The 113,976-nt window shown below is 65.1% G+C and carries 102 protein-coding genes (1 of these 102 only partly in view); 70 read left to right on the top strand and 32 right to left on the bottom strand.

What is annotated here, in order from left to right; genetic code table 11:
• The 3 genes from ACS8Y6_RS11730 to ACS8Y6_RS11720 all read left to right on the top strand — a co-directional run.
• On the top strand, positions 1–655 hold the final stretch of the coding sequence (locus ACS8Y6_RS11730) for an alpha/beta hydrolase family protein (protein ID WP_440848846.1). The gene continues 1,280 nt to the left of window position 1, outside the view; only the last 655 of its 1,935 coding nucleotides appear in the window; its start codon lies off the left edge, out of view; its stop codon occupies positions 653–655.
• 245 nt (positions 656–900) lie between these two features.
• Positions 901–2,694, top strand: a complete 1,794-nt coding sequence (locus ACS8Y6_RS11725; RefSeq protein ID WP_440848847.1) for an autotransporter assembly complex protein TamA — start codon at positions 901–903, stop codon at positions 2,692–2,694.
• On the top strand, positions 2,691–6,557 hold the full coding sequence (locus tag ACS8Y6_RS11720) for a translocation/assembly module TamB domain-containing protein (RefSeq protein WP_440848848.1): 3,867 nt from the start codon (positions 2,691–2,693) through the stop codon (positions 6,555–6,557). The genes ACS8Y6_RS11725 and ACS8Y6_RS11720 overlap by 4 nt, the downstream gene beginning before the upstream one ends.
• Positions 6,558–6,760: 203 nt before the next feature.
• Here the strand turns inward: ACS8Y6_RS11720 and ACS8Y6_RS11715 are convergent, their stop codons facing one another.
• On the bottom strand, positions 6,761–7,336 hold the full coding sequence (locus ACS8Y6_RS11715; protein ID WP_440848849.1) for a DedA family protein: 576 nt from the start codon (positions 7,334–7,336) through the stop codon (positions 6,761–6,763).
• Positions 7,337–7,357: 21 nt separating this feature from the next.
• Positions 7,358–8,017: an alpha/beta hydrolase gene (locus ACS8Y6_RS11710; RefSeq protein ID WP_440848850.1), complete on the bottom strand. Its 660-nt coding sequence runs from the start codon at positions 8,015–8,017 to the stop codon at positions 7,358–7,360.
• A gap of 170 nt (positions 8,018–8,187) precedes the next feature.
• On the opposite strand from ACS8Y6_RS11710, the gene ACS8Y6_RS11705 reads away from it, so the two are divergent.
• From ACS8Y6_RS11705 to polA, 5 genes are all read left to right on the top strand, one after another.
• Entirely contained in the window at positions 8,188–9,297 is a 1,110-nt protein-coding gene (locus ACS8Y6_RS11705; RefSeq protein WP_440848851.1) for an S-(hydroxymethyl)glutathione dehydrogenase/class III alcohol dehydrogenase, read from the top strand.
• A gap of 26 nt (positions 9,298–9,323) precedes the next feature.
• The gene (gene fghA / locus ACS8Y6_RS11700) at positions 9,324–10,178 is read left to right on the top strand and encodes an S-formylglutathione hydrolase (RefSeq protein WP_440848852.1); all 855 of its coding nucleotides are present in this window, start codon (positions 9,324–9,326) and stop codon (positions 10,176–10,178) included.
• A gap of 45 nt (positions 10,179–10,223) precedes the next feature.
• Positions 10,224–10,457, top strand: a complete 234-nt coding sequence (gene lptM / locus ACS8Y6_RS11695) for an LPS translocon maturation chaperone LptM (protein ID WP_440848853.1) — start codon at positions 10,224–10,226, stop codon at positions 10,455–10,457.
• Entirely contained in the window at positions 10,458–11,723 is a 1,266-nt protein-coding gene (gene lysA, locus ACS8Y6_RS11690; protein ID WP_440848854.1) for a diaminopimelate decarboxylase, read from the top strand. It abuts the gene before it with no gap.
• A 625-nt stretch (positions 11,724–12,348) separates the two neighbouring features.
• On the top strand, positions 12,349–15,054 hold the full coding sequence (polA, locus tag ACS8Y6_RS11685; RefSeq protein WP_440855620.1) for a DNA polymerase I: 2,706 nt from the start codon (positions 12,349–12,351) through the stop codon (positions 15,052–15,054).
• Positions 15,055–15,132: 78 nt separating this feature from the next.
• Here the strand turns inward: polA and ACS8Y6_RS11680 are convergent, their stop codons facing one another.
• Together ACS8Y6_RS11680 and yihA are read right to left on the bottom strand one after the other, a co-directional pair.
• A complete protein-coding gene (locus ACS8Y6_RS11680) occupies positions 15,133–15,447 on the bottom strand; it encodes a hypothetical protein (protein ID WP_440848856.1) in 315 nt (104 codons plus the stop codon).
• A gap of 830 nt (positions 15,448–16,277) precedes the next feature.
• Entirely contained in the window at positions 16,278–16,895 is a 618-nt protein-coding gene (gene yihA / locus ACS8Y6_RS11675; RefSeq protein WP_440848857.1) for a ribosome biogenesis GTP-binding protein YihA/YsxC, read from the bottom strand.
• Between the two features lie 118 nt (positions 16,896–17,013).
• On the opposite strand from yihA, the gene ACS8Y6_RS11670 reads away from it, so the two are divergent.
• From ACS8Y6_RS11670 to mtnA, 4 genes are all read left to right on the top strand, one after another.
• On the top strand, positions 17,014–17,667 hold the full coding sequence (locus tag ACS8Y6_RS11670; RefSeq protein ID WP_440848858.1) for a thiol:disulfide interchange protein DsbA/DsbL: 654 nt from the start codon (positions 17,014–17,016) through the stop codon (positions 17,665–17,667).
• A gap of 127 nt (positions 17,668–17,794) precedes the next feature.
• On the top strand, positions 17,795–19,252 hold the full coding sequence (locus ACS8Y6_RS11665) for a mannose-1-phosphate guanylyltransferase/mannose-6-phosphate isomerase (protein ID WP_440855619.1): 1,458 nt from the start codon (positions 17,795–17,797) through the stop codon (positions 19,250–19,252).
• A gap of 29 nt (positions 19,253–19,281) precedes the next feature.
• The gene (locus ACS8Y6_RS11660) at positions 19,282–20,640 is read left to right on the top strand and encodes a phosphomannomutase (RefSeq protein ID WP_440855618.1); all 1,359 of its coding nucleotides are present in this window, start codon (positions 19,282–19,284) and stop codon (positions 20,638–20,640) included.
• Between the two features lie 12 nt (positions 20,641–20,652).
• Positions 20,653–21,705, top strand: coding sequence for an S-methyl-5-thioribose-1-phosphate isomerase (gene mtnA / locus ACS8Y6_RS11655; protein ID WP_440848861.1), 1,053 nt, complete (start codon positions 20,653–20,655; stop codon positions 21,703–21,705).
• Positions 21,706–22,027: 322 nt separating this feature from the next.
• Here mtnA and mtnC read toward each other — a convergent pair whose 3' ends face one another.
• Complete coding sequence (gene mtnC / locus ACS8Y6_RS11650; RefSeq protein WP_440855617.1) at positions 22,028–22,741, bottom strand: acireductone synthase; 714 nt, start codon at positions 22,739–22,741, stop codon at positions 22,028–22,030.
• A gap of 78 nt (positions 22,742–22,819) precedes the next feature.
• The gene (locus ACS8Y6_RS11645) at positions 22,820–23,434 is read right to left on the bottom strand and encodes a glutathione S-transferase family protein (protein WP_440848863.1); all 615 of its coding nucleotides are present in this window, start codon (positions 23,432–23,434) and stop codon (positions 22,820–22,822) included.
• A gap of 112 nt (positions 23,435–23,546) precedes the next feature.
• Here ACS8Y6_RS11645 and ACS8Y6_RS11640 point away from each other — a divergent pair, with 112 nt between their 5' ends.
• Positions 23,547–24,380, top strand: a complete 834-nt coding sequence (locus ACS8Y6_RS11640; RefSeq protein WP_440855616.1) for an SDR family oxidoreductase — start codon at positions 23,547–23,549, stop codon at positions 24,378–24,380.
• Complete coding sequence (locus ACS8Y6_RS11635; protein WP_440855615.1) at positions 24,377–25,435, top strand: saccharopine dehydrogenase family protein; 1,059 nt, start codon at positions 24,377–24,379, stop codon at positions 25,433–25,435. Before ACS8Y6_RS11640 ends, ACS8Y6_RS11635 begins: the two co-directional genes overlap by 4 nt.
• Here ACS8Y6_RS11635 and ACS8Y6_RS11630 read toward each other — a convergent pair.
• From ACS8Y6_RS11630 to ACS8Y6_RS11620, 3 genes are all read right to left on the bottom strand, one after another.
• Positions 25,422–26,225: a zinc-dependent peptidase gene (locus ACS8Y6_RS11630; RefSeq protein ID WP_440848866.1), complete on the bottom strand. Its 804-nt coding sequence runs from the start codon at positions 26,223–26,225 to the stop codon at positions 25,422–25,424. The two genes, ACS8Y6_RS11635 and ACS8Y6_RS11630, sit on opposite strands and share 14 nt — an antisense overlap.
• Positions 26,226–26,433: 208 nt before the next feature.
• Positions 26,434–27,339: a 5'-nucleotidase gene (locus ACS8Y6_RS11625; RefSeq protein WP_109993174.1), complete on the bottom strand. Its 906-nt coding sequence runs from the start codon at positions 27,337–27,339 to the stop codon at positions 26,434–26,436.
• A gap of 210 nt (positions 27,340–27,549) precedes the next feature.
• Entirely contained in the window at positions 27,550–27,834 is a 285-nt protein-coding gene (locus ACS8Y6_RS11620) for a ComEA family DNA-binding protein (RefSeq protein WP_440848867.1), read from the bottom strand.
• A gap of 296 nt (positions 27,835–28,130) precedes the next feature.
• On the opposite strand from ACS8Y6_RS11620, the gene ACS8Y6_RS11615 reads away from it, so the two are divergent.
• The 4 genes from ACS8Y6_RS11615 (at position 28,131) to ACS8Y6_RS11600 (ending at position 32,961) form a co-directional block, all read left to right on the top strand.
• Entirely contained in the window at positions 28,131–28,919 is a 789-nt protein-coding gene (locus tag ACS8Y6_RS11615; protein ID WP_440848951.1) for an HAD-IIA family hydrolase, read from the top strand.
• 138 nt (positions 28,920–29,057) lie between these two features.
• Entirely contained in the window at positions 29,058–31,145 is a 2,088-nt protein-coding gene (locus ACS8Y6_RS11610; RefSeq protein ID WP_440855614.1) for a M13 family metallopeptidase, read from the top strand.
• Between the two features lie 286 nt (positions 31,146–31,431).
• On the top strand, positions 31,432–32,046 hold the full coding sequence (locus tag ACS8Y6_RS11605) for a DedA family protein (RefSeq protein WP_440848869.1): 615 nt from the start codon (positions 31,432–31,434) through the stop codon (positions 32,044–32,046).
• Positions 32,047–32,190: 144 nt separating this feature from the next.
• Positions 32,191–32,961: an SDR family oxidoreductase gene (locus ACS8Y6_RS11600; protein ID WP_440855613.1), complete on the top strand. Its 771-nt coding sequence runs from the start codon at positions 32,191–32,193 to the stop codon at positions 32,959–32,961.
• A 124-nt stretch (positions 32,962–33,085) separates the two neighbouring features.
• Here ACS8Y6_RS11600 and ACS8Y6_RS11595 read toward each other — a convergent pair whose 3' ends face one another.
• Positions 33,086–33,253: a hypothetical protein gene (locus tag ACS8Y6_RS11595; RefSeq protein ID WP_440848871.1), complete on the bottom strand. Its 168-nt coding sequence runs from the start codon at positions 33,251–33,253 to the stop codon at positions 33,086–33,088.
• A 620-nt stretch (positions 33,254–33,873) separates the two neighbouring features.
• Here ACS8Y6_RS11595 and ACS8Y6_RS11590 point away from each other — a divergent pair.
• The gene (locus ACS8Y6_RS11590) at positions 33,874–34,386 is read left to right on the top strand and encodes an N-acetyltransferase family protein (RefSeq protein ID WP_440848872.1); all 513 of its coding nucleotides are present in this window, start codon (positions 33,874–33,876) and stop codon (positions 34,384–34,386) included.
• Here ACS8Y6_RS11590 and ACS8Y6_RS11585 read toward each other — a convergent pair.
• Positions 34,370–34,975, bottom strand: coding sequence for a LysE family translocator (locus ACS8Y6_RS11585; RefSeq protein ID WP_440848873.1), 606 nt, complete (start codon positions 34,973–34,975; stop codon positions 34,370–34,372). The genes ACS8Y6_RS11590 and ACS8Y6_RS11585 overlap by 17 nt on opposite strands.
• A gap of 198 nt (positions 34,976–35,173) precedes the next feature.
• Between ACS8Y6_RS11585 and ACS8Y6_RS11580 the strand changes: the two genes are divergently transcribed.
• Positions 35,174–36,568: a PLP-dependent aminotransferase family protein gene (locus ACS8Y6_RS11580; protein ID WP_440848874.1), complete on the top strand. Its 1,395-nt coding sequence runs from the start codon at positions 35,174–35,176 to the stop codon at positions 36,566–36,568.
• Between the two features lie 3 nt (positions 36,569–36,571).
• On the opposite strand, the gene ACS8Y6_RS11575 is transcribed toward ACS8Y6_RS11580, so the two are convergent.
• Positions 36,572–37,093 carry a cupin domain-containing protein gene (locus ACS8Y6_RS11575; RefSeq protein WP_440855612.1) on the bottom strand — a complete coding sequence of 174 codons (522 nt, stop codon included), beginning with the start codon at positions 37,091–37,093 and terminating at the stop codon, positions 36,572–36,574.
• Positions 37,094–37,162: 69 nt separating this feature from the next.
• Positions 37,163–38,416 carry an NAD-dependent epimerase/dehydratase family protein gene (locus ACS8Y6_RS11570; protein WP_440855611.1) on the bottom strand — a complete coding sequence of 418 codons (1,254 nt, stop codon included), beginning with the start codon at positions 38,414–38,416 and terminating at the stop codon, positions 37,163–37,165.
• A 125-nt stretch (positions 38,417–38,541) separates the two neighbouring features.
• Here ACS8Y6_RS11570 and ACS8Y6_RS11565 point away from each other — a divergent pair, with 125 nt between their 5' ends.
• The 3 genes from ACS8Y6_RS11565 to ACS8Y6_RS11555 all read left to right on the top strand — a co-directional run bounded on the left by ACS8Y6_RS11565 (position 38,542) and on the right by ACS8Y6_RS11555 (position 41,042).
• On the top strand, positions 38,542–39,003 hold the full coding sequence (locus ACS8Y6_RS11565) for a GtrA family protein (RefSeq protein ID WP_440848877.1): 462 nt from the start codon (positions 38,542–38,544) through the stop codon (positions 39,001–39,003).
• 69 nt (positions 39,004–39,072) lie between these two features.
• Complete coding sequence (locus tag ACS8Y6_RS11560) at positions 39,073–39,969, top strand: UDP-2,3-diacylglucosamine diphosphatase (RefSeq protein WP_440848878.1); 897 nt, start codon at positions 39,073–39,075, stop codon at positions 39,967–39,969.
• Entirely contained in the window at positions 39,966–41,042 is a 1,077-nt protein-coding gene (locus ACS8Y6_RS11555) for a glycosyltransferase family 4 protein (RefSeq protein ID WP_440848879.1), read from the top strand. The genes ACS8Y6_RS11560 and ACS8Y6_RS11555 overlap by 4 nt, the downstream gene beginning before the upstream one ends.
• A 12-nt stretch (positions 41,043–41,054) precedes the next feature.
• On the opposite strand, the gene ACS8Y6_RS11550 is transcribed toward ACS8Y6_RS11555, so the two are convergent.
• The 6 genes from ACS8Y6_RS11550 to ACS8Y6_RS11525 form a co-directional block, all read right to left on the bottom strand.
• Complete coding sequence (locus ACS8Y6_RS11550; RefSeq protein ID WP_440848880.1) at positions 41,055–42,107, bottom strand: Gfo/Idh/MocA family oxidoreductase; 1,053 nt, start codon at positions 42,105–42,107, stop codon at positions 41,055–41,057.
• 196 nt (positions 42,108–42,303) lie between these two features.
• The gene (locus ACS8Y6_RS11545; RefSeq protein ID WP_440848881.1) at positions 42,304–43,686 is read right to left on the bottom strand and encodes a hypothetical protein; all 1,383 of its coding nucleotides are present in this window, start codon (positions 43,684–43,686) and stop codon (positions 42,304–42,306) included.
• Positions 43,687–43,861: 175 nt separating this feature from the next.
• Positions 43,862–45,787, bottom strand: coding sequence for an oligoendopeptidase F (pepF, locus tag ACS8Y6_RS11540; protein WP_440855610.1), 1,926 nt, complete (start codon positions 45,785–45,787; stop codon positions 43,862–43,864).
• A 332-nt stretch (positions 45,788–46,119) separates the two neighbouring features.
• Positions 46,120–47,151 carry an Lnb N-terminal periplasmic domain-containing protein gene (locus ACS8Y6_RS11535; protein ID WP_440855609.1) on the bottom strand — a complete coding sequence of 344 codons (1,032 nt, stop codon included), beginning with the start codon at positions 47,149–47,151 and terminating at the stop codon, positions 46,120–46,122.
• A 185-nt stretch (positions 47,152–47,336) separates the two neighbouring features.
• Positions 47,337–48,953, bottom strand: coding sequence for a glucan biosynthesis protein (locus ACS8Y6_RS11530; protein ID WP_440855608.1), 1,617 nt, complete (start codon positions 48,951–48,953; stop codon positions 47,337–47,339).
• A gap of 70 nt (positions 48,954–49,023) precedes the next feature.
• The gene (locus ACS8Y6_RS11525) at positions 49,024–49,521 is read right to left on the bottom strand and encodes an acyl-CoA thioesterase (protein ID WP_440848885.1); all 498 of its coding nucleotides are present in this window, start codon (positions 49,519–49,521) and stop codon (positions 49,024–49,026) included.
• Between the two features lie 130 nt (positions 49,522–49,651).
• On the opposite strand from ACS8Y6_RS11525, the gene ACS8Y6_RS11520 reads away from it, so the two are divergent.
• Positions 49,652–50,227, top strand: a complete 576-nt coding sequence (locus tag ACS8Y6_RS11520) for a glutathione S-transferase family protein (protein ID WP_440855607.1) — start codon at positions 49,652–49,654, stop codon at positions 50,225–50,227.
• An 8-nt stretch (positions 50,228–50,235) separates the two neighbouring features.
• Here ACS8Y6_RS11520 and ACS8Y6_RS11515 read toward each other — a convergent pair whose 3' ends face one another.
• Together ACS8Y6_RS11515 and ACS8Y6_RS11510 are read right to left on the bottom strand one after the other, a co-directional pair.
• A complete protein-coding gene (locus tag ACS8Y6_RS11515; RefSeq protein ID WP_440848887.1) occupies positions 50,236–50,541 on the bottom strand; it encodes a DUF3301 domain-containing protein in 306 nt (101 codons plus the stop codon).
• Positions 50,538–51,845, bottom strand: coding sequence for an alpha-hydroxy-acid oxidizing protein (locus ACS8Y6_RS11510; RefSeq protein ID WP_440848888.1), 1,308 nt, complete (start codon positions 51,843–51,845; stop codon positions 50,538–50,540). Before ACS8Y6_RS11510 ends, ACS8Y6_RS11515 begins: the two co-directional genes overlap by 4 nt.
• Before the next feature lie 323 nt (positions 51,846–52,168).
• On the opposite strand from ACS8Y6_RS11510, the gene ACS8Y6_RS11505 reads away from it, so the two are divergent.
• The 11 genes from ACS8Y6_RS11505 (at position 52,169) to ACS8Y6_RS11455 (ending at position 65,038) form a co-directional block, all read left to right on the top strand.
• The gene (locus ACS8Y6_RS11505) at positions 52,169–53,464 is read left to right on the top strand and encodes an NAD(P)/FAD-dependent oxidoreductase (RefSeq protein ID WP_440855606.1); all 1,296 of its coding nucleotides are present in this window, start codon (positions 52,169–52,171) and stop codon (positions 53,462–53,464) included.
• Between the two features lie 12 nt (positions 53,465–53,476).
• Positions 53,477–54,601 carry an ABC transporter ATP-binding protein gene (locus ACS8Y6_RS11500; protein WP_440848890.1) on the top strand — a complete coding sequence of 375 codons (1,125 nt, stop codon included), beginning with the start codon at positions 53,477–53,479 and terminating at the stop codon, positions 54,599–54,601.
• Complete coding sequence (locus ACS8Y6_RS11495) at positions 54,594–55,547, top strand: ABC transporter permease (RefSeq protein WP_440848891.1); 954 nt, start codon at positions 54,594–54,596, stop codon at positions 55,545–55,547. Before ACS8Y6_RS11500 ends, ACS8Y6_RS11495 begins: the two co-directional genes overlap by 8 nt.
• On the top strand, positions 55,544–56,359 hold the full coding sequence (locus ACS8Y6_RS11490; RefSeq protein WP_440855605.1) for an ABC transporter permease: 816 nt from the start codon (positions 55,544–55,546) through the stop codon (positions 56,357–56,359). Before ACS8Y6_RS11495 ends, ACS8Y6_RS11490 begins: the two co-directional genes overlap by 4 nt.
• Before the next feature lie 27 nt (positions 56,360–56,386).
• Positions 56,387–57,463, top strand: a complete 1,077-nt coding sequence (locus ACS8Y6_RS11485) for an ABC transporter substrate-binding protein (RefSeq protein WP_440848893.1) — start codon at positions 56,387–56,389, stop codon at positions 57,461–57,463.
• Positions 57,464–57,473: 10 nt separating this feature from the next.
• Positions 57,474–58,655, top strand: coding sequence for a polyamine ABC transporter substrate-binding protein (locus tag ACS8Y6_RS11480; RefSeq protein WP_440848894.1), 1,182 nt, complete (start codon positions 57,474–57,476; stop codon positions 58,653–58,655).
• 52 nt (positions 58,656–58,707) lie between these two features.
• On the top strand, positions 58,708–59,781 hold the full coding sequence (locus ACS8Y6_RS11475) for an ABC transporter substrate-binding protein (protein ID WP_440848895.1): 1,074 nt from the start codon (positions 58,708–58,710) through the stop codon (positions 59,779–59,781).
• Between the two features lie 55 nt (positions 59,782–59,836).
• Positions 59,837–61,201 carry a glutamine synthetase family protein gene (locus tag ACS8Y6_RS11470; protein ID WP_440855604.1) on the top strand — a complete coding sequence of 455 codons (1,365 nt, stop codon included), beginning with the start codon at positions 59,837–59,839 and terminating at the stop codon, positions 61,199–61,201.
• Between the two features lie 88 nt (positions 61,202–61,289).
• Positions 61,290–62,321 (top strand): histone deacetylase family protein, encoded by a 1,032-nt coding sequence (locus tag ACS8Y6_RS11465; RefSeq protein ID WP_440855603.1) that lies wholly within the window; start codon positions 61,290–61,292, stop codon positions 62,319–62,321.
• The gene (locus ACS8Y6_RS11460; RefSeq protein ID WP_440848898.1) at positions 62,314–63,615 is read left to right on the top strand and encodes an NAD(P)/FAD-dependent oxidoreductase; all 1,302 of its coding nucleotides are present in this window, start codon (positions 62,314–62,316) and stop codon (positions 63,613–63,615) included. The genes ACS8Y6_RS11465 and ACS8Y6_RS11460 overlap by 8 nt, the downstream gene beginning before the upstream one ends.
• 10 nt (positions 63,616–63,625) lie before the next feature.
• The gene (locus ACS8Y6_RS11455) at positions 63,626–65,038 is read left to right on the top strand and encodes an NAD(P)/FAD-dependent oxidoreductase (protein WP_440848899.1); all 1,413 of its coding nucleotides are present in this window, start codon (positions 63,626–63,628) and stop codon (positions 65,036–65,038) included.
• Positions 65,039–65,288: 250 nt separating this feature from the next.
• Here the strand turns inward: ACS8Y6_RS11455 and ACS8Y6_RS11450 are convergent, their stop codons facing one another.
• Together ACS8Y6_RS11450 and ACS8Y6_RS11445 are read right to left on the bottom strand one after the other, a co-directional pair.
• On the bottom strand, positions 65,289–66,410 hold the full coding sequence (locus ACS8Y6_RS11450) for a diguanylate cyclase (protein ID WP_440855602.1): 1,122 nt from the start codon (positions 66,408–66,410) through the stop codon (positions 65,289–65,291).
• 183 nt (positions 66,411–66,593) lie between these two features.
• Positions 66,594–67,532 (bottom strand): sugar-binding transcriptional regulator, encoded by a 939-nt coding sequence (locus ACS8Y6_RS11445; RefSeq protein ID WP_440848901.1) that lies wholly within the window; start codon positions 67,530–67,532, stop codon positions 66,594–66,596.
• A gap of 205 nt (positions 67,533–67,737) precedes the next feature.
• Between ACS8Y6_RS11445 and ACS8Y6_RS11440 the strand changes: the two genes are divergently transcribed.
• The 5 genes from ACS8Y6_RS11440 (at position 67,738) to ACS8Y6_RS11420 (ending at position 74,650) form a co-directional block, all read left to right on the top strand.
• Positions 67,738–69,255: a sugar ABC transporter ATP-binding protein gene (locus tag ACS8Y6_RS11440; RefSeq protein WP_440848902.1), complete on the top strand. Its 1,518-nt coding sequence runs from the start codon at positions 67,738–67,740 to the stop codon at positions 69,253–69,255.
• A gap of 44 nt (positions 69,256–69,299) precedes the next feature.
• On the top strand, positions 69,300–70,310 hold the full coding sequence (locus ACS8Y6_RS11435) for an ABC transporter permease (protein WP_440848903.1): 1,011 nt from the start codon (positions 69,300–69,302) through the stop codon (positions 70,308–70,310).
• 78 nt (positions 70,311–70,388) lie between these two features.
• On the top strand, positions 70,389–71,417 hold the full coding sequence (locus ACS8Y6_RS11430; RefSeq protein WP_440848904.1) for a substrate-binding domain-containing protein: 1,029 nt from the start codon (positions 70,389–70,391) through the stop codon (positions 71,415–71,417).
• A 147-nt stretch (positions 71,418–71,564) separates the two neighbouring features.
• Positions 71,565–72,338 (top strand): SDR family oxidoreductase, encoded by a 774-nt coding sequence (locus ACS8Y6_RS11425; RefSeq protein ID WP_440848952.1) that lies wholly within the window; start codon positions 71,565–71,567, stop codon positions 72,336–72,338.
• Between the two features lie 515 nt (positions 72,339–72,853).
• Positions 72,854–74,650 (top strand): monovalent cation:proton antiporter-2 (CPA2) family protein, encoded by a 1,797-nt coding sequence (locus ACS8Y6_RS11420; RefSeq protein ID WP_440855631.1) that lies wholly within the window; start codon positions 72,854–72,856, stop codon positions 74,648–74,650.
• Between the two features lie 5 nt (positions 74,651–74,655).
• Here the strand turns inward: ACS8Y6_RS11420 and ACS8Y6_RS11415 are convergent, their stop codons facing one another.
• Entirely contained in the window at positions 74,656–75,537 is an 882-nt protein-coding gene (locus tag ACS8Y6_RS11415; RefSeq protein ID WP_440848905.1) for a phosphatase PAP2 family protein, read from the bottom strand.
• Between the two features lie 54 nt (positions 75,538–75,591).
• Entirely contained in the window at positions 75,592–76,617 is a 1,026-nt protein-coding gene (gene queA / locus ACS8Y6_RS11410; RefSeq protein ID WP_440848906.1) for a tRNA preQ1(34) S-adenosylmethionine ribosyltransferase-isomerase QueA, read from the bottom strand.
• Between the two features lie 92 nt (positions 76,618–76,709).
• Here queA and ACS8Y6_RS11405 point away from each other — a divergent pair, with 92 nt between their 5' ends.
• The 3 genes from ACS8Y6_RS11405 to mscL all read left to right on the top strand — a co-directional run bounded on the left by ACS8Y6_RS11405 (position 76,710) and on the right by mscL (position 78,268).
• Entirely contained in the window at positions 76,710–77,336 is a 627-nt protein-coding gene (locus ACS8Y6_RS11405) for a glutathione S-transferase N-terminal domain-containing protein (RefSeq protein WP_440855601.1), read from the top strand.
• A gap of 64 nt (positions 77,337–77,400) precedes the next feature.
• Positions 77,401–77,787: a hypothetical protein gene (locus tag ACS8Y6_RS11400; RefSeq protein WP_440848908.1), complete on the top strand. Its 387-nt coding sequence runs from the start codon at positions 77,401–77,403 to the stop codon at positions 77,785–77,787.
• A gap of 58 nt (positions 77,788–77,845) precedes the next feature.
• Entirely contained in the window at positions 77,846–78,268 is a 423-nt protein-coding gene (gene mscL / locus ACS8Y6_RS11395) for a large-conductance mechanosensitive channel protein MscL (protein ID WP_440848909.1), read from the top strand.
• 32 nt (positions 78,269–78,300) lie between these two features.
• On the opposite strand, the gene ACS8Y6_RS11390 is transcribed toward mscL, so the two are convergent.
• Positions 78,301–78,750: an SRPBCC family protein gene (locus ACS8Y6_RS11390; protein ID WP_440848910.1), complete on the bottom strand. Its 450-nt coding sequence runs from the start codon at positions 78,748–78,750 to the stop codon at positions 78,301–78,303.
• A 426-nt stretch (positions 78,751–79,176) separates the two neighbouring features.
• On the opposite strand from ACS8Y6_RS11390, the gene ACS8Y6_RS11385 reads away from it, so the two are divergent.
• Complete coding sequence (locus ACS8Y6_RS11385; RefSeq protein WP_440855600.1) at positions 79,177–79,572, top strand: hypothetical protein; 396 nt, start codon at positions 79,177–79,179, stop codon at positions 79,570–79,572.
• 64 nt (positions 79,573–79,636) lie between these two features.
• Positions 79,637–81,148, top strand: a complete 1,512-nt coding sequence (locus ACS8Y6_RS11380; protein WP_440848912.1) for a protein adenylyltransferase SelO — start codon at positions 79,637–79,639, stop codon at positions 81,146–81,148.
• A 19-nt stretch (positions 81,149–81,167) separates the two neighbouring features.
• On the opposite strand, the gene ACS8Y6_RS11375 is transcribed toward ACS8Y6_RS11380, so the two are convergent.
• Entirely contained in the window at positions 81,168–82,292 is a 1,125-nt protein-coding gene (locus ACS8Y6_RS11375; RefSeq protein WP_440855599.1) for an enoyl-CoA hydratase/isomerase family protein, read from the bottom strand.
• 135 nt (positions 82,293–82,427) lie between these two features.
• Here ACS8Y6_RS11375 and ACS8Y6_RS11370 point away from each other — a divergent pair, with 135 nt between their 5' ends.
• Positions 82,428–82,682, top strand: coding sequence for an Lpp/OprI family alanine-zipper lipoprotein (locus ACS8Y6_RS11370; protein ID WP_109993218.1), 255 nt, complete (start codon positions 82,428–82,430; stop codon positions 82,680–82,682).
• A 102-nt stretch (positions 82,683–82,784) separates the two neighbouring features.
• Here ACS8Y6_RS11370 and ACS8Y6_RS11365 read toward each other — a convergent pair whose 3' ends face one another.
• The 3 genes from ACS8Y6_RS11365 to ACS8Y6_RS11355 form a co-directional block, all read right to left on the bottom strand.
• A complete protein-coding gene (locus ACS8Y6_RS11365) occupies positions 82,785–83,762 on the bottom strand; it encodes a L,D-transpeptidase family protein (RefSeq protein ID WP_440848914.1) in 978 nt (325 codons plus the stop codon).
• Positions 83,763–83,828: 66 nt separating this feature from the next.
• Positions 83,829–84,473: a pyridoxamine 5'-phosphate oxidase gene (gene pdxH, locus ACS8Y6_RS11360; protein ID WP_440855598.1), complete on the bottom strand. Its 645-nt coding sequence runs from the start codon at positions 84,471–84,473 to the stop codon at positions 83,829–83,831.
• 28 nt (positions 84,474–84,501) lie between these two features.
• Positions 84,502–84,711: a dodecin gene (locus ACS8Y6_RS11355; RefSeq protein WP_440848916.1), complete on the bottom strand. Its 210-nt coding sequence runs from the start codon at positions 84,709–84,711 to the stop codon at positions 84,502–84,504.
• A 263-nt stretch (positions 84,712–84,974) separates the two neighbouring features.
• On the opposite strand from ACS8Y6_RS11355, the gene ACS8Y6_RS11350 reads away from it, so the two are divergent.
• The 6 genes from ACS8Y6_RS11350 (at position 84,975) to ACS8Y6_RS11325 (ending at position 91,488) form a co-directional block, all read left to right on the top strand.
• A complete protein-coding gene (locus ACS8Y6_RS11350) occupies positions 84,975–85,961 on the top strand; it encodes an acrylyl-CoA reductase family protein (RefSeq protein WP_440855597.1) in 987 nt (328 codons plus the stop codon).
• A 34-nt stretch (positions 85,962–85,995) separates the two neighbouring features.
• Entirely contained in the window at positions 85,996–87,126 is a 1,131-nt protein-coding gene (gene prpC / locus ACS8Y6_RS11345; RefSeq protein WP_440855596.1) for a bifunctional 2-methylcitrate synthase/citrate synthase, read from the top strand.
• A 38-nt stretch (positions 87,127–87,164) separates the two neighbouring features.
• Complete coding sequence (locus tag ACS8Y6_RS11340) at positions 87,165–87,557, top strand: MAPEG family protein (RefSeq protein ID WP_440848919.1); 393 nt, start codon at positions 87,165–87,167, stop codon at positions 87,555–87,557.
• 137 nt (positions 87,558–87,694) lie between these two features.
• A complete protein-coding gene (locus ACS8Y6_RS11335; RefSeq protein ID WP_440855595.1) occupies positions 87,695–89,353 on the top strand; it encodes a WS/DGAT/MGAT family O-acyltransferase in 1,659 nt (552 codons plus the stop codon).
• A gap of 33 nt (positions 89,354–89,386) precedes the next feature.
• Complete coding sequence (locus ACS8Y6_RS11330) at positions 89,387–90,832, top strand: bifunctional 2-methylcitrate dehydratase/aconitate hydratase (RefSeq protein ID WP_440848921.1); 1,446 nt, start codon at positions 89,387–89,389, stop codon at positions 90,830–90,832.
• Positions 90,833–91,212: 380 nt separating this feature from the next.
• On the top strand, positions 91,213–91,488 hold the full coding sequence (locus ACS8Y6_RS11325; protein ID WP_440848922.1) for a hypothetical protein: 276 nt from the start codon (positions 91,213–91,215) through the stop codon (positions 91,486–91,488).
• Between the two features lie 34 nt (positions 91,489–91,522).
• Here ACS8Y6_RS11325 and ACS8Y6_RS11320 read toward each other — a convergent pair whose 3' ends face one another.
• A complete protein-coding gene (locus ACS8Y6_RS11320) occupies positions 91,523–91,891 on the bottom strand; it encodes a hypothetical protein (protein WP_440848923.1) in 369 nt (122 codons plus the stop codon).
• A gap of 244 nt (positions 91,892–92,135) precedes the next feature.
• Here ACS8Y6_RS11320 and ACS8Y6_RS11315 point away from each other — a divergent pair, with 244 nt between their 5' ends.
• From ACS8Y6_RS11315 to glmS, 18 genes are all read left to right on the top strand, one after another.
• On the top strand, positions 92,136–93,845 hold the full coding sequence (locus tag ACS8Y6_RS11315; protein ID WP_440855594.1) for a glutamine--tRNA ligase/YqeY domain fusion protein: 1,710 nt from the start codon (positions 92,136–92,138) through the stop codon (positions 93,843–93,845).
• Positions 93,846–94,017: 172 nt separating this feature from the next.
• A complete protein-coding gene (rsmG, locus tag ACS8Y6_RS11310) occupies positions 94,018–94,665 on the top strand; it encodes a 16S rRNA (guanine(527)-N(7))-methyltransferase RsmG (protein WP_440848925.1) in 648 nt (215 codons plus the stop codon).
• A gap of 105 nt (positions 94,666–94,770) precedes the next feature.
• Positions 94,771–95,610 (top strand): ParA family protein, encoded by an 840-nt coding sequence (locus tag ACS8Y6_RS11305; RefSeq protein ID WP_440848926.1) that lies wholly within the window; start codon positions 94,771–94,773, stop codon positions 95,608–95,610.
• 150 nt (positions 95,611–95,760) lie between these two features.
• Positions 95,761–96,618, top strand: coding sequence for a ParB/RepB/Spo0J family partition protein (locus tag ACS8Y6_RS11300; protein ID WP_440848927.1), 858 nt, complete (start codon positions 95,761–95,763; stop codon positions 96,616–96,618).
• A 215-nt stretch (positions 96,619–96,833) separates the two neighbouring features.
• Entirely contained in the window at positions 96,834–97,220 is a 387-nt protein-coding gene (locus tag ACS8Y6_RS11295) for an ATP synthase subunit I (protein ID WP_440855593.1), read from the top strand.
• A complete protein-coding gene (gene atpB, locus ACS8Y6_RS11290) occupies positions 97,210–98,070 on the top strand; it encodes a F0F1 ATP synthase subunit A (RefSeq protein WP_440855592.1) in 861 nt (286 codons plus the stop codon). Before ACS8Y6_RS11295 ends, atpB begins: the two co-directional genes overlap by 11 nt.
• Before the next feature lie 240 nt (positions 98,071–98,310).
• Entirely contained in the window at positions 98,311–98,601 is a 291-nt protein-coding gene (gene atpE, locus ACS8Y6_RS11285; RefSeq protein ID WP_370453234.1) for a F0F1 ATP synthase subunit C, read from the top strand.
• A gap of 14 nt (positions 98,602–98,615) precedes the next feature.
• Entirely contained in the window at positions 98,616–99,092 is a 477-nt protein-coding gene (locus tag ACS8Y6_RS11280; RefSeq protein WP_440848930.1) for a F0F1 ATP synthase subunit B, read from the top strand.
• Positions 99,093–99,094: 2 nt separating this feature from the next.
• A complete protein-coding gene (locus tag ACS8Y6_RS11275) occupies positions 99,095–99,637 on the top strand; it encodes a F0F1 ATP synthase subunit delta (RefSeq protein WP_440848931.1) in 543 nt (180 codons plus the stop codon).
• A 54-nt stretch (positions 99,638–99,691) separates the two neighbouring features.
• Positions 99,692–101,233 carry a F0F1 ATP synthase subunit alpha gene (gene atpA / locus ACS8Y6_RS11270; protein WP_440848932.1) on the top strand — a complete coding sequence of 514 codons (1,542 nt, stop codon included), beginning with the start codon at positions 99,692–99,694 and terminating at the stop codon, positions 101,231–101,233.
• A 38-nt stretch (positions 101,234–101,271) separates the two neighbouring features.
• Complete coding sequence (gene atpG, locus ACS8Y6_RS11265; protein ID WP_440848933.1) at positions 101,272–102,132, top strand: F0F1 ATP synthase subunit gamma; 861 nt, start codon at positions 101,272–101,274, stop codon at positions 102,130–102,132.
• Between the two features lie 79 nt (positions 102,133–102,211).
• The gene (gene atpD / locus ACS8Y6_RS11260; RefSeq protein ID WP_440848934.1) at positions 102,212–103,609 is read left to right on the top strand and encodes a F0F1 ATP synthase subunit beta; all 1,398 of its coding nucleotides are present in this window, start codon (positions 102,212–102,214) and stop codon (positions 103,607–103,609) included.
• A gap of 70 nt (positions 103,610–103,679) precedes the next feature.
• Entirely contained in the window at positions 103,680–104,093 is a 414-nt protein-coding gene (locus tag ACS8Y6_RS11255; protein WP_440848935.1) for a F0F1 ATP synthase subunit epsilon, read from the top strand.
• 122 nt (positions 104,094–104,215) lie between these two features.
• A complete protein-coding gene (locus tag ACS8Y6_RS11250) occupies positions 104,216–105,448 on the top strand; it encodes a hypothetical protein (RefSeq protein WP_440855591.1) in 1,233 nt (410 codons plus the stop codon).
• A 276-nt stretch (positions 105,449–105,724) separates the two neighbouring features.
• Positions 105,725–107,515, top strand: coding sequence for a glucan biosynthesis protein (locus ACS8Y6_RS11245; protein WP_440855590.1), 1,791 nt, complete (start codon positions 105,725–105,727; stop codon positions 107,513–107,515).
• Positions 107,512–109,980: a glucans biosynthesis glucosyltransferase MdoH gene (mdoH, locus tag ACS8Y6_RS11240; protein ID WP_440855589.1), complete on the top strand. Its 2,469-nt coding sequence runs from the start codon at positions 107,512–107,514 to the stop codon at positions 109,978–109,980. The genes ACS8Y6_RS11245 and mdoH overlap by 4 nt, the downstream gene beginning before the upstream one ends.
• 32 nt (positions 109,981–110,012) lie before the next feature.
• Entirely contained in the window at positions 110,013–111,392 is a 1,380-nt protein-coding gene (gene glmU, locus ACS8Y6_RS11235; RefSeq protein ID WP_440855630.1) for a bifunctional UDP-N-acetylglucosamine diphosphorylase/glucosamine-1-phosphate N-acetyltransferase GlmU, read from the top strand.
• A 25-nt stretch (positions 111,393–111,417) separates the two neighbouring features.
• On the top strand, positions 111,418–113,244 hold the full coding sequence (gene glmS, locus ACS8Y6_RS11230; protein ID WP_440855588.1) for a glutamine--fructose-6-phosphate transaminase (isomerizing): 1,827 nt from the start codon (positions 111,418–111,420) through the stop codon (positions 113,242–113,244).
• Positions 113,245–113,528: 284 nt separating this feature from the next.
• On the opposite strand, the gene ACS8Y6_RS11225 is transcribed toward glmS, so the two are convergent.
• Positions 113,529–113,976, bottom strand: a 448-nt coding sequence (locus ACS8Y6_RS11225) for an RES family NAD+ phosphorylase (protein WP_440855587.1), incomplete at its 5' end; no start/stop codon positions are given.

The raw sequence follows: 113,976 nt of genomic DNA, 5'->3' as shown, positions 1-113,976 counted from the left end.
CCAGTACTGGACATCGCGCGGCTATGCCGTGCTCGATGTCAATTACCGCGGCAGTACGGGATACGGGCGCGATTATCGAATGGCGCTCGATGGCGTCTGGGGCGTGGCCGACGTCGAGGATTGCCAGACCGGCGCCGCCCATCTGGCCGAGGCCGATCGCATCGATCCCGAGCGCGTCGTCATTTCCGGCTCGAGTGCCGGCGGTTATACCGTGCTGTCGGTGCTGGCCTTCACCGACCTGGCGGCCGCGGGCGCCAGCTACTATGGCATCGGCGATCTCAAGCGGCTGCTGGCCTCCACGCACAAGTTCGAATCGCGTTATCTGGAACGCCTGATCGGCCGCGACGAACAGACATTGATTGCGCGTTCGCCGCTGTATCATGCCGATCAGCTGGACTGCCCGGTGCTGTTCCTGCAGGGCGGCCAGGACAAGGTCGTTCCGCCGGATCAGGCGGAATCCATGGTCGCGGCGCTTTCCGAGCGCGGCGTGCCGGTGGCCTATGTGCGTTTTGAATCCGAACGCCACGGTTTTCGTAATGCCGATAACGTGATGACCGCGATCGAAGCCGAGCGCAGTTTCTACAGCCGGGTGCTGCGGATCTCGGACGTCGAGGATCTCGAGCCGCTGGCGATCGAGAATTTCGACGACCTGTGACGCCCCCGGATACGGGGGCGGGTGATCGGCGGTGGCCACAATCGGGGTCGACGGTATCGCTATGGGGCCCGCTTCTGGGGTAGGCTTGATTGCGCACAAGCGTTTTTTTCGTTCCTGGGCTCTGGTTTGTTAGTCGTTGATTACAGCGGGTTTGTTGCGCACGCAGCGGCCGGTCATGAAGCTATGCAGTCATTGTGAAGTACGGTTCCCCGCGTTGGTATACTGGAACAGTAATTTTTATTACCGTGATCGGGGTCACCGGGATGGCGCTCGTGCCCCGGGCGCTGGCCGACGATGTGGACGTCAAGATCAAGGGGATCGGCGACCCGCTCGAGAGCAATGTGCGCAAGTCGCTGTCGGTGGCCGGCAAGCACAAGCAGCCCTGGTCGCCCGATCAGATTAAACGCCTGTATCGACTGGCACCGAAAGAGATCAAGCAGGCACTCCAGCCGTACGGGTATTTCAATCCCCGGATCAGCGAGCGGCTGAAGCAGCCCGGCGGTGATTCCAAGACCTGGAAGGCGAAATTCGAGATCAAGCACGGGCCGGCGACCCGGATCACCAAGCTGAATATCGACGTGCGGGGGCCCGGTCGTGGATTGGATGCGGTCAAAAAGGCCCTGCATTCGACCCAGCTGGCCCAAGGCAAGCGTCTGGTCGAATCCCAGTACTCGGACACCAAGAGCGCGCTCTACAATGCGGCCTACAACGCCGGCTATCTGGACGCGAAGTTCAGCCAGTCGGCGATCCGGGTCAACCCGAAGAACAACACCGCCGAGATCGATCTCGTGCTCGATACCGGCGAACGGTATTACTTCGGCCCGGTCACCTTCGACCAGCACTTGCTCAACGACAAGTTTCTGCATCGCTATGTGCCTTTCAAACCGGGCCAGCCGTACGACGCCGAGCAGTTGATCAACCTGCAACTGGCGCTTTCGAATACCGACTACTTCAGCCAGATCGAGATCCAGGCCCCGCGGGACCAGGCCACGCGTACGCCGGCGCTGCATCGTTGGTTCTATGATCTGATCTACCCGCCACGGCATCCGCCGGAACCGATCGGCGAGTTGCGTGTCCCGGTGACGGTCAAGGCCAAACCGAGCAAGGGGCAAAGCTACAAGATCTCCGCTGGCTACGGCACCGATACCGGCCCGCGGCTTGGCCTCGGTGTGAAGTTCCCGCACATAAACCGGTATGGCCACCAGTTCCGGACCAACCTGCGTCTGTCGCAGGTTCAGCGCACCCTGCAGTCGGCCTACGACATCCCGATTGGTGATGTAACGACCGACAAGCTCAGCTTCACCGGCACGATCAGCAACCAGGATTTCGGCGACGTCACGTCAACGATCTACGGTGTGGGTGTCACGCGCGATACCAGTTGGTCCCTTGGCCGCAAGCGCGCTTATGTCAAGATCGAGCGCGAGAACTACAGTCTGGGGCAAGGCAACCGTCAGAGTACGCTGCTCTACCCGGGCTACAACATCACATTGAAGAAAGCTGACAATATGATGTTCACGCGCAAGGGGGTCAGCCTGTCGCTGGATGTGCATGGCGCCAGCAGTGCCCTGTTGTCGACCGCGAGTTTTGTATCAGCCGATTTCACCGGCCATGCGGTGCTGCCGATGACGGCCACCACGCGGCTTGTGCTGCGCACCGAGTTGGGTGCCATCGAGACCAACAATTTCAATAATGTGCCGCCTTCCCAGCGCTTCTTCGCCGGCGGCTCCGGTAGCGTGCGCGGCTATGCCTATCAGTCGATCAGTCCGACCAACAGTAAAAACCACGATATCGGCGGGCGCTATCTGGCCTCCGGCAGCATCGAGGGGGACTGGTTCTTCTACAAGAAATTCGGTGTGGCGGCTTTCTTTGATGCGGGCGATGTCGAGAACAGCATCAGCAACTTCTCGTTCAGGAAAGGTGTCGGTATCGGTTTCCGCTGGGGGTCGCCGGTGGGCATGGTGCGGCTTGATGTGGCCCATCCATTGAATCACTCGAGCAGCAGCGTTCGCGTCGATTTCAGCCTCGGGCCCGATCTGTGAGTGAGTCGCAAGACAGCGCCGAACAGACGCGCCAACCGGAACCGAACAGGCCGCGCCGCCGGCGTTCGCGTGTCTGGCGCGTGCTCAAGTGGGCGCTGCTGGTGCTGCTCGTCCTGGTTCTGGTTCTGGCGGGCCTGGTCTGCTGGGTCGGCGGTACGCGCAGCGGCACCGAATTCGCCTGGCATCAGGCCGAACGGTTCATGCCTGCCGATATCCATATCGCCTCGGTCAAGGGCCGGCTGATCGGGCCGCTGCACATCAAGGGCGTCGATTACGATACCGATGCCATGAAAGTGCATATCGGCTCGATCGATTTCGATATGGACTTCTCGGCCATCTGGCACCGGACCGTCCATATCAAGCATCTGGACGTGCATAACGTCGATTACACCGTCACCAAGGCGACGCCGAAACAATCCAGGCAAACGAGCCAGCCGTTCTCCATGCCGAAGCGGATCCATCTGCCCGTCACGGTGATCGTGGATCGGGTGGCGGTGACCCACGTCACGGCCATCACCGCGCCCAAGGCCAAACCGGTGAAGGTCGATCGCCTGCAATTAACCGGTGCTCGCCTTGCCAGGGCCCAGTGGCGCATCAAGTCCTTGACCGGGCATGGCCCGATGTTCGACCTCGACGCGCATGCTGCGGTTACGCCCAACAGCGGCTACAACACCAAGCTGCACGCCAGGGTGGATGTGCGCCTGCCCCACTATGCGCCGCTGTCGGCCACCGCCGAAATCACCGGCAAACTCGATGACCTGAAGCTGGCCGCCAACGTCGCCGCGCCTTACAACCTCAAGCTCAACGGCCACGTCACTGACGCCCTGTCCAGACCGACCATCGACGCCGAGCTCCAGGCTCATGGCGTGAAGACCCAAGCGATCAGCAAGACACTGCCACAGATCGCCGCCGACGCCGACATCAAGGCCAAGGGCCCGGTCGACGATCTCGGGGTGCAGCTGTCGGGCCACGTCGACAGCGCCGACTATGGCAAGGCAACGCTGGACGGCGGCCTGCACTACACGCCCAAGGCTGTCGACATCCACGGTCTCAAGATCGGCGTGCCGGCCACCCACGGCCAGCTCACGGCCAACGGGACGATCGCCATGGCCAGCGGCAACAAGATGGATCTGACCGTGAACTGGTCGAATCTGGCCTGGCCGTTGTCAGCCAAGCCAGCGTACAAGTCCGGCCACGGGAAGGTCCGGCTGACCGGCAGTCTCGACCACTACGACCTGAATACCAACCTGGTCTGGCAGGTGATCGGGCAGACCCGGGGCAAGCTTGCCGCCCAGGGTTCCGGCAGCATGAAAGCGTTCGATTTGAAGTCGCTGGATATTTCTGGTGGGCCCGGGCATATCACCGGCCACGCCCGGACGCAGTGGTCGCCCAAGCTCGACGTGAGTGCCCACTTGCAAGGCCGCCATATCAATCCGGGCGCGATCGTGGCCAACGTCCCGGGCGACTTCAATCTCAATCTCGACGTCACCGCCACCCGGGTCGGCCAGCAGATCCATGCGGATCTGAAATCGCTGACCGCTCATGGCAGCCTGCGTCACCAGCCGCTGGACCTGAAGGCCAAAGCCCGGTATCTGGGGAATCACGTCCACGTCGATATGCTGCATCTGGTCTCCGGCGCGGCCAAGGCCGACGTCAACGGCACCTTCGGCTGGACGCCCAACGCCAAGCTGGACGGGCAGTGGTCGGTTCACTCGACCGATCTGTCGACGATCATGCCGGGGCTGGCCGGCAGTCTGCAGACCGACGGGCACGTGTCCGGTCGCTTCAAGGCACCGGACATCACCGCCAAGCTCACCGCGCGCCATCTCAATGCCTACGGCGACAAGGTGGCATCCGCCGACATGAATGCCAGAGTCGATTGGTCGGGGGCGACGCAGTCCAGGCTCGATCTGGCCGTGCACGGGATCGACGCCTCCGGCCAGAAGATCCGCAAGGTCGCGCTGAATCTCGATGGCACGCCGGCCAAGCATCGTTTGTCGTTGAAGCTGGACAGCGACACGGCCAAGGCCGACCTGGCGCTGACGGGTTCACTGAACAAGAAAAGCTACCGCGAGCAGTTCACGCTGCGCCACCTGACCGCCGGTTACGGCAAGCTTGCGCCCTGGTCGCTGGCCTCGCCGGCTTCGGGGGCCGTTTCGGCCAAGGCCCAGTCGATCGACAACGCCTGCCTGACCTCGGGTAGTGCCCGCCTGTGCCTGACCGGCAGTCACGACGCCAAGCGCAGCAAGGGCCACGTCAAACTCTCCGATTTCAACTACGACTATGCCAAGCACTTCTTCCCCGCGGGTCTGAAGGTCACCGGGTCGGTCTCGGGCCAGGTCGACGCCAAGCTGCCTACGGGCGGTACGCCCCAGGTCAACGCCAATCTGCAGACCTCGGCAGGGACGGTCAGCATGGCCAACGCCCAGGCCGAGCGGGTCAAGGTGCTCGACATGCAGCCCGGCCATATCAAGGCGAAGATGGCCAACAACGGGCTGGACGCCGACATCGACCTGCCGCTGGCCGGCAGCGACGGCATTCGTGCGCAGGCCCATGTCGCCCCCGGATCCGGCAGCCTGATACAGCATCCGTTGCATGGCCAACTGCATATCGGCCTTGCATCGATGGATTTCCTCACCAAGCTTTCGTCCCAGGTGGATACCTTCGACGGCCATTTCGCCGGCGACATGCGGCTTGGCGGGACGCTCGCCAAACCGACCGTGCGCGGCCGTATGGGGCTGGATGCATCCAGGGTCGTTCTCGTTACGCCCGGGCTGACGCTGACCGACGTGAGTCTGGCGGCCCAGGGCCGGGGGAACGCCATCGACATCACCGCGGCGGCCAAGTCCGGTGGCGGCACGCTCAACGTCAATGGCAAAATGCCGCTGGCCGATCGCGGGCAGACCGTCAATCTGGCGATCAAGGGCGATCATTTCCAGATTGTCCACATCCCCGATGTGACGGCGTATGTCAGCCCGGATCTCAAGGTCGCCGTCACCCCCGCGCGCGTGAACGTCAGCGGCAGTGTGACCATTCCCCAGGCCGCGATTACGCCGAAGAACCTGCCGGCCTCGGGGGTGACCACGCCGTCGTCCGATCAGGTCATCGTCACCCACAAGGCGCCGGCCACCCAGGCCGCGGCACGCGCCATTCATGCCGACGTGAACGTTATCCTCGGCAAGAAAGTACATATCGATGGTTTTGGCCTGAAGGCCGATCTGGGGGGCAACCTACGCGTGGTCCAACAGCCCGGCAACGAGCCGACCGGTACCGGGGCGATCCAGATCACCAAGGGCTCCTACCAGGCCTACGGCCAGAATCTGGATATCCAGAAGGGCAAGATCGTGTTCGCCGGCGGCCCGGTCAGCGAGCCCGGCGTCGATATCAAGGCCGCCCGCTACCCGACCAAGGACGTGACGGTGGGCGTGCACGTGCATGGCAGCATCAAGAACCCGAAGCTCGAACTCTTCTCTGATCCATCGATGACCCAGTCGGAACAGCTGTCCTGGCTGTTGCTCGGCCGGCCACTGAACGCCACCAATGGGCAGCAGTCGAGTCTGGTCGCCCGGGCCGCGCTGGCGCTGGGCTCCTCTCGCGGCAACAAGGTATTGCAGAGCATCGGCAACAAGCTGGGGCTGGACAATGTCGGTATCGGCGCCGGCGCCGGCAAGAGCAGCAGCGAAGCCGCGTTTACGGTCGGCAAGTACCTGTCGCCGAAATTGTATATCGGCTACGGCCTCGGCCTGTTCGACCAGGTCTCCACGGTCACCATGCGTTATACCCTGTCGTCGCACTGGACACTCGAGACCTCATCGAGCAGCCAGGCCACCGGCGGCGATATCATCTGGACATTCGACCACTAAGAGCCGATCGAAACAGGCTCTTATTAATCCGGCATCAAAACAGCTGAATTCATCAGCTGTTTTCAACCCCTTCAAAAATAAAAGCCGGCGCCTGTCGGTTTTATTTTCAAAGGCTTCGCGGCCAATGGCCGCGCCGAGCATGCGGTCGCATACTCGCGCTATTAACCCGAAGAACCATCTATTTTGTGCCGGGTTAATAGTGTTCAGTCCCGGTTTTCGCGCGACCGACGCCGCAGGTAGTAGATCAGCCAGGCAATGCCGGCCAGCACGAGTACCAGCGCGAGCAGCGCCTGCTCGACATTCTGGATATGGCTGACCGCCTGGCCGATGGCGTCGGCCAGGTAGTGCGCGATCACGGTGACCGTGGTCGACCAGATCAGCGTGCCGATGAAATCGTAGAACAGGAAACGCCATGGTGAGACGCCGAGAGAGCCAAGCACGAACGGCGTGAGCGAGCGCATCGCCCAGAGAAAGCGAAAGCCGATCATGACGACCGCGCCGTAGCGCTCCAGCAGGGCTTCGATCTGGGTCGCGCGCGCATGCCATTTCGGACGCTTGGCCAGCGCCGGTCGACCCATCTTGTGGCCGATGTGAAACCAGATATTGTCGCCCAGGAGGGTGCCGATCGTCGCGGCAAGCCAGACGCCGTGACCGGTCAGTACGCCGTTGTTCGCTGCCAGCATGCCCAATAGAATCGAGGCCTCGCCCTCGAAAAAGCAGCCGGCCGCGACCGCGAAATAGCCGTATTGCGCGATCAGGTGCCACAGCGTATGGATCATGAGTTCGTTTGCCCTGTTGCCTTATGCCAGGCGTTCGCGCAGCCAGCGGCCAATGGTCGCGACTTCGGGCAGGCAGACCTGGTGTGCCATGGGGTATTCGTGCCAATCCACCGCATAGCCGGCTTCGGCGAGCCGATCCCGGCTGTCGCGCCCCAGCGTGATGGGCACGACGGGATCTTCGCTGCCATGGGCCATGAAGATGGTCACGCCTCGATTGGCATCGTTGGCTTCGGCGGCCAGCGCGTCATGCAGCGGCAGATAAGTTGAAAGCGCCATGATACCGGCCAGTAGCGCGCCGTGGCGCAGCCCGGTATGCAGCGCCACCGCCCCGCCCTGGGAAAAGCCCGCGAGCACGATGCGGTGAGCGGGGATGCCGGCCTCGATCTCATGCGAGATCAGCGCTTCAATTGCGACCGCGCTGGCCTCGATCCCTTCGCGATCCTGCTTGTCGGCGATATCCACGCCCTTGATGTCGTACCACGCCGGCATGCGCATGCCGCCGTTCACGGTGACCGGTTTTTGCGGTGCGTTGGGAAACACGAAACGAATCGCGTGGTGCTCGCCAAGCCCCAGTTCGGGGATGATGGGCACGAAGTCATTGCCGTCGGCGCCCAGGCCGTGCAGCCAGATGACACTGGCCGTTGCCGCGGCCGGCGGCTGGATTTCAACGCAGTCGAGCATGATCATGTCCGTCGGGGGGTACCGATGGCGAAGTCTGGACAGCCCCTGAGCGACATGCAAGATCGGGAACGTGACGAAAGCAATGCGCGGCCTTCGACGCATGGGCCAGTTGCGATAGTATCGGGCGCAGTCATGTACACAACAACGACCCCGAGTCGTTTGGAGTTCCGATGAAATCACGCGCAGCGATCGCCTGGGAAGCCGGCAAGCCGCTATCGGTCGAGGAGATCGACGTCGCCGACCCGAAGGCCGGCGAAGTGCGGGTGCGCATCGTGGCCACCGGCGTTTGTCATACCGATGCCTATACGCTGTCGGGCAAGGATCCGGAAGGGTTTTTCCCGCGCATTCTGGGCCATGAGGGCGGCGGCATCGTCGAGGACGTCGGCGCTGGCGTGACCTCGGTGGCGCCGGGCGATCACGTGATCCCGCTGTACACGGCCGAATGCGGCGAGTGCAAGTTCTGCAAGTCGGGCAAGACCAACCTCTGCGGCGCGGTGCGCGAGACCCAGGGCCAGGGCGTGATGCCGGATGGCACCACCCGTTTTTCCCGGAACGGCCGGGATCTGTACCACTACATGGGTACGTCCACGTTCTCGGAATACACCGTCGTGCCCGAGGTATCGCTCGCCAGGATCAGCCCGGACGCCCCGCTGGACAAGGTCTGCCTGCTCGGCTGCGGCATCACCACCGGAATCGGCGCGGTCTACAACACGGCCAAGGTCGAGCCGGGTTCGACGGTGGCCGTGTTCGGTCTCGGCGCGATCGGGCTGTCGGTGATCCAGGGCGCCAAGATGATCGGCGCCGAGCGCATCATCGCCATCGACCTGAACCCGAGCAAGTTCGAGTTCGCCGGCCAGCTCGGCGCCACCGACTTCGTCAATCCGAAGGATTACGACGATCCGATCCAGCAGGTCATCATCGACATGACCGACGGCGGCGTGGACTACTCCTTCGAGTGCATCGGCAACACCGACGTCATGCGCGCCGCGCTCGAGTGTTGCCACAAGGGCTGGGGCGAATCGACCATCATCGGCGTGGCGGGTGCCGGCGAGACCATCGAGACGCGGCCGTTCCAGCTGGTGACCGGGCGCGTCTGGCGCGGTTCCGCCTTCGGCGGCGTGAAGGGCCGCACCGAGCTGCCGGATTATGTCGGCCGCTATATGTCGGGCGATATCAACATCGACGATTTCGTTACCCACGATCTCAAGTTCGAGCAGATCAACGAAGCCTTCGACCTGCTGCACGAAGGCAAGGCCATTCGTTCCGTGCTGCATTTCTGAACAACGCGAGCCTCCGGGAGGTCCGCATGGACGTAAAACAGATCGACGAACACAAATCCTTTGGCGGCTGGCAGCGGCGCTATACCCATGTGTCCAGGGTCTGCGGCTGTGACATGACGTTTGCGCTGTATCTGCCGCCGGCCGCCGAGCATGGGCGCGTGCCGCTGGTCTACTGGCTGTCGGGGCTGACCTGCACCGACGAGAACTTCGTCAACAAGGCCGGCGCACAGGCCGTGGCCGCCGAACTCGGCATCGCCATCGTCGCGCCCGATACCAGCCCGCGCGGCGACGACGTGGCCGACGATGATGCCTACGATCTCGGCCAGGGCGCCGGTTTTTACGTCAACGCCCGCCAATCGCCCTGGTCGCGCCATTATCGGATGTACGACTATGTCGTCACCGAGCTGCCCGACCTGCTCGCCGAGCGCTTCGGGGAGCAGCTCGATCTGTCGCGCGAGGCGATCGCCGGTCATTCCATGGGCGGCCACGGCGCGCTGGTGATCGGGCTGCGCAATCCGGATCGCTTTGCAGCCATATCCGCCTTCTCGGCGATCTGCAATCCGGTCGACGTGCCCTGGGGCGAGAAAGCCTTCTCGACCTATCTCGGCGATGACCGCAAGGCCTGGACCGCGTATGACGCCAGCCTGTTGCTGGCGCATGCCGATCACGCCGCGGCCCTGCCGCCGGTGTTGCTGGAGCAGGGGCTGGCCGATGGGTTTCTCGATGAACAACTCAAGCCCGAAGCATTGGAGGCGGCGGCCGATAAAGCCGGCGCCTCGGTGGAAGTGCGGCGCCGCGACGGCTACGACCACAGTTATTTCTTCATCGCCACCTTCATCGGCGAGCACCTGCGTTTTCTTGCACGCCACATGGGCGTCTAGGAAAGCCCTAAACTGTCAGGCTGAAACCGGAATACGAGTGTGCGCATGAAGCCCGTCATCCTGGCCCTGTTCATCGCCCCGGCGGCCGGCCTCTTGCTGGCCGGCTGCGGCCAGAAGGGCTCGCTGTATCTGCCGGGCCACAATCCGAACCCGCCCAAGCCGCTGATCAAGCCGGCGGCACCGGCTCAATCCGGGCAATCTTCCGACGGCGGGGCAAACAAGACGTCCACCGCACCGGCCGTGTCGAGCAAGCCCAACACAAACCGCAGCGAGCCGTAGATGGATCATTTCGAGTATCGAGACGGCGCGCTTTACGCCGAAAACGTGCCGGTAGCCGATATCGTGCAACGTTTCGGCACGCCCACTTATGTCTATAGCGCCGCGACCCTGTCGCGTCATTATCGCGTGTTCGACGACGCGCTCGCGGGCATCGATCACGACATCTGTTTCGCGGTGAAGGCCAACGGCAACATCGGCGTGCTGGGTGTGCTGGCGGATCTGGGCAGCGGTTTCGATATCGTGTCGGTCGGTGAATTGGAGCGCGTGATCACCGCCGGCGGCGATCCGGCGCGCGTCGTTTTCTCGGGCGTGGGCAAGCGCGTCGACGAGATCGAGCGTGCGCTGGAAGTCGGCATCGCCTGTTTCAATGTCGAATCCGAAGCCGAGTTGGCGTGTATCGATGCCGTGGCTCAGCGCATGGGGCTTGTGGCGCCGATTTCCCTGCGCGTGAACCCGGATGTGGATGCCCAGACGCATCCCTACATCTCCACCGGGCTGAAGGAAAACAAGTTCGGCATCGCCATCGACCGGGCGGAAGCGCTGTATGCCGACGCCGCCGGCCGGGCCGGCCTGGCGCCGATCGGCGTGGATTGTCATATCGGCTCGCAGCTGACCACGCTCTCGCCGTTTCGCGACGCGGTCGGTCGCGTCCTCGATCTGATCGATCGCCTGGCCGGGCGTGGTATCGAACTCTCGCATATCGATGTCGGCGGCGGGCTGGGCGTATGCTATCGCGACGAGACGCCGCCGACCCCGGCGGAATACGCCAGCGCCATCGCGGACATGCTTGGCGATCGCCCCTTGAAGCTGATTCTGGAACCGGGTCGCGTGCTGGTCGCCAACGCGGGCATCCTGGTCACGCGGGTGGAACTGCTCAAGCCCGGGCCGGCCGAGGGCGACAAGCATTTTGCCGTGGTCGACGCCGCCATGAACGATCTGATCCGGCCGGCGCTCTACGACGGTTGGCATCGCGTCGTGCCGTTGCAAATGAATAAGCACGGCGGCCAGACGCGCAGCTGGGATATCGTGGGCCCGATCTGCGAAACCGGAGATTTCCTGGCCCAGGGGCGTGAACTTCCCCTGGCGGCGGGCGATTTGCTGGCGGTGCGCACGGCCGGTGCCTACGGCTTCACCATGGCCTCGAACTACAACGCCCGCCCGCGTGCCGCCGAAGTCATGGTCGTGGACGATGCGATGCACGAAGTCCGCGCCCGCGAAACGCTGGCCGATCTCATGCGCGGCGAGCGACGGCTGCCGTTTTCCTGAGTCGTTTCTGCTTCTCTGGGCGCATCATCAGGATATTTTGTCAGCGGATTCAAGTAGATGGCGGTCGGCTGATGCGTCGTTGCAGTCTTCGTGGCGCCGCGATTTCTAGCGTTGCCGATTCCGGGTGAAACAACGCGAAACGGTTCGACTGTCGGCATTAAGCGTCCTTGGAACAACACGCCCATCGCCGATGGCGCCCCAGGCGGTTATGGCATCCAAACCATAACCGCCATCTGCGTGAATCTGCGCTGATCTGCGGATAAATTTGACGAACAAAGCCGCCGCAATAGGCCGACCACCGTCGTAGGTCTTCAGGCCGCTGCTTTCGCAATACGAACGGCGGTACTGAAAGCCGTGGCGCTCCGAAGGCCGCCACAACTCTTCCAGTCGCCCGCCATCGGTGCAATCGGTGAAATCTGTGGATAACCCTTCAGGAACGAAGCCACCCAACCGGCCCGGGCCCGGATAGCGCCACGCACTACGACGACACGCCAACCGCCCGCCATCCGCGTGAATTTGCGGACAGGTTTTTGTAAGGAACGATGCCGTGCAAATGGACCCGAAGGCGCCGCGCTCTTAAAGTGTCGGTCGCACTCTTCGTATCGTGTTCCGCACGCGCCTTGTCATGTCCGAATCCAACGCCCGTGGCCCGCTGATCCTCATCGACGGCTCGTCCTGGCTGTATCGCGCCTTTCACGTGCTCCCGCCGCTGACCAACGCCGAAGGCCAGCCGACCGGCGCGATCTATGGCATGACCAATATGCTGCGCAAGTTCCTGCGCGAATACGATTCGGATCGCATCGTCGTGGTCTTCGACCCGCGCGGGCCAACCTTCCGCAACGAGCTGTTTGCCGACTACAAGGCCAACCGGCCGCCGGTACCGCCGGATCTGGCCGACCAGTTCGAGGGCATTCGCGACGTCATTCACGCCATGGGCCTGCCGATCGTGCAGATGGACGGCGTGGAGGCCGACGACGTGATTGGCACGCTGGCGGTGCGCGAGCCGGGCCCGGTGGTGATCGTGACCGGCGACAAGGACATGGCCCAGCTCGTCAACGAGCGGGTCGTGTTGCTCGACACCATGCAGGACAAGCGCACGGACGTAGCGCGCGTACACGACAAGTTCGGCGTGGGGCCGGAGCTGATCACCGATTACCTGGCGCTGGTCGGCGATACCTCCGACAACATTCCGGGGATCGACAAGGTTGGCCCCAAGACCGCCGCCAAGTGGCTGATCAAGTACGGTAATCTCGCCGGCGTGATCGAGCATGCCGACGATATCGGCGGCAAGGTGGCCGAGAATCTGCGCGCCCGGCTCGATCAACTGCCGCTCTATCAGGATCTGGCGACGATCCGTACCGAACTGGATCTGGCCGGCATCGCCGATGAGCTGACCCGGCGTGAGCCGGATACCGAAGCCCTTGCCGCGTTGTTCCGCCGCTACGAGTTCAACAAGTTCCTGGAGGAACTGGATGCACCGGCCGAAGCAGCCAACGGTGGCGATGCGCCGGGCGCGCCGGTCGATACGCACTACCACACCGTGCTGGATAGCGAGGCGCTCGAGGCCATGATGGCCAAGCTCGAAGCCGCCGAGCTGATCTGTGTGGATACCGAGACCGACGCCCTGTCGGCGATGCAGTCGAATCTGGTCGGGCTGTCGTTCGCGGTGACGCCCGGCGAGGCCTGGTATGTGCCGGTCGGCCATAATTATCTGGGCGCGCCGGACCAGCTGCCGATGGATAGCGTGCTCGATCGCGTGCGCGGCGTGCTGGAGAATCCGGCTATCAGCAAGCTCGGCCAGCACATCAAGTACGACCTGAACGTACTCGCGCGCTACAACGTGCACCTCGCCGGCGCCAATCAGGACACCATGCTCGAATCCTACGTACTGGATTCCACCGCCACGCGCCACGACATGGATTCGCTGGCCCAGAAGTATCTGGCGCGCACGACGACCAAGTTCGAGGAGGTGGCGGGCAAGGGCGCCAAGCAGGTCGGCTTCAACCAGGTCGCCCTGGATGTGGCCACGCCGTATGCCGCCGAGGACGCCGATGTCACGTTGCAGCTGCACCAGCTGCTGCATGCGCGTCTGGGCCAGACCGGCCGCCTGCTCGAACTGTATGAAACGGTCGAGATGCCGCTCATGCCGGTGCTCGCCGGCGTCGAGTCCAACGGGGTGCTGGTCGACGACCAGTTGTTGAAGCGCGTATCCGGCGAAATGGCCGAACGCATGATCGAGATCGAGCAGCAGGCGTTTGCGGCGGCGGGCGGCGAGTTCAACCTGGGCTCGCCCGCCCAGCTCAAGGACATTCTGTTCGACCGGCTGGAACTGCCGGTGATCCGCAAGACACCCAAGGGCGCGCCGTCGACCGCCGAAGACGTACTGCGCGAACTGGCTGACAAGCACGCGCTGCCGGCGCATATCGTGGCCTGGCGTGAATTGTCCAAGCTGCGCTCGACCTACGCCGACAAGCTGCCGACGCTGATCAACCCGGCCACCGGGCGAATCCATACCAGCTACCATCAGGCGGTGACCGCCACCGGGCGGCTGTCGTCATCCGATCCCAACCTGCAGAACATCCCCATCCGGACCGAAGCCGGACGCCGTATCCGCGAAGCCTTTATCGCTCCGCCCGGCTACAAGATCCTGGCGGTCGACTATTCCCAGATCGAACTGCGCATCATGGCGCATCTGTCGGGTGATCCCGGGCTGCTTGCAGCCTTCAACGAACAGCGCGATGTGCACGCGGCAACGGCCAGCGAAGTGTTCGATACGCCGCTTGAGCAAGTGAGCGTCAACCAACGGCGTGCGGCCAAGGCGATCAATTTCGGCCTCATGTACGGCATGTCCGCCTATGGTCTGGCCAAACAACTCGAACTGTCGCGTGAGGATGCGGGCGCCTATATCGATCGTTTTTTCGAACGTTTTGCCGGCGTGCATCGCTACATGGAACAAACGCGTGCCGCGGCCAGGGCCGATGGCTACGTCGAAACGCTGTTCGGGCGTCGTCTTTATCTGCCCGAGATCAATGCGCGCAACGGCACCCGCCGCCAGGGGGCGGAGCGGGCCGCGATCAACGCCCCGCTACAGGGCACAGCCGCCGATCTGATCAAAAAAGCGATGATCGAGGTCGATGCCTGGCTGCGAGAAACCGGCGAGGATGCGCGCATGATCATGCAGGTACACGACGAACTGGTCTTCGAGGTGCCGGCTGCCGAGGGCGAGCGGCTGGGTAAGGCCATCGCCAACCGTATGAGCGCGGTCGCCGAGCTCGATGTGCCATTAATCGCCGAAGTCGGCATTGCGGACAACTGGCAGCAGGCGCACTGAAAAGTGCCGGTGAACCGGCGGAACAATGCGGCGCGTTTTATACCGCGCTTCGCCAGCCTGCAAAAAATCGAATCGAGATTATCGAGCGATTACAGGCGCTTGGAATTTTTTTAAAAATTTTTTGGCCACGGGCTGGAACTTGCCGGGCGGGGGCAGGGTCTTATTTCCTGCAAGCACATTGTTGCTTGCCCGCTTTTCTCCCTGAGCGGTAACCCCCAATCCGGTTTCCCCCAAGAACCGGAATGCTTGCCCCGACGGTGATTCCCCCTGCCGTCGGGGCTTCTTTTTGTTCCGTATTCTCGCGTCGGTCGCTGCGATGCCCGCATCGAACGGTTTACGCGGCGAGGCTTTGAAAAAATCCGGATTTATTTTGAAACTTTCTGGCCCGTCCACAGTCTCAGTTCATGTAAGCGAAACGCTTACCCGCTTTTCTCCCTGAGCGGTAACATCCGGTTCCCCCCAAGACCGGATCCGCCCCGACGGTTTCCCCCGACCGTCGGGGCTTTTTTTTGGCGCGTCCCGGCGCGTCGAATTTTTTGCGAAGCGGACGGAACTTCTACGCAGCCTAGGCGTCTACAGTCCTGCAGGCCAAGCCGAGGCTGGACCTGCCCGCTTTTCTCCCTGAGCGGTAACATCCGGTTCCCCCCCAGGACCGGATCCGCCCCGACGGTTTCCCCCGACCGTCGGGGCATTTTTTTGAGCGTGTTCCGGCGCGCCGAAAATTTTTTGCGAAGCGGCCGGAACTTCTGCGCAGCTCCGGCGTCTATAGTCTTGCAGGCCAAGCCGAGGCTGGACCTGCCCGCTTTTCTCCCTGAGCGGTAACATCCGGTTCCCCCCCAGGACCGGATCCGCCCCGACGGTTTCCCCCGACCGTCGGGGCATTTTTTTGAGCGTGTTGCGGCGCGTCGAAATTTTTGCGAAGCGGCCGGAACTTCTGTGCGGCCCCGGCGTCTACAGTGCGGTAGGCCAAGCATAGGCTAGACCTGCCCCGCTTTTCTCCCTGAGCGGTAACATCCGTTCCCTTCCCCGGAGGCCGGATTGATCGCCCTGGCGACGCTCCCCGCGTCGCCAGGGTTTTTTTTTATACCCTGGGCGTAACCCGTACTGCTTTTATCGCACAAGATGATCGTCGAGGTCGACGCCTGACGCGGTTTAGCCGACAAGTGGTCGTTATGGCTCGATGAACGTACTGATCGACAACGGATTTCGGTCTGCGTGGCGGCTCAGTCGGCATGCTCGCCGGGCACGTCATCGGGCACGAGCAGGGCAATCGCCTTGCGGGCTTCGTCGATGCCGATGCGTTTGCTCGAGGAGAACAACTGGGCGGTGGCACCATCGACCGCCGCACGGGTCCGACGGAGGATGTTGTGTTGATCGTTGCGTGAGAGCTTGTCGGCCTTGGTCAGCACCAGGTGGAACGCCAGACCGTAGGCCGCGCCCCATTCGATGAGTTGGCGATCGAAGTCCAGCAGCGGACGGCGCGCGTCCATGATCAGCACCACGCCGCTCAAGGTTTCGCGTTCGGCCAGATAGCCCTCGATCAGAGCCCCCCATTCAGCCTTGATCGCCGGCGGCACCCGAGCGAAGCCGTAGCCCGGCAGATCGGCGAAGCGCAGGCGCTCGTTCTCGAAGAAATTGATCGCCTGGGTCCGTCCCGGCGTCTTGCTGGTTCGCGCCAGATTGCCCTGTTCGCAGAGCGCGTTGAGCGCACTGGACTTGCCGGCGTTGGAGCGCCCGGCGAAAGCGATTTCGCAGCGATCCGCCGGTGGCAACGCCGACAATTTGGGCGCCGACAGCAAAAAACGCATGGTTCGAAAGTCGCGGGCGGTGAGTTCGGGCATCGATTCAATCAGGCTGGTAGTGTGACGGCGCACGGCCATTGTAAGTGCTGGCGTACACCGGCGTCGGCCACGCCGCGAATTCGGCCCATTGTTGGCCGTTCATCACGGGAAAAGAACCATGTTGAATCGATCGATCGCCCTGTGGGTCCTTGTCGGCCTCACCATCTGCGTGCCGGCGTCGGCACAAAGCCTGATTTCGCGCTATGTGGCCGGCGAAGATTACAAGGTCGCACATTCCGCCGGCCCGGCGAACGGTCACGGCCCGGTCCGGGTGACCGAGTTCTTTCTCTACAGTTGCCCGCACTGTTTTCACTTCGAGCCCGAGCTCAACGCCTGGCGCAAGCAGCATCCGACGATCGATTTCAGCCGCGTGCCGGTATTGTTCGGCCCCGGATCGCAGCCGTATGCGCGGCTTTACTACACCGAGGTGAAGCTCGGCGTGGTCGGTCGGTTGCACGACCCGATCTTTAACGCGATTCACGAAGACGGCGAGCCGCTGTCGAGCGAGGGCCAGATGCGCCGGTTCATGGTGGCGCATGGTGTCGACGGGCAACGCTTCGACAAGATCTACCACAGCGCGGCGGTCGACCGGAAGGTGCAGGCCATTACGGCCCGCATGCAGCGTTATCCGGTGATGGCGGTGCCGAGCATCAGCGTCGCCGGGCGCTACTGGACGAGCGGGCGCCTGGCCGGGAGCAATCAGCGCATGCTCAAGGTGGTGGATTATCTGATCGCCCGCTCGCGCCATGCGGGTGCCAACGCCAGCGGTTGACTCGTTTGCCGCGCCTCGCATGGCGCATTGCCCGGCCGCGTTTGTATCATAGCGGCGCATCGCCGGACGGTCGCGCCCGCGACTGCTCGACTCGTTCAGACGCTCGAACCGTATCCAAGGGGGCCTCATGCTCATTCCCGTACTACTGGCCGGCGGCACCGGCACGCGATTGTGGCCGGCTTCGCGCCAGAGCCGGCCCAAGCAGTTCCTGCCGCTGGCCGGCGGCGAGACCAGTCTTCTGTCGGCCACGATCGAGCGCCTGCGCACGCTGGACGATCTCGGCGATGCCCTGGCCATCGGCAGCGAAGCGCATCGTTTCGTGATCGCCGAACAGATGCACGCCGCCGGACATCACGGCCGCATCATCCTGGAGCCGGCACCGCGCAACACCGCGGCGGCGGTGGCGGCCGCCGCCTTCGAAGCCCGCGCACGGCATGGCGAGGATGTCGAACTGCTGGTGCTGCCCACCGATCATGCGGTAGCCGATCAGGCCGCGTTTGTCGCCACCATCGAGCGCGCCCGCGCGGCCACCGGGGCCGGGCGTCTGGCGTTGTTCGGGGTCGCGCCGGATCGCCCGGAAACCGGCTATGGCTATATTCGCGCGGGGGCACGGGTTTCCGATGGCGTGCGCGTGGTCGATGCGTTTGTGGAAAAGCCGGATGTGGCAACCGCCGGGCGGTTTCTCGCCGCGGGCGATCATTACTGGAACAGCGGCATGTTCATGTTCCGGGCGAGCGATTATCTGGAACTGCTCGCCGAACATGCGCGCGATATTTTCGACGGGGTCGCGGCGGCCTATGAGAAGGCGACCACGGATATCGATTTCCTGCGCCTGGACAAGGCCAGCTTCGAAGCCGTGCGCGCCGATTCGATCGACTACGCGGTGATGGAAAAGACCGATCGCGCGGTGATGGCCGAACTGGATGCCGCCTGGTCGGATCTGGGCAGCTGGACCGCGGTCGCCCGCGCCGTCGGGCTGGATGCGCGTGGCAACAGCGCGACCGGCGACGTCTGGCTCGAGGACAGCGACGACTGCGTGGTGCGCAGCGAAGGCCGGCTGGTAGCCGCGCTCGGCACGCGCGACCAGATCATCATCGAAACCGCCGACGCTGTACTGGTGGCCGATCGCTCACGCGAGCAGGACATCAAGGCCCTGGTGGCCAAGCTGGCTGCCGCCGGCCGCAGCGAGGCCACCGCGCATCGCAAGTCATATCGGCCGTGGGGGTCCTACCAGCAGATCGCGGCCGGGCCCCGTTTCCAGGTCAAGCATATCCGCGTGACGCCGGGCGGACGCCTGTCGCTGCAGTCGCATCATCACCGCGCCGAGCACTGGATCGTGGTGCGTGGCACCGCCAGGGTCACCTGCGACGAGCGCGAGATGCTGCTCACGGAAAACCAGTCGACCTATATCCCGCTGGGCGCCGTTCATCGACTGGAAAACCCGGGCAAGGTAGAACTGGACCTGATCGAAGTACAATCGGGGAGCTATCTGGGCGAGGACGACATCGTGCGTTACGACGATGTGTACGGGCGGCCCGAGCTGGAAGAACACGATACCGGCGCGGCTCCGGGCACAGGGGCCTGAACCGTCCCGACACTGAAGGAGCATCACCGATGGGCCAGTATTATCCGTTTTTCAAGGCGTACGACGTCCGGGCGCGGGTGCCCGATGAACTCGACGCTGCCATGGCGCGCCGCATCGGCCTGGCGTTCGTCGCCGAACTGGGCGCGAAGACGGTGGTGGTGGGCCGCGACATGCGTCTGTCCAGCCCCGAACTGGCCGATGCCCTGATCGACGGCCTGACCGCGGCCGGCGCCAATGTGCTCGATATCGGGCTGTGCGGCACCGAGGAAGTCTATTACGGCGTGTTCTCGCAGGGCGCGGACGGCGGTGTCATGGTCACTGCCAGCCACAACCCGAAGGATTACAACGGCCTGAAGTTCGTGCGCGAACAGGCCAAGCCGATCTCGGCGGACACGGGCCTGGCCGACATCGAGCGCCGCGTGCACGACGACGATGTCACGCCGGCCGCCACACCCGGCGAGCGGCGCACGCTGGATCAGCGCGACGATTATGTTGCCTTCCTGCTGGCCCAGATCAAGCCCGAGAATTTCAAGCCGCTCAAGATCGTGGTCAACCCGGGCAACGGCTGTGCCGGTCTCGTGGTGGAAAAACTTGCCGACAAACTACCGTTCGAGTTCGTGCGCATGCAGTTCGAGCCCGACGGCGAACTGCCCAACGGCGTGCCCAACCCGCTGTTGGTCGAAAACCGCGAGGCGACCTCCCGGGTGGTCCGCGAAGCGGGTGCGGATTTCGGCGTGGCCTGGGACGGCGACTTCGATCGCTGTTTTTTCTTCGATGAGAACGGCGAGTTCATCGAGGGCTACTACGTGGTGGGCCTGATCGCCAAGATGCTGCTCAAGATGAATCCGGGCGAGGCCATTGTTCACGACCCGCGCCTGATCTGGAACACGCTCGCCCAGGTCGAGGAAGCGGGCGGACGCGCGGTCGAATCCAAATCCGGGCATTCGTTCATGAAGCAGGTCATGCGCGAGAACGATGCGCTGTACGGCGGTGAGATGAGCGCGCACCATTATTTCCGCGAGTTCTCCTATGCCGACAACGGTCACCTGCCGTGGCTGGTGATCGCGCAACTGGTCTCGGAGACCGGCAAGGGCCTATCGACCCTGGTCGAAGAACGCATTGCCGCGTTCCCGGCCTCCGGCGAGATCAATCGCAAGGTCGAGGACGCCGACGCGGTGATGGCCGCGATGGAAGCCCATTACGCCGATTCGGCCCAGAGCGTGGAACACGTCGACGGCCTGTCGATGGATTTCGGCGACTGGCGCTTCAACCTGCGCAAGTCGAACACCGAGCCGGTGATCCGGCTCAATGTCGAAACCCGCGGCGACAAGCCGCTGTTGCGGGACAAGACCGACGAACTGCTCGCGCGCGTCGGCGGCACGGCGTGACCGGGGTCGACCATGCGTAATCGACGCGGACTGGGGCTGGCCGTTACTGGCGGGCAGCTGGCATTGCTGGATCAATCGCAACTGCCGCACGAAGAGCGTTGGCTCGCCATCGACACGGTCGCGGCCATGGTCGAGGCGATCCAGGCGTTACGGGTGCGCGGCGCGCCGCTGATCGCGATCGCCGCGGCCCTGATGGTGGCGGTACGCGCCGAGGCCGGCGATGATCGCGACACGTTGCTCGAAGCGATCGAAATCCTGGGCTCGGCCCGGCCCACCGCGGTCAATCTGTCCAATGCCATGACCGAGCTGCGCCGGGCCATGACCGGCTCGGACTGGCGCGCGGCGCTGGTGGCGACCGCCGACGATCTGGCCGACGGCGATGTGGCCTTGTGCAACGCCATGGGCGAAAACGGCGCGGCGTTGATCGCGCCCGGCGAACGCATTCTGACCCACTGCAATACCGGGGGGCTGGCCACCATCGGCATCGGCACGGCGCTGGGTGTGCTCCGCCGTGCCCACGAACAGGGCAAGGCGATCGCGGTATGGGTGGATGAGACGCGCCCCCTGCTCCAGGGCGGCCGCCTGACGGCGTGGGAGCTGGGCGCGCTGGGCGTGCCCTATACGTTGATCACCGACAACATGGCCGCGGCCCTCATGGCGCGCGGCCAGGTCGATCGCGTCATCGTCGGCGCCGATCGCATCGCGGCCAATGGCGATGTCGCCAACAAGATCGGTACCTATGGCCTGGCCGTGGCCGCGCACCATCATGGCATTCCGTTTGCCGTGGCCGCGCCCTACACCACCCTCGATCCGGCCTGCGCCTCGGGCGGGGATATCGAGATCGAGCAGCGGGCGGCCGCCGAGGTGCGCGGCGTGGCCGGGCCAGCCGGCGATCTGTGCTGGGCGCCGGTCGAGGCGCCCGTGGCCAATCCGGCCTTCGACGTTACCCCGGCGGCGCTGATCACACACTGGATTCTGGATGCGGGTGTGTTCGCTCGCGAGCAGGTCTCAGACGGCGCGCTGGCGGCTGGCGGGGCGGCTTTCGGCGGATCGCGGGCTTATTAACCCGGCACAAAAATAGATGATTCTTCGGCTTACTAGCGCGCGTATGCGACCGCATGCTCGCCGCGGCCATTGGCCGCGAAGCCTTTGAAAATAAAAGACGGACAGGCGCCGGCTTTTATTTTTGAAGGCGTTGAAAACAGCTGATGAAGTCGGCTGTTTTGATGCCGGATTAATAGCCGGCTGCATCTGTGCCCATCGCCGGCGATGTGGCCGATCCCGCGGCCATCCAACGGCAGGCACAGGCAGTGCGAATATCGGCGCCCGCGCCCGTGTATCGCAGGATGAAGCGCCGCCCATTCACGTGCCGATGGGTCGCAACGCCCTACAACAGTTCGATCTCCGAGAACGAGGCCACGCTCGGGTGCGCCTGGCTGGCCTCGGCCTTCTCGCGGGTGTCGTCGTCGCGGGCGATCCAGCAGGTCTGCAGGCCGGCCTGTTTGGCGGCATCGAGTTCGCTGCCGGTATCCGAGATGAACAACAGCGCCGCTGGGTTTTCGCCGAGCGCCTGCGCGATCGCGGTGTAGCTGTCGGCATTCTTCTTGGCGCCCACGCGCCGGTCGAAGAAGCCGGAAAACAGCCCGGAGATATCGCCGGCGTCGCTATAGGCGAATAGCAGGCGCTGCGCCTCGGCGGGGGCGGCCGAGTAGGTGAGCAGGGTGCGATGGTCGTCGGCCCAGGATTGCAACGTGGCCACGGCATCGTCGTAGACGTGGCCGGTCAGTTCGAAGGTCTGGTAGGCATCCCGCCAGAGCAGATGACAGAGTGCCGCTACCGGGCCGGAATCGCGTTCGACCAGGCCGAATTCGGCCAGTTCGATCAGCCGCGGGACATCCACCTCGGGTTCGCCGGCCGCCTGGGCCAGCGCTTCGAGCGTTTCGGCCACGTCCGGGCGCTCGGCATGGCGCTCGATCCAGGGCCCGAGATGCGCCTCGGCGTAGGGAATGAGCACGTCGCGGGTGAACGCCGCATCGCTGACGGTGCCTTCGATATCCACGATGATGGCGACGACTTCCGGGCTGAGTTCTTCCAGGCGCACGACCGGTTCCGGCGAAGGGGCGAGGCCGGCATGCTATCCCGCGTGGCCGGCCCCGCCAAGCGATCGCCTGGCGCGGCGTTATGCTTTCGCGCTGGGACGGGCCGAAACACGGTCGTGCCAGGCCGCCAGATGCGGCCGATCGCCCACGCGCACGTCGATGACACGGGCGAAATCGATCGCCGCCAGCGCGGTGATATCGGCCACTGTGTAGTCGTCGCCGGCAACATGTGGCTGCGTAGCCAGGTGCTGGTCGAGAAAATCGAACATCCGCAGCGCGGCCTGGGCGCGATCGGCGCCGTAATCGGGAAAAACCGCCTCGCGATCGGAGAAATGGCCGGTCGTATGCCGGAAAGCCATCGCCACCGGCAACAGCAGATGCAATTCCATGCGCCGGTTCCACATCTCGATCATGGCCTGCGATTCGGCCGAGTCGCCCATCAACGGCGGCTCCGGATGGGTGATCTCGAAGTAACGACAGATCGCCATCGATTCCGACAGGCACTGGCCATCGTCGAATTCGAGCACCGGCACGCCGCCCATCGGATTCTTGGCCTTGAAATGCGCCGACAGGTTGTCGCCGGCCGCCAGGTCGAGTTGCTCGATCTCGAATTCCGCCAGGTCGATGTTCTTCTCCGCCAGAAAGATACGCAGCCGGCGCGGATTGGGGGCCTGACGTGTTTCATAGAGCTTCATGGGCTTGTCCTCGTATGTTGCGAATGCGCTGTCCGCCGACCATGCCCCGCCGACAAGACATTGGCAATACGTTGGCGTATGCTCGCAATTGTGACAATAACGCGTGTCAGATATGAGTGACGATCCGATCCAGCACAAGCGCATGGCGATAACGGGGGCGGGCAGCGGCCTCGGTCGTGCGCTGGCACTGCGTTATGCGCGGGCCGGCTGGCGCGTGGCGGTGACCGACATCCAGACCGGGCGTGCGCGCCGTGTCGCCGGCGAGGTCAACGATGCCGGCGGCCAGGCCATGGCCCAGACCCTGGATACACGGCGCGACGCCGATTTCGCGCAACTCATGGCACGGCTCGACACCGAATGGGGCGGGGTGGATGTGTTCGTCAACAACGCGGGCGTGGCCGCGTCCGGCACGGTCGCCGATACGCCGCAGGCGGACTGGGACTGGATCGTCGATATCAACCTGATGGGGGTGGTGCGCGGCTGTCGGGCGGCGCTCCCGGCGCTTCGCGCCTCACGTGGGCATATCGTGAATACGGCGTCGTTTGCCGCCATCGCCAACGCACCGGGCATGGCATCCTACAATGTGACCAAGGCGGGCGTGTTGTCGTTGTCGGAAACCCTGCGTGCCGAGGAACGCGGTCACGGCGTGGGCGTGACCGTGGCCTGTCCGGCGTTCTTTGCCACCAACCTGATGGAGTCGTTTCGCAGCACCGCGCCCGGGCGCGACGCGCTGGTGGCGAAACTCATGGCCCGCTCCGGCGTGACCGCCGACGACGTGGCCGATCAGATCTTCGACGCTGTGGCCAGGCGGCGTTTCCTGGTGCTGACGCATCGCGACACGCGATGGCAATATCGATTGAAGCGGCTGCAGCCGGAATGGTTCTTCCGCGCTGTGGAGAAAATGGCGCGCTCGATGCTGAAACCACATAGCGGAGAAGCAACATGAGTCACGATCGTATCCTCATCTACGGTGCCTATGGCTACACCGGCGAATTGATCGCCCGGCAGGCTGTATCCGAAGGGCTGTCGCCGGTACTGTCGGGCCGCAATGCGGCCGGGGTCGCGGCGCTGGCGCAATCGCTCGGGCTCGACGCCCGCCCGTTCGATCTCGAGGGCGATACCGTGGCCGGTCAGCTCGCCGACATCGATGTCGTGCTGCATTGCGCCGGGCCGTTCGTCGATACGGCGCCGGCGATGGTCGCGGCCTGTATCGCGACCGGCACCCACTACCTCGACATCACCGGCGAGATCGAGGTGTTCGAGCATGTCTTCGGCCGCGATGCCGATGCGCGCGAAACCGGCGCGGTATTGTGTCCGGGCGCCGGCTTCGATGTGGTGCCGACCGATTGTCTCGCCGCCGCCCTGGCCGAGTCGTTGCCCGACGCCACCGAACTCGCGCTCGGTTTCGAGTCACGCTCGGGCCTGTCGCCGGGCACTGCGAAGACAAGCGTCGAAGGGTTGGCCGGCGGTGGCCGCGTGCGTCGCAACGGCCGGATCGTGAAGGTGGCGCTCGCGGCCGATGTACGCGAGATCGACTTCGGGGACGGGCCCAAGCACGCCATGACCATCCCCTGGGGCGATGTATCCACCGCTTATTATTCGACGCGTATCCCGAGCATCGCGGTGTATATGCCGATGTCGCCCGGCCGTATTCGGCAGGTCAGGTGGCTGAACTGGGCGCGCCCGTTACTCGGGCTGTCGCCGGTGAAGAATTTTCTCAAGGCGCGGGCCGGCCGCGTGCGCGGTCCGGATGCCGCGACCCGGGCGCGGCATGGCACCCGGGTCTGGGGCGAAGTGCGTAATGCAAGCGGCGAGGTTCGCGTGGGCCGGCTACAGGTGGCCAATGGTTACGATGTCACCGTCCACGCGAGTCTGGCGCTGGCGCGCCGATTGCTGACCGACGCGCCGGAGGGCGGTGCCTATACGCCTTCCAAGCTCGCGGGCTCGGCTTTCGTGGAAACCCTGCCGGGCAGCGGGCGGATCGCCATCACGAACGAATAACCGGCGTGCGGTGCCCCGCCGGACGGCGGGGCGCTGTCTCGATATCGAAATAGGCCGCCAGTACGGCATACAGATCGGGATGGGCGCCGGCCAGGGCCTCGCCGCGCTGGAAGAAGGCCTCCACGGCCTGGGCGAAGAACGCATCCAGCGCGATGTCCTCGTCCAGCGGCAGCAGATTGGAGCCGGTCTCGCGCAGGCGCCGCCATTGCTGTGCCAGTGCATCGCCCCAGGTCAGTCCGCCGGCGACCACGGTGGTGGGGACGGCGAAATCATGCAGCCGTGCGATTTGACGCACGATGGGATTTTGCGGCCCGCCATTCAGGGCAGCGACCACCGCCGGCCACGACACATGCAGCCTCAGCGTTCGCCAGCTGTCGCCCGTCGCCATTTCGCCGAGATCTTCCAGCAGGCCGTTTGTCGGTGGCCCCGACCATTCGCTGTCGATATCGTCATGCACGACGATCTCGGTGGGCAAACGCGTCTGGCTGGGCTGGGCGCCGAGACAGAGCATGCCCACCTGGCCGGCCAGCGCCAGCCGCTGGTCGGCGCTCAGTGTGCGCCCCGAGTCGGCGATCAGGTCGATATCGCGCAGCACACGCGCGGTGCGACGCTGCAGGCGGACCAGGCGCCGGGCGTCGAGGCGGCGGGTCCAGGGCATCAATCGGCCCAGGCGGCGCCGCTCGGCCGCCGATAGCGCCGGATGCCGGCGCGCCCAGCCCGGGCCGAGAATCAACAGCGCCGCGCCGGCCAGTGCGCCGGCCGCCACCAGCAGGCTCGTGAACAGGTTCATGCCATCGCCCCGGCCACAGCGGCGATCATCACGTCTGTACGAAGAGGCTGTGGCCGATACACGAGCGAGAAATACGGGGCTTGCGAGATGATTCTACAAAACATCTTGGCCACCGTGATATGCAAGGGTTGTCTCGTCCATCGATGCATGGGCGTGACCGGACAACGGCGCCTGTTGCCGTTCCACGCGCCGGCGCGTGGACGGGTGTCTAACCCGTGGCCGACGGCTCGTTGGCCACGCCGTGCGGTACGTGGCCGGCTGCCATCAGGCCGGAGGCCGGGCCGATGTGGGTGGCCTGATCGTCGAAGAAGATGTCGGCGCCGAAGGCCTGCAGGAACTGGGCCTTGGCCATCCCGCCCAGAAACAGCGCCTCATCGATGCGGATATGCCACGCGCGCAGGGTGCGAATCACGCGCTCGTGCGCCGGGGCGCTGCGCGAAGTCACCAGGGCGGTGCGGATCGGGCAATCATCGGGATCGAATTCGCTCTGAATATGCGTCAGCGCTTCGAGAAAAGCCTTGAACGGCCCGCCCGGCAGCGGGCGGGCGGCGGCCGCGGATTCGGCCTCGGTGAAGGCGGCCAGTCCGTGTTGCTTGAAGATGCGCTCGGCTTCGTCGGAGAACAGCACGGCATCGCCGTCGAAGGCGATCTTGAGCACGCCTTCGCCAGCGGCACGGGAATGGCCCGGCACGATCGTGGCCGCCGCGCACCCGGCCGCCAGGGCAGCCCGTACGTCGTCCGGGTCGGCGGATAGAAAAAGATCGGCACCGAAGGCCGAGACGTAACGCCAGGGCGAGTCGCCGCTGGTAAAGGCCGCCCGGCTGATCGGCAGATCGTGATGGGCGATGGAATTGAACACCCGCAGGCCGGTATCCGCACTGTTGCGCGACAGCAGGATCACCTCCACGCGCTCACGGTCGGCATCGTTGAGCGCCAACAGCTTGCGCACCAGCCCGAAGGCGACGCCGGGCTCGAGCACATCTTCCTCGTGCTCGATCTGGTAGCTGCAATACGCCTCTCGGCCCTCGGTCTCGAAGACGGCATGGCTGGCTTCCAGGTCGAACAGGGCCCGCGAGGAAATGCCGATGACGAGTTTGCCGGATCGGGTAGGCATGTCGTCCAGTCTAGTGCCTGTGGCCGTTTTGCACGAGACCGCGCCGAACGGCGCCTCAGAGCTCAGTCGCCGGCCGAGGCGCGGCCGCCCCCGGGGCGCTTGCCTGCCGCGATCTGTCGGGTGGCAACAAACTTGCGCTGGCGACCTTGGAGCCCAAGTTCGCGGCCGAAGAGGATCGGCGCGGCCTGGCCGGCCGATCCTCTTGCCGGCTCAGCTGCCGGTATCGGCGCTGGCCGATTCATCGTTGACGGTTGCCTCCGAGCGCAGGCTTTCGATGGTTTTGGCGCCGATGCCATTGACACGACTCAGCTGGCCGAGGCTGTCGTAATCGCCATTGGCCTGGCGATCCTTGACAATGGCCTGGGCCTTGACGCTGCCGATGCCGTCGAGTGTCTGCAGTTGATCGACCGTGGCGGTATTGACGTTGACCACCGCCAGCGCCGTGGTGGCGTAGAGCAGCGAACCGGCGATCGCGGCAAAAATGAATTTCCTCATCATTCCTCCTGAACGGTGTTGGTTACGCGGGATACTGGAAACTAGGCGCATTGGCACGAGGCGCGCAAGCCCATGCCACCCAATGGCTGTGGCATCGTGAGAATAAATGTTTGATTCGCCGTATAATTCGATTTTTGGTAAAACTTTTTACCGCCTGCTGTTGCGTGGACTTGAGCGCAGCTGGCCAGGAGCGACAGGTTGCGGCACCGAGTCGGTATGATCAGATCGGCATGATTGAACCAATGACGAGGACGGGCTTCGTGACAAAGCGCAAGATCGATTGCTGGCTGACCGATATGGACGGCGTGCTCGTGCACGAGAACAAGGCGCTGCCGGGCGCCGCCGACCTGATCAACCAGTGGCGGGCCAGTGACATCCGGTTTCTGGTGTTGACCAACAACTCCATCTATACCCCGCGCGACCTGGCGGCTCGATTGGCGCGCAACGGCATCGAGGTGCCGGAGGACCAGATCTGGACCTCGGCAATGGCCACGGCCGCGTTTCTGGCCGGGCAGGCGCCCCAGGGCTCGGCCTTCATCATCGGTGAGGCCGGTTTGACCACCGCGATGCACGAAGCCGGTTTCGTCATGACGGATACCAGCCCGGATTTCGTGGTCCTCGGTGAAACCCGCACCTATTCATTCGAGGCGATTACGAAAGCGATCCGCTTGATCAACAACGGCGCGCGCTTCATCGCCACCAATCCGGACGTGACCGGGCCGAGCGCGGAGGGTGTGCTGCCCGCGACCGGCGCGGTCGCGGCGTTGATCACCGCTGCCACCACGCGCGAGCCCTACTACGTCGGCAAGCCCAATCCGATGATGTTCCGTTCGGCAATGAACAAGCTCGGCGCGCATTCCGAGCGCACCGGCATGATCGGCGATCGCATGGATACCGATGTCGTCGCCGGCATCGAGGCCGGGCTGCATACGATCCTGGTGCTGTCGGGCATTGCCAGCCGCGACGATGTCGATCGCTATCCGTTCCGGCCCGCGGCCATTCTCGACTCCGTTCAGGATCTGCTCGAGGAGCACAGCGCCCGCCACGACGACAGCGCCGAAACGGGCGGCAGGAACGCACCGTGACGGCCGCGATCGTGTCAATATGAGACCGGTCGAACCCGGTTCTCTGGCGGCACCCCGAAACCGCAACGGGCCGTGGACCGGCGCGTGCCGATGGCGTTTGCGGTTCGCGGTGGCCCGCAGCCAACGACAAGGATGATCATGATCCGACGACTGGCTTTCACGCCCGCGGCGATCACGCTCGGGCTGATGATGACCCAGGCCAGCACGGCCGAGGCTTCCGATCCCGACGCCGCGGGTATGCGGCTGTCCGCCGCTCAGCGAATCTTCGATACCGGCAATCTCGACACCCGCGTGAGCGCTTGTCAGGACCTCGACACGTTCGTGAACGCGACGTGGGTAGCCGCGAATCCGATCCCGGACGATCACACCCGCTGGGGGTCGTTCAACATGCTGGCCGAGAAGAGCCTCGACGATCAGCACCGCATCGTCGAACAGGCCGCGGCCCGGGCCGACAAGGCCCCGCCCGGCTCGATCGAGGCCAGGATCGGACATCTCTATCAGTCCGGCATGAATACCCGCGCCATCGACAACGCCGGCTACCAGCCGATCGAGGCGCGCCTGAAGCGGATCGCGGCCATCGACAGTCGCCCGGCGCTCAGCCGCTATCTCAGCCGGGCGTTCGCCGCGGGCCAGGGCCAGGTGTTCGAACTCGGTGCCAGCCCCGATTACCGGAACGCGACCCGGATCATCGCCTATGTCTATCAGGCGGGGCTCGGTCTGCCGACGCCGAGGTACTACACCGACAAGGCCTACGCCGATCAGCGCGCCGCCTATGTCGATTACATGACCACGCTGTTCAGGCGGGTCGGGGAATCCGACGATCGCGCCGCCGCAGATGCCCGCGAGGCCATGGCCCTGGAAACCGATCTGGCCCGGCACTCGTTGTCGCGCGTGGCGATGCGCGATCCGCAGAACCAGTATCATTTCGTAACGCTGGCCGAGGCCAACCGGACCACGCCGAATTTCGACTGGAAGGCCTTCTTCGCCGCGCAGGGGGCTGACATCAAGCGGGGCTTTTCCCTGTCGCAGCCCCGCTTCTTCAAGCAATTCGACAAGCTGCTCGGCAATGCGTCGCTCGATCGATGGCGCGCCTATCTGCGCTTCCATGTGATCGACGATGCCGCGCCCCTGCTGTCGCGGCCCTTCAACGACGCCCACTTCGCGTTCTACGGCAGCACGCTCAATGGCCAGCCCGAGCAGCAGGCGCGCTGGAAGCAGACGCTGGCCGCGGTCAATCAGGCCATGGGCCCGGCGCTGGGTCAGCTGTATGTCGCCCGATACTTCCCGCCGCAAGCCAAGGCGCGCGCCCGGCAGATGGTGCACAACATCCGCGCGGCGCTGAAAACACGCATCCGGAACAACGACTGGATGAGCGACGCAACCCGGCAGAAAGCCCTCGACAAGTGGTCGAAATTCCTGCCCAAGATCGGCTATCCCGAGCACTGGCGTTCCTGGCAGGGGCTGTCGATCTCGGCCGACGATTTTTACGGCAACATGGCACGCGCGGCCAAGTTCAACCACGACTACGAAATGGCCTATGTCGGCGGCCCGCGGGATCGCCAGCGCTGGGGCATGACGCCGCAGACGGTCAATGCCTACTACAACCCCACCGACAACACCATCAACTTCCCGGCCGCCATTCTGCAGCCGCCGTTCTTCTATGCCCACGGCGACGACGCGGTCAACTATGGCGGCATCGGTGCCGTGATCGGACACGAGTCGAGCCACGGCTATGACGATCAGGGCCGTCAGTTCGACGGCGACGGCAACCAGGTCAACTGGTGGACCGAGGCCGATCGCAAGGCCTTCGAAGCCCGCGCGCAAAAGCTGGTGGATCAATTCAACCAGTACACGCCCATTCCGGACAAGCCTGAACTGCACGTCAACGGCCAGCTCACCCTGGGCGAGAACATCGCCGACCTGGTTGGGCTGACGCTGGCCTACGATGCCCTGCAGAGCGCGCTGGCCCATCACCCGAACCAGGCGCGCATGAAGATCCACGGGTATACCCAGGCACAACGCTTTTTCATGTCCTGGGCCCGGGTCTGGCGCGGTCACAGCCGGCCGAAGGCGCTTGAGGTGCAGCTCAACTCGGACCCGCATTCGCCGATGCGCTATCGTGCGATCGGGGCGCCGTCGAACATGCCGGCCTTCGCCCGCGCCTTCGATTGCAAGCCGGGCGACCGCATGGTCCGGCCGAAGGATCAACGCGTCGAGATCTGGTAAACGGCGCTGGGCGCGGAGCCGGGCCGGGGGCGTCGATCGTGGCGTTGATTCGAAGGCGCTCGCCGCCAGCGCGTTCAGCGGGTGGCACGCAGGACAGCATGGCGGGATAATCGGTGCGTGACGCCGTCCGGCGGCACGGGCGGCGACCCGATGCAACCGTGGTCGGCCCGTATCACGGCACGAACCCGCGGCGGGATACACTCGGCGCCCGTTCACGACGGACATCCTGGCGGGTGCCCGGCATTGATCGCGATGGCCGCGCCCGCCGCTTACGTTAGTCTCAGGCATGCTCGATATTACTCAGATCATCTCGGACTACGGCCCGTGGGCCATTTTCCTGCTCGTGCTGATCGAGGACTTCGGCATTCCCGTGCCCGGCGAAACCGCGCTCATCTCCGCCGCCCTGCTGGCGTCCCAGGGCAAGTTGCCGATCGAGCTGCTGCTGCCCGCCGCCTGGCTGGGCGCGGTGATCGGCGATAACATCGGCTATGCGATCGGTCGCTTCGGCGGGCGGCGGGTCGTGTTGCGCCATGGCGCCCGCGTCGGCATCACGGAGGCCAGGCTGGCCCGCATCGAGCGGTTCTTCCAGCGCCGGGGCGGCGCCATCGTGATCGTGGCCCGTTTCTTTGTCGGCCTGCGCCAGCTCAACGGCATCGTGGCCGGCATCGGCTGCATGGCCGCGCCGCGTTTCGCCCTCTACAACGCCATCGGGGCCGCGCTTTGGGTCGGCGCCTGGGGCTTCGGCACCTACTGGTTCGGCAAGCATTTCGAGCAGGCACTGGCGCATTTCGGGCCGATCGGCCTGTATTCCGCGGCCGGTGTCACCACCGTCGTCGTGTTGATCTACCTGTTCTGGCGGTTCGTCTATCGCAGCCGTCCCCAGGGCTCGAACAATTCATGAGGCGGGCGCGATGCCGCCCGCCCGCGCTGTCTACGACCAAAAATCAACAGGCATGGGACCGGTTCCGGGATAGGATGCGGCGCGTTGCACCGCCGTCGCGCGCCGGCTCGATGGCCCGCTTTTCTTCATCTTCGAGGGGCTTCAATGCGCGATACATTGTTCGATGTGGTCGGCAAGCTGGCGTTGATCACCGGCTCCTCACGCGGACTCGGCGCCGAACTGGCACGCGGCCTGGCCGACCGCGGCGCGCGCGTGATCCTGCACGGGCGCGATCCACACAAGCTGGCCGCCGCCGCCGAGCGGCTCGCCGGTGAGACCGGTGCGGACGTGGCCCACGTGGCCTTCGATGTCACCGATGCGAGCGCCGTGAAACAGGCGATCGTCGAGGTGATCACCGCCCATGGCCTGCCCGATATTCTGGTCAACAACGCCGGCCTGCAGAAACGCGCGCCCTTCGCCGAGTTCGAGCCGGCCGACTGGGATGCAGTCGTGGCGACCAATCTGTCGAGCGCGTTCTATGTGGCCCACGCCCTGGCCGGGCCGATGAGCGAACGCGGCTCGGGCAAGATCGTGAATCTCGGGTCGGTGCAATCGAAGCTGGCGCGCGAGACGATCGCGCCCTATTCGGCCTCAAAGGGTGGCGTGGCCATGCTCACCCAGGGCATGGCGGCGGATCTGGCCCGCTACAACATCCAGGTCAACTGCATCTCGCCGGGCTACTTCCAGACCGACATGAACACCGCGCTCTGGCAGGACGCCGACTTCGATGCCTGGATCAGGAAACGCACCCCGGCCGCGCGCTGGGGTCGGCTCGACGAACTGATTGGCACGCTGGTCTATTTGTGTTCAAACGCCTCGGACTTCGTATCCGGGCAGAACATCTTCGTCGACGGCGGCATGACCTCGGTGGTTTGATGCCGTGCGGCGGCGCCCGGGCCCGGGGATCCCGCCGCGACGACACGCGCTTACCGCCCGCAGACAAAAAAATACCCGGCGCCGGGGCCGGGTATCTTCACACGCCTTCGGCCGATGCAGCCGCTTAGCGGATGGTATGCGTGCCTGCCGCCGTCTGCGCCGCGACCGGCGTCTGATGGGGGGTGCTCGGCATCTGGGCCAGTTCGGCGGCCAGGATCGGCATCATCATGGAGGCGGCAACCAGGCCGGTGACCACAAGGCTGTTCACGATGTTCACCTTGAAGTTGTTCATCATCAATGCTCCTCAATAACCAGAAGAATGTTCGGTGAGCCAGCGGTTGAGCGGGCCCACGGCGATCTTCGGCATCCGCATTGACGTGAACCGCTTCCCTCGGTGTCACGTTGCCGATGCCGATCAACGAATAGGAATAAGCAAGTATTGCCTCTTTGGGACAAGCCCGATGCGACGGTAACGATGGGGTTTGCCCTGTGGCCGGCGAAAAACGCCTTGAACCATCGATATTTTCCGTCGACGCGGGCGATTCTACGCCTAAAGTCGAATTTGACAACCCTTGTTTGAAAAAAATTTCCTGTGTCATTTTAGCGTGATACGTCGATCGTAAAATCAATGAGTTGCGATATTCTGCGGTCGCGCCCGAAATGCCTTGCGTGCCGGGACGGCGGGCTGTGGCGCCTTCGGGGCGCCGTTGGCGATCATTGACGTGATTCAGGCCGATCGTAGCCTGCGATGACCAGGATTGCTTTAATGAAAGGGTCGTTAATCTCCGGGGCGGCCCCTGGGCCCCGGCTATCGACAGCAACCCGGGTTCAGAGCCTGCCTGCCCGCCGATTGATTCGAATCTTCGCTATGCTGGCGCGACTCGCTCCCGTTTCTTCACGAGTGGATTCGTCATGTCGTCGATACGCCTTGCCAGGACGGCCGACTGGCCGGCGCTCTGGCGCCTCCTGTCGCCGGTCTTCGCGGCCGGCCGAACCTATGCTTATCCGCGGGATATCGCCGAGGCCGACGCCCGGGCGGCGTGGATGGACAAACCCGCGGCGACATTCGCCGGCGAGGCGGACGACGGCACGATTGTGGCCACTTACTATCTGGTGGCGAATCAGCCCGGCCAGGGCGCCCACGTGGCCAATTGTGGCTATGTCGTGGCCGAAGCCGCGCGCGGGGCCGGATGGGCGAGTGCGATGTGCGAGCACTCGCAACGCGAGGCGGTCGCGCGCGGCTTTCGGGCCATGCAGTACAACTTCGTCGCCGAGACCAACGCCGGCGCTGTGCGGCTGTGGCAAAAGCACGGCTTCGAGGTCGTCGGCCGCCTGCCGGGCGCCTTCTGTCATCCCGAGGCCGGCGATGTCGATGCGCTGGTCATGTACAAGCAGCTCGCGCCGCCGCTCAATCGACGACGATGAACCCGACACAGGCGGCGGTCAGCATGCCCATCACGATGTTGAAGGCCCGCCAGGCGCGGGCTGTCCTGAGTGTGCGGCCGATCACGCTGCCGAACGCCGCCCAGAACGACAGGCAGGGCAGGCCCACGACGAGCATGATCGCGGTCAGCACGAGGGCGTTGAGGAATAGCGGCCCCTGCCCCGGCAGAAACGAGGCGGTCAGCGTCAACCCCATCACCCAGACCTTGGGGTTGGCGAACTGGAAGGCCGCGGCCTCGAGGAACGACAGGGGCCGGGCATCACCGGCCACATCCAGATTCGGCGGCGGTGCGCTGGCAATACGCCAGGCGAGGTACAGCAGATAAGCCGCACCCAATGCACGCAGGGCGTACTGCAGCAGATCATGGCGCTGGAACAATGCGCCGAGCCCGAACGCCACCCCCATGTAGAGCACAGCGCTGCCGCCGAGGATGCCGGCGATATGCGTCAGCGTGCGGCGATAGCCATAGCGGGCGCCCGAAGCCGTCAACATGACGTTGTTCGGCCCGGGTGTGCCCACCGTGGCCAGTGCGAACAGGGCCACCGGAATCATGGCCGTGGGCGTGATCATGACCCGCTCCGGTGGGCGACCGAGGGCGGCGCGACGCCAACGCGGTGGCGCCGCGCCGACGCCCGATAAGCGGAAGATCGGAGGCGAGGCGGGGTATTCATGATATTGTATGGGTTCATTTTGGTGTTTTGGCAAAGGCGCCGGTGAAAATTGAAGGTTACGCCGCGATTGGAGGGCGTCAATGATTTTATTGTCACCATGACAATCTGGGTGCCGACGCTGTCGGGCGAGGGGCCGCGTTATCGTCAGTTGGCCACGGCGATCGGCCGGGCGATCGAATCGCGCGAGCTCGGCCCGGGCACCCGGCTGCCGCCGCAGCGGCGGCTGGCGCATGCGCTCGGCGTCACCGTGGGTACCATCACGCGCGCCTATGGTGAGGCCGAGCGCCAGGGCTGGGTGGAAGCGCGCGTCGGCAGCGGGACTTACGTGCGCGGCGGCCGCGAATCGCGGCGGTTTTCGCATGTCAGCGTCACACGCGAGGACGACGGCTGGATCGATCTGTCGCTCGCGATGCCGCCGGGTGATGGCGAACGCGATGCCGGCCTGAAGCGCGCCCTCGCCGGCATTCAGGCCGATCCGACCGCACTGGCCCATGCGCTGGATTACCAGCCGGAAGGCGGGCTGGATGCGCATCGGAACATCTATGCGCGCTGGATGACCGAACTCGGGCTGCCGGTCGACGCCGATGAGTTGATTATCGACCAGGGCGGCATGAACGGCATCTTCATCGTCCTGTGCACGCTGGCGGGGCCGGGCCGGCGCGTGGCAGCCGAGCGTTTGACCTATCCCGGTCTGATCAGTGTGGCCGGGCAGCTGGGCCAGCGCCTGGTCGCGCTCGATCACGACGAAGACGGCCTGGCCGTGGATACGCTTGCCGCCCGGCACGATCAACAATCATTCGATGTGCTCTACGTCATGCCGGAACACCAGAATCCAACCACGGCGCGGCTCGGCGAAGCACGCCGCGCGGCACTGGCCGCTTTCGCGCGCGAACGCGATGTCTGGATCGTGGAGGATGGCGTCCAGCATCTGCCGGCAGCCGAGCGCGGTACGCCGCTGTACCGGCTGGCCCCCGAGCGTACGGTCTATCTGTTCTCGGTCTCCAAGATTCTTTCGGGCGGCCTGCGTTCGGGCGCCATGCGGGTGCCGGCGGCGATCCGCGAGCGCGTTTCGGCCGCCGTGCGCAACATCAGCTGGATGCCGCCGCCACTGATCGCTTCGGTGGTCGGCCACTGGATCGCCTCCGGCGATGCCGATCGCGTGCGGGCCCGGCAGTTCGATGAACTGGCCGCGCGCGCGGCGATGACGCGCGCCGCACTATCCGGCTTCCATCTGCGCCTGCGCGCCGGCGGTTTCTATGCCTGGCTGGAATTGCCGCCCGGGCAGCGCGCCGCGCGCGTGGTCGAGCGGCTGGCCGCCGAGCGCATCAAGGTCAATCCGGCGGAAGCGTTCTGTGTCGGCAGCGAGGCCGCGCCGCAGGCCATCCGCATCTGTTTCAGCGCCGCACGCGATCGCGCCGCGCTGGCCGATGCCCTGGCGCGCATACGCAGGGTTGTCGCATCGCCCGAACTCCAGGCCTGGCAGACGATCTAGGCCCTAGCCGGCCCAGAGTCGGGTCAGTGCGCCGTCGCCGCCGGTGACGGGATCGGTCGCCGGCGTCGGCACTGCGGCGATACGCGCGACCGCGCGCGCGTGGTCGGTTTCGCCCGGCCGGCACAGGTCCCAGTCGCCATGGCCGGCGGGATAGGCCGCGGTCAACGCGAAATCACCGCTGGCCGCGACCCGGCAATGGCCGGTGCCGGCCGGCAGGATCAGCACGTCCCCGGCCGCGAGGCGGACCGGCCGCCCGTCTTCACCGCCGAGTAGGAGTTCCGCCTCGCCGGCGTAGACCGCGAGGGCCTCGTGCGCATTGGAATGAAAATGATGATAGCCGAATACGCCGCCGCGCCATTGCGGCGGCCAGCCATGGGCCTCGAAGGCCGCTTCGAACGCGGCCGCGAGCGCGTCATCGTCGTCGCCGGCCATCGAGCCGCGATGGATCAGTACCGGGTGGCGACTGTTCGGCGTGCGGCCGTCGTCGTCGAAGGCCAGTGTTTCGGGCTCCAGACGCAGGGTCATGGCAGATCCGGATGATGATGGCTGATGACCACAGCGTAGAGGCTGATTCGCCGGGATGCGATCCGGGATCTATACCGGGGTCGACGCCGCCGGCGGCGCGGTGGTCACTGTTGTGGTCGGCTTGGTTCTGCGGTCGGCGCGCCAGGCCGAGCGGCAGACGATACGCCGCGTATCCGCGCGATGGGCAAAGCGCGCGGCGATGTCGGTGACTTCGGTGAACAGGCCGGTATCGAGCGTGGTCGGGCGCAGGCCGAGCTGGATCAGCGTGTCGTTGGCGACGTGCAGATCGTTCTCCGCCGCCTCGACGCGTGGATTGGGCAGGTAGTCGATGGGGGCACCGGTGAGCGCGGCGACGCGATCGGCGAGATCGCGCACCCGATGGGTTTCGGTCATCTGGTTGAGGATGCGCACGCGCTCGCCTGCGGCCGGCGGATTGCCGATCGCCAGTTCGATGCAGCGGACCGTGTCCTGGATATGGATGAAGGCGCGGGTCTGGCCGCCGGTCCCGTGCACGGTCAGCGGGTACCCGATCGCGGCCTGCATCAGAAAACGATTGAGCACGGTGCCGTAGTCGCCGTCGTAGTCGAAGCGGTTGATCAGGCGCTCGTCGCGCGCAGTCTGCTCGGTCTGGGTGCCCCAGACGATGCCCTGATGCAGATCGGTGACGCGGATGCCGTCGTTGCGATTGTAGAAGGCGAAGGTGAGCTGATCCTGGGTCTTGGTCAGGTGATAGACGCTGCCGGGGTGGGCCGGGTAGAGAATCTCGTCGGTGGCCATGGCGCCGGCTTCGGTTTCGACGTGCACCTTGAGATATCCTTCGGGGATCTTCATGCCGGCGCTGCCGTAGCCGTACACGCCCATGGTGCCCAGATGCACCACGTGGGCATCGATGCCGGATTCGACCAGGGCGGCCAGCAGGCTGTGCGTGGCGCCGACGTTGTTGTCCACCGTATAGCGCTTGTGGGCCGCCGATTTCATGGAATACGGCGCGGCCCGCTGCTCGGCGAAGTGCACGATCGCGTCGGGTTCGAAGTCCAGCAGCAGATTGACCATGCGCTGATAATTGCGGGCGACATCGAAGCGATGAAATCCGATCTCGCGCCCGCTGACCTCGGCCCAGGCGGCCAGGCGCTCACTCATCGGGCGGATGGGTGTGAGCGATTCCACCTCGAGTTCCACGTCGATCATGCGGCGCGAGAGGTTGTCGACGATGGTCACGTCGTAGCCGGCGTCGGACAGATGCAGCGCTGTCGGCCAGCCGCAAAAGCCATCGCCGCCGAGAATCAGGATGCGACGGGCGCTGTTTCGTGATGCGATCGACATGGTCGGTCCTCCTTGGAGCGGATGTCACCGAGGCTCGCGCGTTCACATGACCGGAGCATGACAGTCATCGCGTTGTCGTGTGGATCTGCTATGTCTGGAGGATGCTTGACCGGGAACTGTCATGGATGCGACAGGCACGACCGCTGCGTGGCGGGCTGCCCGTGATCATGGAAACGCGCGTGCTGCGGCGCTGGCTTTCCTTTGCCCTGGCCGGTCTTACCGCATTCGGCGTGGACATGAGCGTTCTGGGCATGCTGGTGCACGGGCTAGGTATGGCGCCGCTGCGGGCGCGGCTGATATCGATTCCGCTGGCGGCCAGTACCGCCTGGTTGATCAATCGTCGCTTCACCTTCGTCAGCGGCGACGATCGGGCGCGTTGGCGTCAGTGGCTGCGCTATCTGGCCGTCAACACGGTCAATGTAATTGTCAATTACGGCTGTTATCTCGGCCTGGTTTCGGCCACCGCCATCGGCGCGGCCCATCCGTTGCTCAGCGTGGTGCCGGGCGCGCTGGTCGGGTTGTGGGGCAATTATCTGCTGGCCGGTCGTTGGGTGTTTCGCGACCCGAATCTGTCATCCGGCCGTTAAATAAACGACACATGGCGGTCATACGCGGTGTTGACAATATGCCCACAGGTTCTGCGTGGAGGCACAGCCATGTCGTTTGACGACGTCCTCGACCCCCGCCCGGTACGTCACGACGACCGATCCACTCGCATCTACGCCCCCAGCGGTGGGCCGTCGCCCGCGACGCCCCGGGGCTTTCATTGTTACCGCAGCGTCTGGATCTCGGATTTTCATCTGGGTACGCGCGGGTGCCGCGCCGAGCGGCTGCTCGATTTCCTGGCCACCGTGCGCTGCGACACCCTGTATCTGGTGGGCGACATCATCGATGCCTGGGCGCTCAAGAATGCCTGGTATTGGCCGGCCAGCCACAGTGCCGTAATCCAGGCGGTGCTGGCCCTGCACCGCGATCACGGCACCCGCATCGTCTATGTGCCCGGCAATCACGACGAAATGCTGCGCGATTACCTGCCACTGGATCTGGCCGGCATCGAGATCTGCAACGAGTGTGTGCACGAGACCGCCGACGGGCGCCAGTATCTGGTGATCCACGGCGACGCCTTCGATGCGGTCTGCACCGAGGCGCGCTGGCTCGCGGTGCTGGGCGATTATGCCTACCGCGGCGTGATCGTCGGCAACAGCTGGTTCAACGCCATGCGTCGCCGGCTCGGTTATCCCTACTGGTCGCTGTCGGCATTTTTGAAATACCAGGTCAAGAACGCGGTGGCCTTCATCGGCCGCTTCGAGGAGGCGCTGGCCGACGAAGCCCGGCGACGCGATCTGGACGGCATCATCTGTGGCCATATCCACACCCCGTCGCGGCGTACGGTCAACGGCGTCGATTACTGCAACGATGGCGACTGGGTGGAATCCTGTACCGCACTGACCGAGGACTTCGCCGGACGTATGGAACTACTTTACTGGGGACGCGGGACCGACGATGAAATGCCCGCCGAGCGCGAGAGCCGTCGCCGGGCGGCCTCCGCATGAAGATTGCACTCGTTAGCGATGCCTGGCATCCGCAGATCAACGGCGTGGTTCGCACCTTGTCCACGGTGCTCGACGAGCTGACGCGGCTCGGCCACGAAGTCACGCTGATCACACCGGATCGCTTCATGAGCCTACCGTGTCCCGGCGAACCGGAAATCCGGCTGGCGTTGGCGACGGCCACCCAGGTCGGGCGCCGGCTGGCCGAGGCGCGGCCGGAGTCGATTCATATCGCCACCGAGGGCCCGCTCGGCCAGGCTGCTCGGCGCTACTGTCGACGTCAAGGGCTGGTCTTCACCTCCTCGTATCACACGCATTTCCCGCAGTATCTGGAAATGCGCATGGGCGTGCCGCGCCGGCTGACCTTTGCTTTCATGCGCCGTTTCCATGCGGCGGCGAAACAGGTTCTGGTAACCACTGATACGCTCGCCGATGAACTGGCCACGCATGGCATCACCCATACCGTGCTCTGGCCGCGCGGGGTCGATGCCCGGGCCTTCGCGCCGCGCGACGACGCCATGGCCGTCGACGGGCCGAAACCGGTCATGGTCTACGTCGGGCGCGTGGCGGTGGAAAAGAACATCGGCGACTTCCTCGATCTGGACGTGCCGGGCACCAAGGTCGTGGTCGGCGACGGGCCGCAACTCGCCGAGCTCAAGCGACGCTATCCGGATGTTGTTTTCGCCGGTTGGCAGACCGGCGAGGATCTGGCGCGCTGGTACGCGGCCGGCGATGTGTTCGTGTTCGCCAGTCGCACCGACACCTATGGCCTGGTGCTACTCGAGGCACTGGCCAGCGGCCTGCCGGTGGCGGCCTATCCGGTACCCGGCCCGGCCGACGTGCTCGGCCACGCGCCGCACGTCGCCTGTCTCGACGATGATCTGGCCACGGCCGTGCGCGGCGCGCTGACCCTGTCGCCCGAAGACGCCCGCGCGTTCGCGCTGGACTACTCGTGGGCCGCCTGCGCCCAGCGCTTCGTGGATCATGTCGAGCGCCTCGACCCGGCGGCTTGGGATGCCCCGCCGTCGTTGGCGGCGCGGCTGAGCGCGCCGGTCGCGCGGTTCATCGGCCGATGACGATGAGACGGTTTACGGGCTGACCACGCGGCGTTCGGCCGCGGCGGTACGCGCGGCTTCGATCACGCGCAGCCCGGCCACGGCGTCGCCGGGATCCACCGGCATCGCGCTTTGTTCGCGAAGCGCGGCGGCGAACCGGCGATAGAAGGCGGGGTAATCGCCGGGATGGCTGGGGATCGTCGCGAACTGTGCACCGGCACCGAGGCGCCCCCAAGCGTGTTCCGGCTCCGTGCCCCAACCGTCATGCCCGGGTACCGCGCCGTCACGCAGCCGCTCCTCCTGCGGATCGAGCCCGTATTTCACGAAGCCCGCTCTGTCGCCGAGCACGCGTAAACGCGGGCCGAGGTCGGGCGCGACACTGCTCATCCACAGATGCGAGCGCACGCCTGAACTGTGCGTCAGCGCCACGAAGGAATCGTCGTCCACGGCCGAATCGGCATAACCGGCATCGAGCTCGGCATAAACCTCGCGGGCCGGGCCGAACAGGGTCAGGGCCTGGTCGATCAGGTGGCTGCCCAGGTCGAACAGGATGCCACCGGCCGCATCGGGCGCGGCGTCGCGTTTCCAGCCGGGCTTGGGTTCCGGCCGCCAGCGCTCGAAACGCGATTCGAAGCGCCGTACCGTGCCCAGCCGGCCGGCCTCGATCAGTGCCCGCAGGGTCAGGAAATCGGCGTCCCAGCGCCGGTTCTGGAACACGGTCAGCGCCACGCCGCGGTCGCGTGCCGCCGCGATCAGGGTTTCGGCCTGATCGGCCGAAGCCGCCAGCGGCTTGTCCACGACCACGGCCAGGCCGGCCGCGATCGCGGTCCGCGCATGTGGCGCATGCCACGCGTTCGGACTGGCTACCACGACTGCATCGAATGCGCTGGCCCGGGTCCAGAGTGTTTCGGTATCGGCGATCACTTGCGCGCCGGGATATCGGTCGCCAATCTCGGCGGCGCGCTTGGCGTTGCCGGTGACGATGGCGGCCAGCTCGAGATCCGGGGTGCTGTGGATCAGCGGCGCATGGAAGATGCGGCCGGCGGTGCCGTAGCCGATGATGGCGATGCGGAGGCGGTCGGGCATGGTCGGTATCCGTGTAGGACGATGCTTGGCCTGCGATGCTGACGCAAAGCCGCGTTCACCGCCAGCCGGCGGCCGATCGGCGGCGCATGAAAAAAGCCGGCTGTCTCGTGACGGCCGGCTTCGATTTGCGGCTCAACCCGAAGGGGCCAAGCGCTGTTTTGCCGCAAGACGGCGCCTGGCGCAACGATAGCAGCCCCTAGTTCTTGAGCACGTCGCCGCTGAAGTAGAGTCCCATCTGCAGGTTGTAGCGGGTGTTCCAGCTGCCGTCGCTCGGTCCGTCGAACGTCATGGCCGCGTTCTTGCCGGTCAGCACATCCGCCCAGACCTGCAGGATGCCGAACGAAAAGTCCGCGCCGACCGCATTGAACTGGATGTCGCCGGTCGGATTCGGCGCGTTGCCGGGCAGGGCGCTGTTGAACCGACCGTTGCCGCCGGTCATCAGGTAGGCGTAGTTGTCGTACAGCTGGATCGAATGCAGCGCGCCCCAGCCGATCTTGAAGGTTCGCGCCACATTCGCTGCGAAGATCTGGCCGGAGGCCGGCATCTGGTAGGCGAAGCCGTAGTTCTCCATCGTGATGGCGTCGGTCGGCAACGCATTGTCGTTATAGAAGCGTCCGGCCGGAATGTTGTAACGATAATCGACATACTGGCCCTGCAGCGTCCACGGGCCGAGCGCGGCGTCCACCGCCGCGGTGGCCGCCCAGCGTGTGCCGTAATGGGGTGCGTTTTTCCCCACTTGCAGCTCGCCGCCGCGTACCGCCGCCGAAACCTGCACGCTGTGATCCGTGCCCTGATTGAAGGTATAGGCCGCGCGCGCATTGCCGCCGTTGACCTGCTGATAGCCATCGAACGGATTGGAACCGTACAGGCTGCGCTGCCCCAGGTCGTCGTTCTTGAAGGCGTCGACGTCGAGGCGCCACGGGCCGTTTTCGTACTTATAGCCCAGCCCGGCGGCCTGGTTATCCGTGAAGCCGGCGAAGTAGGTCAGGTTGCCCCAGAATGTCTGGTAGCCGAACTTGAGGTTGCCGAAGGGCACATAGAACATGCCGCCCTTGATCTGGCTGTGCTTGCCGAAGTCGTAGGCGGCCCAGCCATAGCGCAGATAACTTGAATCGGCGAAGGCGGTCGGCGACCAGCGATACTCGGCGCCGTACGACAGCTTGCCGTCCGTGCCGTGGACGTTGAAGGCCGCGATGCCGGCAATGGCATCACCGCTTTTGTGGTGGTTCTTCATGTCCGGCTTGAGCTTGTAGCCCGCCGTGAATGCGCCACCCAGCGTCAATGTCTGCTTGGGCTTGTTCGCCTGGACGGTGCTCGGTGCGCTGGCCTGGTCGCTGGTCGAAGCGTTGTCGGTCGAGGGCTCGGCCGGCATTTTCTGTTGTTTTTGCTTGAGCGTGGCGAGCTGCGCCTTGAGTGCCTGGAGTTGTTGCTGCATCGCCTGCAGGCGATGGGCCTTGGCGATGTCGCCGCTGTTCTGGGCCATAGCCTGGCCGGACCAGAGCGCGCCGGCGCCGATCAGCGCAACAGCAAGACGTCGATTGGATACACGATCCACATATCCCCCTTGATTTTCAATCATATCCCCTGAAGCCGCTCGACTTGAAAAGGAGCAGCAGAACGAAGCGTCGCGCGTGCGACCGACCGCCCTGTCGACGGTCGCGGCATACACTTCGTGATCATAATCGTAGCACGGAAGGCGCCACCGCGCTGGCTTGCCCACACGGAAGCGCGGCCAGGCGCGGCCCGCAGCCGGGTCAGCCCGCGGCCTTCTCGCGGTTGCCGGGCTGCTTGTCGAGGATGGCGTTGGCCTGGTCCATCAGGTCGTTCATGTAGGCCATGAGCGCCCGGTATGGTGCGGCCGTCGCCAGGTCCACGCCGGCGTCCCTGAGAATCGTGTAGCCGCTGTCGGCGCCGCCCTCGGACAGCGCGTGCAGATAAGCCTTTCGGACTTGCGTGTCGCCATGCTCGATATGGCTGGCGAAATAATGCGCCGCGGTGATCGAGGTGGCGTACTGATAAACATAGAAGTCGTAATAGAAGTGGGGGATATAGGCCCACTCGATGTCGTCTTCGGGCGCGATCCGGGTGATGCCGTCCTTGGTGCCGTAGTACTTGTCGAGAATATCGCCGTACATCTGGGTCAAGCGGGCGCCGGACAGCGGTTCACCCTTCTGTACGGCCTGATGGATAGCGAGCTCGAATTCGGCGAACTGGGCCTGGCGGAAGAAGGTCCCGCGCAGCTGCTCGAGCGCCTGGCCGATGTAGAACAGCTTGGCCTCGTCGGTCTTCGCATGCGCGATCATGTAGTGGACGAGCAGCTGTTCGTTGGTGGTCGAAGCGACCTCGGCGGTGAAGATCGGATAATCCGCGGTCGCGAACGGCTGGTGCTCGTGCGCCAGCATGGTGTGGACACCGTGGCCCCATTCATGGGCGTAGGTCGACACGCTCTCGTAGTCGTCGTTGAAGTTCATCAACACATACGGATGCACGTCGTAGGCCGCGCCGTTCATGTAGGCGCCGGCGCTTTTGCCCGGGCGCGGATAGACACTGGTCCAGGGCGAGCGGGTTGCCTTATCGAGCAGCTGTTCGTAGTGCGCGCCTAGCGGGCGGGTGGCACGGCGCACCAGCGACCGGGCCTCGTCGATGGTAAAGAAACGGTCGGAATGCACCAGCGGCGGGTAGATGTCGTAGTAATGCAGCTGCTTCACGCCGAGCATGCGAGCTCGCAGCTTGAGGTAGCGGTGCAGCGTGTCGAGATTGTCGTTCACCGACGCCACGAGCTGGTGATAAACGCGCGTGGGGATGTCGTTGTCGGCGGTGGCGGCCGCGAGCGCGCTGTCGTAGTGATGCAGGCGCGCGTCGATCACGTGCCGGAGCACGGTCTGGCCGAGCAGCGAGCCGAAGGTGCCTTCGTACTGTTTGTATTTAGACCAGAACGCCGCGAACACCCGTTTGCGGACCTCGCGGTCCGGGTTGCTGCGCCATTTGGTATAGCCGGCCTGATCGATTGTGCGTTCCTTGCCGTCGATCTCGATCCTGGGCCATTGCATATCGGCGTTCGATAACAGCGAAAAGGTATCGCTCTGGCCGTTGACCGGGCTCAGCGCGGCCAGTGCCGATTCGGTCTGGCGCGACAGGGTGTGCGGCGCCGCCTTCATGACCTGCGTGAGCATGTATTGATAGTCTGCGAGCGCTTTCTCCTGGCTCCAGGACTCGAGCTTGTCCTGATTCATCGCCACCAGCTCGGGCCGGACGTAGCCGGTTGCCTCGCCGAATTGCGCGGCCAGGCGGTCGGCCTTGTTGCGGCGCTCCTGGGCGGTGCTGTCTCGCAGGTCCTGATCTGCGGCCAGGCCGGCATAGACCGACAGGCGCGCGATCGATTTCTGTACGTCGGAGATCGTGTCCAGCGCGTTGGCCAGAGCGTTCGGGCTGTCGGTCAGGTGGCCCGAAAAGCGCGGCAGCGTGTCGATGCGCTGTTGGGTCTGGTCATAGGTGCTCTGCCAGGCCGCGGGCGAAGCGTACAGATCGTCCAGATTCCACGCGGTGGGCGTCTGGCTCGGCGGATGGTCGGTCTGGGCGGTCCGGCTCCCTCCCGAGCCGGTATCGGCAGCCAGGGCCGGCGCGAGGCCGGCGGCGAATAGCACGGTCAAAACCGCGGCAGGAATAGCGATGCGAGACATCGTTGGCCCCCGAGAATCAATAATAAGGCGCAGATCAAACACGGTCGGTTCGCAGGCAAAAAGCAAGCCGGATGGGCCAGGCGCAAATGCGCGGTTCGACAATTACATTATCAACCCGGCACAAAAATGGATGATTTTTCGGATTAATAGCGCCCGTATGCGACCGCATGCTCGCCGCGGCCATTGCCCGCGAAGCCCTTGAAGATAAAAGACGGACAGGCGCCGGCTTTTATTTTTGAAGGCGTTGAAAACAGCTGATGAAGTCAGCTGTTTTGATCCCGGATTAATAGGACCAATTGTCGTTTGATGCGAGTTCGCGCGGCGCGCCCGGGCTATGGGGGCGGCGTCGGTGCGCCTTCGGGCGCCGGCAGCCCCCGCCGGATCGCATCGGAGAAATCGGGGCTGGCATGGCCGTCGCTATCGGAGGCGATGGCGGCCGCGTTGATACAGCCGCGACGCCGCAGTTCCGCCAGGGGCAGGCGTGTATCCAGCGCGCCGAGATCGTAGAGGTATTCGGGCAGATGGCCCGAGGCCAGCAGGCGCCAGTTCCAGGGCAGTCCGGGCACGATCGCCTTGACCATGTCGTAGACCAGTGTCGTGCAGTTGGACGTGAGCGTGTGGTAGAACCGCGGCCGGTATTCCAGGGTGTCGGCAGTATCCAGATAAGCCTCGAACAGCGCACGAATGGCGTGCCGGGGCATTGCCACGCGATACAGATAAACGTCTTCGCGGCGCGCGGTGGTGCGGGTGCGCACGATATCGCGCTCGTCGGCGGCCACCAGGGCCAGTTCGCATTGCCGGAACAGGCCCCCGATCGCTGAAAAATCCTCGCCGGCCAGGCGTCGGACCTCGACCGAAAACACCAGGTGCCGGCCGTCGGCGAAGGCAAAGGACACCAGAGTATGGGCGATGGTCGGTCCCATCCAGTACGAGGCCACCAGATCCACGGCGATGAGCTGGTCGAGATCGTAGTCGCGGATTTCCCAGCGCGGAGTGTAGTCGTCGCGCGTGCGCCAGTCGAAGTTGCGGACGTTGTGCAGGCGCACCTGTGGGCCGTGACGTTCCACGTGGAGCACGCGCGCCACATCGTCGGCCCAGGGGCGGTCCGAGCGCGGACGGATCTGCGCCCACCACAGCGCAAACGCCAGTCCGGCGAGTGCGAAGATGGCCGGACCGAGCCGGTCGGCGGCGATCAGCCCGGCGAGGCCGCCCAGCGCCGCGGCCCACCAGGCCGCGATCAAGGCGATGCGCAGCGCGCGCGGGTTGGGGCCGCGAAACCAGAGCGCGCCGGTGCCGTAGCCCGCCACCAGCAGGACGAGCAGCCCGGCGACGACGCGGGCCGCGATCAATAACGCGGCAGTCATCGGCGGGGCACGCGACGCAAAGCGGGAAGCACGCAGAACGCGTCCGCCATCATGTTGTGCCCGCCCCTAGGTGTCCAATCCAGCGTTGTAGCCCGCTTGTGCAGAGTGACTGCACGGCGCGCACTACGCCTCGTCTCGCCGCAAAACAGCGCTTGGCGCGGACTCGCACGAAACGGCAACAGGCCCTAATAATGACGATCCTGCGGCGCCGGCGGCACCCACTGGTACAGCCAGGTTTCGGTCAGCGTCTGACTGCCGTTGACCAGATAGGCCCGGAGCGTGACCGGGGTGGTGGCGTCGCTCGTGGGCATCCAGTCGAATACGGCCCGATAGCCGTTGATCGGCTTCATGACGTGGGTCGAGGTATAACTGATCTTGCCGTTGGAGGCCGATACATTGACCGTCACATTGGCGTCGTCCGGCAGCTTGTCCAGCGGCGAGCCGACGAAGTCCACGGCAAAGCGGCGGGCGTACCGGTCGGGCGACCTGTTGCCCGGAATCCAGCCTTCCTGGACATTGCCCATGCCCGACCAGGTCTTGTCCACAATGGCCAGGGAGGGCGATACGGGCGGTTCGGGCCACCAGTACAGCGTGTAGTCATAGTGCAGATGCCGGCCGGCGGTGACGGGTTTTTCCGGAATCCAGAACGCCACGATGTTGTCCACGGTTTCGCCGACCGTGGGCATTTCCATGAGCGCGATCTGGCCCTTGCCCCATTTGTTCGTGGGTTTGAGCCACAGGCTCGGCCGGCGGTTATACCAGGTGACCGGGTCGCGATAATCGTTGAAATCGTGATCGCGCTGGACCAGGCCGAAACCGCGCGGATTTTCGTCCATGAAGGTGTTGAACTGGATCGTCGGCGGGTTGTAGAGGGGGCGGCAGATCCATTCACCGTTGCCGCGCCACATCGACAGCCGGTCCGAGTCGTGCATGAGCGGATAGATCGTGTCGCGGGCGGTTTCCTGGGCGGTGCCCTTGAGATACATGCTGGTCATCGGCGCGATACCCAGGCGCTTGATCGCCTTGCGCGTATAGACATGTGCCGAAATATCCATGATCACGCCCTGGGCGTTGCCGGCGTCTATGTTGAAGCGATAGGCCCCGGTCGCGCTCGGTGAATCCAGCAGGGCATAGACGGTCACCTGTTCGGAGCCATCCTTGGGCCGTTGGAACCAGAACTGGGTGAAATCCGGAAATTCCTCGCCACCGGGCTCGTCGGTATCGATTGCCAGTCCGCGCGCCGACAAGCCGTACTGCTTGTCCTTGTCGATCGCGCGAAAATAACTCGCGCCCAGAAACGACGCCACCTCGTTGACGTAGGCGCCCCAGGGTTTGACCGCCAGCCGCCAGCCGGCGAATCCCAGGTTATGGCCTTCCAGCTGGGTCGGATCCACGCCGCTGTGATCGTAGTTGAACAAGTTCGGCTTGAAGGGAATGCGATGCGCCCTGCCGGTATCCGGGTCGATGTCGTGCATGCGCACCGGCGTATTGAAATGCATGCCGACATGGAAGAAATGCACCCGCAGGGCGACCTTGGGATCCGACGACCACAGCGCGTCGTGCCAGTCGTACACGATCTTTTGATACTTCAATGGCGCCAGGCTGGCGAGCGTGTCGGGCAGTGTTTCCGCTGGCGACTGATAGGCCGAGCGCGACATCTTCTGCGCCTTGCTCTTGAGCCAGTGGAAGGAAAATGGCTGGCCCGGACCGCTCTCAATCGGTGATTTGGCAAAGGCCGGGATCGCCGGCAGCCCGAGCGATGTCAGCGCCAGAGACGCCTTGAGCAGGGTGCGTCGTTGCATGGGCTCGCCTTATGAATGCTTCCCGGAACAGACAGATCGCCGCGTCGTGGGTTCCCCTGGCGGTTTCGAATCAGTCGTCGTGCGCATGGGCTTCCATCTCGTCCAGGAAATCGGCCGCTTCGTCCTGCATGCGCTGGCGCAGGTCGATCATCTTGCGGGCATAGTCGTTGAGCCGGCGGGCCTGCGGCGTATCCGGGGTGAAGGTCGGCACCTTCGTCGGCCGGCCTTCACCGTCAACTGCGACGAACACCAGAATGCAGTGCGTGGTAAAGCGGGCATCGTCGGATTTCGGGTCGCGTGCATAGACGCTCACCGAAATATGCATGCTGGTGTTGCCGGTATGCATCAACTCGGCCTTGAGCTCGACCAGATCGCCGACCCGGATCGGCTTGAGGAACCGAATGCCGCCGACATAGGCCGTGACGCAGTAGCTGTGCGACCAGTTTGCGGCGCAGGTATAACCGGCATGGTCGATCCATTTCATGACACTGCCGCCGAAGACATTGCCGCCGAAATTCACATCGGAAGGCTCGGCGAGAAAGCGTAGCGTGATTTCGTGGGTTGACATCGAATGCGGGCTTGGAGAATTCGGGTTGAGTTTAATCGCCTGCCGCGGGCAACGCGACTCGCCCGGGCCAGGCGAGTGACCCGGCCCGGGCGGGGGTACACTGGTGCGACGATTTGCCACCGCGATGTCCATGCAACTGTTCGGATCCGTCACTTCCCCCTATGTGCGTCGCACCCGGCTGCTGCTGGTCGACGTCGACTACGAATTTCGCGATCTGGCGATCTACGGCGCCGACCAGGCCGAGCTGGCGCGCCATAATCCGACACTGAAGATTCCGACGCTGATCGATGGCGAGACGACGTTGTTCGACTCGCGGGTCATCCAGCGTTATCTGGCGGCGCAGCGGGGGCAGGCCCCGCTAAGCTGGCGCCAGGAGAATCAACTGACCGTGATCGACGGCGCCAACGACGCCTTCGTGGCCTTGCTCCTGGCCGTGCGTTCCGGACTCGATCCAAGCCAGGATGCGATGATCTACAACCGGCACCGGGAGCGTATCCGGACCTGCCTCGACTGGCTGGAGACGGCGGCCGCCGACGGTGCGTTCGATCATTGGCGCTATCCGGCGATCTGTGTGTACTGCATGCTCGACTGGGTGGTCTTCCGCGAACTCCATGATATGTCCGGCCACCGCGCGCTGGCCGCGGTGTGCGAGCGTCATGGCGGGCAACCGGGCGTTGCCGCGACCGATCCGCGCCAGGCCGTCTGAGCGTCCATTCATAACGGGCGCGGGCCCATGTAGACATGTCGGACCTGCTGGCCGAACATCTCGACCGTGCCCGAATAGCGACGGTCACCGCGGCGATAGAACTCGAAGCCGTAGCGGCGGGTCAGACGCCAGCTGCCCTGGCTGTCGCGGGTCAGGCCGATACGCTTGAAGGCCAGTTCGTCGATGAAGGTCACCTCCGCTTCGGCGCAGGCGTTCTGGGCTGCGCGCCGGGCCGTCGCGCGCGCGCCCATCTGGCGCCACCATACCAGCGCGACGATCGCCAGCCCGATCAGCCACGGCGCCAGATCGATCATGCCTGCCTCGGCGTCTGCAGCGTGACCGCGCCCGAGCGGATATCGTCCACCGAGCGCGCGCCGGACAGGGCCATGGTGAGCTCGAAATCGGCCGCGGTGTTGGCGATCCACTCCGCGACTCCGCCCGTGCCCGCCAGTGCCAGCGCATAGGCATACGGCCGGCCGATCGCAACCGCGTCCGCGCCCAGCGCCAGGGCCTTGACGATGTCGGCGCCGGTGCGCACGCCCGAATCCAGCACCAGCGTCAGATCGGGCGCGGCGCCGCGGATGGCGGCCAGGGCGTCCAGGCTGGCGATGGCGCCATCGACCTGCCGGCCGCCGTGATTGGACACGATCAGGCCATCGATGCCGGCCTCGACAGCCCGGCGTGCATCGTCGGTCGAGAGTATGCCCTTGAGCAGAATCGGCAAGCGGGTGTGTTCGCGCAGCCAGGCCAGGTCGGACCAGCTCAGGTCCGGGCGTGAGTAGGTGGCCACGAACTGGCGTACCGCGGCCAGGCCGCGGCCGCTGCGCAACGCGCGCCAGGTCGAGCCCGGATAATGCCGCGCGCTGGCCAGGACATTGGCCAGCAGTCTCGGCGTGATCGGCGGCTGATCGGTATCGGCGGCTGATTCGGCCAGCATGGCCTGGAACACCGGGTCGTGGGTGTACTGGGCCAGGCCCTGCCCGCGCAGGAACGGCAGGTGGCCGAGATCGAGATCGCGCGGGCGCCAACCCAGCAGCGGCGTATCCAGCGTGACCACCAGTGCTTCGCAGCCACAGGCCTCGGCGCGGCCGATCAGCGATTCGGCCAACGCATCGGATTTCGGCCAGTACAGCTGGAACCAGCGCGGCGCGCCGGGGGCGGTCGCGTCCATGGCCGTGGCACAGGCTTCCATCGGCCGGCTGGCCTGACTCGACAGGATCGCCGGGATACCGGCGGCGGCTGCCGCGCGCGCCGCGCCCACATCGGCGTCGCGGTGCGCCAGTTCCAGCGCGCCGATCGGTGCCAGCATGAACGGATGCGGGTAACGTCGGCCGAATAATGAAACCCCGGTGTCGCGGCACGAGATGTCGGTGAGCATGCGCGGTACGATCCGCCACGCGTCGAACGCGCTCCGGTTCGCCGCCACGGTGGTTTCCGCTGAAGCGCCGCCAGCGATATAGGCGTACGCGGCCCGCGCCATGCGCCGCCCGGCCGCAGCGGCGAGCGCGCCCGGCTCGACCGGAATCGCCGGCCGGCGCCCGGCGAGGCCTGCGGAATAAATCGCTTGTTGGCGATTATTCGTGCCGGTGCGGGCTGTCAATTGGTCGTAGGCGGCCATGCGTCAACTCGTGTCGTTTCCTGCTTCAGCATAGAGTGAGCCGCTGCGGGCGCCAACGGCCATTTGGCGCGGCCTATGACCTTTTTGTGATCACAAAACGACGCTGAATGCGCTATAACTGTGCAAATCTTGCCTGGTGAGCGCTCTTCTGGAGCCGAATCGGCCGGCGCGAGGCCTTGTGAGACTTGGCCCAGGGCTTGCTGGTGCATCCTGGGCGGGCCGTCTTCTGTCGATTGCAGCGATGTTTGCACCGCGATCGCGCGATTCGACAGACGGGCATCAATTGCGGCATGTTTGGATTGTGATCACAAATAAAGATCTCCATGAGCGACTACGTTGACAGCTACTATCGCGACAGCCGGCGTATCACGCTGGCGTCGCCCCCGACGTCGTTGACCGGCTCGCGCCGTGTCGACGTGGCCGTCGTGGGCGGGGGCGTGACGGGCTGTTCGGCGGCGCTCCATCTGGCCGAGCGGGGTTATTCGGTCGCGCTGGTCGAGGCCAACCGTATCGGCTGGGGGGCGTCGGGCCGCTCCGGTGGCCAGATTCTGACTGGCTTCGGTACCGGCATGTCGACATTCGCCAATGCGCTGGGGACCGACGATGCCCGCCGGGTGTTCGAGATGTCGCGCGAGGCGGTCAGGCTGACGGTCGATCGTATCCGGCGCCACGACATTGACTGCGATCTGCGCGATGGCGCGGTCTATGCCGCGCTCAAGCCGCGTCACATGAAGGGCTTCGCGGCTGAACAGAAGCACATGCGGCAGGTCTACGACTATGACGGCCTGACCCTGCTCGATCGCGATGCGCTCAACGCGCACGTACGTTGCCCGTCTTACATCGGCGGGCTGTACGACGCCGAATCCTGGCACCTGCATCCGTTGAATTATGTGCTGGGCCTGGCGCGCGCGGCCCAGCAGGCCGGTGTGACGCTCTACGAGCAATCGCCGGTCGAGCGCATCGTGCATGGCAGGACGCCGATCGTGCATACGCCCGAGGGCGCGCTGACCGCCGGCCATGTGGTGCTGGGCGGCAACGCCTATCTGGCGGCCGATGTCGCGCCCGAGCTGTCGGGCCATCTGATGCCGGTGGGCAACTACATCATCGCGACCGAGCCGTTGTCCCCGGCCCAGGTGGCCGAGACGCTGCCGGGCGACGACGCGGTTTCGGATGCCAATTTCGTGCTCGATTACTACCAATTGTCCGCGGCGCCCGCGGATGGCCCGCGCATGCTCTACGGCGGTCAGGTCAGTTACGGCAAGAAGCCGCCCAAGCGGCTCAATGAGCGCATGCAGACCAAGCTCGGCCGTCTGTTTCCGGCGCTGCAGAATATTGGCATCGAGTACAGCTGGGGCGGATTGGTCGGCGTCACCCGCAATCGCGCCCCGCATTTCGGACGCATCGGCGACAACGTGTTCTATGCGCAAGGCTATTCCGGCCATGGCATGGCGCTTGCGGGATTGGCGGGGCAGCTGATCGGCGAGGCCGTGGCCGGGCAGTCCGAGCGTTTTGATCTCTATACCCGACTCACGCATCGCCGGTTTCCGGGGGGCGAGCGTCTGCGTACGCCGCTGCTGGTGCTGGCCACCAATTTCTACCGTATGCGGGATCTACTCTAAATGAGGGCGGATATGACAGGGCAGTCGACAGCTGCGGCACCGGCAATCTCCGAGCCGACGACCCAGCAGAACCCGGCCACCGATCGCAGTGGCTCATCGATCGAGTTGCACGGTCTGACCAAGCAGTTCGCGGCGGATTCGATCGCGCTGCGCGGGATCAATCTCAAGATCAGCGGCGGTGAGTTCTTCACGCTGCTCGGACCATCCGGCTGTGGCAAGACGACGTTGCTTCGCATCATCGCGGGGCTGGAGAGCGCCACCGACGGCGAGGTCGAGATCGGGGGCGCCTCGGTCACCGACGTGCCGGCACACAAGCGCAACGTGAATACGGTGTTTCAGTCCTACGCGCTGTTCAATCACCTCAATGTGCGCGAGAACATCGGCTTCGGGCTGAAGATGCGGGGCATGGACAAGGCCGAGATCAAAAAGCGCGTAGCCGAAACCGCCGAGTTCATCAAGATCGGCGAGCTTCTGGGTCGCCGGGTCGATCAGCTGTCGGGCGGCCAGCGCCAGCGCATCGCACTCGCCCGCGCGCTGGTCAACGAGCCCGATGTGCTGCTGCTCGACGAGCCGTTGTCGGCGCTGGACGCCGGCCTGCGCGGCGAACTGCAGCTCGAGCTGATGCGGATCCAGCGGCGGCTGGGCATGACCTTCGTGTTCGTGACCCACGATCAGCAGGAAGCGATGGTGATGAGTGACCGGGTGGCGGTGCTCAACGATGGTCACATCCAGCAGGTCGGGCCGCCGCAGACGCTCTACGAACACCCGGAAAACCTGTTCGTGGCCCGTTTCATGGGTCACCAGAATCTGTTCGAGATTCGCCAACAGGATGAATCCGGGCTGGATGTATGCTTCGGCCGCCTGGTGGGCGACTTCGCGCGCGGCAGTCACGTCCTGATTCGACCGGAGACCATGCGGGTGGAGCGCGCCGAACAGGCGTCGTCCGAGGCCAACGTGTTTTTCGCCGAGGTGGCCGAACGGGTCTACCGCGGCCATGTGGCCGAATACTGTCTCACCGTGGCCGAGGGCACCGAGCTTGTCGTGACCTGCAACAACATCGGCGAGCCGATGTTCGACGTCGGCACGCGCGTGGCGGTGTCGGTGCAGACCTCGGGGGTGGTCACCTTCCATGCCTAGAACGAAAGACACACGGACCCTGGGCGCGTTCGCGACCCGGGGCAGCGAATCGCCCAAACGCCGCGAGCCGCGTCATACCGGCCACCTGATCGCGGTCGTCTCGCCCGGCGTGATCTGGATCGTCGTTTTTCTGGTGCTGCCCAGCGCCTATCTGATGACGATCGCGTTCATGACCAATGGCACCTACGGCCTGCCACGAATGCCGCTGACCCTGGAAGCCTTCAAGGAGTTGGCGGGCTTCGGTTTCCTGGGTTGGTCGCCGGGCAACCTCTATACCCTGATCCGTTCGATCTGGCAGACCGTGCTGTCGACCGGACTGGTGATCGCCATGGCCTATCCGGTGGCCTATTACATCACCCGCGCGCCGGCCCGGATGCGCCCGCTCATGTTGCTGACGGTGGTCGTGCCGTCCTGGACCAATCAGGTCATCCGCGCGATCGGCTGGATGAACATCCTCTCGCCGGGGTCGCCGGTGAGCAACCTGGCGGCGTCCCTGGGGCTGATCTCGCCGCAGATGGGGCTGTTTCCGTCCAAGTTCGCGGTCGTGATCGGCCTGGTTTACAACTTCCTGCCGTTCATGGTGCTGCCGCTGTACGCGGTGTTCGAGAAACTCGACTATGCGCAGATCGACGCCGCACGCGATCTGCGCGCCGGGCCGATCCGGACCTTCATCCACGCCGTGCTGCCGCAGACACTGCCCGGGCTGCTGGCCGGCACCGTGCTGGTCTCGATTCCGGCGTTCGGCATGTACGTCATCCCCGAACTGCTCGGCGGCGGCAAGTCAATGATGCTCGGCAACCTGGTGGCCCGGCAGTTCGCGGCAGCCTCGAACTGGCCGCTGGGCGCGGCGGGTGCGTTGATCATGATCATCGCCACGCTGGTCGGCCTGCTGGTGCTGCGTCGCATGGGCAAGAAACTCGGCGGTGATTCGCAGGTGGTGCTATGAGTGCGCGCGGATTCAATCGCGGGCTGCAGGCCTTCTGGTACGTGATGCTGTTCTTTCTTTACGCACCACTGGCCGTGGTCGCCCTGTATTCGTTCAACAGCATCAACTCGTCCGCGGTGTTCGCGGGGATATCGCTGCGCTGGTACGCCGCGTTGTTCGCCGATGAAACGATTCTCAATGCCTTCTACAACAGCCTGACACTGGCCATCACCTCCTCGACCATCGCCACGGTGATCGGCACGCTGCTGGGTTATGGCATGTACACCTATCGCCATCGCCGGCTGGGCTGGCTGATCTGGCTGGTCTATCTGCCGATCGTGATGCCCGACATCGTCTACGGCATTTCGCAGATGAGCTTCTTTACCTCCATCAGCAACGCCACCGGCCTGTTCAACCTGGGGCTGGGCACGATGGTGATCGCTCATGTGAGTTTCCAGGTGCCGTTCGTGGCGCTGCTGATCTACTCCCGGCTGGTCGGCCTCGACTCGATGCTGTTCGAGGCCTGCCACGATCTGTACGCCAACGGCTGGCAGCGGGCCTGGTACTTCATTCTGCCGACGCTGCGCCCGGCGATCGTGTCGGCCTTCTTCCTGGCCTTCACGCTTTCGATCGACGATTTCGTGATCAGTTTCTTCACCTCCGGGCCGGAAAGCACCACGCTGCCGATCTTCATCTGGAGTGCGATCAAGAAGGGCGTGACGCCGGAGGTCAACGCCATTGCCACGTTGATGATCGGTGCGGTGTTCGCAGCGGCCGCGATCGCGCTGGCTTTTCAGTACGTACGGCTGGCGCGGCCGCGGGTCAGTGACTAGTTTTCAACCAGGGGATGGGGGCATGTCATGAAAAAACGGCGTCACGGGATCGGGCTGGCCGCTGGGCTGGTCCTGGGGTTGGCGTTGGCCACCGCGGCGAGCGCCGAACCGGCGAAGACGTTGTATCTGTACAACTGGTCGCAGTACATGAGCCCGAAGATCCTCACGGCCTTCGAGCAGCAGTATCACGTCAGGATCGTGCGCAACTTCTATCACTCCAATCCGGAGTTGTTCGCCAAGCTGCGGGCCGGCGGCGACTCGCAGTACGACGTGGTCTTCCCGTCCAATTACTACGTGCCGCGGCTGATCGCGACCGGGTTGATCCAGCCGCTCGACAAGAGGCTGATTCCGAACTACGACAACTTGATGCCGCGGTTCAGAAAGCCACCCTACGATCCCGAGGGCAAGTACGTCGCTGCCTATCAATGGGGCGACACGGGCGTCGTCTACAACACAAAGAAGCTGGGTAAACAGCCGGCCAGCTGGTCGATCCTGTTCGATGCCAAGCACAATCCGCAGTATCCCTTCGCGATGATGACCGATGCCCAGGTCATGCTGGGCGCGGCCTGCGCCTACCAGGGCCACGGTTATGCCTGCCGCGGCGACGACGACTGGAAGCAGGCGGCGCAACTGGTGCTCAAGACCAAGCAGCGCCCCAATTTCAACGGTTTTCGTGACGGCGTGCCGGTGCTCCAGCAACTCGCCCGGGGCACGGTGGATGCGGCGCTCACCTATAACGGTGATTATGTCTCGGCGAAACACGACAATCCGCAGGGGCTGAAAAACACCACGTTCGTGGTACCCGCCGAAGGCGCCGAGCTGTGGGTGGATAACATGGCGATTCCGGCGCGTGCACCGCATCCGAAACTCGCCAACGAGTTCATCAACTTCGTGCTGGATGCCAGGCGCGGGGCGCAGCTTTCGAATTTCAATTACTACGCCAGCCCGAACCGGGCCTCCAAGCCGTATCTGGATGCCGCACTGTCGAAGCCGCCGATCATGCCCACGCCCGCCGAGATGAAGGTGCTCAGGTTCACGCCGTCGATCCGCGGCCATGATCTGCAATTCGTCCAACAGCTATGGACCGAGATCCGGTCACGCTAGGGGCGATGCCATGCCATATACGATCAGCAGGCCGCAGCTGAACCACACAGCCGCCGAAGTGGTAGCCGACATGAATGAATCCAGGACCCTGCGCGTGTCTGCGCTGGCCGCCAGCGTTGGCCGGCGCGGCCTCAAACGACTGGCCCCGGTACTGCTGCTGGCCCTGGCCGGTCTGGGTAGCGCCCAGGCTGCGCCTTACGGCGACAAGCTGGTGTTGTTCAACTGGTCCGATTACATCAGCCCGACGCTGATCCAGGCATTCGAGGCCAGGTACCACGTCAAGGTGGTGCAGAATTTCTACGAATCCAATCCGGAAATGTTCGCCAAGCTGCGCGCCGGGGGCGATGCCCAATACGACGTGATCGTGGCTTCGAACTACTATGTTCCGCGATTGATCGCGAGCGGCCTGATCCAGCCGCTCGACAAGGCCGAGATCCCGAACTTCGACAATTTGATGCCGCGTTTCCGCAAGCCGGCCTACGACCCGACGGGCCGGTACACGGCGGCTTACCAGTGGGGGGATACCGGCATTGTCTATAACACCGCAAAACTGGGAAATCTGCCGCCGAGCTGGTCGATCCTGTTCGATCCGGCGGCGAACTCGAAGTATCCGTTTGCCATGGGTACCGATGCCCAGGTCATGACCGGAGCGGCTTGCGCCTATCAGGGCCATGGCTATGCCTGCACCGGCCGCGACAACTGGAAGCAGGCCGCGAAGCTGTTGCTGAAAACCAAGAGACGCCCGAATTTTTCCGGTTTCGTGGATGGCACGCCGGTATTGCGCCAGCTCGCGCGCGGCAGCGTGGCCGCGGGGGTGAGCTTCAACGGCGATTACCTCCAGGACAGGGCGAACAATCCGCGGTCCTACAAGCACCTGAAGTTTGTCGTGCCCAAGGAGGGCGCCGAGCTCTGGGTCGATACCATGGCGATCCCGGACAAGGCGCCGCACGCCAAACTCGCCAACAAGTTCATCAACTTCATACTCGATGGTCGGAACGGCGCGACGCTGTCGAACTTCACCTGGTATGCCAGCCCGAACAAGGCGGCCCAGCCTTACCTGAAGCCGGCGCTCAAGCGCCCGCCGAGCCAGCCGACCGCCACCCAGATGAAGCGTCTGCACTACACGCCCGCGCTCAAGGGCGATTCGCTACAGTTCGTCCAGCAACTCTGGAGCGAGGTTCAATCGCGCTAGTTCACTACCCTGATCCGAAACACCCGCCAACAAGCAGCACGAGGACCCGATGATGAGAAAACTCCGACCCCTGACCCGACTGATTGCGGCCGCCGCCGTCGCCGCCTTCGCGCTGCCGGCGTTCGCCGCCAACAGCGACACGTTGTACATCTTCAACTGGTCGCAGTACATGAATCCGAAGATCATCAAGCAATTCGAGGCGAAGTATCACGTCAAGGTGGTACAAAGCTATTACAACTCGCAGCCCGAGATGTTCGCCAAGCTGCGCGCCGGCGGTGACTCGCAGTACGACATCGTGGTGCCGTCGAACTACTACGTGCCGCGCCTGATTCATACCGGGTTGATCCAGCCGCTGGACAAGAAGCTGATCCCGAATTACGACAATCTGATGTCGCGGTTCAAGGACACCAGTTACGATCCCAAGGGCAAGTACACCGCGGCTTACCAGTGGGGCGACACCGGTATTGCCTACAACGTGAAGACGCTCGGCCAGCAGCCGGCCAGCTGGTCGATCCTGTTCGATCCGAAAGCGAATTCTAAATACCCGTTCGAGATCGGCACCGACGCCCAGGTGATGTTCGGCTCGGCCTGCGCCTATCTCGGCTACCCGTACGATTGCCAGGGCCGCGACAAGTGGACCAAGGCGGCCAAACTCATCCTGAAAACCAAGAAGCGCTCCAACTTCAGTGGCTTCCAGGATGCCACGCCGACCCTCAAGCAGCTCGCGCGCGGCAACGTGGCCGCCGGCATGGCCTATAACGGCGACTATGCCTTCGACAAGAGCCAGAACCCGAAAGGCTTCAAGAACATCAAGTTCGTGGTGCCCAAGGAAGGGGCCGAGCTCTGGGTGGACAACATGGCGATTCCGGCCCACGCACCGCATCCGAAACTGGCCAACGAGTTCATCAACTTCATCCTCAAGGCCAAGATCGGCGCCGAGCTGTCGAACTGGAATGCCTATGCCAGCCCGAACAAGGCGTCCAAGCCTTATCTCGACAAGTCGCTGACCGAGCCGCCGGTCATGCCGACCGATGCGCAGATGAAGCGTCTGCATTTCACGCCGGCGATCGAAGGCGACAACCTGCAGTTTGTCCAGCAGCTGTGGACGGAAGTGCAGTCGCGGTAGGTCTGGTCCCGGGCCGGCGTCGCGCCGGCCCGGATTCTGCAAACCCGGGAGATTTATGAGCGAGGATACGAGCGATCCGCAGATCCGCGAATGGTTCAACACCAATCGCATCAGCGAGGTCGAATGCCTGGTGCCGGACATCACCGGCGAGGCCAAGGGCAAGATCATGCCGGCGGCCCGCTATCTCAACGGCGAGCGTCCGCGCTTGCCCGATTCCATCTTCATCCAGACCGCGACCGGCGATTATCCGGAAGACGACGAGGAAATCGTCGATCCGGCCGAGCTGGACATGCAGCTCGACGCTGATCTGTCGACCTGTCGCCTGGTGCCCTGGGCACGCGAGCCGACGGCGCAGATCATCCACGAATGCAGCTATCTCAACGGCGAGCCGGTGCTGGTCAGCCCGCGCTACGTGCTGCGCCGGGTGCTTGCGCTGTACGAAAAGCTCGGCCTGCGGCCGGTGATCGCGCCGGAAATGGAGTTCTATCTCGTCCAGCGCAACACCGATGCCGATTACCCCCTGCAGCCGCCGGCCGGCCGCTCGGGCCGGCGCGAGATATCGCGTCGCGCCTACAGCATCGACGCGGTCAACGAGTTCGATCCGCTGTTCGAGGACATGTACGACTACTGCGAGGCCGAGTCGCTCGACATCGACACCCTGATCCACGAAGAAGGATCGGGCCAGATGGAGATCAATTTCGAGCATGGCGATCCGCTCGATCTGGCCGACCAGGCGTTCCTGTTCAAGCGCACCCTGCGCGAGGTGGCACTGGCGCACGGCATGTACGGCACGTTCATGGCCAAGCCGATGGCGGACGAACCCGGCAGCTCGATGCATATTCATCAGAGCCTGGTCGACGTGGCCGGCGGCGAGAACGCGTTCGCCGATGAAGCCGGCGAGCCGACCGCGCTGTTCTATCAATTCATTGCCGGCATGCAGACTTATCTGCCGCCCGCGCTGGCGCTGCTGGCGCCGAACGTGAACAGCTATCGGCGCCTGATGCCGGATCTGTCCAATGGCTCGGCGCCGATCAACACCGAATGGGGCTACGACAACCGCACCGTCGGTCTGCGCGTGCCGCATTCGGGGCGTCGCGGCAAGCGCGTGGAAAACCGTATCGCCGGAGCCGACGTGAATCCGTATCTCGCCATCGCCGCGTCACTGGCCTGTGGTTATCTCGGCATTCGCGACAAGCTCGAGCCGCGTGCGCCGGTGGCCGATTCGGCCCATGCCAGGGGCCATCGCCTGCCGTCCGACATGGGCCGGGCGCTGGAAGCCCTGGCCGACTGCATGCCGCTCAAGACGTTGCTCGGCGAGCGCTTCATCGATACCTATCTGGCGGTCAAGCGCACCGAGGAGATCGCGCATTTCAAGGTGATCAGTTCCTGGGAGCGGGAGTACCTGCTGCTGCGCGTCTGACGCGCCCGGCGGCCCGCGGCGGTGTCACGGGCCGGGTCACGAATCCACGGCGGCCATCCGGCCGCCGATTTCAATGGAGCCCTGCGGCATGCTGACGTTTCATGACAATCGTACGCAGAATCGGCGTTCGGCCACCGAACTGGCCGGCGGGCGGCTGATCGCGCCGCTGGAATGCCCCGAGCGGGTCGACATGATCGCCGAGCGCATCCGAACGGTCGGACTCGGCGCGATCCGCGGCGCCACCATGCACGGCCTGGAGCCAATCGCGGCGGTGCACGATCCGGCGTACATCGATTTCCTTGAAAATGCCTGGGCCGACTGGCGGGCCGCCGGCCATACCGGCGAGGCCATCGCCTCGGTCTGGCCGACGCGCCGCACCCGGGCCGATTTCGTGCCCCGCCACATCGACGGCAGGCTCGGCTATTACGCGCTGGCGGCCGAGACCGCGATCGAGGCCGGCACCTGGGAAGCGGCCCGGGCGAGCGTGGATATCGCGCTGACCGCCCTCGATCATGTGCAGGCTACCGGCGAGGCCGCCTTCGGGCTTTGCCGGCCGCCGGGCCATCATGCCGCATTCGATCAATACGGCGGCTACTGTTTTTTCAACAATGCCGCTATCGCCGCCCAGGCGGCACGAGAGGCCGGTGCGGCGCGCGTGGCGATCCTGGATGTCGACTACCACCACGGCAACGGTACCCAGCAGATCTTCTACGACCGCGACGATGTGCTGTTTGTGTCGCTGCACTGCGACCCGCTGGATGAATTCCCGCATTATCTCGGCTGCGCCGACGAACTGGGGGTGGATGCCGGCGAAGGCTACAATCGCAACCATACGCTGCCGCCCGGCGCGGACTACGCGGCCTGGCTGGCCGAGCTCGAGGCCGCCATGAGCGGGATCGACGAATACGACCCCGATCTGGTCATCGTGTCACTGGGCGTGGATACCTTCGCAGGCGATCCCATCGGCCGCTTCAAACTCGGTTCCGACGATTTCACCGACTACGGTCGCCGTCTGGCCGGCATGAACCGGCCCACGCTGTTTCTGATGGAAGGCGGGTATGCGGTGGCGGAAATTGGCGTCAACGTCGTCAATGTATTGTCCGGCTTCGACCATGCCTGAGCGGGCAGGGGCGTACCCCACGTCCTATTACGCCGCCTCGATCACCGAGCCGGGCGAGTATCCGGCACTGGCCGGGGACCTGCGCGTGGATGTGGCCATTGTCGGCGGTGGTTTCACCGGCGTGGCGACCGCGCTCGAACTGGCCGAGCGCGGCCACTCGGTGGCACTGGTCGAGGCCAACCGCATCGGCTGGGGCGCATCCGGACGCAACGGCGGCCAGGTCACCGGCAGCCTGTCGGGCGAGGCCGGGCTGAAGAAACACCTGCGCGATGTGCCGGGCGGCGACGTCGAGGCCTTCGTCTGGGATCTGCGCTGGCGCGGCCAGCGCCTCATCGAGGAACGCGTCCAATTTTACGGTATCACCTGCGATCTCAAGCACGGGCATCTGCAGGCGGCCTGGCAGCCGGGGCACGTGGCGGCGCTCAAGGCCGACCTCGAAGCCGCCCGCGCCCGTGGCATGGGCGATCGGGTGCGCTGGATCGAAAAAGACGAATTGCGCGGGCTGCTCGATACGCCGCTCTACCACGGCGCGCTGCGCAACGACGCGAATCTGCATCTGCACCCGCTGAATCTCGTGCGCGGCGAGGCCCGGGCCGCCGCCGATCAGGGCGTGTCCCTCTTCGAGGGCTCGCCGGTGGCCGACATCCAGCACGGTGCGCCCGCGCGCGTGGTGACCGCGCAGGGGTCGATCACGGCGGATACCGTCGTGCTGGCCGGCGGTGCCTATCACAAGCTGGCGCGCCGCGATCTGGCCGGCAAGCTGTTCCCGGCCGCGCTCGGCATCGTCACCACCGCGCCGCTCGGCGAGACCGCACATCGGATCAATCCCGAGGATCTGGCGGTCTACGACACCCGATTCGTACTCGATTACTACCGGCTGACCGCCGACGGTCGGCTGTTGTTCGGCGGCGGCGCCAACTACTCTGGCCGCGAGTCCGAGGATATCGCCGCTTATCTGCGGCCACGGCTGGAAGCGACCTTCCCGGCGCTTGAGGGCGTGGCCATCGATTATCAATGGCAGGGCATGGCCGGCATCGTGCCCAATCGCATGCCCATGCTCGGTCGCACGGGGCCGGGCGACAATGTGTATTACGCGCAGGGCTATTCCGGCCACGGCGTGGCCACGTCGCATATCGTCGGCCGCGTGCTGGCCGATGCGATTGATGGCCAGGCCGCCGGGTTCGATGCCTTTGCCGGCCTGCCGCACGGCCGGGTGCCGTTCGGCGAGCGCTTCGGCAACACGCTGCTGGCGCTCGGCATGACCTGGTATCGGCTGCTCGAAACCATTCGTTGAGACGCGTTTCATGACCGTCCCGGATGCCGCCTCCAACTACTGGGTCGACAGTGTCGGCGATGCCGCATCGCGGCCGCCGGCGGCGGACCGTCACGAAGCCGATGTCGTCATCGTCGGCGCCGGCTTCACCGGGCTGTGGACCGCTTATTACCTGTCCGGGATCCGGCCGCAGCTCGACATTGTCGTGCTGGAGGCCGAAACCGTCGGCCACGGGGCCTCGGGCCGCAACGGCGGCTGGGTGATCGGCAATCTGGCCGGCCTGGAACGCCTGGTCGGCGATCTGGACCTATCGGCGCGGCGAGCCATTTGTGCCCAACTGGCCGACAACGTCGATCAGATCGGGCGCGTGACCGAGCGCGAGGCGATCGCGGCCGATTTCCACAAGGGCGGCACCCTGGACGCCGCCGCGCGCTATACCCAGCAGGTTGCGATCCAGCAAGCGCATCGCACCTCGCTGATAGAACTCGGCCACGCGCCCGAGGATTGTCTCTGGCTCGACGGTCCGGCGCTGGCCGCGCGTGCAGCGTTTCGCCGCGGTTACGGCGCGTTGTTCTTTCGCCACACCGCGAGCGTGCACCCGATGAAACTGGTGCAGGGGCTGGCCCGGGCCGCGGAACGACGCGGCGTGACGATCCACGAACACAGCCGCGTGCGTTATCTGGCGCCGCATCACGTCATCACCGCCAACGGCGCCCAGTTCAACGCGCGCCATATCGTCCAGGCCACGGAAGGCTACAGTGGCGGGCTGGCCGGGCTCGGGCGCCGCGTATTGTCGGTGCGCAGTCTGGTGATCGCCACCGAGCCGCTGTCCGACGAGGTCTGGGCGCGGGTCGGGCTGGCCGGCCGACCGACCTTCTGCGATGCCAGCCGCATGATCAACTATGGTCATCGCAGTCGTGACGGCCGGCTCGTGTTCGGGGCCCGCGGGGCCTATCCGCTGGGCGGCGCGCCGAAACAGGATCACGCGATTTCGTCGGCCGATATCGAGCTGCGTCGGCGCCTGTTGCTCGATCTGTTTCCCGGCCTGCCCGCCGATCTGGCCGTCACCCACGGCTGGGGCGGCTCGCTGGGCTTGTCGCGGCGTTTTCGCCCACACGCGATCGTGGATTCGAAGACCGGCCTGGCCACCGCCGGCGGCTATGCCGGGGAAGGCGTGGCGGCCTCGCATCTCATGGGCCGGACCACGGCCGAATTGATCGCGGGCCAGGATACGCCGCGCACGCGCGCGCCCTGGGCGCATCGCGACGTTGCGGCCGATGCCCTGCTGCGGTGTTGGGAGCCTGAGCCGGTGCGCTGGTTGGCGGCCCGGACCATTTCGGCATCGTATGCAACCGAGGAGTCGTTGCTGCGCTGCGGCTGCGACAACGCGCTCGCACGCGCGGTCATGCGCGCCAACGACCGATTCGCCGCGTTCATCGAGTAGCAGGCCGGGCCCGGCGATACGACGCCCCCTTGGCAGACGGACGGACGGCCGAATCGAATCGGCCATCCGCCATCGGGTTACCGCGGTTTCGGCAAGAGGTAGGTCGCGACCGGGTCGCAAACCTTGGGCATGAACATTTTTCGCCGATACGGCCGCACGATGGCCCGGGAAATACACCGTCTTCTGTCGTCGCACAGACGCAACATAATGTTGTTGGCACATGGCGATATTGCTGCGTTATGCATCCGATTTATCGCGTGTCCGTCGGCATTATCGCCATGGGTTGGCCGTCGTCGAACAGCGAGCGGTTGCGTCCGCCCGACTTGGCGGCATAAAGAGCCGTGTCCGAGCGCGCCAGCCATTCATCGACGGAAAAAGTTTCGGCGGAATCGAGCGCGGCGCCGCCACTGAAACAGACGGGCCCGTGACGTAGCGGCCGTTTCAGACACTGCTCGCGCAGCCGACTGTCCAGCGCCACGATATCGTCGCGTGTGGCGTACGGAATGAACAGATTGAATTCCTCGCCACCGCAGCGTCCGGCCACGCCTGCATAGTCCGCGACCGTCTCGTCCAGAAGCTGCGAGAAATGGCACAGGACCTCGTCGCCATAAGCATGGCCGTAGGTGTCGTTGACCTGCTTGAAATGATCCAGATCGTAGGTGAGCAGGATCGCTCTACTGTCCAGTGGGCGTTCGAGCTCGTACTGGTTGAGTATGCCGTGGAAGGCGCCGTGGTTGAGCAGCCCGGTGAGACTGTCACGCCGCGCCGTATCGCGGGCATCGCGGTGTTCATTCTCGAAACGCCGGAGATAGCCGCCCATAAGGACTACCAGCAGCGCGACCGAAAAAGTGTAGGACACGCCCAGGTCGAGCAGGCGCTGTTGCGGGTCGGCGTAGGTCGGAACCCAGGTCGGATGGCGATAGCCTGTAATCAGCAGCACGGTGGGTACGACAACGAAACTGGCGATCAGGGCGGCGCGTTGCCAGGGGCGCAGTACGATCGCGCCCAGCGCATAGGCCGCGAGCAAGAGAAACAACAACAGGGTCGGGCCGTCGGCGCCCTCGTTGTCGAACCAGCTCAACGGCAGCACGACGAACAGCATCAGCAGGCAGAACAGCGCCGCCATGCCGTGCGGGCGCAGCGATCGCCGCGCCTGGAACCAGAGTGCGTGCACCGCCAGCCCGATGCTCAACAGCACCGCGACGTAAAGCGTGCCGGTGATGCCGACCGCCGCATCGAACACCGCGCTGAAATAACAGCCCCAGGGCGCGATGAACAGAAACGTCAAGTGCATGCGCTGCTCGGGTGTTTCCGCCGCACCGAAAATCACTGCGGTAAGCCATTTCAGGCTTTTCTGTCTTGTCGAAGTCATGCGTTCGGTTCGGTCGGTGGTTCGCGCCGGCTACGCGGCGGATCGGCCGCGTGCGTATCACGATTCCGGCACGCGGGCGGCATTCAGCGCCAGGCCCGCGTTGGTGGGGTGTGGGTTCCCCAAGCATCGATGATGCGAGCGTTAGCCGCATCATGCCATGGGGTGTAACAACAATGGCCGGGGTCAGTCGGCGGCGAGCAGCCGGCGGGCGAGGCTGTCGTCGGTGACCAGTGTCTTGCCGATGCCGGCGCGAAAGACCGCCAGCAGTGCATCCGCCTTTTCCGCACCGCCCACCGCGAGAATGAGGTTGGGGATGCGCAACAGGTCCGGGTAGCCGAGCGCGAGCGTCCGATCATCCAGCAGGGTCACCAGCGAGCCGTCGGCGCGCATGAACGTCCCCAGCACTTCGGCGATCACGCCGGCCTCGCTGAGTTGCTGGCGGTCGGCGGCACTCAGGCTCTGCATCATCTGCGACGCCGGTGGATCCCAGCTGCCGACAGCTATCGCCGCGACCGAGATCGAGCCGAACAAGCGAAACGCGGCTTCCACGCTCGGTTCCTTGCGCAGCCCGTCGGCGGTGGTCTTGTCGCCCACCACCAGTGGCACGAAGATGGGATACGCATCGCCGCCGCCGATTTCACTCACCCGGCGCACGACGTCCAGCGAATTCTCGCTGGACGAGCCGACGATGCCGCCCATCTGCACCACGCTGCAGCGCGCCAGCCGTTCGATCTGCAGCGCCATGGCGCTGGTCGTGCGCCCCCAGCCGATGCCCAGCACATCGTCGGGCGAAACCAGCTCGCCGAGCAGGTTCGCGGCCGCCGCGCCCACGCGTTGGCGGATCGCGGCCGGTTCCCGGTCGTGCTCGGACGAGCGGACCACGATCACCTGCTTGAGGTTGAATTTCCGCTGGATGTCGCGGGCCAGATGCGTGTCGTAGGCCAGCGGCGCCTTGATGGTGAAGCGCACGATCCCCTCCGAGACCGCGAGATTGAGCAGGCGCGCGACCTTGAAGCGCGACAGACCGAGATCTTCGGCGATGACGGTCTTTGGCGCACCGTCGATATAGAACCGCTGCGCGACGGTCGCAGCCAGGACGCCGGTGTCGGGATCGATGGACATGGCGGTAAGGATAGCGCCTGCGACCAATAGGGCATAGCGCTCATATGAGCATTGTGTTGCTATTATGAGCAGAAAAGAAATCAGCCCGTTGCGAATTCGTGATCGGCGCCTCGCGGTTCTATCGACCGCGCGGCCGGCACGGCGAAAAAGAGGGCCGGCCCGGCCGGCAAAGCGAATGGAGGAACACGCCACACGCGTGACAACGATGACCGCGAACATTCTCGAATGCGTGGGGATCGGCAAGCGTTTCGGCACCACGGCGGTGCTCGACCGCATCGATCTCGCATTGCAGGCCGGTCGCGTGACCGCTCTGATGGGCGAGAACGGCGCCGGCAAGTCGACGCTGCTCAACATCATCGCGGGGTTGATCGCCCCGTCGTCGGGTGAGCTGCGGGTCGATGGCGAAGCCGTGCGCGAATTCACCCCCAGCGCCGGCCAGGCCCGCGGCATTCAGATCGTGACCCAGGAATTGTCGCTGGTGCCGCATCTGACAGTGGCCGACAACATTTTCCTCGGCCGCGAACTCACCGCGGGCTCGAAGCGCATCGGCTATCTACAGGCGCGCCGCATGTTCGACCAGGCGCAGGCCGCGATCGATGCCTTCGGTGTGCCGATCGACGCCCGCGACCGGGTCGAGCAGATCAGCCTGTCCTATGCCCAGATCGTGGAGATCATCCGTGCCTACCATCGCCGGCCGCGCATTCTGCTGCTCGACGAGCCGACCTCGTCGCTGACCAGCAACGAGACCCGGCATCTGTTCGAGATTGTCGACACCCTGCGCGCGGGCGGCACCACGGTTGTGTTCACCACCCACAAGATGGACGAGGTGGAACAGATGGCCGACGACATCACGGTGCTGCGCGATGGTGAAATCACACTCACCGCCACGGCCCGTGACCTGTCCACGGCCGAAGTGGTCGACGCCATGGTCGGCCGCAAGCTGGCCGAGCAGCGGCTGGTATTGCCCGCGATCGAACAGGCCACCCCGGCGCTGGCGGTCGCCGGCTATGCCACGCGCCGGCCGGACGGCGGCGCCGAGCAGACCTTCGATTTCGCGATCCGCCCGGGCGAGATCGTCGGCCTGGCGGGCATTGCCGGTGCCGGGCGCACCGCGTTTCTCAAGTCCGTCTACGGGCTGCATCCGGCCCGGCGCGGCCAGGTTCGTCTGGGCGGCGCGGACTATGCCGAGCGTTCGCCCTCGCGTTCGCTGGCCCGCGGCCTGATCTATATCCCCGAAAGCCGCAAGGAGTCGGGCTTGGTGATGTCGCAGGGCATCGCGGCCAATGCGATTCTGGCCAATCTCGGCCGTTTCTCCGGGCTGGCCGGCTGGCTCAAGACCGCTCGCGAGCACGATCTGACCCGCGCAGCGCTGGAAGCGCTGCGCACCAAGTACGAATCCACGCGTTCGTCGGTGGCCCAGCTGTCCGGGGGCAATCAGCAGAAAGCGCTGGTCGCGCGCTGCCTGATCGCCGACGAGCCGAAGGTACTGCTGCTGGACGAGCCCACGCGCGGCATCGACGTCGGCGCCAAGGCCGATATCTACGAAATCATCGTCGAGCTGGCGCGCCAGGGCGTGGCGATCGTGGTGTCGTCCTCCGAATTGCCGGAGCTGATGACGCTGTCGCATCGCATCGCCGTGTTCAAGGACGGTTTCATCGCCAGAACCTTCGAGCGCGCCGATTTCCGGGAGGCCGATATCGTCCGGACGGCGATCGGCGCGTAACGGCGGCGACCACGATCCCACGATTCAGAAAGAGGATGACCCACGTGAGCACAGCCCCAACGCCATCCACCCCCGACGCCACAGCGGCGCCCGCGCGCCGGCACGCGCTGTTCAATCGTCAGCGACTGGCCTCGCTGGTGGTATGGGTCGCCTTCGCCTGCTATGTGATCCCGCTGACGATCGCGCAGCCGCAGTTCATCTCCTTCTACAACATCATCTCCATCCTGATGCTGATCTCGGTCTATGCCCTGATCGGCTTCGGCGAAGGTGTGGTCGTGCTCTCGGGCGGCATCGATCTGTCGGTGGGCAGCATCGTGGGCCTGGCCGGGGTGGTGGCGGCCGTGATCCTGACCGGTCATTCCGGCGTCGGCTGGTGTCTGGTCGCGATCGCGGGCGGGGTGTTCGCCGGCGTGCTGATCGGGGCCTTCAACGGGATCGCGGTGGCCCTGCTCAATATCCCGTCGTTCGTGGCGACCCTCGGCACGCTGTCGATCGCGCTCGGCATCGGCTATGTCTTCAGCGCCGGCCAGCAGATCTCGATCGACAACGATCCGTTTCTCAATATCTCGATCAACGCGTATCTCGGGATCCCCATCCCGATCTACATCATGTTCATCGTATTCCTGCTGCTGTGGCTGGTACTGGCCAAGACCCGCTTCGGCCGCTACATCTACGCCGTGGGCGGCAACATCCAGGCGGCTTTCGTCGCCGGCCTGCCGATCCGGCGCGTGCTGATCTCGGCGTTCGTGATCTCCGGTGGATTGTCCGGGCTGGCCGGCGTGTTGCTGGCCGCCCAGATCACCGCCGGCATCGCCTCGACCGGCTCCGGCTACGAGCTGACCGCGATTGCCGCCCCCGTGATCGGCGGCATCAGCCTGGCCGGCGGGCGCGGCTCGATCGCCGGCGCGCTGTTCGGCGTGATCCTGCTCGGCACCATCGACAACGGCCTGACGATTCTCAATGTCTCGCCGTTCTATCAACACATCATCCGCGGTTTCATCATCATCCTGGCGGTCTTTCTGGACACCATCGCCAGCCGGCGAAAGCTGGTCTGAGCGGCCGGGATGGCATCGATTACAACAAACCACAGCCGTTGTGGCTGTGATCTCGAGCGAGAAAACAGGAGGACCCTCATGAAATCATCATTCCTTAAGCGGGCCGCGGCCGCGCTATTGACGCTGGGCTGCGTGGCAATGGCCGCGCCGAGCCTGGCCGCGCAGGACAAGCCGATCACGGTCGGCTTCACTGTCTATGGCATGTCGGGCTGGGTTTCGTCGGGCAAGGAAGGCGTCGAAGCGGTGGCCAAGGCCGACAACGTCGATCTGCGCTGGGCCAGCGCCGATGGCTCGGTCGCCAGCCAGGTGGCCCAGATCAAGCAGTTCATCGGGCAGCATGTGGACGCGATCGTGATCGATCCGGTCGACTCCTCCGCGCTCGGCCCGCAGATCAAGGAGGCCAAGTCGAAGGGCATCAAGGTGATCGGCACCAACGTGAAGATCTTCCCGCCCGGCGAACAGTACCTGACCTCCTATGTCGGTCCGGACGATGTGCTGGCCGGCGAGAACGAGACCAAGGCGCTGGTCAAAAAGATCGGCGGCAAGGGCAACGTGGTGATCCTCAAGGGCCCGCTGGGCCAGTCGGCGACCATCGACCGCACCCAGGGCATCGAGAACGTGCTCAAGCAGCATTCAGGCATCAAGGTGCTGGCCCAGCGTCCGGGCGACTGGAAGCGCGAGAAGGGCTACAACATCACCGCCTCCTGGCTGTCGCGATATGGCACCCAAATCGACGGCATCATCTCGGAGAATGACGACATGGCGGTGGGCGCGATCCGGGCCATGCGCCAGCGCCGGATCACCAACGTGCCGGTGGTCGGCGTGGACGGCATCGAGGCCGGTCTGAAGAATGTGGCCTCGGGGCGTCAGCTGGTGACCAACCTGCAGAACGCGCCGCTGCAGCTCGGCATGGCCCTGCAGGTCGCGGTCAATGCGGTGCGGGGTCAGTCGGTGCCCGACAAGATCATGATCCACATGCCGGTCGTGACCCAGGACAACGCCGACCAGTACATGAAGCAGATGTACGACAACCGCCAGCAGTTCATTGACGGCCTGCCCGAGTTGATCAACAAGAACCTGGCCTCCGGCCACTACGGCCACCAGTAAACGCCTCGGCGGCGCCGTGGCTGTCGTTTCCCAGCGGAAGCGCCGGCCGCGGTTGCCGCCCGCCACATCGATCGCTCGTTCACCGGGTTCGCCCCGGTGCGGGCTCGGCCGTGCCTGGGCCGGCGATGGGGCAATTCTGACGCGGTGATTCCCATGGAATATCAAGGCTATGACAAGAACTTTGCGCTCGCGGGCCGGATCGCGCTGATCACCGGGGGCGCGGCCGGCATCGGGCGGGCCATCGCCGAGCTTTATGTCGAGAAAGGCGCCCGCGTGGCGCTGGTCGATCGCAGCGAACAGGTTGCAGCCACGGCCCGCGCGATCGGCACCGACGAGTCGGCGATCGGCATCCAGGCGGATGTGACCGACAGCGCCGATGTCCGGGCCGCGGTCGATCGTGTGATCGCCGAATACGGCCGCATCGACGTGCTGGTCAACAATGCCGGTGTGGTGGCGCTGGACTGGGCCGAGGATCTCAGCGAGGCGGATTGGGATCTCACGCTGAACGTCAACCTTAAAGGCGTGTTCCTGATGTGCCAGACCGTGGGCCGGCATATGCTCGAAGCCGGCGGCGGGCGCATCATCAATATGGCTTCACAGGCGGCCGAGGTCGCGCTCGACAAGCATCTGGCCTACTGCACCAGCAAGGCCGGCGTGGTCGGCCTGACCAAGGTCCTGGCCTCCGAGTGGGGCCCGCGCGGCATTCGCGTCAACGCGATCTCGCCGACCGTGGCGCTGACCGATCTGGGCCGCCGCGCCTGGGCCGGCGAGGTCGGCGAGCGCATGAAGGAGAAGATTCCGGCGCGGCGCTTCGTCTACCCGGAAGAGATCGCCGGCTGTGCGCTGTATCTGGCCAGCGACGCCGCCGACATGATCAATGGCGCCAATCTGGTGATCGACGGCGGCTACAGCATCCAGTAAAGACCGCCGCGGGGCGCGCTATTAACCCGGCACAAAAATAGATGATTTCTCGGGTTGATAGCGCGAGTATGCGACCGCATGCTTGCCGCGGCCATCGGCCGCTAAGCCTTTAAAAATAAAACACGGACAGGCGCCGGCTTTTATTTTTGAAGGCGTTGAAAACAGCGGATCAAGTCAGCTGTTTTGATGCCGGATTAATAACCCTGGCGTCGCGTGAAGCGGCAACAGGCCCCAGGTGATGAAGGGCGGCCCGAGCCGGACGGTACCGCCGTCGCGGCGCCCACTCCCCGGGCGGCGTTTGGCCCCGAACCCCCGCATGCTTCGATATCGGCGGCGACGCCATGACACCGTCACCGGTGTGCGGTATGAATGCGTGTTGGCGGGCCGCACCTGGCCCGGGCCTTGCTGTGATTTGACGCGGGGTGGGCGTGCGGCGCCGCCGCTCCGGGGGCTCGTGGCCAACCGCGGCAGGCTCTAAGCTAGTCGCAGCCTATTCAGGAGTAATCGTTTTGAGCGTGTCGCTGGTCGAAGTGGTGGTGTTTCTCGCGGCGGCGGTCATCGCGGTGCCGATCGCCCAGAAATTGCGCCTGGGGTCGGTGCTCGGTTATCTGCTCGCCGGGGTGGTGATCGGGCCGTGGGGCCTGGGCCTGATCGACCAGGTCGACGAGGTACTGCATCTGGCTGAGTTCGGCGTGGTCTTCCTGTTATTCATCATCGGCCTGGAGATGCAGCCTCGCCGTCTGTGGGCTTTGCGCAAGACCATTCTCGGCCTCGGCGGACTGCAGGTGCTGGCCAGCGGTGTCGTGCTGTCGCTGGGCGCGACCTGGATCATGCACCTGCCGCCCGCGCCCGCTGTGGTGGCCGGCTTCTCGCTGGCATTGTCGTCGACCGCGTTTGCGCTGCAGATGCTCGGCGAACGCGGTGAACTGACCTCGCGCCACGGTCGCTCGGCTTTCGCCATCCTGTTGTTCCAGGATCTGGCGGTGATTCCGATTCTGGCACTGCTGCCGTTGTTGTCGGTCGGCCATGCCGAGGTCACGCTGCTCGGCGGCATCGAAAAGACGGCCAAGGTGGCGGCGGTGATCGCCGGGCTGGTGGTCGGCGGTCACTATGTTCTCAAGCCGGTGCTGCGCGTGGTGGCGGCCACGCGCATGCAGGAAATCTTCATCGCCATGACGCTGCTGATCGTGGTCGGCACCGCCGCGATCATGGAAGCCACCGGTATTTCGGTGGCGCTCGGGGCGTTCGTGGCCGGCGTGCTGCTGGCCGACTCGGAGTATCGGCACGAGCTCGAGGCCAACGTCGATCCGTTCAAGGATCTGCTGCTCGGCCTGTTCTTCATCGCGGTGGGCATGTCGATCAATCTCGGTCTGTTCGCCTCGCAGCCGGTTTATCTGATCGAGCTCACGCTGGGCCTGGTGGCGATCAAGGGGTTGATCCTGGCGGTCCTGGCGCGTCGGCACGGACTGTCCTGGGCCGCCTCGCGCAATCTGGCGGCCTATCTTGGCCAGGGCGGTGAATTCGCCTTCGTGATTCTGTCGACGGCGGTGGCCGGGCATCTGTTCGTGCAGGCCGAAGCCGATGTGCTGGTAGCGACGGTGACGTTGTCCATGGTGCTCACGCCATTCGCGGTGCAGGGCGTGGCCTGGTTCAATGCCCGGCGCGCGCCGGCCGCCGGCACGCCCGACTACGAAATGCCCGCCGAATCGGAGCATCCGGTGATCATCGCGGGCTTCGGCCGCGTGGGTGGCATCGTCGCGCGCATGCTGCGGGCCAAGCGGATCGGCTTCGTCGCGCTCGAGGCCAATCCGGCCCAGGTGGACTTCGTGCGCCGCTTCGGCGCCAAGGTCTATTACGGCGATGCGTCCCGGGTCGACATGCTGCGCGCCGCACGCGCGGAGGAGGCGCGTGTACTGGTGCTGGCCATTGCCGATGTCGAAGTCTCGCTGCGGACCGTGCACATGGTGCAGACCCATTTTCCGAATCTGACCATCGTCGCGCGGGCCCGCGACCGTCAGCATGCCTATCGGTTGATGGATCTGGGCGTGACCGTGTTCGAGCGCGATACGTTTCTCTCCAGCATCGCGCTGGCCGGCGACACCATGCGCGCGCTCGGCCTGCCGCGGGCGGAAGTCGAGCGTGTGCAGAAGACATTCAAGGCCCACGACGAGGCACGTCTGGCCGAGCATTACGAGGTAGCCAACGATCAGGAACGGCTGGAAAAACGCGTGCGTGAAGCCGCGGTCGAACTGGAGGCGTTGTTCGAGCGCGACGAGCTGGAGGCTGCCGGCGAACAGTCCGGCGGCCGCTGAATGCATCAGCGCCGGGCGGCGCGATCGTTCAGGTATTCGGTGAGCGCGAAACCGGCCAGCAACCAGAAGCCGCCGACCAGCAGCCCGGCGGCCACATCGCTGGCGAAATGCACCGACAGCAGGAGCCGGCTGAACGCGATCAGCAGGATCAGTGCCCCGCATCCGTAGGCCAGCTCGAAACGCAGTCGCGCGCTCGCCATATTGCGTGCGATCGCATAGGCGATGAAGCCGTAGATCGCCATCGCGCCGGTGGCGTGGCCGCTGGGGAACGAGGGCGTGACCGCGCTGGCAAAAGTCAGGAATTCCGGCCGCGGGCGATCGATGGCGTATTTGCCGGCATAGGTCAGTGTCTGCGAGCCGAGTACGGTCAGCAGCAGGCCCGGAATATAGGTCGGGCGGCGGTAGGCCCAGAGAAAGGCGGTGACCACCAGCACCACCGCCACCAGTGTGGTGACGTCGGCCAGATGGGTGATGGCGGCGAATACATGCAGCAGATCGGGGTGACGCAGCGGCGCCAGGGCCGCGTTCACCCGGGCATCGAACTGCACGATCCGCTCGCGCTGGATGACGTCTTCGGCCAGATCGCCGCCGAGTGCGACCAGAGTGCCGGCCGCGACGACGATCAGTGTCAACGGCAGCCCGGTGAAGCGATCGGTGGCGAAGCGCCTGGCGACCCAGGCGCGGGGACGCGGAAAACGGCGGCCGACCGCGTCGAGTCCGGGCCGGCGGCGCACCAGCGCGTCCCCGGTGCGGATGGCGATACGGCGCGTGGCCGGCGTGGCGCGCCGGATCGCCCACCGGATCAGCCCGGAGATCAGCCGGCCGGCGAGCAGCAACACTGCCAGCATGCCGATCAGCAGCCAGAACGGCAATGTATGGTGCGCCACCGGCGACCCCTCCGGGTTCGATATCCGATCAACCTGCGAGTATACGGATCACGTTCAGGCGAGAAACATGGCGTCGCCATAGCTGAGAAAGCGATAGCCGGCCTCGATCGCGTGGGCATAGGCGGCCAGCACGTTGTCGCGGCCGGCAAACGCCGATACCAGCATCAACAGGCTCGACTGCGGTTCGTGGAAGTTGGTGAAGATGGCGTCCACCGCGTGGAAGTCGTCACCGGGCTTCAGGAACAGCTGCGTTTCGCCCGTGTACGGGCCGAGCCGGCCGTTGTGGGCGCGGGCCGCGGTCTCCAGGCTGCGCACGGCGGTGGTGCCGACCGCGATCACGCGCCCGCCGGCCGCCCGCGCCGCCGCGGCCTGATCGCACAAGGCCTGGCCGACCTGCAGACGCTCGGCGTGCAACCGCTGCGCGCGCACATCGCCTTCGCGCAGGCGCTGGTAGGTACCCGAGCCCACATGCAGCGTGACGGTGCCGAAGTCAACACCGCGCTCGGCCAGTGCCTCGAGCAGCACATGGTCGAAATGCAAGCCTGCCGTGGGCGCGGCCACGGCGCCGTCATGACGGGCCCAGACCGTCTGATAGCGTTCGCGATCGGCGATTTCGTCCGGCCGCCGGATGTAGGGCGGCAGGGGCATGTGGCCATGCGCATCGAGCAGGTCGTGCACCGACGATGCCGGGTCCGTCAGTACGAGTGTGTACAGCTCGCCGTGCCGGGCGGCCACGGTCAGGCGAGTTGCGCCGATGATGATTTCGGCGTCGATGCGCGGGGGCTTGTTCGCCCGGATCTTGGCAGTCAGGCGCGCGCTGTCGAGGATACGTTCGAGCATGACTTCCACTGCGCCGCCCGTGGCCTTGTGACCGTGCATGCGCGCGGCCAGTACCCGCGTGTCGTTGAATACCAGCAGGTCGTTGCGGCCGAGCAGTTCGGGCAGATCCACGACCCGGCGGTCGGCCCATGTTCCGTCGCGCCGGTCGAGGCGGAGCAGACGGGAGGCCCGGCGCTCGGTCAGCGGTGCCTGGGCGATCGACGCCTCGGGCAGTATGTAATCGAAATCGCGCTTGTCCATGATCGTTGTCCGGCAGTGGCGCGGCGATTGTGGCGGGGCGGCGCCCGGCGAACAAGCCGCCGGGGCGCCCGGCGTGCGCCGCGCCATGCGGTATGATCCAAGGCATGCTGTATCTGTACGAGTACGAAGGTTGCCCGTTCTGCGGCCGGGTACGCGAAGCGTTGATGGAGCGCGTGCTCGATGCCGTGGTATTTCCCTGTCCGCGCGGCGGGCGACGGTTTCGTCCGCAGGCCGAAGCGGTGGGCGGGCGCCAGCAGTTTCCCCTGCTGGTCGATGACGACACCGACACGGTGTTGTACGAATCCGGCGACATCATCCGCTATTTCGATCGGCGGGATGCACGCCGCGCGCCGCCCGAGGCCGCCGGGGCGCTGGGCACGGCGGCCGGTGCGCGGGTTCGCGACCTGTACGGCATGCGGGTCGCCGACGACCGCGGCCGGCTGCCGCCGGCATGGCTGTTCGAGCTGTTCAGCGACGAACGCGATCGGCATGCCCGGGCCGTGCGCGGCCTACTGGCGGCGCTGGAGTTGCCGTATGTCCTGCGCAGCCCCGAGGCGCTGGCCGACGCGCCGGCGCCAGCGGCGTGGATCCGCCGCGCCGCGCCCGATTGTGTCGACGGCGCGCACCCGCCAGTGCCGTCGATGATCGATCCCAATACCGAACACGCCCTGTTCAAGCCGGCCGCCATCGCCAAGCATCTGAAAACGCATTACGCCTGATCGCCTCGTCCGAACGCTGTCGTTGCTGGATCTTGTTGCCATGTGGAATCTTTGTGCACTGATTATGACGGCAACGGCCGTACTCGGCCTGTCCGGCTGCGCCAGCCGCAACCCGGTGCTCTACGCCCACGGCGGGGGCATGCCGCCGGGCGGCGAGCAGGCCGTGGCGGCCTGTACGCAACAGGCGCGGGACGCCGGCCTGGATTATTCCAAGGGCCACGTCGGGCGCAGCGCGGTCGAACACGGCGCCATGGGCGGGGCCGGGGGCGCGGCCGCCGGTGCGATCTACGGCAACGCGGCGCGCGGGGCGGCGGCCGGCGCGGCGGGTGGCGTCGCCGTCGGGCTGGTACGCGACGTATTCCACCACGATGGCGGTCCGGCGCCTGCCTATCGCGCCTACGTCGATCGTTGCCTGCGGGAGCGCGGTTACCAGCCGGTCGGCTGGCACTGACCCCGCGGGCGCGCGAACGGCGCTACACTCAGCCGGTTATCCCGGCAGGACAGCCAGCATGAGCTTCTGGAGCGAGTTCAAGAGTTTCGCGGTGCGCGGCAACGTGATCGACCTGGCGGTCGGCGTGGTCGTCGGCGGGGCCTTCGGCAAGATCGTGACGTCGCTGGTCAACGATATCGTCACGCCGCCCCTGGGTATGCTGATCGGCGGTGTGGATTTCGCCAATCTCAGGGTCACGCTGCGACAGGCGGCGGGCCACAACCCGGCGGTGACGGTCAACTACGGCAGCTTCATCCAGACGATAATCAATTTCGTGATCGTCGCCTTCGCGATCTTCGTCGTGGTGCGCCTGCTCAACAAGCTCAAGCGCCAGGAAGCCGAGGCGCCCAGCCTGCCGCCCGCGCCCTCGCGCGAGGAAGTGTTGCTGACCGAGATCCGCGACGCGCTGCGGGAGCGCAACGGGACCGGCCGGGCGGATTAGCCACCGCTCGGGCGGGCCTATTGCAACAGATCTCAGCCACGCAGCCGGCGCGCCCAGACTTCCAGCGCGCCGCGATAAGCCAGACGCATCTGGGTAGCGAACACCGCGGCGGTAAGGTCGGCGGCCAGGGGCGTGGTGCCGCGCAGGCGCGAGGTCCAGTGCACGCGGGTCCGGTTGCCGTCGGTGCCCAGCGACTGCAGCATGATGCGCGCGCCGATATGATCGATCGGCAGTGGGCATTCGATGATGCGGTAGCCCAGCGACTCGCCCGGTTCGTATTCGGTGATGCGTTCGATAAAGCGCATCCCGGGAAGTTGAATCACTCGTTCCGCGCCGACGCCGCCACGCTCGGTCTCGCCGGGCGTGCGCAGCCAGGCGGCGCGCACTCCGGGCAGGCTGGCATAGCCGGCATGATCGGCGACGACGTCGAAGATCGTGGCCGCATCGGCGTCGAAATCACGGCAGACGTGTAGCGTTTGCATGGTTCGATTCGCGTTAAAAGAGGCGCATCCTAGCGCGTTTAGGCCCGGGCTGTCGTCACTTGGCGTGACCGGAGGCCCAGATCGCGCCATCCGGCGTTGCAGGGCTTGAGCGCAGAATGACTGCGGCCGGTGTCCTGCGCCTTGGCCGACACGATTGGGGGCCAAGCGCAGTTTTGCGGCAAGACGAGGCGTCGCAAACGCAGCGTAGTCGTTCTACGTGACAGACCACCAACGCTGGATTGCCGTCGTGTCGTTAATCTTTGGGCGCTTGTCCCTTCGGGTCGGGCCGCCCATAAAATCAACCAGGGCGCCGATACGGCGTTGCGCGTCTTGTCTCGACGGATTTGCGGTCTCCAACGCGGCACGTGTACGAAACGGCCACAGGCCCTAGACTTGACACAGAACCCAACTCCGCCGGGAAAGACCATGAACCGGGGCACCATAACCGTATTGACCGCGGCCATGCTGACGTTGCTGTTGACGGCCTGCATGAACCACCCACCGCCACCGCGTCATCCGGGACCGTACAAGGATCCGGTGGATGCCTTCGATGCCACCAACGCGCCGTATGACCCGAGCGCGCCGACGGGCGCCGGTCAGCCGTTATCGGACGACATCGCGCATCTGCGCGACGCGCGGGCGGCCTACGAGCACAGCCAGACCGTCCAGGCGGCGCGGCTGCGGGACCAGCAGGAAAAATGCCGCAAACAGCCCAACGCCAAACTGGTACGCATCCATGACGGCACCGGCGATCCCGGTGCCGTGTATTGCCAGACGCCGCCGGCCGGCGCCGGTTCCGGCAGCGATGGCAAGAGCCATTGAGGGGCCGTGGCGATGTCGGCGGCCACCACTTGTGTGATGGTGGCGTCGCCGCAAGGGTCGAAACATGAGCACAGTCCCCGATACAACCGACATCTGGGCGCTGGATTGGCGTAATCACGGCGCGGCCATGGGCGAGCCGTGGTACACGCGCCAGCAGCCCACCGCAATCGACGCACCGTATCCGGTGGTGTTCAACGACGATGTGGCAGCGCTGCTCGATATCGATGGTCAGCGCGCACGCCGGGAAGGCTATGCCGAGGTGCTGTCGGGCAACCGCGTGCCGGCGGGTGCGGCGCCGGTGTCGCATCGCTACGGCGGCCACCAGTTCGGCGTCTGGGCGGGCCAGCTCGGCGATGGCCGGGCGATCACGCTGGGCGATGTCGTCAACGGCCGTGGCCAGCGTTACGACATCCAGCTCAAGGGCGCTGGCAGAACGCCGTATTCCCGCTTCGCCGACGGCCGCGCCGTGCTGCGTTCGACCGTGCGGGAATATCTGGGCAGCGAGGCCCTGGCCGGGCTGGGTATTCCCACCACGCGCGCGCTGGCCATCGTCGGTAGCGATGCACCAGTCTATCGGGAAACGGTCGAGACCTCGGCGATACTCACCCGGGTCGCGCCCTCGCTGGTGCGCTTCGGCAGCTTCGAGATGCTGTTCTACAACCGCCAGTTCGACCAACTCGCGCCGTTGGCCGATCATGTTATCGCCAGTCACCACGCCCGGGTCGCCGCCATCGACGGCGATGCCGAGCGTTACCGGGCCTGGGTGGCGGAGGTGATCGGCGTGACCGCGGAGCTGGTGGCCGATTGGCAGGCCGTGGGTTTCTGCCATGGCGTGCTCAACACCGACAACATGTCGGTGCTGGGCCTGACCCTGGACTACGGTCCGTTCGGTTTCATGGACAGCTTCGATCCGCAGTGGATCTGCAACCATACCGACGAAGCCGGCCGTTATGCCTACAACCAGCAGCCGGCGGTGGGGCTGTGGAATCTTGGCCGGTTCGTTCAGGCCATACTGCCGCTGCTGGCCGACGAGCCGGAAGCCGCGGTGGAAATCGGCCAGCAACTGCTCGCGGATTATCGCGGGCTTTATGACCAGGCGTATCAAGCACGCATGCGCGCCAAGCTGGGGCTGCTCGATGGCGCGGAGGGCGACGCCGAGTTGATCGAACAGCTGCTCAGGATCATGGCCGTCGACGGTGCGGACTTTACGCGCACATTTCGTGCGCTGGGCCATGTCTCGGCCGACCCGAAGGCCACGGGCGCCCCGTTCGTCGATGAATTCGTCGAGCGCGACGCGGCACTGTCCTGGCTGGCCGACTGGCGGACGCGGCTCGGCGCCACCGACGCCGACGACGCACAGCGGGCCGAGCGCATGCGGCTGGTCAATCCGAAGTATGTGTTGCGCAACTACCTGGCCCAGGACGCCATCGAGCGTGCCCGGCAGGGCGACTACGGTGAAATCGAGCGCCTGCACGCGATTCTGCGCCGCCCCTTCGATGAACAGCCCGAGCACGCCGACTACGCGCGCCTGCCGCCGGACTGGGCGCGCGGTCTGGTGTTGAGCTGTTCGTCGTAGTCGCGGCGCGCGACATCATTCAGAGCGCCGCCGGTACCAGCGCCGCCAACGGGTGAGCGCCGGTCCAGGCCGGCTGGAAATGCGCGTCGACGTAATCGGGCGGCACGTCGGCCACGCTCGCATATCGCCAGCGGGGCTGGCGATCCTTGTCCACCAGCAGCGCCCGGACGCCTTCCGGTAGATCCGGGCGCGCGCAGCATTGCAGCGCCATGGCCAGTTCCGTGCGCGCGACCTCGGCCAGCGACATGAAGCAGCCGATCTCGAGCTGGCGGTGAACGAGATGGGCCGTTACCGGGCAGCCGGCGGCGATATTGGCCCCGGCTTCGGCCAGCCAGGGGTCCTCGGCTGCGGCCAGTGCCGACAGGCGCGCCACGATCGTGACCAGGTCGGAGCCGGTGGCGGCCGTGCGCAGGGTATCCAGATGCGTGACCAGACGGGCATCGCCAGCGGTCGCGGCCGGCCGATTCCCTTCGGCGCGCCCGAGCACATCGGCCACCGTCGCCTGCGGATCCGACCAGTCCTCGACCGCGGTCAGCGCATCGACCACGTCGCGCTTGGCCGCATGCGCGATCGCGTGATCCGCCAGCCCCGCGAACAGACTGTCGGCGGCGTTGAGCGTGGCGCCGGTCAGCGCAATGAAGCGGGCGAGATAACGCGGCAGGCGATTGAAGAACCAGGTCGCCGCGCAGTCGGGGAACAGACCGATCTTGATTTCGGGCATCGCCAGGCGCGAGGTTTCGGTGACCACCCGGTGGCTCGCGCCGGAGAACACGCCCATGCCGCCGCCCATGACGATACCGTGCCCCCACGCGATGCACGGCGTTTTCAGGCGGTGCAGATCGTGGCAGAGCTGGTATTCATGCGTGAAGAAGCGGCGCGGATAGTCCGGATCGGCGTCGCCGATGGCCGAGCGGTACAGGTTCACGACGTCGCCACCGGCGCAGAAAGCCTTGTCCGAATCGGCATCGATCAGAATCGCGACCACATCCTCGCGGGCCTCCCAGCGTTTGACTGCGGCCTGGATGGCCTCGACCATGTCCAGACGCAACGCATTGAGTGCCGCCGGGTTATCCAGTGTGAGATGGCCGAGCCGGGTGTCGTTGTTCAGTTTAATTTCAGTTTCGTGTACCCGACGGTCGCTCATGCGTGTGCTCCTCGGTTCAAAAGACATGGGCCGGAAGGCCTGATCGTATCAACAACGAAACGAAGTTATGCTAGATTTAATTAGCACGGTCGGGGGTTTCCGGTCGGGGCAAAGCAATAATCAGGAGTTGCTATTATGATCAAGACGGTTTTGAAGACGGCCTTTGCTGTCGGCATCGTTGCGGCCGCCGCGGGTTGTGCCAGCCAGAATGGCGCGCTGAAATCGCAGGTAGATCAGGCCACGCGCAAGGCTGAATCGGCTCAGTCGACCGCCAATGAGGCTCAGCAGACGGCCAACCAGGCCCTGCAGACGGCCAACCAGGCGAAGTCGATGGCGCAGTCGAACTCGCAGCGTATGGAGCGTATGTTCAAGACTTCTCAGCAGAAGTAAGCGCGCTCGTCAGCGGGTTCGACCCGCTTGGGAAAAGCCCTGCCTTTTGGCGGGGCTTTTTTTGTGGCTATCGCGCGCGGCGGAGCCCCTGTCCAGGCGCGATCAACTCGAGGCGGCATCGGCATGGGCCGTGGTATTCGGATCGTGCTTGTGCGGATCGGTACCGATCGCCTCCGGTATGCTATTGGCGTCGTGCACGACCTTCTCGGCCTTGTTCCAGTTCACGGGGGCATTGGGCTCGTTCTTGGTCGCGGCGATGAGCGCCTGAACCCAGGGCGTATAGGATTGCACTGGCTTGCCGCCTTCCGGGTTCGGCGGTTGCACTTCCATCATCAGCGTAGCGCCCTTCCAGCCGACCTTGTAGGGCTCGCTGACGATATTGACCGGTGTGCCCTTGGCCACCATCGAAAACAGGGCGGCGATATCCTCGGGAAATAGCCGGATACAGCCGTGTGACACGTGCATGCCGATGCCGGCCGGCTTGTTGGTGCCATGAATCAGATACGAGGGCAGGCCCAGGCGCAGCGCGTACTGGCCCAGCGGGTTGTTCGGGCCGGCGGGCACGACGTCGGGGAGCGGGTCGCCTTTCTTGGCGTGTTCGGCCTTGATCGATGGCGGTGGCGTCCAGGTTGGATGCGGGATTTTTTGCGCCACGTGGGTATGGGTTACCGGCGTGGCCCACCCCTGGCGACCGATGCCCACCGGGAAGGTGAAGACCTTGCCGGCATACCGGCTGCCCTTGGGCGGGAAGTAGTAGATCCGCATCTCCGGCCGATTGATGACGATGCCGCGGCGCGGCACGTTGGGCAGCACATACTCGGTGGGGATCACCAGCGGCGTGCCGTCGCCCGGCAGCCAGGGGTCGACGTTCGGGTTGGCCTCGCGCAGGTCGCGGTAGCCGACGTCGTATTTGCGCGCCAGCTTCACGAACGTGTCGGATTTCTTGGTCTTTATGTGCTGAATGTGGCCGACCACATCCGATCCGGGCGGCGGCATGTCGTACATCGCTGCCAGCGCCGGCGCCGTGGTGAATACGAACAACAGGCAGGCCAGCCGGGCAACCAAACGCAACGGACTCATTTCATCTCCAAACGGCAACGGCGGCCCGGGTTGGCCGCGCGGCGGGGCGCATCGGGGGGTGGGCGATCAGGGCGCGAGGCGTTCGAGGCGCCATCCGGCCTGTGCGTCCCGGATATAGCGTAGTCGATCGTGCAGACGGCTGCGCCGGGCCTGCCAGAACTCGATCGCTTCGGGCGCCACGAGATAGCCGCCCCAGTGGCCGGGGCGCGGCACCTCGCGATCATGGAATCGGGCTTCGGCCTCGGCCAGACGTTGTTCCAGCTCGGCACGCCCGGCCAGCGGCCGGCTCTGCGGGGAGGCATGCGCGCCGAGCCGGCTGCCACGCGAGCGACGCTCGAAATAGGCATCGGATACGGCGGGGTCGAGCCGGGTGACCGGGCCGGTCACCCGAACCTGGCGCTCGATCGGTTCCCACCAGAACACCAGGGCGGCCTGCGGGTTTGCGGCCAGCGCGGCGCCCTTGCGGCTCTCGTAATTGGTGTAGAAACGAAAGCCGGTGTCGTCGAAGCCTTTCAGAAGCACGATCCGCGCCGACGGCGTGCCATCCGGGTCGACCGTGGCCAGGGTCATCGCGGTAGGCTCGCGCAGGCCGCATCCGGCCGCTGCCTGGTACCAGTCGGCAAAAAGCGCGAGCGGATCGGGCGGCGCATTGGCCTCGATCAGATCGGCACGGTCCAGATCACCCTGCCAGGTACTGGGCTGGTCGCTCATCGGCATGGCCTCGGCAACATGGGTTCGATCAGTTATCCAGGGTGAACCCGATCTTCACGGTCACCTGCCAGTGCGCGATTTCGTCGCCATCGATGTGGCCGCGGGTATCGACCACCTGGAACCAGCGCATGTGCTTGATGGTCTTGGCCGCTGCGGCGACGGCCTTGCGCACGGCATCTTCCTGGCTGGTCTCGGAGGAGCCGGTCAGTTCGATGGATTTGTAAACGTTGTCGCTCATCGCAGATCATCAGCGGTGGTTGGATGATGCGGCAAGCCTACGCCGAGCCTGATTCGCGCTCAAGCCTGCCCGCGCGGGCCCGGCCGGTGTCGGCCCCGGGCGGCGTGGCAATGCGCGGCGTGCCGGGCTGCGGTCGCAGGGCCGAGGGCTCCGGTACGGCCGTGTGCCGCCGCACCGGAGCCCGTCCGCGCCAGCGGCGCAACAGATCGCCGGCCTGCTGTGTTAAAAAAGTGGTGTTTTCACTTGCACATCGGGAGCCCGCCGTGAGAGCGCTGCGGATCATTGACACCGACGACGGCCCACGCGGCCGGATCACCGAGATGGACCCGGCCGAACTGACCGCCGGGGCGGTGGTGATCGAGGCCCGTTATTCGAGTTTGAACTACAAGGATGCGCTGGCGATCACCGGCGCCGGCCGGATCGCACGCAGGCGGCCGCTGAATGCCGGTATCGACGTGGCCGGCGTGGTCCGCGCCAGCGAGGACGAGCGCTTTGCGCCGGGGGACGCGGTGCTGGTGACCGGCTGGCAGTTGTCCGAAACGCGCGACGGCGGTCTGGCCGAGACCGTGCGCGTACCGGCGGACTGCGTGACCGCGCTGCCGGACGGCCTGACGCTGTGGCAGGCGATGGCGCTGGGCACGGCCGGGTTCACCGCGGGCCTTGCGGTAGCGCGGCTGCAGGATAATTTCCAGATGCCGACGGCCGGCCCGATTCTGGTCACCGGCGCTTCCGGCGGTGTCGGCATGTTCGCCATCCAGATGCTGGCCCAGGCCGGGTTCTCGCCGGTCGCCGTGACGCGCCGGGTCGAAGCCCAGGGCCCGGCGTTGCGCGACCTGGGGGCCCACGACGTGATCGCGCCGGCCGATCTGGACCTCGGCGGCAAGCCGCTGGGCAAGGAGCGCTATGGCGGCGCGATCGATACGCTGGGTGGTCCGGTGCTCGCCGACATGCTCGGCCAGATCGTCCAGTTCGGTAACGTGGCGGCGATCGGTCTGGCCGCCGGCCCCGGGCTGGAGATGACGGTTCTGCCTTTCATTCTGCGCGGTGTGTCATTGCTCGGCATCAATTCCGTGGAATGCCCGGCATCGCGCCGCGATGCCGTCTGGGGCGAACTGGCCGGCGCGCTCAAGCCGGCACAGCTCGATCGCATCGCCCATGAGACGATCGGGCTGGTGGATGTCCATGCCGTCTGCGATGCGATCATCGCGGGCGAGCATAGTGGTCGCACCGTGGTCGACGTCACGCGCTGATTCACGACATACACGAAACACGAGGAGATTTGTCATGGCCGAGAGCCAGAATACTGCGGGGCTGGCAGGCGTAACCGCCGGCAAGACGGCGATCTGTACGGTCGGCAAGGCCGGCGTCGGACTCACCTATCGCGGCTATGCCATCGATGACCTGGCCCGCCGCGCCGAGTTCGAGGAAGTGGCGTATCTGCTGCTGTACGGGGCGCTGCCGACGCGGTCGCAGCTGGCCGACTACAAGCGGCGTCTGGCGGCACGGCGCGGCCTGCCCGACGCGGTGAAGACCGCGCTGGAAGTGCTGCCGGCCGACACCCATCCCATGGATGTGATGCGTACCGGCGCCTCGGTGCTCGGCACCATCGAACAGGAAAACGACCCCGAGGCCCAGCAGCACGATGTAGCCGATCGCCTGCTCGCGGCGTTTCCGTCGATCCTGTTGTACTGGTACCACTTCACGCATTCCGGCGAGCGCATCGAGGTCGAGACCGACGACGACAAGATCGGTGCCCACTTCCTGCACCTGCTGCACGGGGTGCGCCCGGACGAGGAAGCCGTCAAGGCGATGTCGACCTCGCTGATCCTTTACGCCGAGCATGAATTCAATGCCTCGACCTTCACCGCGCGGGTGATCACGGCGACATTGTCGGATTTCTACTCGGCCGTGGTCGGCGCGATCGGCGCCCTGCGCGGGCCGCTGCACGGGGGGGCGAATGAAAAGGCCATGGCGCTGATCGAGTCGTTTTCCGATCCGGACGACGCCGAGGCCGGCCTGCGCCGCATGCTGGCGAACAAGGAAAAGATCATGGGCTTCGGCCATCGGGTCTACAAGACCGGCGACCCGCGCAACCCCATCATCAAGGCCTGGTCGGCGCAATTGGCCGGCGACGACGACGGCCGGCGCAATCTGTACGCGATCTCGGAGCGGCTCGAGCAGGTCATGCAGGACGAAAAGGGCATGTTCCCCAACGCCGACTTCTATCACGCCACGGCCTATCATTTTCTCGGTATTCCGACCGAGCTGTTCACCCCGATCTTCGTGATCTCGCGTCTGACCGGCTGGGGCGCGCATGTATTCGAGCAGCGCGCCGACAATCGCCTGATCCGCCCGAGCGCGGAATATGTGGGCCCGGAGACACGCGAGTACGTGCCGATCGACTCGCGTGGCTGAGGGCCGGCCATAAACCGACAACCCCAAGGGGGAATGCCATGATTCTGGCTTACTGGTGTGTTCTGATCGCCGCCTTCATGCCGCTGGCCTTCATCGGCTATGCGAAATTCGCCGGCGACAGCAAGATGGGCCCGCGCGAAAACCACAACCCGCGTGAATGGCTGGACGCCACCCAGGGCGCGAAAAAACGCGCCTATTGGGCCCAGCTCAACAGCTTCGAGGCTTTCCCGCCATTCGCCGCCGGTGTGATCATCGCCGGGATCGTCGGCGGCGCTATCGGCGCGATCAACACCCTGGCGGTATTGTTTATCGTGCTGCGGCTGGTCTATGGCTGGTGCTATATCACCGATCGCGCCAGCCTGCGCAGTCTGGTCTGGTTCGCTGCCACGGCCTGCACGGTGGGCCTGTTCATCACGGCGGCGGTGGGCTGAGCCGCGCCGGCCGACGCTGTCGCGATATCGGGGCAGGGCCCGATATCGCGACCGGTGATCGGCGTATGCTCGAATCCGAGTACCGGCTCGTATCCGGAGCCGGGGGCAAGAAAACAGTGGCGTGCGCGAGGTGCGCGATGCAGACGAAACGACTCAATCTGGTGGATACCGCGTGGCTCAACGTGGAAACCCCCAACGCACCGATGCAGGTCGGCGGCCTGCTGGCGTTCAGGCTGCCCGACGACGCACCGGCGGATTTCTGTGAGCGGCTGGTCGCGCACTGGCGTCGTTACTCGGTCGCGTATCGTCCGTGGAATCAGCGCCTGCGCTCGGGCCGCCTGCGCACGGTGGTGCCCGAGTGGGAGCTGCTCGACGAGATCGATGTCGACTATCATTTTCGGCATTCGGCATTGCCGTCGCCGGGGGGCGAGGTCGAACTCGGTACCCTGACTTCGCGGCTGCACAGCCACCCGATCGATTTCGATTACCCGCCCTGGGAATGTCACCTGATCGAAGGGCTGGAAAACCGGCGCTTTGCCTTGTATCTCAAGATCCACCATTCGTTGATCGATGGCGTGGCGGGCATGCGGCTGCTGGCGCGCGCCCTGGACGGCACCGCCGAAACCAGCGGGCGGCCGCCGTTCTGGGCCATCGAGCCGAAAAAACGTCGACGCAAGCCGCCGGAAGAACATCAACCCGGCCTGTACCGGGCCGCGGCCCAGATCGTCGCCGGCGCGAGTGAACAGGTCACATCGCTGTCGGGTTTCGCCAGCGTGGTCCGCGACATGTTGCGCGCCGCGCGTTCCGGCAAGAATGCGATGGGGCTGCCGTTCGCCGCGCCCAGTTCGGTGCTCAACGGCCGCATCACCGCGCCGCGCCGCTATGCCACTCAGCTGTATTCGCTGACCGAGCTCAAGAGCTTGGCCCGGGGCGCCGGCGGTACGGTCAACGACATCGTGCTCACGATCTGCGGTACCGCGCTGCGGCGTTATCTGATCGAGATCGACGCCTTGCCCAGGAAGTCGCTCACCGCCGGCATCCCGGTCTCCGTGCGCACCGCCGACAGCGACGACGAACACGGCAACGCGATCACCTTCATCATCTCGACCCTGGCCACCGACGAGCCCGACACCCGCAAGCGCTTCGAAACGATCGCCGCCTCGACGCGTTCAGCGAAAACGAGCCTGGAAAAACTGTCGGCTGCGGCGATTACCCAGTACACCATCGCTCTGATGTCGCCGTATATTCTTTCGCTCGTCTCGGGTATGGCCGGGCGCACGCGTCCGGTGTTCAACGTCACGGTGTCCAACCTGCCGGGGCCGCGCAAACCGTTGTTCATCAACGGTGCCGAGATGGAGGCCTTCTATCCGACCTCGCTGGTCACCCACGGGCAGGCGCTCAATATCACCGTGCACGGCTATGCCGACACGCTTGGCTTCGGGTTCATCGGCTGCCGCGACAGCCTGCCCTCGCTGCAGCATATCGCCGTGTATGCCGGCGAGGCGCTCGACGAATTGCGCCAGCTCTACGGCCCGGAGAAGGCGACACCGACCGCCGTCGCACCCGCGAGCCCGGCGGCGACCGTCGGCAACAAGCCGGCAGCCCGGCGGACATCCGGCGGCAAGACGACGGCGAAACCCCGGCGCACGGGGCGCCCGGCGCAGTCGAATCGCCAGGGCCCGCACGGCAAGACCGCCGGTAATAGCGAGCCCGGCGGCGATGCGGCGAAGAACAAGCCCCGGGGCACGACAGCCGAGAAGCGCTCGTCCGGCCGTGCCGATGAATCGAACAACTAGCCGCCGAACCGGCGACAACGAACTGCAGGTGTTATGAGTCACGATATCCGTTCCGCCTCCCGCGCGCCCTTCGATACCGTTCTCACAAAAATCGCGGATTATGTCTGCGATGTCGAGATCGATAGTGCCGAAGCCCTGGAAACCGCGCGTTACTGCCTGATCGACACCCTGGGCTGCGGCCTGCAGGCGCTGTCCTATCCGGCCTGCACCAAACTGATGGGGCCGGTGGTCGAAGGCGCCACACTCGAACACGGCGCCCGTGTGCCGGGTACGTCCTATGCGCTCGACCCGGTCACCGCCGCCTTCAACATCGGCTGCATGATCCGCTGGCTGGACTTCAACGACACCTGGCTGGCCGCCGAATGGGGCCATCCGTCCGACAACCTCGGCGGTATTCTCGCGGTCGCCGACTATGTCTCGCGCCGCAAGATCGCCAAGGGTGGCGCGCCGCTGACGCTGCGCGACGTGCTCGTGGCCATGGTCAAGGCGCACGAAATCCAGGGCGTGCTAGCGCTGGAAAACAGCTTCAACCGCGTCGGGCTCGACCACGTGCTGCTCGTGCGCGTTGCCACCTGCGCGGTCGTCACACGGATGCTCGGCGGCAGCAAGGAAGAAGTGACCAACGCGGTGTCGCATGCCTTCATCGACGGTGGCGCGCTGCGCACCTATCGGCATGCCCCGAATACCGGCCCGCGCAAGTCCTGGGCCGCGGGCGATGCCACGTCCAGGGGTGTGCTGCTGGCCCTGCGCGTGCTGCGCGGCGAGATCGGTTATCCCTCGGCGCTGACCGCGCCGACCTGGGGCTTCCAGGACGCGCTGTTCCGGGGTGAGGCGCTCACCCTCGGCCAGGAATTCGGCAGCTATGTCATGGAACAAGTGCTGTTCAAGATCAGCTTCCCGGCGGAATTTCATGCCCAGACCGCGGTCGAGGCGGCACTTACCCTGCATCCCGAGGTGGCCGGCCGGCTCGACGACATCGAAAAGATCGTGATCGAGACCCAGGAGTCTGGTGTGCGCATCATCGACAAGACCGGCCCGTTGGACAACCCGGCCGATCGCGACCACTGCCTGCAGTACATGGTGGCCGTGCCGCTGATCCTCGGCCGCCTGACCGCGGCCGATTACGAGGACGCGGTCGCGGCCGATCCGCGCATCGACGCCCTGCGCGACAGGATGACCGTGACCGAGAACGCGCGCTTCACCCGCGAATATCTCGAGGCTGACAAGCGCGCCATCGGCAACGCGGTGCAGGTGTTTTTCCGCGATGGCTCGGCGACCGAGAAGGTCTCGGTGGACTACCCGATCGGCCATCGCCGGCGGCGCGCCGAGGGCATTCCGGAATTGAAGAAGAAGTTCGAAGCCAGTCTTGCGTTGAAGATCGCGCCCAAGAACGCGGCCCGCATCCACCAAATCGTGGCCGATCAGGCGACGACCGAGGCGACGCCCGTGCCCGATTTCACCGATCTGTTCGTGGTCTAGGGCCTGTTGCCGTTTCGTACACGTGCCGCGTTGGAGACCGCAAATCCGTCGAGACAAGGCGCGCGTCGCCGGTCGTGGCGAGCCACGATCAAGACGCGCAACGCCGTATCGGGGGATTTGCGGCCCAACCCTTCGGGACAAGCGCTGTTTTGCGGCAATACAGCGTTGGTGCTCTCTCACGTAGAACAACTACGCTACGTTCGCTACGCCTCGTCTTGCCGCAAAACTGCGCTTGGCGCGGACGCGGACGAAACGGCAACAGGCCCTGGGCCGGCCCGGCCGCGATCGACCGGAGGCTGTCATGCCCGAAACCGTCATCGGCTGTCCGATTTCCGACGCGCTGGCCGAACGCGTCCGCCGCATCATCGACGGGTTGCGCCATGCCCCCGGGGCAGATGCAGCGTGAGCAGGTGCTCGAACTCACCGTCGAGCTGAGCGAGATATCGTTCGATTATCATTTTCAGCGACCGCTGCGGACGCTGGGTGTGGGATTCGGTACCCGCAAGCGCATCCACTACGGGTTGAAGGGCGCCATGCGGGTGATTCGCTCCAGCATGCGGCGTGTCATTCGCGGGCTCGATCAGGACCGCTACGCCCGGGTGGCGGATTTCCTGGGAGACGCTTGTTTTCCGGAGGCGGCCGGCGCCCGATCCTGACGCGCGGGATCGGCTGCCGGCCACTTTCCACGACTTACCAGCGGCCGAACACGCCACGGTCGCCATCATGATCGTACCTGCCATCGCGGGCGTAGCGGTGCGCCGGGTAGCGCCGGTAATCCCGGCGATAGTGATCGCGATCGCGCCGCTCGCCGCGCCATCCGTAGCGATCCTCGTGATGATAGCGGTGGTCGTTATGGTCGCCGTGGTCGCGCCCCCGATAGCGTTCATGGTCGCGATGAACGGTTCGATCACGGTGGAGCTCCACGTTGGCCCGATCGTGGTGATCGAAATCATGCGCCTGGGCGGCGCCGATGCCGGCGCCGAGCAGCGCCAGGCCGCCCAGCGGCGCGGCCAGCCGCGCGAACCAGCGCGAACGGCGGGTTGGGGTGGGGTTGTTCATGGGGATCTCCTGGGCGAGCTTGCGGCCCGTTGTGTGATTTCAGCTCGACTCTATCCTGTTTGTATGAATCGTTCATTAACAACTGAACGTTAAATTGATCATGACGGTCGACCGTTGTCGCCGCGCGCATGTGGCGTGTTCATCTCGCCAGTGATCCGTTACAACCCGTTATAATTCGGTGCTGTTTCGTGACGGGGCGCCATGCCCGTCGATCTTCGCGCTGCGTATTGATGAGCCGGCCGCTATGAGCAACAACAACGCCCACGACGCCGCCGCCGAAAAAACCGGTGGCACCAATTTCCTGCGCACGCTGATCGCCGAGCAGATCGCCTCGGGCGAGCATCAGGGCGAGGTCGTGACCCGGTTTCCGCCGGAGCCGAACGGTTATCTGCACATCGGCCATGCGGCCTCGATCTGCCTTAACTTCGGGCTGGCCGAATATTTCGATGGCCGCTGCCGATTGCGCTTCGACGACACCAATCCCGACGCCGAGGACCAGGAGTACATCGACTCCATTCAGGCCGACATCCATTGGCTGGGCTTCGAATGGGACGGCGAGGTGCGCTATACCTCCGATTATTTCGACACGCTCTACGACTATGCCCTGACCCTGATCGATGCCGGGCTGGCCTATGTCGACGAGCTCACGCCCGAACAGATTCGCGAGTATCGCGGCACGCTCACCGAACCGGGCACCAACAGCCCCTACCGCGATCGCGACCCGGCCGAGAGCCGGGCCATTTTCACGGCGATGGCGAACGGCGACTACGCGGAAGGTGCCGCCAGCCTGCGCGCGAAGATCGACATGGCGTCCGGCAACATCAACCTGCGCGATCCGGTGATCTACCGCATCCGCAACAAGGCCCATCACCAGACCGGCAACAAGTGGTGCGTCTATCCCTCCTACGATTTCGCCCACGGCCAGTCCGATGCCATCGAGGGCGTGACGCACTCGATTTGTACGCTGGAATTCGAGGATCACCGCCCGCTGTACAACTGGCTGATCGCGCACCTGCCGGTGCCGAGCCGGCCGGTGCAGTACGAGTTCGCGCGGGTCAATCTCAACTACACCATCACCAGCAAGCGCAAGCTGCGCCGGCTGGTCGACGAGAGCATCGTCGACGGCTGGGACGACCCGCGCATGCCGACCATTGCCGGTATCCGGCGGCGCGGCTATACCCCCGAATCCATTCGGCGTTTCTGCGAGATGGTGGGGGTGTCGCGCAGCGGCGGCACGGTCGACGCGGCCATGCTCGAACACGCGATCCGCGATGACCTGAACACCAACGCGGCGCGGGCGATGTGCGTGATCGAGCCGTTGAAGGTGGTGATCACCAACTGGGAGCAAGGCCGCGTCGAGACGCTGGCTGCGCCGGGCCATCCCAACCGCGACGACATGGGCGAGCGTGCCTTGCCGCTGACGCGCGAGATCTATATCGAGCAAGAGGATTTCCGCGAACAGGCGAACAAGAAGTACAAGCGGCTCGTGCTCGGCAAGAAAGTGCGGCTGCGCAATGCCTATGTCATCGAGGCGCACGACGTGGTCAGGAACGACGCGGGAGAGATCGTCGAGGTGCATTGCACCTACGACCCGGATACCCTCGGCGCCAATCCTGCCGATGGCAGCAAACCCAAGGGTGTCATCCACTGGGTTTCGGCCAGCCATGGCAAGCAGGCGCTGGTGCGGGTCTACGACCGCCTGTTCTCGGTCGAGAACCCGGGCCGCGAGGACGAACTGCTCGACGGCCTGAACCCGTTTTCGCTGACCGTGCATGAAGGCTGCTGGATCGAGCCCGATGCCGCGGAAGTGGCGCCCGAAACCCGGCTGCAGTTCGAACGCACGGGGTATTTCGTTGCCGATCGATACGATCACGTGCCGGGCGCGCCGGTGTTCAATCGTGTGGTCGCCCTGCGCGACACCTGGGCCAAGATCGAAGCACGCGGCGAATCGTGAGCCCGGCGGGCGGCGCGGATCGGCGGTGACGCGCGGACTTGGCCGGTGTGTCCGTGGCCGGATCGCCGGATCGAGCCGGCGGCGATCATGCGCGATCAAGGCCGGTCCCGCGTCCGTCTGAAAACCGGTATCCTGCCGGGCTTTGCCGGATCACATCGGGGGATCGATCGCCATGGCCATGACCGACTGGGACGCATGCGGACAACGGCTGGGCGCCGGCATGGAGGCCCTGGGGCTGGCGGTCGCCGACGACGTCCGCGATCGTCTGGTCGCTTATCTGCGCGAACTGAACACCTGGAACGCCACCTATAACCTCACCGCCGTGCGTGACCCGGAGGCGATGGTCACGCGGCATCTGCTGGATTGTCTGGCCATCGCCGATTTCGTGGTGGGGGCGAACCTCGCCGATGTCGGCGCCGGGCCGGGGCTGCCGGGGCTGGTGCTGGCGATCGCCCGCCCGCGGCTCGCGGTCACGCTGGTCGAGTCGAACCGCAAGAAGGCCACGTTTCTGCGCCATGTGCGCCGCCAGCTCGAGCTGGCGCACGTCGATGTGGTCCAGTCGCGGGTCGAGGACTTCAGCCCGCCGCAGCGTTTCGACTGCGTGGTCACGCGGGCGTTCGCCACCGCCGGCGATACGGTGCGCGGCGCCGGCCATCTGATCGCGCCGGGCGGGCGTTTCGTGCTCATGAAGGGGCGCGACCCGGCCGCCGAAATGGATGACCTGCCGCTGGCCTTTCGGCATGTCGAAACCGTGCGCGTGACCGTGCCGGGGCTCGGTGCGGAACGACATGTCGCGATTCTCGAGCCCGGGCTGATCTAGGCGGTGCCGCGCGGGGCGGCACCGGCCTGTTCCCGCATGCGATAAACTCGGGTCGCACACGACTCGGGGCCATTTCACCCGGCGCCAACCGCCAGGCTGTTTTTCATGAGCAACATCATCGCCATAGCCAACCAGAAGGGCGGTGTGGGCAAGACCACCACCGCCATCAATCTGGCCGCCGCGCTGGCCGAGGCCGAGCAACGCGTGCTGCTGGTCGACATGGATGCCCAGGGCAATGCCACCATGGGCGTGGGCGTGGACAAGAACGCGCTCGAGGCAACGGTCTGCGATTTCCTGCTCGGCGACAAGGGCGTGGCGGAGGCGTTGGAAGTCGTCGCCGACGGCCAGTTCTATCTGCTGGGCGCCAACGGCGACATGACGGCGGCCGAAGTGGGGCTGCGCGAGCGCGGCGGCGGACGTTCCGCGTTGAAGGACGCGCTGTCCTCGATCGCCGACAGCTTTGATTATGTCGTCATCGACTGCCCGCCGGCGCTGTCCATGCTCACGATCAACGCGCTGGTCGCCGCGCGCGGCGTGATCATCCCCATGCAATGTGAATATTACGCCCTGGAAGGGCTCTCGGCCCTGCTGGAGACGATCGACAGCGTGCGCCAGCGGATCAATCCCGAGCTGGCCGTCGAGGGCGTGTTGCGTACCATGTATGACGGACGCAACCGCCTGACCGGCGATGTCTCGGCCCAGTTGGTCGATTATTTCGGCGATTCCGTCTACAAGACCGTGATCCCGCGCAACGTCCGCCTGGCCGAGGCGCCGAGTCATGGTTTGTCGGTGCTCGCATACGACAGCAGCGCCACCGGCTCGGCCGCCTACCGGGCGTTGGCCGCCGAATTGCTGGGTCGCGACGACAACGAAGTGGTCGACGCGCCGACCGGCGGCGCCCGGCGTGCGGTATCCTCGTTGTTCGGGCGCCGGCGCAGGAGCTAGCGCCGGGCGCGCGCGAACCGCGGCAGGCATGGCTGCGGGGATCGGCCGAATCACGGCCGGGGCGTGTTTTTACAATGGATTGCAACAGCCGATCGGGTCATCACCGTGCCGTAAGAGGCGCGGCGGGGCCGGACCATCAGGGCGATGCTTATGGCACAGAAGAAGCGGGGCCTCGGCCGGGGCCTGGAATCCCTGCTTGCGAACGACTACGAACAGGCGGCGGCGTCCGGCGCCCTGACCGAGGTCGCGCTGGACGATTTGTCGCCCGGCCGCTATCAGCCGCGTCGCGACATGGACGCCGACGCGCTGGAAGCGCTGGCGGCCTCGATCCGGGCCCAGGGCGTGGTGCAGCCGCTGGTCGTGCGCCGGCGCGACGACGACCCCCAGCGCTACGAGATCATCGCCGGCGAGCGGCGCTGGCGGGCGTCGCGCATGGCCGGGCTGGCCACGGTGCCGGCGGTGGTGCGCGAACTCGCCGACGATGCGGCCATGGCGATCGCGCTGATCGAGAACATCCAGCGCGAGGATCTCAATCCCCTCGAGATTTCGGCCGCGCTCAAGCGCCTGATCGAGGAATACGGCATGACCCATGCCGCCTGCGCCGAAGCGGTCGGGCGGTCGCGGGCGTCGGTGTCCAATCTGTTACGGCTGGCCGATCTCAATGTCGATGTGGCCGATCGCCTGCGTGCCGGCGAGATCGAAATGGGGCACGCCCGGGCGCTGCTCGCCCTGACCGGCGACGACCAGTCCCGGGCGGCCGAGCGCGTCGTCGCGCGGCGGCTGACGGTGCGTCAGACCGAGTCGCTGGTGCGCACCCTGCTCTCCGGCGAAACCCCCGCCGCGCCGCAGCCCGAGCGCGACGCGACCGTGGCGCGGCTCGAGTCGAGTCTGGCGCGGCGGCTGGAGGCCGGGGTGCGCATCGAGCCCGATCGCCGCGGCGGTGGCCGCGTCGTCATCCGCTACAAATCGGCCGAGGAGCTCGATGCGCTCGTGGGGCGCTTCGACTGACCCGATCCCGGCGTGGCATCGGGGCCGTTCTGGTGGCGATGTGGCTGTCATGTACAGGGAGTGTGCGCGTAACTGCGCGCCAACTGGAGCCAACTTGCAAATTCTTCAATGCGGTCCGAAAAATTGTTGAAATGCGCGAGTGAAACAAGGTAGCCTCGCGGCTCAAACAAAGGGAATAGCGCGTCCAGGAACGCAGCCTCAGCGAGCGACAATCGATGCGAAATGTTGTGACTCGATTGCTGCTCATGCAGTCGGTCGCCGCTGTATGTGTGGCGATCCTGGTCAGCGTGATTTATGGGAGTAGCGCCGCCGTAGCCGCGATCTACGGTGGGCTTGTCGCGTTGATCATGACGCTGATGCTGGCCTGGCGAATCGGTCAGGCGTCGCGCTCGGACACGGCCATGCGATGGCTGGTGCTGGGTGCGGCCGAGCGCATGATCATGGTATGTATCGCGTTCGCGGTCGGCATCGGTGCGATCGGCTTTGCGCCGGTGCCGATGCTGATCGGGTTCGGCGGGGCTCAGCTGGCCTACTACCTGGCCGCCGGGCCGTTGCGTCGATACATGCTCGAATTGATGGGAAGACGATACGATGGCCAATAGCGGCAGCAGTTCGGCTGAATACATCAGGCATCATCTCACTGACTGGTGTGTTGGCTGCGGGGCCGATCACCAGCCGTCCGGGCTGCTTGATTTTGGCGCCTTCACGATTGATCTGATCATTGTCGGGCTGATCTGCGCCGGTCTGGTGGCGTTTCTTGCGCTGTTCGTGCGCAAGCGCCTGACCGTCGAGGATCCCGGCGGCATCCAGATGGCCGTGGAAGCGGGCGTGGAATACGTCAGCGATCAGGTGGGGCAGGTCTTCCACAAGCGGAACGATTTTGTTGGCGCGATGGCGCTGACCATCTTTCTGTGGGTCACCGCGATGAACCTGAATGACCTCATCCCGGTTGATCTCGTGCCCAGCGTGCTGGGCGGCATCGGCCACGCGCTCGGCTTCCAGCACGTGTATTTCCGTATCCTGCCCACGGCGGCACTGGATACGCCGTTCGCCATGGCCATCGTCGTATTCGCGATCATGGTTTACTACCAGCTGCGTGCCAACGGCATGAAGGGCTATGTGAAGCGGTTCCTGACGCATCCGTATGGAAAATACGCGGCCCCTGCGAACATCCTCACAACGTTGATCGATGACTTGTCCAAGCCGGTCAGCCTGGCGCTGCGACTGTTCGGTAACATGTTCGCCGGTGAGCTGATCTTTGCCTTGCTGGCGATGCTTACGCTGTCCGCCCTGTCGCCGCCGAGCGCGATGGTGGCGGTGTGGGCGCCGTTGCACTTCGTGGGCGGTTTCGTCTGGAGTGTGTTCGATCTGCTGATCTGTGTCCTGCAAGCCTTTATCTTCGCAGTGCTGTCCATCGTCTATTTGGGTATGGCGCAGCAGACGGAACACTGACAAGGTTTCACCCGTCGGGCGTTCCCCCGGCGTCGTTACCGCCGGCCGCCGGAGCGCGCGGCCGGAGCCACAGTCACGCCGACAGATCTCCACGAGTTGTCGGCATCGGGTGTCGCGCCGGCCGCCGTGCCGGCAAGAGGAAACGGGTCGCGAGATCCGAACATCGCTGGGACGGGGTCGCACAGGGAAGCCGACCTCGTCCATCGTTAAGCCAAGAAACGTCGATAAGGAGTAGCAATCGTGCATTCGGATCCACAACAAATTGCTGAGATCGTCGCCGCGACGGCCGTCGCCGTGGGTCTCATGCTGGCCGCCGCCGGTCTCGGTTCGGCGATCGGCTGGGGCCTGATCACCTCGAAGGCGCTGGAAGGCATCGCCCGGCAGCCGGAGATGCGCCCGCAGCTGATGGTCAACATGTTCATCTTCGCCGGCCTCATGGAATCCTTCCCGTTCATCCTGTTCGGTGTGGCCATGTGGTTCCTGTTCGCCAACCCGTTTGTGGGTACGCTGTCTAGCCTGGCCGGCGGCTAAGCCCGGAGCGCGTCATGGTCGCTATTACCGGAACACTGTTCGTCCAGATACTGGTCTTTCTGGCCCTCGTCTTCTTTGTCAAGAAGGTGCTCTGGGGGCCGGTGACGAAGACGATCGACGAGCGCCGCCAGAAGATCAGCGAAGGTCTGGCCGCGGCGGAGCGCGGTCGGCTCGAACTCGACGAGGCCGTCAAGGAGGCCGAGTCGCGTCTGGCCAAGGCGCAGGAGGAGGCCCGCGAGCTGCTTGCCAATGCCCAGCGTCAGGCCAACGAGACGCTCGACAAGGCGCGCGGCGATGCGCGCGCCGAAGGCGATCGCATCGTTGCCGCCGCCCGTGAGGAGATCGATCAGGCCGTGGCTTCCGCCAAGGAAGAGCTGCGTCGTGAAGTCGGCGAACTCGCGGTCACGGGTGCCGAGCGCATCCTCAAGCGCGAGATCGACGCCCAGGCGCACAACGACATCATCGACGACCTCGTGGCGGAGATCCGATAGTCATGGCTGAGCGCTACACCCTGGCCCGGCCTTACGCCGAGGCGGTCTACGAATTGGCTCAGGCATCCGGCGGCGACGGCTTGTCGCAGTGGTCGGATGCGCTGGCCGCGTTGTCCGCCATCGTCGCCAATGAGTCGGTCGCGGCGCTGATGAACAATCCGCGTGTCTCCGAAACGGTACTCGCCGAGGCCATCATCGAAACCGGCGCTGCCGACTTCGGTGCTCAGGCGCGTAATTTCGTGCGACTGTTGATCGACAACAATCGATTGTCGCTGGCGCCGGAGATTGCCGAGCTGTTCGAGACCGAGCGCGCGGCGGCCGAGGACCGGCTCGACGTGGAAATCATCTCGGCCGTGGCATTGTCCGAGGGTCAGCGCACGGCATTCGGGCAGGCGCTCGAGAAGCATTTCAACCGCCGTATCTCGATGACGTTCGCCGAGGACGATTCGGTCATCGGCGGTGCGGTGATTCGCGCCGGTGACCTCGTGATCGACGGTTCGTTGACAGCCCAGCTCGCGCGGATGCGCCAGTCTCTCGCCCATTAAGGTGGACGCCGTCGCGTGGCGCACGCGGCGAGAAGGATAAAGAGGAAGACATCAATGCAACTCAATCCGGCGGAAATTTCGGATCTGATCAAGCAACGGATCGAGAACTTCGAGACCGTCACCGAATCGCGCAATGTCGGCACGCTGGTAAGCCTGGCCGACGGCATCGCCCGTATCTACGGGCTGGCGAACGCGATGCAGGGCGAGATGCTCGAATTCCCCGGCGGCACCTACGGGCTGGCGCTCAACCTCGAACGTGACTCGGTCGGCGCCGTGCTGATGGGCGACTACCGCCACATCTCGGAAGGCTGCGAGGTCAAGACGACCGGCAAGGTGCTGGAAGTGCCGGTCGGCGAGGAACTGCTCGGCCGCGTGGTCGATCCGCTGGGCAACCCGATCGATGGCAAGGGCGAGTTGGGCACGACCCGCACGTCGCCGATCGAGAAGGTGGCACCGGGTGTTATCGCACGCCAGTCGGTCGACCAGCCGGTGCAGACCGGGCTCAAGGCGATCGACGCCATGGTGCCGATCGGTCGCGGCCAGCGCGAGCTGATCATCGGCGACCGCCAGATCGGCAAGAGCGCGATTGCGATCGACGCGATCATCAACCAGAAGGGCACGGGCATCAAGTGCATCTACGTGGCCATCGGGCAGAAGAACAGCTCGGTTGCCAACGTCGTGCGCAAGCTCGAGGAACATGGCGCGATGGAGCACACCATCGTGGTGGCCGCTGGGGCGGCGATCTCGCCGGCGCTGCAGTACATGGCGCCTTACGCCGGCTGTTCGATGGGCGAATACTTCCGTGACAAGGGCGAAGATGCCCTGATCGTCTATGACGACCTGTCCAAGCAGGCGGTGGCCTATCGCCAGATCTCGCTGCTGCTGCGGCGTCCGCCGGGCCGTGAAGCCTATCCGGGCGACGTGTTCTATCTGCATTCCCGCTTGCTCGAGCGGGCCGCGCGGATCAACGCAGATTACGTCGAACAGCTGACCAACGGCGAGGTCAAGGGCAAGACCGGCTCGCTCACGGCGCTGCCGATCATCGAGACCCAGGCCGGCGACGTATCCGCGTTCGTGCCGACCAACGTGATCTCGATCACCGACGGCCAGATCTATCTGGATACCGACAAGTTCAATTCCGGCTCCCGCCCGGCGGTGGACGCCGGTCTGTCGGTCTCGCGCGTCGGCGGCTCGGCCCAGACCAAGATCATCAAGAAGCTCGGCGGCGGGATCCGCCTGGCGCTGGCCCAGTACCGCGAGTTGGCCGCGTTTGCGCAGTTTGCCTCCGATCTCGACGAGACCACGCGCAAGCAGCTTGAGCATGGCGAGCGCGTCACGCAGCTGATGGTGCAGAACCAGTACTCGCCGTTGTCGGTAGCGCTGATGGCGTCCTCGCTGTTTGCAGCCGAGCAGGGCTATCTGGACGATGTCGATGCCGACAAGGTGCAGGCTTTCGAGGCCGCACTGCATCAGTACATGACCTCTGAGCAGAAGGAGCTGGTCGACAGGATCAACGAAACGGGCGACTACTCGGACGAGATCAAGGACGGCCTGCATTCGGCGCTCAAGTCCTTCAAGGATTCGCACACGTGGTGAAACACTGCCGCGTGATGCCGTTCAACGGAGTTCGCTAAATGGCCGGTGCCAAGGAAGTCAAGACCAAGATCAAGAGCGTTCAGAATACGCAAAAGATCACCAAGGCCATGGAGATGGTCGCGGCCTCCAAGATGCGCAAGGCCCAGGAGCGTGTCGAGGCGGCGCGCCCGTACGCGGCCAAGATCCGGCGTACGGTGGGCCATGTCGCCAAGGCCAGTATCGGTGGCCGGCATGAGTTCTTGATCGAACGCGAAGCCAAACGGGTCGGGATCGTCGTGATTTCGACCGACCGGGGTCTGTGCGGCGGCCTGAACATCAACCTGTTCCGCCGTGTTCTGGGTGAAATCCGGGCGTGGAACGCCGAGAACGTCGACGTGGACCTGGTCGTCATCGGGCGCAAGGGGCTGAGTTTTTTCAAGCGCTTCGCCAAGGTCAGAGCCGATGTGGTGGATCTCGGTGACCGGCCGCACCTGCAGGATCTGATCGGGACGGTCAAGGTCATGCTCGACGATTACCGCGAAGGCAATCTCGATCGCGTGTTCGTCATGGGTAACGAGTTCGTCAACACGATGACCCAGCGTCCGTATCGCCAGCAGTTGCTGCCGGTCGCGGAAAGCGACGACAACGAACTGTCGGATCGCTGGGACTATATCTACGAGCCCGAAGACAATGGACTCGTGGATGACCTTCTGGTGCGTTTCGTCGAGTCGCAGGTCTACCAGGGCGCGGTCGAGAACGTGGCCTGCGAGATGGCGGCGCGGATGGTGGCGATGAAGTCGGCCTCGGATAACGCCGGCGACATCATCGACGACCTGCAGTTGGAGTACAACAAACAGCGCCAGGCGGCGATCACCCAGGAACTGTCGGAAATCGTGGCCGGCGCGGCCGCGGTCTCCTGACTGCAGCGGCCCACGCGGGCCATCGCAACGAAAGAACAAGATACGCGGCAGCCGATGCTGCCCAGTCTGAGGAAACGCTATGAGTCTTGGAAAAGTCGTACAGATCATCGGCCCGGTAGTGGACGTCGAGTTCGACCACGAATCGCTGCCGAATATCTTCGATGCGCTCAAGCACAAGGAGACGGGGCTGGTGCTCGAGGTCGAGCAGCAGATCGGCGATGGCGTGGTACGCTGCATCGCGATGGGCGTGACCGAGGGCCTGACCCGCGGCGGCGAAGTGGAGAATACCGGGCATCCGATTTCGGTGCCGGTCGGCCAGAAGACGCTGGGCCGTATCATGGATGTGCTCGGCCAGCCGATCGACAACAAGGGCGACATCGGCGCGGAAGGCACGGCGCCGATTCACCGCGATCCGCCGACGTTCGAGGAACAGGCCGGTGGCCAGGAGTTGCTGGAGACCGGCATCAAGGTCATCGACTTGCTGTGCCCGTTCGCCAAGGGCGGCAAGGTCGGCCTGTTCGGCGGTGCTGGCGTGGGCAAGACCGTCAACATGATGGAGCTCATCCGCAACATCGCCGCAGAGCATTCGGGCTACTCGGTGTTTGCCGGTGTCGGCGAGCGTACCCGTGAGGGCAACGACTTCTACTTCGAGATGCAGGAGTCGAACGTTCTGGACAAGGTGGCGCTGGTCTACGGCCAGATGAACGAGCCGCCGGGCAACCGCCTGCGGGTCGCGCTGACCGGGCTCACCATGGCCGAGTTCTTCCGCGACGAAGGCCGTGACGTGCTGATGTTCATTGACAACATCTATCGTTACACGCTGGCCGGGACCGAAGTGTCGGCCCTGCTGGGCCGCATGCCGTCGGCCGTGGGCTACCAGCCAACGCTGGCCGAGGAAATGGGCCTGCTGCAGGAGCGCATCACCTCGACCAAGACCGGTTCGATCACCTCCGTGCAGGCTGTCTACGTGCCCGCGGACGACCTGACCGATCCGTCCCCGGCGACCACGTTCGCGCATCTGGACGCCACCGTTGTGCTGGCCCGCTCCATTGCCGAGCGCGGCATCTACCCGGCGGTTGACCCACTGGACTCGACCTCGCGACAGCTTGATCCGAACATCATTGGCAACGAGCACTACAACTGTGCGCGCGGCGTGCAGCAGACGCTGCAGCGTTATCGCGAATTGAAGGACATCATCGCGATTCTGGGCATGGACGAGTTGTCCGAAGACGACAAGCTCGCCGTGTCCCGTGCCCGCAAGATCGAGCGCTTTCTGTCGCAGCCGTTCTTCGTGGCCGAGGTGTTCACTGGCGCGCCCGGCAAGTATGTGCCGCTGTCGGAGACCATTCGTGGCTTCCAGGGCATCGTCGACGGCGAGTACGATCATCTGCCCGAGCAGGCGTTCTACATGGTCGGGACCATCGACGAAGCGGTCGCCAAGGGCGAGGACATGGCCAAGAAGGAGAAGGCGGCCTGATCCGGGCGTCTTCGTCGCACGGCGGCCGCGACCTGCGGCCGCTGCCTGAATCGTGGCATAGGCAAGCGTTATGAAAATTCACGTCGATGTCGTCAGCGTGGAAGGCGAGATCTTCTCCGGTTCGGCCAGCATCGTGTTCGCGCCCGCCGAAATGGGCGAGATCGGCATCATGCCGAGCCATGCGCCGTTACTGACCCGCCTCAAGCCTGGCAATCTCCGTATTCGTGACGAGAACGACGACGAAGAGCAGGTGTTCGTGTCGGGCGGCCTGCTCGAAGTTCAGCCACACCTGATCACGGTCATGGCCGATACCGCCGAGCGCGCCCAGGACATCGACGAGGCCGAGGCGGAGAAAGCCAAGGAGCGCGCCGAACAGGCGGTTTCGGAGGCCTCCGACAAGGTGGATATAGAGCGGGCCCGGCACGAACTCACCGAGGCCGCCGCCCGTCTCGAGATGGTGCGCCGGATACGTAGCGGACGATAGCGTCTCGTAATCGCTTAAACTCGGCGAATCAGTCGCTTGGAGCGACCCGGCATGTTGAGAACGGTGCCGGGCCGCAGTATATTGTTGCGGCGCGTCAAAACGCGGTCCGTACCACGCCCGCCATGAAGTATTCCGTCGATCCGGTCGCTCCTCCTGGCCCTGCCGCGGTGGCGGTGGTGTTGTGCTGTGTGATCGGCAGTGCGCACGCGGCCAGCGTCGATACGTTTTCGGTGTTCGACTCGTCCGATCTCAATCGTCAGATCCACGGTCGCGAAAGCGATGTCGACCTGGCCGCGGGCCCCATGCGCCTCGGCGACGCGTCCGCGTTCTTTGGCGTCGACTCGCTCAGTGACGATGCCAACCACTATCTGACCAGCGGCCTGCAATGGCGCAGTACGCGCCACGGCACACCGCTTTTGACTGTGGGCGCCATGCATACGGTGGCGCGTGGCGCCAATGTCGGCAGTCAGACCCTGATGCGTGCCGAAACCCGCCTCGCGCTGGGTGATCGCTGGTATCTGCCCGACCTGACCCTGGAGACCGACCAGTTGTCGAGTAGTGGTGCTGACGGCTCGGCATTGGGCGGGCGCGCAACCCATGTCGGATTCGGGCATGATTTCGGCCGAAGTCGATACCATATCGCTTACTTTCAGGCCGGCGCCGACTATCGCCCGTGGGGCAGTGCGCTTGCCGCCGGCGATCGCGGGATGGAAATGTCCGCGGCCTATGATCTGGGGCGCCGTTGGCGCCTGAGCAACAGCGTGATGGTGCACCGGGGCGATATCGCGACCGGGACGCCGTATGGGCTGGTGGACAAGTGGCGCGTCAGCGGCGTGAAGTCGCCGACCGCCCTCGGCCGGCCCTGGCGGCTGAGCGCGCAGTTCGGCAGGGCCGGCGTTCCCGACACCGAGCACCGGACGCCGCTGTCGCTTGAGTTGGCGTCACGCACGCGTCGCTGGCGCGATTGGCACGTCGACTCGGCGCTCGGTTGGTATCAGGGCGATGTGGCCGCACCCCATGCGATGCCGGTCGATGGCGCGCTCTGGGAGGTCTCGGCAAGCCGCAGCCTGAACCTGGCCGGTCTGCAGACGCGGCTTCAGCCCAGCTTTTCCATCGGCGGCAGTCAGTATGACGGCCGTGCCGTCGGTAGTCGCACGGGGCTGGCCATGGGCTTTCCGGGTTTGTTGGACAATGTGGCATTCAGCGTGGATTACCTGTCATCCGGCTGGGGCCCGAGCAACGATCGCCCGGATATGCAGATGACGCTGAGCATTCGCCAGAATGCCGGTGCGGTTCTGCCGCGGCTCGGCTCGATGGTCGATCGGCTGCGAGGCAATTGGTTCGGGCGCGACTGACCGACCGAGGTGCCGCCTTTTCGCGCTGGATTGCGCCGCTCGGGACGACGGCCGCGGTGGTCCGGTTCAGCGTGCGTGTCGCGGCTCGGGTTATTCTGGGGTTACAACGATGACAGTCAGCGGCCATTGGGGGGTGGTCGCGTTCATTTTCCGGTCATCGGGTTTCGCGTGTCATAGGCCGCCCACCGCTGGCTGCGGCCACGGCACGACGCTCGATCGGCCGCGCCGCGCTCCTGGATTAGCAGGCGTCGCGTCATAGCAAAGGATTTCGTCTTCATGCGCATTCTTTCGATCCAAACTCGGCGTATCGCACGCTGTGCCGGCGTGCTGCTGCTGGGTGCGGGACTCGTGCTGCCGGGGCTGGCGGTCGCGGCTGATGCCTCGACCGCTCACACGGGTCAAGCCGCCGGCTCGAGTCAGGGCAAGTCGGCCGGTGCGTCCGCGCAGAAAAACGACACTGCTGCCAAGCCCGATGGCGATAAGGCCGACAAGGCCGGCGCGGCGAGCGGCAACAAGAAAAAGAACGAGCAAAAGAAGTCGGACCAGAGTGCCAACGACAACGGCCAGAGCAACGGCCAGAACAAATCGACGGATGAGAGCGACAACAGCGCCCCGTTTTCCTACGACCAGCTGATCGATCGCGCCAAGGCGTTGTCGAAGAAGGACTACCATGCGCCGGCCAAGGTCCCGCAGTTTCTGACCAGCCTGAGCGCGGACCAGCGCTCCAGGATTACCTTCAAGCGTGACGATGCCCTCTGGCACGATCAGAAACTGCCGTTCCAGGTCATGTTTTATCACCCGGGTTCGTACTACGATCACGCAGTCACGATTCACGTGATCAAGGACGGCAAGACCCGGGCGGTCAAGTTCGACAAGAACGACTTCAACTATCCCAGCGACGCGCTGAAGAAAAAAGTGCCCGACGATCTGGGATACGCCGGCTTCAAGCTGCTCCATGCACTGGGCGATCCCAACAAGATGGACGAAGTGGTGTCGTTTCTTGGCGCCTCTTACTTCCGCGCACTCGGCGCGAACGAGCATTACGGGCTGTCCGCGCGCGGCCTGGCCATCGACACCGGCAATACCAACAAGGGCGAGGAGTTTCCGAACTTCACCCAGTTCTGGCTGGTCGATCCAGGCGCCAAGTCCAAGCAGATGACGCTGTATGCGCTGCTGGATTCGCCGAGCGTTACCGGCGCCTACAAGTTCGTCATCACGCCGGGCAAGGCCACGCATACGCATGTCGAGGAAACGCTGTTCACCCGCAAGGACATCGCCAAGCTCGGCATCGCCCCCCTGACCAGCATGTTTACCTGGGGCGAGAACAGCCTCGCGCGCCTCAAGGACTATCGTCCCGAGGCCCATGATTCCGATGGCATGGTCATTTCGTCGGCCAACGGCGAGTGGCTGTGGCGCCCGCTGGTCAATCCGCAGAAGCTGTGGATGAATCAATTCGATGCCAACGATGTGCGCGGCTTCGGGCTCATGCAACGGGATCGCAAGTTCGACCATTACCAGGACTTGAATTACGAGTACGAGAAGCGCCCCAACGCCTGGGTGACGCCCGACGGCGACTGGGGCAAGGGCCATCTCGAACTGGTGGAAATCCCGTCGGACAGCGAAGTCAACGACAATATCTCGTTGTACTGGGTGCCGGCCGCCCCGGTGAAGGCCGGCCAGCGGCTGCACTTCGCCTATGACATCAAGTGGTCGAGCGATCTGGCCGTGCCCAACTCGCTGGGCCATACGGTGGCCACACGTGTGGGTATGGCTGCGGTCAAGCCGGGCCAGCAGAAGAATCAGGTGCGGGTCGCGATCGATTTCGTCGGCGGCGAACTTTCCAAGCTGACCGACGCGAACTCGGTGCAGCCGAAGGTCAATGCGTCGCGCGATGTCACCCTCAACAACATCAAGGCTGTGCGTAATCCGCATACCGGCGGTTGGCGACTTACGTTCCTGGTGCCGACCAGTGCCCTCGATAAGCCGCTGGAACTGCGGGCCTATCTGGCCGACGCCAACGGCGGCGGCCTGACCGAGACCTGGAGCTACCTGCTGGCCACGCCGTGAGTTGTACGAACGAAGCTATCGATACGCCGCTCGGCCGGGTCGACGCCTATCTATCCGGGTTGAACCTGGCGTCGGCGCGCAGGCGCGAATTACGCGCCGCGGTCGCCGCGGCGGCCCCTGCCTCAACCACCGAGGCGATCGCACGACTCTACGAGGCGCTGGCCGGCGATGGCGACGAAGGTGCGGAGGCCGAGCTGGCTGCCCGCATTGAAGCGGCATACCCGCAGCTGGCGCAGCGGCGCCATGCGATCGGGGGGGGCGGTTATCGCGGTGCGTCCATGCCGCGCCTGAGTCGTTGGTCGATGTCGCCGGCCAGCATGGATCGCCGTCCATGGCGTTTTCTCGGCCGCATCATGCCGAGCATGGAGCGCCGACGGCGCCTGCCCAAGGCGGTTCCCAGCCGGCTACGCAACATCGTGCGCCTGCGCCAGGCCTTCCTGTTCATTCTGGTAGCGCTTCCGGCCGCGGGGGCCACCTTCTACATGCTCACGACGCTGCCGCATCAGGGCCGGTCGCCGCTGGAAGCGGTCATCCTGGCGCTGGCGGCACTGTTGTTCGCCTGGATTCTGGTCGGTTTCTGGACCGCCATGGCCGGTTTTCTGGTGCTCTGGCGGGGCGACAAGTATCTCATTTCGGCCGATGACGCCGCACCGGCCGCAGACCATGCGCGCACCGCAATCGTGATGCCGATCTACGAAGAGGACGTCGCGCGCACGTTCGCCGGGCTGGCGGCCATCTACGAGTCGTTGAAGGCGACCGGCCGGTTGGGCGAGTTCGATTTCTTCGTGCTGAGCGACTCGGTCAAGCCGGACACGATCGCTGCCGAGGAGCGCACCTGGGCGGAAACCTGCCGCTCGTTGGACGCGTTCGATCGTCTGTTCTATCGCCGGCGCCGGGCCCGCGTGAAGCGCAAGAGCGGCAACCTGGCCGATTTCTGCCGGCGCTGGGGCGGGCGTTACCGCTACATGATCGTGCTCGACGCGGATTCGCTCATGGTCGGCGCCACGCTCACGGCCATGGTTGACCGGATGCAGGCCAACCCCAGCGTGGGTCTGATCCAGACGCCGCCCACCGCGGTCAATCGCTCGAGTTTCCTGGCGCGCGTGCAGCAGTTCGCCACGCGCGTGTACGGCCGGATGTTCGCCGCCGGGCTGCACTACTGGCATCTGGACAACGCCCACTACTGGGGCCACAACGCGATCATCCGCATCGCCCCGTTCATGGCGCACTGCGCGTTGCCGCGCTTGCCGGGCCGAGGGGCGCTGTCCGGCGAGATCCTGTCGCACGACTTCGTCGAGGCCGCGCTCATGCGGCGGGCCGGCTGGGGCGTGTACATTGCCTACGATCTGCCCGGCAGCTACGAGGAAGTGCCGCCCACGCTCATCGACGAGCTGGGCCGCGACCGGCGCTGGTGCCAGGGCAATATTCAGCATCTGCGCCTGCTGTTTTCGGACAATCTCGCGCCGGCGCACCGGGCCTTGTTCGCCAACGGGGTGATGGCCTATACCTCGGCGGCGATCTGGTTCGTGTTCCTGGTGTTGTCCTCGACCGAGGCCGTGCTTGAAGCGATCACCACGCCGGATTACTTTCCCTCGCCCGGTGCCTTGTTCCCGTCGTGGCCGGTCTGGCAGCCGATCTGGGCGGTCAGCCTGTTCTGCGCCACGATGGTGGTGTTGTTCCTGCCCAAGATCCTGGGTATGGCCATGATCATCGCGCGCCGCCAGCAGAAGGATTTCGGCGGCGTCGGCAATCTGATCGGCTCCACGCTGATCGAGATCGTGCTCACATCGCTGCTGGCCCCGGTGCGCATGCTGTCGCATACGCTGTTCGTATTCACGACGCTGATCGGCAAGCAGGTGAAATGGAACAGCCAGCAGCGCGCGGATGCCCAGGTGCCATGGCTGGCGGCCCTTCGGTTTCATCTGCCGGGCATGCTGCTGGCGGCGGCCTGGGGGGCGGTGCTGTATATCTACACGCCGGGCTTTTTCCCCTGGTTGCTGCCGATCCTGTTGCCGCTGTTCTTCGCCCCCGTGGTGACCGTGATCACGTCCCGCGTGGATATCGGCGTATGGATGCGTAACAACGGGCTGCAACTCATCCCCGAGGAATGGAACCCCCCGACCGAGTTGCGCCGGGTGATCGAGATCGAGGCCGAGGCCGTGGCAGCGGACTTCGCCGATGTCGTCGTCGATCCCGGTCTGGCGGCGTTGCATGTCGGCTTGCAGGGCAGCCCGCGGCGGCTGGACCCGGAGGTGGCGCGCTATCGCGACGAACTGGCCCAGCGCGCGCTGGACGACGGCCCGGATGGCCTGAACGCGCGCGAGCAACGGGATCTGCTCGCGGACCCGCAGCGCCTCGACTGGCTGCATCGCGCGCTCTGGACCGCCGAGACCCTGCCCGACTGGGTGGTCGCGCGGTTGCAGCGCCAGCCCGCGCTTACGTCGGTCACTGCTTCAGCGGTATAGTCGCGCCAGCGAGCCGCTTCGGGGATTACCACATCATGAGTCTGCATATCGTCATTCTGGCGGCCGGCCAGGGTAAGCGCATGAATTCGGCCCTGCCCAAGGTGCTGCAGCCGCTGGGCGACCGGCCGTTGCTCAAGCACGTGGTCGAAGCGGCCCAGACGCTCGAGCCGGCGCGGATCCATGTCGTCTATGGCCACGGCGGCCAGGCCGTGCAGTCCGCACTGGGCTATCTCGACGTCAATTGGGTGCACCAGGCCGAGCAGCTCGGCACCGGTCATGCCGTGGCCCGGGCGATGGATGCCATCCCGGACGACGCGCGTGTGCTCGTACTCTATGGCGACGTGCCGCTGGTACGGGCCGCGACCCTGTCGCATCTGGTCGCGGCCGCGGGCGAGGACAAGCTGGCGTTGTTGACCGTGGTGCTCGACAACCCGGCCGGTTACGGGCGCGTGCTGCGCAACGACGACAACCGCGTGATCGGCATCGTCGAGGACAAGGACGCCACCCGCGAGCAGAAGCATATCCACGAGACCAACACCGGCCTGCTGTGTGCCCAGGCGCGCCACCTGCGCGACTGGCTGGCGCGGCTGACCAACCGCAATGCGCAGGGCGAATACTATCTGACCGACTGCATCGGTCTGGCGGCCGTGGACGGTGTCGCCGTGGTGGCCGGCCAGGCCGGTACCGCGGCCGAAACCCAGGGCATCAACAACAAGCTCGATCTCGCGCGAGCCGAGCGCCTGTACCAACGGCGCCAGGCCGAGACGCTGATGGCCCAGGGGCTCACGCTGCGCGATCCCGACCGGTTCGACCTGCGCGGCAGTCTGCGCGCCGGGCGCGATACCACTATCGACGTCAATGTCGTAATCGAAGGTGACGTGGTCCTCGGCGAAGGGGTGACCATCGGCCCCAACTGCGTGCTGCGGCACTGCACGATCGAGGATCACACCCAGATCGCTTCGCATACCGTGATCGAGCATGCGGCGATCGGCGCCCGCTGCCAGATCGGCCCGTTCGCCCGGCTGCGGCCGGACACGCGGGTGGCCGATCGCGCCAAGATCGGCAATTTCGTTGAAACAAAGAAAACCGACGTCGGCGAAGGCAGCAAGATCAACCACCTGAGCTACGTCGGCGATACCCGGGTGGGCCGCGACGTCAACATCGGCGCCGGGGTGATCACCTGTAACTACGATGGCGCGAACAAGCATGTCACCCGGATCGGCGACGGCGCCTTCATCGGCTCCGACTGCCAGCTGATCGCCCCGGTCACGGTCGAACGTGGCGCGACCATCGGGGCCGGCACGACGCTGACCCGCAACGCCCCGGCCGACAAGCTCACGGTCGGACGCGCCCGCCAGACCACCCTCGACGGCTGGCAGCGGCCGAAGAAACACACGCCGGGTCATCAGTAGCCCAGAGGCGTATCAGGAGACAGCTATGTGCGGAATCGTGGGAGCCAGTGCGCAGCGCGACGTCGCGCCCATCCTGCTCGAAGGGCTTCACCGGCTCGAATATCGCGGCTACGATTCGGCCGGCATGGCGCTGGTCGACAACGGCCGCATCGAGCGCACCCGCGCGGTTGGCAAGGTCGCCGCGTTGGCCCAGCGGCTGGGCGAGCATAACCCCGGCATGCTCGGTATCGCCCACACGCGCTGGGCGACCCACGGCGGCGTCAACGAGATCAACGCCCACCCGCATGTGTCCAACGATCGGGTCGCGGTGGTGCACAACGGCATCATCGAGAACCACGAGGCGCTGCGCGCGCGTCTGCGCGACGCCGGCTATCGCTTCGAGTCGGAAACCGACACCGAAGTCGTCGCCCATCTCATTGACAGCTATCGCGCCACCTCCGCCACGCTGACCGAGGCGGTGCGGCGCGCCGTGGCCGAGCTGCACGGCGCCTACGCCCTGGCCGTGGTCGCCATCGGCGATCCGGACACGCTCGTCGCGACCCGTCGCGGTTCGCCGCTCGTGCTCGGCGTGGGGATCGGCGAGCATTTCGTGGCATCCGACGTCGCCGCCTTGCTGCCGGTCACGCGCCGCTTCGTCTACCTCGAGGAAGGCGATGTCGTGACGCTGACGCCCGCCGATTTCGAAGTCACCGATGCCGAGGGCCAGAGACTCGATCGGCCGGTGCAGGAATCCGGGCTCTCGGTCGAATCCACCGAAAAGGGCGGCTACCGGCACTTCATGCTCAAGGAAATCCACGAGCAGCCGCGCGCCCTGGCCGAAACCTGGCAGGGCCGGCTTTCCGACGACGGCGTGCTGGCCTCCAGTATCGGCCCCGAGGCCGAAAGCCTGTTCGCCCGAGTCGAGGCCGTCCATATCGTGGCCTGCGGCACCAGCAGCCATGCCGGCATGGTCGCCCGCTACTGGATCGAGGCGGAGGCGCGTATTCCCTGCAGCGTCGAGCTGGCCAGCGAATATCGCTATCGCGACCCGGTGGTGCCGAAAAACTGCCTGTTCATCACCCTCAGCCAGTCGGGCGAAACAGCCGACACCCTCGCCGCGCTGCGCTACGCCAAGAGCCTCGGCGCCGGCGCCGGCTATCTCACCACGCTGGCGATCTGCAACAAGCCCGAAACCTCGATGACACGCGAGTCCGACCTGGTCATGATGACGCGCGCCGGGCCCGAGATCGGGGTGGCCTCCACCAAGGCCTTCACCACCCAGCTCATGTGCCTGCGCATGCTCACCGGCCTGCTCGGGCGCGGCCCGGAGCGGGCGAAGGCCATGGTCGAGGACATTCGCGGCGTGGAAGCCGCGGTCACCCGTGTGCTCGAACTCGACACCGCGATCAGCCACCTGGCCGAACAGTTCGTCGACAAGCAGCACGCCCTGTTCCTCGGCCGCGGTCCGATGTACCCGATCGCCATGGAAGGCGCGCTCAAGCTCAAGGAAATCTCCTATCTCCACGCGGAAGCCTACGCCGCGGGCGAACTCAAGCATGGGCCGCTGGCCCTGGTCGACGAAGATATGCCGGTCGTGGCCGTGGCACCGAACAACGAATGGCTGGAGAAGGTCAAATCCAACCTGCAGGAAGTCCGCGCCCGCGGCGGCAAGCTGTATGTCTTCGCCGACGAGAATTCCGGCCTCGATACCGAGCCCGGCATCACCGTGCTCGACATGCCCCACGTACCGCACATCCTCGCCCCGATCGCCTACACCATCCCGCTGCAGCTACTCGCCTATCACGTCGCCGTCGCCAAGGGCACGGATGTGGATCAGCCCCGGAATTTGGCAAAAAGCGTAACCGTTGAGTAGCGTCGAGTCATTTTGGAGGGGTTTGAAAAGAAACAATAAAGTCTGTCGCAAATTCGCATCTTAAGGTTTTGAATTAAATAGAGGTTTAATTTCCCGGCAAATTTCTTTCTAGCGAATGTGCTGGATGAGGTGAGCGGGCCGATCGCCGAGGCGCTCAACAAGGTGGCCGCTTGCCTGCCCGGAATCGCTATGCCCGACGGAACTAGGATCCGAGACCCGATTCAACCGAAGCGGGAGTAGTCCATGGCAATCCCGATGTAGACGCGGCCGGCCGGTTCACGTGGTCAAAGCCGCGAATCGAAAGGGAAGGCTGCCTCATCAACGATGGTGATCGCCTGGGCTAGCCGGTGCCGTGGATTGATGATCACGTTGGTCGCATACGGCGCGACTACGGACGGCACCTTGAGCGCCAGGTATTCATTGGCGTCGAGCCATGCTTTGCCCACCGCGATACAGTCATTGGGCTGGCGCTGAATGCGATCAACGCTGTCGCTGGGCATGGAGAAAACAACCAACCGATACCCCGGTGGGCTATTTTTAACGCCCACACCCGCGTTCACCAGTTTCTCGAAACCGGCCAGAGCCGGGTGCTCCGCCGTATAGATCGCCGGATAACCCGGCGGGGTCCAACGTCCCCCAAAGAGTCGGGCGCCTTCACCGCTCAGATCACGCGCATATTGTAAACGGTCCACCAACCCCATCCTTCCGGCGGCATAACCGATAAGCCAATCT

The sequence above is a fragment of the Salinisphaera sp. RV14 genome, assembly GCF_052044135.1.
In the GTDB taxonomy this organism is placed as follows: domain Bacteria; phylum Pseudomonadota; class Gammaproteobacteria; order Nevskiales; family Salinisphaeraceae; genus Salinisphaera.
The sequence above is the reverse complement of the archived record's forward strand: the minus strand, read 5'-3'. Positions and strand labels throughout refer to the sequence as shown.

What these genes read in the sequence shown, in the direction of transcription:
- ACS8Y6_RS11485 (WP_440848893.1), top strand. Translation starts at nt 56,387, where the DNA reads ATGAAAAAACGGCGTCACGGGATCGGGCTGGCCGCTGGGCTGGTCCTG.
- ACS8Y6_RS11465 (WP_440855603.1), top strand. Translation starts at nt 61,290, where the DNA reads ATGCTGACGTTTCATGACAATCGTACGCAGAATCGGCGTTCGGCCACC.
- ACS8Y6_RS11355 (WP_440848916.1), bottom strand. Translation starts at nt 84,711, where the DNA reads ATGAGCGACAACGTTTACAAATCCATCGAACTGACCGGCTCCTCCGAG.
- ACS8Y6_RS11595 (WP_440848871.1), bottom strand. Translation starts at nt 33,253, where the DNA reads ATGAACAACTTCAAGGTGAACATCGTGAACAGCCTTGTGGTCACCGGC.
- ACS8Y6_RS11255 (WP_440848935.1), top strand. Translation starts at nt 103,680, where the DNA reads ATGAAAATTCACGTCGATGTCGTCAGCGTGGAAGGCGAGATCTTCTCC.
- ACS8Y6_RS11250 (WP_440855591.1), top strand. Translation starts at nt 104,216, where the DNA reads ATGAAGTATTCCGTCGATCCGGTCGCTCCTCCTGGCCCTGCCGCGGTG.
- ACS8Y6_RS11335 (WP_440855595.1), top strand. Translation starts at nt 87,695, where the DNA reads ATGCAGACGAAACGACTCAATCTGGTGGATACCGCGTGGCTCAACGTG.
- ACS8Y6_RS11635 (WP_440855615.1), top strand. Translation starts at nt 24,377, where the DNA reads ATGAGTCACGATCGTATCCTCATCTACGGTGCCTATGGCTACACCGGC.
- ACS8Y6_RS11455 (WP_440848899.1), top strand. Translation starts at nt 63,626, where the DNA reads ATGACCGTCCCGGATGCCGCCTCCAACTACTGGGTCGACAGTGTCGGC.
- ACS8Y6_RS11550 (WP_440848880.1), bottom strand. Translation starts at nt 42,107, where the DNA reads ATGCCCGACCGCCTCCGCATCGCCATCATCGGCTACGGCACCGCCGGC.
- ACS8Y6_RS11620 (WP_440848867.1), bottom strand. Translation starts at nt 27,834, where the DNA reads ATGAGGAAATTCATTTTTGCCGCGATCGCCGGTTCGCTGCTCTACGCC.
- ACS8Y6_RS11385 (WP_440855600.1), top strand. Translation starts at nt 79,177, where the DNA reads ATGAACCGGGGCACCATAACCGTATTGACCGCGGCCATGCTGACGTTG.
- ACS8Y6_RS11585 (WP_440848873.1), bottom strand. Translation starts at nt 34,975, where the DNA reads ATGATCACGCCCACGGCCATGATTCCGGTGGCCCTGTTCGCACTGGCC.
- ACS8Y6_RS11555 (WP_440848879.1), top strand. Translation starts at nt 39,966, where the DNA reads ATGAAGATTGCACTCGTTAGCGATGCCTGGCATCCGCAGATCAACGGC.
- ACS8Y6_RS11315 (WP_440855594.1), top strand. Translation starts at nt 92,136, where the DNA reads ATGAGCAACAACAACGCCCACGACGCCGCCGCCGAAAAAACCGGTGGC.
- ACS8Y6_RS11245 (WP_440855590.1), top strand. Translation starts at nt 105,725, where the DNA reads ATGCGCATTCTTTCGATCCAAACTCGGCGTATCGCACGCTGTGCCGGC.
- ACS8Y6_RS11490 (WP_440855605.1), top strand. Translation starts at nt 55,544, where the DNA reads ATGAGTGCGCGCGGATTCAATCGCGGGCTGCAGGCCTTCTGGTACGTG.
- pepF (WP_440855610.1), bottom strand. Translation starts at nt 45,787, where the DNA reads ATGTCTCGCATCGCTATTCCTGCCGCGGTTTTGACCGTGCTATTCGCC.
- ACS8Y6_RS11380 (WP_440848912.1), top strand. Translation starts at nt 79,637, where the DNA reads ATGAGCACAGTCCCCGATACAACCGACATCTGGGCGCTGGATTGGCGT.
- ACS8Y6_RS11580 (WP_440848874.1), top strand. Translation starts at nt 35,174, where the DNA reads ATGACAATCTGGGTGCCGACGCTGTCGGGCGAGGGGCCGCGTTATCGT.
- lysA (WP_440848854.1), top strand. Translation starts at nt 10,458, where the DNA reads ATGGATCATTTCGAGTATCGAGACGGCGCGCTTTACGCCGAAAACGTG.
- ACS8Y6_RS11525 (WP_440848885.1), bottom strand. Translation starts at nt 49,521, where the DNA reads ATGTCAACCCACGAAATCACGCTACGCTTTCTCGCCGAGCCTTCCGAT.
- ACS8Y6_RS11530 (WP_440855608.1), bottom strand. Translation starts at nt 48,953, where the DNA reads ATGCAACGACGCACCCTGCTCAAGGCGTCTCTGGCGCTGACATCGCTC.
- ACS8Y6_RS11630 (WP_440848866.1), bottom strand. Translation starts at nt 26,225, where the DNA reads ATGAACCTGTTCACGAGCCTGCTGGTGGCGGCCGGCGCACTGGCCGGC.
- ACS8Y6_RS11670 (WP_440848858.1), top strand. Translation starts at nt 17,014, where the DNA reads ATGTTGAATCGATCGATCGCCCTGTGGGTCCTTGTCGGCCTCACCATC.
- ACS8Y6_RS11390 (WP_440848910.1), bottom strand. Translation starts at nt 78,750, where the DNA reads ATGCAAACGCTACACGTCTGCCGTGATTTCGACGCCGATGCGGCCACG.
- ACS8Y6_RS11340 (WP_440848919.1), top strand. Translation starts at nt 87,165, where the DNA reads ATGATTCTGGCTTACTGGTGTGTTCTGATCGCCGCCTTCATGCCGCTG.
- ACS8Y6_RS11535 (WP_440855609.1), bottom strand. Translation starts at nt 47,151, where the DNA reads ATGACTGCCGCGTTATTGATCGCGGCCCGCGTCGTCGCCGGGCTGCTC.
- ACS8Y6_RS11705 (WP_440848851.1), top strand. Translation starts at nt 8,188, where the DNA reads ATGAAATCACGCGCAGCGATCGCCTGGGAAGCCGGCAAGCCGCTATCG.
- ACS8Y6_RS11275 (WP_440848931.1), top strand. Translation starts at nt 99,095, where the DNA reads ATGGCTGAGCGCTACACCCTGGCCCGGCCTTACGCCGAGGCGGTCTAC.
- ACS8Y6_RS11565 (WP_440848877.1), top strand. Translation starts at nt 38,542, where the DNA reads ATGCGACAGGCACGACCGCTGCGTGGCGGGCTGCCCGTGATCATGGAA.
- atpD (WP_440848934.1), top strand. Translation starts at nt 102,212, where the DNA reads ATGAGTCTTGGAAAAGTCGTACAGATCATCGGCCCGGTAGTGGACGTC.
- ACS8Y6_RS11710 (WP_440848850.1), bottom strand. Translation starts at nt 8,017, where the DNA reads ATGCTCGACTGCGTTGAAATCCAGCCGCCGGCCGCGGCAACGGCCAGT.
- mscL (WP_440848909.1), top strand. Translation starts at nt 77,846, where the DNA reads ATGAGCTTCTGGAGCGAGTTCAAGAGTTTCGCGGTGCGCGGCAACGTG.
- ACS8Y6_RS11470 (WP_440855604.1), top strand. Translation starts at nt 59,837, where the DNA reads ATGAGCGAGGATACGAGCGATCCGCAGATCCGCGAATGGTTCAACACC.
- ACS8Y6_RS11445 (WP_440848901.1), bottom strand. Translation starts at nt 67,532, where the DNA reads ATGTCCATCGATCCCGACACCGGCGTCCTGGCTGCGACCGTCGCGCAG.
- ACS8Y6_RS11430 (WP_440848904.1), top strand. Translation starts at nt 70,389, where the DNA reads ATGAAATCATCATTCCTTAAGCGGGCCGCGGCCGCGCTATTGACGCTG.
- lptM (WP_440848853.1), top strand. Translation starts at nt 10,224, where the DNA reads ATGAAGCCCGTCATCCTGGCCCTGTTCATCGCCCCGGCGGCCGGCCTC.
- ACS8Y6_RS11510 (WP_440848888.1), bottom strand. Translation starts at nt 51,845, where the DNA reads ATGGCCGCCTACGACCAATTGACAGCCCGCACCGGCACGAATAATCGC.
- ACS8Y6_RS11295 (WP_440855593.1), top strand. Translation starts at nt 96,834, where the DNA reads ATGCGAAATGTTGTGACTCGATTGCTGCTCATGCAGTCGGTCGCCGCT.
- ACS8Y6_RS11645 (WP_440848863.1), bottom strand. Translation starts at nt 23,434, where the DNA reads ATGAAGCTCTATGAAACACGTCAGGCCCCCAATCCGCGCCGGCTGCGT.
- atpB (WP_440855592.1), top strand. Translation starts at nt 97,210, where the DNA reads ATGGCCAATAGCGGCAGCAGTTCGGCTGAATACATCAGGCATCATCTC.
- ACS8Y6_RS11640 (WP_440855616.1), top strand. Translation starts at nt 23,547, where the DNA reads ATGAGTGACGATCCGATCCAGCACAAGCGCATGGCGATAACGGGGGCG.
- prpC (WP_440855596.1), top strand. Translation starts at nt 85,996, where the DNA reads ATGGCCGAGAGCCAGAATACTGCGGGGCTGGCAGGCGTAACCGCCGGC.
- ACS8Y6_RS11495 (WP_440848891.1), top strand. Translation starts at nt 54,594, where the DNA reads ATGCCTAGAACGAAAGACACACGGACCCTGGGCGCGTTCGCGACCCGG.
- polA (WP_440855620.1), top strand. Translation starts at nt 12,349, where the DNA reads ATGTCCGAATCCAACGCCCGTGGCCCGCTGATCCTCATCGACGGCTCG.
- ACS8Y6_RS11545 (WP_440848881.1), bottom strand. Translation starts at nt 43,686, where the DNA reads ATGATTGAAAATCAAGGGGGATATGTGGATCGTGTATCCAATCGACGT.
- ACS8Y6_RS11480 (WP_440848894.1), top strand. Translation starts at nt 57,474, where the DNA reads ATGCCATATACGATCAGCAGGCCGCAGCTGAACCACACAGCCGCCGAA.
- yihA (WP_440848857.1), bottom strand. Translation starts at nt 16,895, where the DNA reads ATGCCCGAACTCACCGCCCGCGACTTTCGAACCATGCGTTTTTTGCTG.
- ACS8Y6_RS11505 (WP_440855606.1), top strand. Translation starts at nt 52,169, where the DNA reads ATGAGCGACTACGTTGACAGCTACTATCGCGACAGCCGGCGTATCACG.
- ACS8Y6_RS11570 (WP_440855611.1), bottom strand. Translation starts at nt 38,416, where the DNA reads ATGTCGATCGCATCACGAAACAGCGCCCGTCGCATCCTGATTCTCGGC.
- ACS8Y6_RS11515 (WP_440848887.1), bottom strand. Translation starts at nt 50,541, where the DNA reads ATGATCGATCTGGCGCCGTGGCTGATCGGGCTGGCGATCGTCGCGCTG.
- ACS8Y6_RS11280 (WP_440848930.1), top strand. Translation starts at nt 98,616, where the DNA reads ATGGTCGCTATTACCGGAACACTGTTCGTCCAGATACTGGTCTTTCTG.
- queA (WP_440848906.1), bottom strand. Translation starts at nt 76,617, where the DNA reads ATGGACAAGCGCGATTTCGATTACATACTGCCCGAGGCGTCGATCGCC.
- ACS8Y6_RS11370 (WP_109993218.1), top strand. Translation starts at nt 82,428, where the DNA reads ATGATCAAGACGGTTTTGAAGACGGCCTTTGCTGTCGGCATCGTTGCG.
- ACS8Y6_RS11325 (WP_440848922.1), top strand. Translation starts at nt 91,213, where the DNA reads ATGCCCCCGGGGCAGATGCAGCGTGAGCAGGTGCTCGAACTCACCGTC.
- mtnA (WP_440848861.1), top strand. Translation starts at nt 20,653, where the DNA reads ATGCGTAATCGACGCGGACTGGGGCTGGCCGTTACTGGCGGGCAGCTG.
- glmS (WP_440855588.1), top strand. Translation starts at nt 111,418, where the DNA reads ATGTGCGGAATCGTGGGAGCCAGTGCGCAGCGCGACGTCGCGCCCATC.
- ACS8Y6_RS11405 (WP_440855601.1), top strand. Translation starts at nt 76,710, where the DNA reads ATGATCCAAGGCATGCTGTATCTGTACGAGTACGAAGGTTGCCCGTTC.
- ACS8Y6_RS11440 (WP_440848902.1), top strand. Translation starts at nt 67,738, where the DNA reads ATGACCGCGAACATTCTCGAATGCGTGGGGATCGGCAAGCGTTTCGGC.
- ACS8Y6_RS11575 (WP_440855612.1), bottom strand. Translation starts at nt 37,093, where the DNA reads ATGACCCTGCGTCTGGAGCCCGAAACACTGGCCTTCGACGACGACGGC.
- ACS8Y6_RS11460 (WP_440848898.1), top strand. Translation starts at nt 62,314, where the DNA reads ATGCCTGAGCGGGCAGGGGCGTACCCCACGTCCTATTACGCCGCCTCG.
- ACS8Y6_RS11375 (WP_440855599.1), bottom strand. Translation starts at nt 82,292, where the DNA reads ATGAGCGACCGTCGGGTACACGAAACTGAAATTAAACTGAACAACGAC.
- ACS8Y6_RS11715 (WP_440848849.1), bottom strand. Translation starts at nt 7,336, where the DNA reads ATGATCCATACGCTGTGGCACCTGATCGCGCAATACGGCTATTTCGCG.
- ACS8Y6_RS11600 (WP_440855613.1), top strand. Translation starts at nt 32,191, where the DNA reads ATGCGCGATACATTGTTCGATGTGGTCGGCAAGCTGGCGTTGATCACC.
- ACS8Y6_RS11300 (WP_440848927.1), top strand. Translation starts at nt 95,761, where the DNA reads ATGGCACAGAAGAAGCGGGGCCTCGGCCGGGGCCTGGAATCCCTGCTT.
- ACS8Y6_RS11610 (WP_440855614.1), top strand. Translation starts at nt 29,058, where the DNA reads ATGATCCGACGACTGGCTTTCACGCCCGCGGCGATCACGCTCGGGCTG.
- ACS8Y6_RS11400 (WP_440848908.1), top strand. Translation starts at nt 77,401, where the DNA reads ATGACGGCAACGGCCGTACTCGGCCTGTCCGGCTGCGCCAGCCGCAAC.
- ACS8Y6_RS11450 (WP_440855602.1), bottom strand. Translation starts at nt 66,410, where the DNA reads ATGACTTCGACAAGACAGAAAAGCCTGAAATGGCTTACCGCAGTGATT.
- ACS8Y6_RS11365 (WP_440848914.1), bottom strand. Translation starts at nt 83,762, where the DNA reads ATGAGTCCGTTGCGTTTGGTTGCCCGGCTGGCCTGCCTGTTGTTCGTA.
- ACS8Y6_RS11330 (WP_440848921.1), top strand. Translation starts at nt 89,387, where the DNA reads ATGAGTCACGATATCCGTTCCGCCTCCCGCGCGCCCTTCGATACCGTT.
- ACS8Y6_RS11615 (WP_440848951.1), top strand. Translation starts at nt 28,131, where the DNA reads ATGGACGGCGTGCTCGTGCACGAGAACAAGGCGCTGCCGGGCGCCGCC.
- ACS8Y6_RS11500 (WP_440848890.1), top strand. Translation starts at nt 53,477, where the DNA reads ATGACAGGGCAGTCGACAGCTGCGGCACCGGCAATCTCCGAGCCGACG.
- atpA (WP_440848932.1), top strand. Translation starts at nt 99,692, where the DNA reads ATGCAACTCAATCCGGCGGAAATTTCGGATCTGATCAAGCAACGGATC.
- rsmG (WP_440848925.1), top strand. Translation starts at nt 94,018, where the DNA reads ATGGCCATGACCGACTGGGACGCATGCGGACAACGGCTGGGCGCCGGC.
- atpG (WP_440848933.1), top strand. Translation starts at nt 101,272, where the DNA reads ATGGCCGGTGCCAAGGAAGTCAAGACCAAGATCAAGAGCGTTCAGAAT.
- ACS8Y6_RS11320 (WP_440848923.1), bottom strand. Translation starts at nt 91,891, where the DNA reads ATGAACAACCCCACCCCAACCCGCCGTTCGCGCTGGTTCGCGCGGCTG.
- ACS8Y6_RS11625 (WP_109993174.1), bottom strand. Translation starts at nt 27,339, where the DNA reads ATGCCTACCCGATCCGGCAAACTCGTCATCGGCATTTCCTCGCGGGCC.
- ACS8Y6_RS11305 (WP_440848926.1), top strand. Translation starts at nt 94,771, where the DNA reads ATGAGCAACATCATCGCCATAGCCAACCAGAAGGGCGGTGTGGGCAAG.
- ACS8Y6_RS11605 (WP_440848869.1), top strand. Translation starts at nt 31,432, where the DNA reads ATGCTCGATATTACTCAGATCATCTCGGACTACGGCCCGTGGGCCATT.
- ACS8Y6_RS11590 (WP_440848872.1), top strand. Translation starts at nt 33,874, where the DNA reads ATGTCGTCGATACGCCTTGCCAGGACGGCCGACTGGCCGGCGCTCTGG.
- fghA (WP_440848852.1), top strand. Translation starts at nt 9,324, where the DNA reads ATGGACGTAAAACAGATCGACGAACACAAATCCTTTGGCGGCTGGCAG.
- ACS8Y6_RS11665 (WP_440855619.1), top strand. Translation starts at nt 17,795, where the DNA reads ATGCTCATTCCCGTACTACTGGCCGGCGGCACCGGCACGCGATTGTGG.
- ACS8Y6_RS11520 (WP_440855607.1), top strand. Translation starts at nt 49,652, where the DNA reads ATGCAACTGTTCGGATCCGTCACTTCCCCCTATGTGCGTCGCACCCGG.
- pdxH (WP_440855598.1), bottom strand. Translation starts at nt 84,473, where the DNA reads ATGAGCGACCAGCCCAGTACCTGGCAGGGTGATCTGGACCGTGCCGAT.
- ACS8Y6_RS11560 (WP_440848878.1), top strand. Translation starts at nt 39,073, where the DNA reads ATGTCGTTTGACGACGTCCTCGACCCCCGCCCGGTACGTCACGACGAC.
- ACS8Y6_RS11475 (WP_440848895.1), top strand. Translation starts at nt 58,708, where the DNA reads ATGAGAAAACTCCGACCCCTGACCCGACTGATTGCGGCCGCCGCCGTC.
- ACS8Y6_RS11660 (WP_440855618.1), top strand. Translation starts at nt 19,282, where the DNA reads ATGGGCCAGTATTATCCGTTTTTCAAGGCGTACGACGTCCGGGCGCGG.